The organism is Arthrobacter sp. 05L421 (assembly GCF_056397785.1).
In genome coordinates this window covers 1-96,861 of the sequence record NZ_JBFTOC010000016.1, presented here as the reverse complement: position 1 = coordinate 96,861, position 96,861 = coordinate 1, and the positions used below count along the sequence as shown (strand labels likewise).

The 96,861-nt window shown below is 66.4% G+C and carries 89 protein-coding genes, 8 tRNA genes, 1 pseudogene and 1 riboswitch; of the genes and pseudogenes, 60 read left to right on the top strand and 38 right to left on the bottom strand.

What is annotated here, in order from left to right; translation table 11 throughout:
* Together AC1DKQ_RS17140 and AC1DKQ_RS17135 are read left to right on the top strand one after the other, a co-directional pair.
* Positions 1 to 303: HNH endonuclease (locus tag AC1DKQ_RS17140; protein WP_476919636.1), on the top strand; the 303-nt coding region annotated here is incomplete at its 5' end.
* Between the two features lie 506 nt (positions 304 to 809).
* The gene (locus tag AC1DKQ_RS17135; RefSeq protein ID WP_476885844.1) at positions 810 to 1,193 is read left to right on the top strand and encodes a VOC family protein; all 384 of its coding nucleotides are present in this window, start codon (positions 810 to 812) and stop codon (positions 1,191 to 1,193) included.
* A 225-nt stretch (positions 1,194 to 1,418) separates the two neighbouring features.
* Here AC1DKQ_RS17135 and AC1DKQ_RS17130 read toward each other — a convergent pair whose 3' ends face one another.
* Entirely contained in the window at positions 1,419 to 3,959 is a 2,541-nt protein-coding gene (locus AC1DKQ_RS17130; protein ID WP_476919635.1) for a DNA gyrase/topoisomerase IV subunit A, read from the bottom strand.
* A gap of 67 nt (positions 3,960 to 4,026) precedes the next feature.
* Between AC1DKQ_RS17130 and AC1DKQ_RS17125 the strand changes: the two genes are divergently transcribed.
* The 3 genes from AC1DKQ_RS17125 to AC1DKQ_RS17115 all read left to right on the top strand — a co-directional run bounded on the left by AC1DKQ_RS17125 (position 4,027) and on the right by AC1DKQ_RS17115 (position 8,876).
* The gene (locus AC1DKQ_RS17125; RefSeq protein ID WP_476919634.1) at positions 4,027 to 6,738 is read left to right on the top strand and encodes a bifunctional acetate--CoA ligase family protein/GNAT family N-acetyltransferase; all 2,712 of its coding nucleotides are present in this window, start codon (positions 4,027 to 4,029) and stop codon (positions 6,736 to 6,738) included.
* Between the two features lie 97 nt (positions 6,739 to 6,835).
* Positions 6,836 to 7,579, top strand: a complete 744-nt coding sequence (locus AC1DKQ_RS17120) for a DUF5998 family protein (protein WP_476885841.1) — start codon at positions 6,836 to 6,838, stop codon at positions 7,577 to 7,579.
* Position 7,580: 1 nt separating this feature from the next.
* The gene (locus AC1DKQ_RS17115) at positions 7,581 to 8,876 is read left to right on the top strand and encodes an alkaline phosphatase family protein (protein ID WP_476885840.1); all 1,296 of its coding nucleotides are present in this window, start codon (positions 7,581 to 7,583) and stop codon (positions 8,874 to 8,876) included.
* A gap of 94 nt (positions 8,877 to 8,970) precedes the next feature.
* Here AC1DKQ_RS17115 and sepH read toward each other — a convergent pair whose 3' ends face one another.
* Positions 8,971 to 10,413 (bottom strand): septation protein SepH, encoded by a 1,443-nt coding sequence (gene sepH, locus AC1DKQ_RS17110; protein WP_476885839.1) that lies wholly within the window; start codon positions 10,411 to 10,413, stop codon positions 8,971 to 8,973.
* A gap of 333 nt (positions 10,414 to 10,746) precedes the next feature.
* Between sepH and AC1DKQ_RS17105 the strand changes: the two genes are divergently transcribed.
* A complete protein-coding gene (locus AC1DKQ_RS17105; protein WP_476885838.1) occupies positions 10,747 to 11,046 on the top strand; it encodes a DUF4193 domain-containing protein in 300 nt (99 codons plus the stop codon).
* A gap of 62 nt (positions 11,047 to 11,108) precedes the next feature.
* Here AC1DKQ_RS17105 and AC1DKQ_RS17100 read toward each other — a convergent pair whose 3' ends face one another.
* Entirely contained in the window at positions 11,109 to 11,594 is a 486-nt protein-coding gene (locus AC1DKQ_RS17100) for a DUF3093 domain-containing protein (protein ID WP_476919633.1), read from the bottom strand.
* A gap of 165 nt (positions 11,595 to 11,759) precedes the next feature.
* Between AC1DKQ_RS17100 and dut the strand changes: the two genes are divergently transcribed.
* The 4 genes from dut to AC1DKQ_RS17080 all read left to right on the top strand — a co-directional run bounded on the left by dut (position 11,760) and on the right by AC1DKQ_RS17080 (position 14,583).
* On the top strand, positions 11,760 to 12,278 hold the full coding sequence (dut, locus tag AC1DKQ_RS17095) for a dUTP diphosphatase (protein ID WP_476885836.1): 519 nt from the start codon (positions 11,760 to 11,762) through the stop codon (positions 12,276 to 12,278).
* 232 nt (positions 12,279 to 12,510) lie between these two features.
* Entirely contained in the window at positions 12,511 to 13,242 is a 732-nt protein-coding gene (locus AC1DKQ_RS17090) for a DUF3710 domain-containing protein (RefSeq protein ID WP_476885835.1), read from the top strand.
* Positions 13,235 to 13,684 (top strand): hypothetical protein, encoded by a 450-nt coding sequence (locus AC1DKQ_RS17085; RefSeq protein ID WP_476885834.1) that lies wholly within the window; start codon positions 13,235 to 13,237, stop codon positions 13,682 to 13,684. Before AC1DKQ_RS17090 ends, AC1DKQ_RS17085 begins: the two co-directional genes overlap by 8 nt.
* A 155-nt stretch (positions 13,685 to 13,839) precedes the next feature.
* On the top strand, positions 13,840 to 14,583 hold the full coding sequence (locus tag AC1DKQ_RS17080; RefSeq protein WP_476885833.1) for a DUF3159 domain-containing protein: 744 nt from the start codon (positions 13,840 to 13,842) through the stop codon (positions 14,581 to 14,583).
* A 79-nt stretch (positions 14,584 to 14,662) separates the two neighbouring features.
* Here AC1DKQ_RS17080 and AC1DKQ_RS17075 read toward each other — a convergent pair whose 3' ends face one another.
* Positions 14,663 to 15,406, bottom strand: coding sequence for a potassium channel family protein (locus AC1DKQ_RS17075; protein ID WP_476885832.1), 744 nt, complete (start codon positions 15,404 to 15,406; stop codon positions 14,663 to 14,665).
* The gene (locus AC1DKQ_RS17070) at positions 15,407 to 16,078 is read right to left on the bottom strand and encodes a potassium channel family protein (protein ID WP_476885831.1); all 672 of its coding nucleotides are present in this window, start codon (positions 16,076 to 16,078) and stop codon (positions 15,407 to 15,409) included.
* Between the two features lie 154 nt (positions 16,079 to 16,232).
* Between AC1DKQ_RS17070 and AC1DKQ_RS17065 the strand changes: the two genes are divergently transcribed.
* The 11 genes from AC1DKQ_RS17065 (at position 16,233) to AC1DKQ_RS17015 (ending at position 31,265) form a co-directional block, all read left to right on the top strand.
* Positions 16,233 to 18,209, top strand: a complete 1,977-nt coding sequence (locus AC1DKQ_RS17065) for an APC family permease (protein WP_476919632.1) — start codon at positions 16,233 to 16,235, stop codon at positions 18,207 to 18,209.
* On the top strand, positions 18,206 to 19,585 hold the full coding sequence (locus AC1DKQ_RS17060) for a class I SAM-dependent RNA methyltransferase (protein WP_476919631.1): 1,380 nt from the start codon (positions 18,206 to 18,208) through the stop codon (positions 19,583 to 19,585). Before AC1DKQ_RS17065 ends, AC1DKQ_RS17060 begins: the two co-directional genes overlap by 4 nt.
* Before the next feature lie 190 nt (positions 19,586 to 19,775).
* On the top strand, positions 19,776 to 22,589 hold the full coding sequence (locus AC1DKQ_RS17055) for an aconitate hydratase (protein WP_476919630.1): 2,814 nt from the start codon (positions 19,776 to 19,778) through the stop codon (positions 22,587 to 22,589).
* 190 nt (positions 22,590 to 22,779) lie between these two features.
* The gene (gene dxs, locus AC1DKQ_RS17050; protein WP_476885827.1) at positions 22,780 to 24,753 is read left to right on the top strand and encodes a 1-deoxy-D-xylulose-5-phosphate synthase; all 1,974 of its coding nucleotides are present in this window, start codon (positions 22,780 to 22,782) and stop codon (positions 24,751 to 24,753) included.
* A 74-nt stretch (positions 24,754 to 24,827) separates the two neighbouring features.
* The gene (locus tag AC1DKQ_RS17045) at positions 24,828 to 25,385 is read left to right on the top strand and encodes a hypothetical protein (protein WP_476919629.1); all 558 of its coding nucleotides are present in this window, start codon (positions 24,828 to 24,830) and stop codon (positions 25,383 to 25,385) included.
* A gap of 68 nt (positions 25,386 to 25,453) precedes the next feature.
* Positions 25,454 to 25,672, top strand: a complete 219-nt coding sequence (locus AC1DKQ_RS17040; RefSeq protein WP_476919628.1) for a helix-hairpin-helix domain-containing protein — start codon at positions 25,454 to 25,456, stop codon at positions 25,670 to 25,672.
* Positions 25,673 to 25,755: 83 nt separating this feature from the next.
* A complete protein-coding gene (locus AC1DKQ_RS17035) occupies positions 25,756 to 26,733 on the top strand; it encodes an aldo/keto reductase (protein WP_476885824.1) in 978 nt (325 codons plus the stop codon).
* An 86-nt stretch (positions 26,734 to 26,819) separates the two neighbouring features.
* Positions 26,820 to 27,845, top strand: coding sequence for a nucleoside hydrolase (locus tag AC1DKQ_RS17030; protein WP_476885850.1), 1,026 nt, complete (start codon positions 26,820 to 26,822; stop codon positions 27,843 to 27,845).
* Positions 27,846 to 27,990: 145 nt separating this feature from the next.
* Positions 27,991 to 28,812: an ECF transporter S component gene (locus AC1DKQ_RS17025; RefSeq protein WP_476885823.1), complete on the top strand. Its 822-nt coding sequence runs from the start codon at positions 27,991 to 27,993 to the stop codon at positions 28,810 to 28,812.
* 60 nt (positions 28,813 to 28,872) lie between these two features.
* Positions 28,873 to 29,631: an energy-coupling factor transporter transmembrane component T gene (locus AC1DKQ_RS17020; protein ID WP_476885849.1), complete on the top strand. Its 759-nt coding sequence runs from the start codon at positions 28,873 to 28,875 to the stop codon at positions 29,629 to 29,631.
* Positions 29,628 to 31,265, top strand: a complete 1,638-nt coding sequence (locus AC1DKQ_RS17015) for an ABC transporter ATP-binding protein (protein ID WP_476885822.1) — start codon at positions 29,628 to 29,630, stop codon at positions 31,263 to 31,265. Before AC1DKQ_RS17020 ends, AC1DKQ_RS17015 begins: the two co-directional genes overlap by 4 nt.
* A gap of 107 nt (positions 31,266 to 31,372) precedes the next feature.
* Here the strand turns inward: AC1DKQ_RS17015 and AC1DKQ_RS17010 are convergent, their stop codons facing one another.
* The 9 genes from AC1DKQ_RS17010 to AC1DKQ_RS16970 all read right to left on the bottom strand — a co-directional run bounded on the left by AC1DKQ_RS17010 (position 31,373) and on the right by AC1DKQ_RS16970 (position 41,750).
* Positions 31,373 to 33,550 carry a 3-hydroxyacyl-CoA dehydrogenase NAD-binding domain-containing protein gene (locus AC1DKQ_RS17010; protein WP_476885821.1) on the bottom strand — a complete coding sequence of 726 codons (2,178 nt, stop codon included), beginning with the start codon at positions 33,548 to 33,550 and terminating at the stop codon, positions 31,373 to 31,375.
* Positions 33,547 to 34,869: a thiolase family protein gene (locus tag AC1DKQ_RS17005; protein WP_476885820.1), complete on the bottom strand. Its 1,323-nt coding sequence runs from the start codon at positions 34,867 to 34,869 to the stop codon at positions 33,547 to 33,549. The genes AC1DKQ_RS17010 and AC1DKQ_RS17005 overlap by 4 nt, the downstream gene beginning before the upstream one ends.
* Positions 34,870 to 35,017: 148 nt before the next feature.
* Entirely contained in the window at positions 35,018 to 36,376 is a 1,359-nt protein-coding gene (locus AC1DKQ_RS17000; protein WP_476885819.1) for an HRDC domain-containing protein, read from the bottom strand.
* Positions 36,377 to 36,437: 61 nt separating this feature from the next.
* On the bottom strand, positions 36,438 to 37,085 hold the full coding sequence (locus AC1DKQ_RS16995) for a DUF3000 domain-containing protein (protein WP_476885818.1): 648 nt from the start codon (positions 37,083 to 37,085) through the stop codon (positions 36,438 to 36,440).
* A gap of 72 nt (positions 37,086 to 37,157) precedes the next feature.
* On the bottom strand, positions 37,158 to 38,246 hold the full coding sequence (locus AC1DKQ_RS16990) for a threonine aldolase family protein (RefSeq protein ID WP_476919639.1): 1,089 nt from the start codon (positions 38,244 to 38,246) through the stop codon (positions 37,158 to 37,160).
* Positions 38,247 to 38,382: 136 nt separating this feature from the next.
* Positions 38,383 to 39,165: an SDR family oxidoreductase gene (locus AC1DKQ_RS16985; protein WP_476885817.1), complete on the bottom strand. Its 783-nt coding sequence runs from the start codon at positions 39,163 to 39,165 to the stop codon at positions 38,383 to 38,385.
* The gene (locus AC1DKQ_RS16980) at positions 39,162 to 40,577 is read right to left on the bottom strand and encodes a DUF6421 family protein (protein ID WP_476885816.1); all 1,416 of its coding nucleotides are present in this window, start codon (positions 40,575 to 40,577) and stop codon (positions 39,162 to 39,164) included. The genes AC1DKQ_RS16985 and AC1DKQ_RS16980 overlap by 4 nt, the downstream gene beginning before the upstream one ends.
* Before the next feature lie 158 nt (positions 40,578 to 40,735).
* Positions 40,736 to 41,248 (bottom strand): peptide-methionine (R)-S-oxide reductase MsrB, encoded by a 513-nt coding sequence (gene msrB, locus AC1DKQ_RS16975; RefSeq protein ID WP_476885815.1) that lies wholly within the window; start codon positions 41,246 to 41,248, stop codon positions 40,736 to 40,738.
* Between the two features lie 13 nt (positions 41,249 to 41,261).
* Positions 41,262 to 41,750 (bottom strand): hypothetical protein, encoded by a 489-nt coding sequence (locus tag AC1DKQ_RS16970; RefSeq protein ID WP_476885814.1) that lies wholly within the window; start codon positions 41,748 to 41,750, stop codon positions 41,262 to 41,264.
* A gap of 122 nt (positions 41,751 to 41,872) precedes the next feature.
* Here AC1DKQ_RS16970 and AC1DKQ_RS16965 point away from each other — a divergent pair, with 122 nt between their 5' ends.
* Entirely contained in the window at positions 41,873 to 43,186 is a 1,314-nt protein-coding gene (locus tag AC1DKQ_RS16965; protein WP_476885813.1) for an alpha/beta hydrolase family protein, read from the top strand.
* A gap of 128 nt (positions 43,187 to 43,314) precedes the next feature.
* Here the strand turns inward: AC1DKQ_RS16965 and ybaK are convergent, their stop codons facing one another.
* From ybaK to AC1DKQ_RS16950, 3 genes are all read right to left on the bottom strand, one after another.
* Entirely contained in the window at positions 43,315 to 43,812 is a 498-nt protein-coding gene (gene ybaK / locus AC1DKQ_RS16960; RefSeq protein ID WP_476885812.1) for a Cys-tRNA(Pro) deacylase, read from the bottom strand.
* A 25-nt stretch (positions 43,813 to 43,837) separates the two neighbouring features.
* Positions 43,838 to 44,311: a SufE family protein gene (locus tag AC1DKQ_RS16955; protein WP_476885811.1), complete on the bottom strand. Its 474-nt coding sequence runs from the start codon at positions 44,309 to 44,311 to the stop codon at positions 43,838 to 43,840.
* Between the two features lie 82 nt (positions 44,312 to 44,393).
* Positions 44,394 to 45,311 carry a sulfurtransferase gene (locus tag AC1DKQ_RS16950; RefSeq protein ID WP_476885810.1) on the bottom strand — a complete coding sequence of 306 codons (918 nt, stop codon included), beginning with the start codon at positions 45,309 to 45,311 and terminating at the stop codon, positions 44,394 to 44,396.
* Between the two features lie 226 nt (positions 45,312 to 45,537).
* Here AC1DKQ_RS16950 and zapE point away from each other — a divergent pair, with 226 nt between their 5' ends.
* Positions 45,538 to 46,575: a cell division protein ZapE gene (zapE, locus tag AC1DKQ_RS16945; RefSeq protein ID WP_277524478.1), complete on the top strand. Its 1,038-nt coding sequence runs from the start codon at positions 45,538 to 45,540 to the stop codon at positions 46,573 to 46,575.
* Positions 46,576 to 46,798: 223 nt separating this feature from the next.
* On the opposite strand, the gene AC1DKQ_RS16940 is transcribed toward zapE, so the two are convergent.
* The 6 genes from AC1DKQ_RS16940 to AC1DKQ_RS16915 all read right to left on the bottom strand — a co-directional run bounded on the left by AC1DKQ_RS16940 (position 46,799) and on the right by AC1DKQ_RS16915 (position 47,810).
* Positions 46,799 to 47,086: an antitoxin gene (locus AC1DKQ_RS16940; protein ID WP_476885809.1), complete on the bottom strand. Its 288-nt coding sequence runs from the start codon at positions 47,084 to 47,086 to the stop codon at positions 46,799 to 46,801.
* Between the two features lie 180 nt (positions 47,087 to 47,266).
* Positions 47,267 to 47,338 (bottom strand) — tRNA-Val (locus AC1DKQ_RS16935).
* 38 nt (positions 47,339 to 47,376) lie between these two features.
* A tRNA-Gly gene (locus AC1DKQ_RS16930) sits at positions 47,377 to 47,449 on the bottom strand.
* A 57-nt stretch (positions 47,450 to 47,506) separates the two neighbouring features.
* Positions 47,507 to 47,581 (bottom strand) — tRNA-Val (locus AC1DKQ_RS16925).
* Positions 47,582 to 47,620: 39 nt separating this feature from the next.
* Positions 47,621 to 47,691 (bottom strand) — tRNA-Cys (locus AC1DKQ_RS16920).
* Positions 47,692 to 47,737: 46 nt separating this feature from the next.
* Positions 47,738 to 47,810, bottom strand: a tRNA-Gly gene (locus AC1DKQ_RS16915).
* A 366-nt stretch (positions 47,811 to 48,176) separates the two neighbouring features.
* Here AC1DKQ_RS16915 and AC1DKQ_RS16910 point away from each other — a divergent pair.
* The 15 genes from AC1DKQ_RS16910 (at position 48,177) to hisF (ending at position 60,435) form a co-directional block, all read left to right on the top strand.
* Positions 48,177 to 48,248: transfer RNA gene (locus tag AC1DKQ_RS16910), tRNA-Val, on the top strand.
* 86 nt (positions 48,249 to 48,334) lie between these two features.
* Entirely contained in the window at positions 48,335 to 49,180 is an 846-nt protein-coding gene (locus AC1DKQ_RS16905; RefSeq protein ID WP_476885808.1) for a cytochrome, read from the top strand.
* 152 nt (positions 49,181 to 49,332) lie between these two features.
* Entirely contained in the window at positions 49,333 to 49,905 is a 573-nt protein-coding gene (gene def / locus AC1DKQ_RS16900) for a peptide deformylase (RefSeq protein WP_476885807.1), read from the top strand.
* Positions 49,902 to 50,822 carry a methionyl-tRNA formyltransferase gene (gene fmt, locus AC1DKQ_RS16895; RefSeq protein ID WP_476919627.1) on the top strand — a complete coding sequence of 307 codons (921 nt, stop codon included), beginning with the start codon at positions 49,902 to 49,904 and terminating at the stop codon, positions 50,820 to 50,822. Before def ends, fmt begins: the two co-directional genes overlap by 4 nt.
* The gene (locus tag AC1DKQ_RS16890; RefSeq protein ID WP_476919626.1) at positions 50,819 to 52,450 is read left to right on the top strand and encodes an RsmB/NOP family class I SAM-dependent RNA methyltransferase; all 1,632 of its coding nucleotides are present in this window, start codon (positions 50,819 to 50,821) and stop codon (positions 52,448 to 52,450) included. Before fmt ends, AC1DKQ_RS16890 begins: the two co-directional genes overlap by 4 nt.
* Positions 52,451 to 52,517: 67 nt before the next feature.
* On the top strand, positions 52,518 to 53,174 hold the full coding sequence (gene rpe, locus AC1DKQ_RS16885) for a ribulose-phosphate 3-epimerase (protein WP_476919625.1): 657 nt from the start codon (positions 52,518 to 52,520) through the stop codon (positions 53,172 to 53,174).
* A gap of 109 nt (positions 53,175 to 53,283) precedes the next feature.
* Positions 53,284 to 53,435: riboswitch (FMN riboswitch) on the top strand.
* A gap of 94 nt (positions 53,436 to 53,529) precedes the next feature.
* Positions 53,530 to 54,228, top strand: a complete 699-nt coding sequence (pnuC, locus tag AC1DKQ_RS16880) for a nicotinamide riboside transporter PnuC (protein WP_476919624.1) — start codon at positions 53,530 to 53,532, stop codon at positions 54,226 to 54,228.
* Positions 54,229 to 54,329: 101 nt separating this feature from the next.
* Positions 54,330 to 55,445, top strand: coding sequence for a bifunctional diaminohydroxyphosphoribosylaminopyrimidine deaminase/5-amino-6-(5-phosphoribosylamino)uracil reductase RibD (gene ribD / locus AC1DKQ_RS16875; protein ID WP_476919638.1), 1,116 nt, complete (start codon positions 54,330 to 54,332; stop codon positions 55,443 to 55,445).
* Positions 55,445 to 56,131, top strand: coding sequence for a riboflavin synthase (locus AC1DKQ_RS16870; RefSeq protein ID WP_476885802.1), 687 nt, complete (start codon positions 55,445 to 55,447; stop codon positions 56,129 to 56,131). Before ribD ends, AC1DKQ_RS16870 begins: the two co-directional genes overlap by 1 nt.
* Positions 56,128 to 56,841, top strand: coding sequence for a 3,4-dihydroxy-2-butanone-4-phosphate synthase (ribB, locus tag AC1DKQ_RS16865; protein WP_476885801.1), 714 nt, complete (start codon positions 56,128 to 56,130; stop codon positions 56,839 to 56,841). The genes AC1DKQ_RS16870 and ribB overlap by 4 nt, the downstream gene beginning before the upstream one ends.
* Positions 56,842 to 56,887: 46 nt before the next feature.
* Entirely contained in the window at positions 56,888 to 57,550 is a 663-nt protein-coding gene (gene ribA, locus AC1DKQ_RS16860; protein WP_476885846.1) for a GTP cyclohydrolase II, read from the top strand.
* A gap of 139 nt (positions 57,551 to 57,689) precedes the next feature.
* A complete protein-coding gene (gene ribH, locus AC1DKQ_RS16855; RefSeq protein WP_476885800.1) occupies positions 57,690 to 58,175 on the top strand; it encodes a 6,7-dimethyl-8-ribityllumazine synthase in 486 nt (161 codons plus the stop codon).
* 188 nt (positions 58,176 to 58,363) lie between these two features.
* A complete protein-coding gene (locus AC1DKQ_RS16850) occupies positions 58,364 to 58,627 on the top strand; it encodes a phosphoribosyl-ATP diphosphatase (protein ID WP_018772463.1) in 264 nt (87 codons plus the stop codon).
* A gap of 104 nt (positions 58,628 to 58,731) precedes the next feature.
* Positions 58,732 to 59,574: an ATP phosphoribosyltransferase gene (hisG, locus tag AC1DKQ_RS16845; RefSeq protein ID WP_476885799.1), complete on the top strand. Its 843-nt coding sequence runs from the start codon at positions 58,732 to 58,734 to the stop codon at positions 59,572 to 59,574.
* Positions 59,575 to 59,658: 84 nt separating this feature from the next.
* Entirely contained in the window at positions 59,659 to 60,435 is a 777-nt protein-coding gene (gene hisF, locus AC1DKQ_RS16840; RefSeq protein ID WP_476885798.1) for an imidazole glycerol phosphate synthase subunit HisF, read from the top strand.
* A 117-nt stretch (positions 60,436 to 60,552) separates the two neighbouring features.
* Here hisF and AC1DKQ_RS16835 read toward each other — a convergent pair whose 3' ends face one another.
* The gene (locus tag AC1DKQ_RS16835; RefSeq protein WP_476885797.1) at positions 60,553 to 61,197 is read right to left on the bottom strand and encodes a TIGR03085 family metal-binding protein; all 645 of its coding nucleotides are present in this window, start codon (positions 61,195 to 61,197) and stop codon (positions 60,553 to 60,555) included.
* Positions 61,198 to 61,373: 176 nt separating this feature from the next.
* On the opposite strand from AC1DKQ_RS16835, the gene hisI reads away from it, so the two are divergent.
* From hisI to pyk, 11 genes are all read left to right on the top strand, one after another.
* Complete coding sequence (gene hisI / locus AC1DKQ_RS16830) at positions 61,374 to 61,820, top strand: phosphoribosyl-AMP cyclohydrolase (RefSeq protein WP_476885796.1); 447 nt, start codon at positions 61,374 to 61,376, stop codon at positions 61,818 to 61,820.
* Between the two features lie 114 nt (positions 61,821 to 61,934).
* Entirely contained in the window at positions 61,935 to 63,512 is a 1,578-nt protein-coding gene (locus AC1DKQ_RS16825) for an anthranilate synthase component I (protein WP_476885795.1), read from the top strand.
* Positions 63,512 to 64,156 carry a Trp biosynthesis-associated membrane protein gene (locus AC1DKQ_RS16820; protein WP_476919623.1) on the top strand — a complete coding sequence of 215 codons (645 nt, stop codon included), beginning with the start codon at positions 63,512 to 63,514 and terminating at the stop codon, positions 64,154 to 64,156. Before AC1DKQ_RS16825 ends, AC1DKQ_RS16820 begins: the two co-directional genes overlap by 1 nt.
* Positions 64,157 to 64,252: 96 nt before the next feature.
* Positions 64,253 to 64,540 carry an HGxxPAAW family protein gene (locus AC1DKQ_RS16815; protein WP_229995248.1) on the top strand — a complete coding sequence of 96 codons (288 nt, stop codon included), beginning with the start codon at positions 64,253 to 64,255 and terminating at the stop codon, positions 64,538 to 64,540.
* Positions 64,541 to 64,542: 2 nt separating this feature from the next.
* Complete coding sequence (trpC, locus tag AC1DKQ_RS16810) at positions 64,543 to 65,361, top strand: indole-3-glycerol phosphate synthase TrpC (RefSeq protein WP_476885793.1); 819 nt, start codon at positions 64,543 to 64,545, stop codon at positions 65,359 to 65,361.
* Between the two features lie 125 nt (positions 65,362 to 65,486).
* Complete coding sequence (gene trpB, locus AC1DKQ_RS16805; RefSeq protein WP_476885792.1) at positions 65,487 to 66,839, top strand: tryptophan synthase subunit beta; 1,353 nt, start codon at positions 65,487 to 65,489, stop codon at positions 66,837 to 66,839.
* Positions 66,836 to 67,669, top strand: coding sequence for a tryptophan synthase subunit alpha (gene trpA / locus AC1DKQ_RS16800; protein ID WP_476885791.1), 834 nt, complete (start codon positions 66,836 to 66,838; stop codon positions 67,667 to 67,669). Before trpB ends, trpA begins: the two co-directional genes overlap by 4 nt.
* Positions 67,670 to 67,672: 3 nt before the next feature.
* Positions 67,673 to 69,019, top strand: a complete 1,347-nt coding sequence (lgt, locus tag AC1DKQ_RS16795; RefSeq protein ID WP_476885790.1) for a prolipoprotein diacylglyceryl transferase — start codon at positions 67,673 to 67,675, stop codon at positions 69,017 to 69,019.
* A 266-nt stretch (positions 69,020 to 69,285) separates the two neighbouring features.
* Positions 69,286 to 73,902: a glutamate synthase large subunit gene (gene gltB / locus AC1DKQ_RS16790; RefSeq protein ID WP_476885789.1), complete on the top strand. Its 4,617-nt coding sequence runs from the start codon at positions 69,286 to 69,288 to the stop codon at positions 73,900 to 73,902.
* Entirely contained in the window at positions 73,895 to 75,352 is a 1,458-nt protein-coding gene (locus AC1DKQ_RS16785) for a glutamate synthase subunit beta (RefSeq protein ID WP_476885788.1), read from the top strand. Before gltB ends, AC1DKQ_RS16785 begins: the two co-directional genes overlap by 8 nt.
* A 97-nt stretch (positions 75,353 to 75,449) precedes the next feature.
* A complete protein-coding gene (gene pyk, locus AC1DKQ_RS16780) occupies positions 75,450 to 76,952 on the top strand; it encodes a pyruvate kinase (protein ID WP_476885787.1) in 1,503 nt (500 codons plus the stop codon).
* Positions 76,953 to 77,055: 103 nt separating this feature from the next.
* Here pyk and AC1DKQ_RS16775 read toward each other — a convergent pair whose 3' ends face one another.
* Positions 77,056 to 77,661 carry an ANTAR domain-containing response regulator gene (locus tag AC1DKQ_RS16775; protein ID WP_090581781.1) on the bottom strand — a complete coding sequence of 202 codons (606 nt, stop codon included), beginning with the start codon at positions 77,659 to 77,661 and terminating at the stop codon, positions 77,056 to 77,058.
* 203 nt (positions 77,662 to 77,864) lie between these two features.
* Between AC1DKQ_RS16775 and AC1DKQ_RS16770 the strand changes: the two genes are divergently transcribed.
* A tRNA-Leu gene (locus tag AC1DKQ_RS16770) sits at positions 77,865 to 77,946 on the top strand.
* Positions 77,947 to 78,294: 348 nt separating this feature from the next.
* Here the strand turns inward: AC1DKQ_RS16770 and AC1DKQ_RS16765 are convergent.
* The gene (locus AC1DKQ_RS16765) at positions 78,295 to 78,453 is read right to left on the bottom strand and encodes a hypothetical protein (protein WP_476885786.1); all 159 of its coding nucleotides are present in this window, start codon (positions 78,451 to 78,453) and stop codon (positions 78,295 to 78,297) included.
* A gap of 518 nt (positions 78,454 to 78,971) precedes the next feature.
* Between AC1DKQ_RS16765 and AC1DKQ_RS16760 the strand changes: the two genes are divergently transcribed.
* The 3 genes from AC1DKQ_RS16760 to AC1DKQ_RS16750 all read left to right on the top strand — a co-directional run bounded on the left by AC1DKQ_RS16760 (position 78,972) and on the right by AC1DKQ_RS16750 (position 83,687).
* Positions 78,972 to 80,708 carry an SIR2 family protein gene (locus AC1DKQ_RS16760; protein ID WP_476919622.1) on the top strand — a complete coding sequence of 579 codons (1,737 nt, stop codon included), beginning with the start codon at positions 78,972 to 78,974 and terminating at the stop codon, positions 80,706 to 80,708.
* A gap of 230 nt (positions 80,709 to 80,938) precedes the next feature.
* Positions 80,939 to 81,280: a hypothetical protein gene (locus AC1DKQ_RS16755; RefSeq protein ID WP_476885784.1), complete on the top strand. Its 342-nt coding sequence runs from the start codon at positions 80,939 to 80,941 to the stop codon at positions 81,278 to 81,280.
* A complete protein-coding gene (locus AC1DKQ_RS16750) occupies positions 81,273 to 83,687 on the top strand; it encodes an AAA family ATPase (protein ID WP_476885783.1) in 2,415 nt (804 codons plus the stop codon). The genes AC1DKQ_RS16755 and AC1DKQ_RS16750 overlap by 8 nt, the downstream gene beginning before the upstream one ends.
* 753 nt (positions 83,688 to 84,440) lie before the next feature.
* Here the strand turns inward: AC1DKQ_RS16750 and AC1DKQ_RS16745 are convergent.
* On the bottom strand, positions 84,441 to 84,881 hold the full coding sequence (locus tag AC1DKQ_RS16745; protein WP_476885782.1) for an SLATT domain-containing protein: 441 nt from the start codon (positions 84,879 to 84,881) through the stop codon (positions 84,441 to 84,443).
* 625 nt (positions 84,882 to 85,506) lie between these two features.
* Between AC1DKQ_RS16745 and AC1DKQ_RS16740 the strand changes: the two genes are divergently transcribed.
* The gene (locus AC1DKQ_RS16740; RefSeq protein WP_476885781.1) at positions 85,507 to 85,713 is read left to right on the top strand and encodes a ribbon-helix-helix protein, CopG family; all 207 of its coding nucleotides are present in this window, start codon (positions 85,507 to 85,509) and stop codon (positions 85,711 to 85,713) included.
* Entirely contained in the window at positions 85,710 to 86,078 is a 369-nt protein-coding gene (locus AC1DKQ_RS16735; protein ID WP_476885780.1) for a type II toxin-antitoxin system death-on-curing family toxin, read from the top strand. Before AC1DKQ_RS16740 ends, AC1DKQ_RS16735 begins: the two co-directional genes overlap by 4 nt.
* A 926-nt stretch (positions 86,079 to 87,004) precedes the next feature.
* On the opposite strand, the gene AC1DKQ_RS16730 is transcribed toward AC1DKQ_RS16735, so the two are convergent.
* Positions 87,005 to 87,178, bottom strand: coding sequence for a hypothetical protein (locus tag AC1DKQ_RS16730; RefSeq protein ID WP_476885779.1), 174 nt, complete (start codon positions 87,176 to 87,178; stop codon positions 87,005 to 87,007).
* Positions 87,179 to 87,620: 442 nt separating this feature from the next.
* Here AC1DKQ_RS16730 and AC1DKQ_RS16725 point away from each other — a divergent pair, with 442 nt between their 5' ends.
* Positions 87,621 to 87,803 carry a hypothetical protein gene (locus AC1DKQ_RS16725; RefSeq protein WP_476885778.1) on the top strand — a complete coding sequence of 61 codons (183 nt, stop codon included), beginning with the start codon at positions 87,621 to 87,623 and terminating at the stop codon, positions 87,801 to 87,803.
* Here AC1DKQ_RS16725 and AC1DKQ_RS16720 read toward each other — a convergent pair.
* The 3 genes from AC1DKQ_RS16720 to AC1DKQ_RS16710 all read right to left on the bottom strand — a co-directional run bounded on the left by AC1DKQ_RS16720 (position 87,717) and on the right by AC1DKQ_RS16710 (position 88,755).
* Positions 87,717 to 87,947 carry a hypothetical protein gene (locus AC1DKQ_RS16720; protein ID WP_476885851.1) on the bottom strand — a complete coding sequence of 77 codons (231 nt, stop codon included), beginning with the start codon at positions 87,945 to 87,947 and terminating at the stop codon, positions 87,717 to 87,719. The two genes, AC1DKQ_RS16725 and AC1DKQ_RS16720, sit on opposite strands and share 87 nt — an antisense overlap.
* Before the next feature lie 129 nt (positions 87,948 to 88,076).
* Complete coding sequence (locus AC1DKQ_RS16715) at positions 88,077 to 88,343, bottom strand: GlsB/YeaQ/YmgE family stress response membrane protein (RefSeq protein WP_476885777.1); 267 nt, start codon at positions 88,341 to 88,343, stop codon at positions 88,077 to 88,079.
* A 339-nt stretch (positions 88,344 to 88,682) separates the two neighbouring features.
* Positions 88,683 to 88,755, bottom strand: a tRNA-Lys gene (locus tag AC1DKQ_RS16710).
* Between the two features lie 255 nt (positions 88,756 to 89,010).
* Here AC1DKQ_RS16710 and AC1DKQ_RS16705 point away from each other — a divergent pair.
* Positions 89,011 to 90,990, top strand: coding sequence for an APC family permease (locus AC1DKQ_RS16705; RefSeq protein WP_476885776.1), 1,980 nt, complete (start codon positions 89,011 to 89,013; stop codon positions 90,988 to 90,990).
* 723 nt (positions 90,991 to 91,713) lie between these two features.
* On the opposite strand, the gene AC1DKQ_RS16700 is transcribed toward AC1DKQ_RS16705, so the two are convergent.
* Positions 91,714 to 91,803 (bottom strand): hypothetical protein, encoded by a 90-nt coding sequence (locus AC1DKQ_RS16700; RefSeq protein WP_476885775.1) that lies wholly within the window; start codon positions 91,801 to 91,803, stop codon positions 91,714 to 91,716.
* Between the two features lie 99 nt (positions 91,804 to 91,902).
* Here AC1DKQ_RS16700 and AC1DKQ_RS16695 point away from each other — a divergent pair, with 99 nt between their 5' ends.
* Positions 91,903 to 92,037 (top strand): hypothetical protein, encoded by a 135-nt coding sequence (locus AC1DKQ_RS16695; protein WP_476919621.1) that lies wholly within the window; start codon positions 91,903 to 91,905, stop codon positions 92,035 to 92,037.
* Here AC1DKQ_RS16695 and AC1DKQ_RS16690 read toward each other — a convergent pair.
* The 6 genes and pseudogenes from AC1DKQ_RS16690 to AC1DKQ_RS16665 form a co-directional block, all read right to left on the bottom strand.
* Positions 91,992 to 92,195: pseudogene (locus tag AC1DKQ_RS16690) on the bottom strand (DUF1905 domain-containing protein); the annotation flags it as partial. The gene AC1DKQ_RS16695 and the pseudogene AC1DKQ_RS16690 overlap by 46 nt on opposite strands.
* A 39-nt stretch (positions 92,196 to 92,234) precedes the next feature.
* The gene (locus tag AC1DKQ_RS16685) at positions 92,235 to 92,387 is read right to left on the bottom strand and encodes a hypothetical protein (protein ID WP_377986957.1); all 153 of its coding nucleotides are present in this window, start codon (positions 92,385 to 92,387) and stop codon (positions 92,235 to 92,237) included.
* Positions 92,388 to 92,785: 398 nt separating this feature from the next.
* A complete protein-coding gene (locus AC1DKQ_RS16680; RefSeq protein ID WP_476885774.1) occupies positions 92,786 to 92,932 on the bottom strand; it encodes a lmo0937 family membrane protein in 147 nt (48 codons plus the stop codon).
* 184 nt (positions 92,933 to 93,116) lie between these two features.
* The gene (locus tag AC1DKQ_RS16675) at positions 93,117 to 93,314 is read right to left on the bottom strand and encodes a hypothetical protein (protein WP_476885773.1); all 198 of its coding nucleotides are present in this window, start codon (positions 93,312 to 93,314) and stop codon (positions 93,117 to 93,119) included.
* A 114-nt stretch (positions 93,315 to 93,428) separates the two neighbouring features.
* A complete protein-coding gene (locus AC1DKQ_RS16670; RefSeq protein ID WP_476885772.1) occupies positions 93,429 to 94,475 on the bottom strand; it encodes a C2 family cysteine protease in 1,047 nt (348 codons plus the stop codon).
* 9 nt (positions 94,476 to 94,484) lie between these two features.
* On the bottom strand, positions 94,485 to 94,937 hold the full coding sequence (locus AC1DKQ_RS16665; RefSeq protein ID WP_476885771.1) for a DNA/RNA non-specific endonuclease: 453 nt from the start codon (positions 94,935 to 94,937) through the stop codon (positions 94,485 to 94,487).
* A 565-nt stretch (positions 94,938 to 95,502) separates the two neighbouring features.
* Here AC1DKQ_RS16665 and AC1DKQ_RS16660 point away from each other — a divergent pair.
* Together AC1DKQ_RS16660 and AC1DKQ_RS16655 are read left to right on the top strand one after the other, a co-directional pair.
* A complete protein-coding gene (locus tag AC1DKQ_RS16660; RefSeq protein ID WP_476919620.1) occupies positions 95,503 to 95,799 on the top strand; it encodes an MmcQ/YjbR family DNA-binding protein in 297 nt (98 codons plus the stop codon).
* A 361-nt stretch (positions 95,800 to 96,160) separates the two neighbouring features.
* Positions 96,161 to 96,589: a MarR family winged helix-turn-helix transcriptional regulator gene (locus AC1DKQ_RS16655; RefSeq protein WP_476919637.1), complete on the top strand. Its 429-nt coding sequence runs from the start codon at positions 96,161 to 96,163 to the stop codon at positions 96,587 to 96,589.
* The last annotated feature ends 272 nt before the right edge of the window (positions 96,590 to 96,861 follow it).

Below are 96,861 nucleotides of genomic sequence, written 5' to 3'. Positions count from 1 at the left end.
CCGCCGCACATCCGCAAGGCCCTCACCGCCCGGGACCGGGGCTGCGCCTTCCCCGGCTGCACCATCCCCGCGCCCTGGTGCGAGGCCCACCACATCGATTACTGGTCCCGCGGCGGGACCACCGGAACCGAGAACGGAACCCTGCTCTGCTCCCATCACCACCACGTGATCCACAAGGAACACTGGACCATCCGGCTCAAATCCGGGATCCCCTGGTTCATCCCGCCACCCCACCTCGACCCCCGCCAACACCCCAGACGCAACCACTACTTCCGACCCACAAATCCAGTCGCTGCGGCCTGACAGGGCGCCGCAGAACATGACGGCAGCATGACAGGCGCCGCAAGATAAGATGCCGCGGGACACGGTGGCGGGGGATATGACGGCAGCGGGTCAGGGTGCAGCCGCCCAGGTGCCGCAAGGCAAGGTGGCGCAAAACAAGTTGGCGGGTGCATGACGGCAGCGAGCCAGACCGCCGCAGGACCGGCGCGGCGAATCACGCGGCGACGGCGACGGCGACGGCGATGGCCGAACGGCCCCGGGACCGCCGCAACCATTGCTTCCGGCCCGACGGCCTCATGACGGCCGTGTGTCTGCAGCCAGGGCTGCGACTGCGGCGCCCGCGGCATCACAACGTGGTTTCACAACGGCTACACGACTGCGGCCCCGGTCAGAGCCCGTGCATCCCGGAAAACGGCCCGCCCGCGCCGCCGGCCACCAGGAGAAACGCTCCTTGAGTTTCTCAGGTACGTGGGGCATATGGAGGAGTATTATTCCTTCCGGGGGGCGGGCCTGGAAAGAGAATAGCCATGCTCAAGGACAAGCAAGTCGGCGCAGTGCTACCGGCAGCGGACATCGCCCGTGCACGGGATTTCTACCGGGATAAGCTCGGACTCGAACCCGAAAACCCGGACGCCGACGACAACCTGCAGTACAAATGCGGCGGAGGAACCGCGTTCCTCCTTTACCAAACGTCCAATGCCGGAACAGCCAAGAACACGCAGATGGCCTGGTTGGTCGATGACCTTCCCGGAGCTGTTGCGGAATACCGTGCCAAGGGAGTCGTCTTCGAGGAATACGATTTCCCGGGTCTAAAAACCGAGGGCGGCATCGCCACCACTCCGGACGGAAGCTCGGCCGCATGGTTCCTGGACTCGGAGGGCAACATCCTGACGCTCGTCAACATGCCCTAGCGCCAACCGCTGGATGGCGGCACGGCCTTGCCGGGGACTGAGTTGCCGGACACGGTGCCAGGCCACAAGCCCACGGCGGGGAACGGACCAAAACTCCCGACAAGGAGCCCAAACACAAAGCCCGAACACAAGCCCGAACAGAAGGCACAAACACGAAGCCCGGCCGGATTGCGAAAACGCCTCCGGCCGGGCTTTGTGCGCCCCGGGCTTCGTGAGTGCGCGAAGCTACGGGTCCGTGCGGGCTTCCGGTTCTTCTGACCACGCCATGCTCGGTCCAATCGCGTCGATCGCCTGGGACAGCGGGATTCCGGAGCCGTCGCGTCGGCCATGCTCGCCGGGGAGTGAGCGCGCCACGCCGGCCAGGGAGGAAGCCTTGGCCGGACCGTGGCCGGCCCAGCCGAGGAGCAGCGTGTCCTCGCCCTTGAGGAAGCGGTGGGCGCGTACCCCGGCAGTGGCCCGGCCCTTGATCGGGTATTCGGCCAGCGCGGTGACCTTCGCAGCCCCGGGGGCCGTGCCCGGCAGGGCGCCGTCCGTCCCCGCGATGGTCACGACGACGGCGGCGTCGTCAGCAGGGCTGGAGGTCCCGAAGAACATCACCCGGTCCCCGGCGGCCAGCTTGATCCCGGCCATGCCGCCCGCGGTCCGTCCCTGCGGGCGGACGGCGGAGGCACTGAAGCGCAGCAGCTGGGCCTGGCGAGTGATGAAGACGAGGTCGTCGTCGTCGGACCCGGCGGGGGCAACGCCAACCACGGTGTCCTTGTCCTTGAGCGCGATCACTTCCCAGTCCTCGCGGTTCAGCGGATAGTCCGGCTGGACCCGCTTGACCACGCCTTGGGCGGTTCCAATTGCGAGGACCTGGTCAAGCGGCGCGAAGGCCACCAGAGACTCGCCCTTTAGCAGCGTGATGAAGTCCTTGGCCGCGACGCCGCCGGCCATATTCGGGGTACCCGATGTCGGGGGCAGTACGGGCATGTCCATGATTTGCAAGCGCAGCATGCGGCCCTGCGAGGTCACGGCTGCGATCTCGCCGCGGGCGGTGGTCTTGACCACGGAGGAGAAGACATCGTGCCGGGTCCGCGGTCCGGCCTCGGCCAGGCTGTCCTGGTTGGCGGTGCGGGCGATCTGCCCGGACGCGGTGAGGATGGCCCAGCAGGGATCGTCCGCGATCTCGAGGGCAAGCGGTGCGGCTTTGCCCTTGGTGCCGTTGGCTGCGCCCCCTGCGGCTGCCACGGTGGGGGAGACGGCCTCCGATTCCAGCAGCACGGTCCGGCGCGGCGTGCCGTACTTTTCCGCGATCTCGCCGAGTTCGTCCGACACCAGGGCGCGGAGCAGCACGGGAGAGCCCAAGATAGCCTCAAGCTCCGCGATCTCACGCCGGAGGTCCTCCTGCTCCTTCTCCAGCTCGACCCGGGAATACTTGGTCAGCTGCCGCAGGCGCAGTTCCAGGATGTAGTTGGCCTGGATCTCGGTGAGATCGTAAATGGACATCAGCCGTGTCCGGGCCGCGGCGACCTCGTCGGAGGACCGGATGATCTGGATGACCTCGTCGATGTCCACGATCGCTACCAGCAGGCCCTCGACCAGGTGCAGGCGGTCTTTCTTCTTGCCCAGCCGGAAGGCGGTGCGGCGCCTGACGACATTGATCCGGTGGTCCACGTAGACCGTGAGCAGCTGGAGCAGCCCGAGGGTCTGCGGCTGACCGTCGACAAGCGTGACGTTGTTGATCCCGAAGGAGTCTTCCATCGGGGTGTAGCGGTAGAGCTGCTGGAGCACGGCGGTGGGGTTGAAGCCGTTCTTGAGCTCAATGACCAGCCGCAGGCCGTGTTTGCGGTCCGTGAGGTCCACGACGTCGCTGATGCCGGTGAGCTTCTTGCCGTTGACGGCGTCCTTGATTTTCTCGATCACCTTCTCCGGCCCCACCATGTAGGGCAGTTCCGTCACCACCAGGCCGGTGCGGCGGGCCGAGAGCTGCTCGATGTCCACCTTCGCCCGGGTCTTGAAGGAGCCGCGGCCGGTGGCGTAGGCGTCGCGGATGCCGTCCAGGCCTACGATCCGGCCGCCGGTGGGCAGGTCCGGGCCGGGGACGAACCTCATGACGTCCTCAAGGGTGGCGTCCGGGTTGTCGATCAGGTGCCGGGCGGCGGCGATGACTTCCACGAGGTTGTGCGGGGCCATGTTGGTGGCCATGCCGACGGCGATGCCCGTGGCGCCGTTGACCAGCAGGTTGGGGAACGCGGCCGGCAGCACCTCCGGCTGGGTCAGCTGGTTGTCGTAGTTGGGAACGAAGTCGACGACGTCCTCGTCGAGATGGTCCGTGAGGGTCAAGGCCGCGGCTGCCAGCCGGGCCTCCGTGTAGCGGGGGGCCGCGGGGCCGTCATCGAGCGAGCCGAAGTTGCCGTGCCCGTCGATCAGCGGCAGCCGCAGGGAGAAGTCCTGGGCCATGCGCACCATGGCGTCGTAGATGGCGGCGTCGCCGTGCGGGTGCAGCTTGCCCATGACCTCGCCCACCACGCGGGCGCTCTTGACGTGGCCGCGGTCCGGGCGCAGCCCCATGTCGGACATCATGTAGAGAATTCGCCGCTGGACGGGCTTCAGTCCGTCGCGGGCGTCCGGGAGGGCCCGGGAGTAGATCACCGAATAGGCATACTCGAGGAACGAGCCTTCCATTTCGGAGGTGACATCGATATCGACGATGTTCTCTACGAATATTCCTGCGGAATCCGGGCTGGTTTCCCCTGCCGGGGGCGTGGTTTGGCGGCGTGCCATAAGGCTGGTGGATCCTTCTGAGGGGTGCTGAACGGGTACTTCGTAAGTTTATGACTAGGCTAAGCCTATGGTGGATCAGCCGGCGGACGGCGTATATCCGGAATATTGGGAAGCCGATGTTGTCCTGCGCGACGGCGGCACAGCGCATGTTCGCCCCATCCACCCCTCCGATGCAGATGCGGTCCAGGCTTTCCACGTGGGCCAGTCCCAGAAGTCCATCTACATGCGTTTCTTCGCCTTCAAATCCAAGCTTTCCAGCAAGGAACTCAAGCGCTTCACCGAGGTGGACTTCAAGGACCGGGTGGCCCTGGTGATCACCATCGGCGGCGAAATCCTGGGCATCGGCCGCTATGACCGGCTCGACGAACCCTCAGAGGCAGAAGTCGCCTTCAATATTGCCGACGCCCACCAGGGCCGCGGCATCGGCTCGATCCTGCTCGAACACCTCGCCGCCGCCGCCCGCGAAAACGGGATCCGCAAATTCAGCGCCGAAGTGCTCCCCGAGAACCGCAAGATGCTCATGGTCTTCTCCGATGCCGGCTACGACGTCAAACGGCACTTCGACGACGGCGTGATCAGCCTTGAGTTCAACATCGACCCCACCGACAAGTCCCGCGCCGTGATGGAATCCCGCGAGCACCGCGCCGAGGCCCGCAGCATCCAGGAACTGCTCGCCCCGTCCTCCGTGGCGGTGATTGGCGCCAGCCGCAAGTGGGGCACCGTGGGCTACCAGCTCCTCGAACACGTCATCGAAGGCGGTTTCAGCGGCCCGGTCTATGCAATCAACCCGGAGGCCCTGGAACTCGCGGGAATGCTCTCCTTCGCCCGGCTCTCCGAGGTCCCCGGCCCGGTCACCCTCGCCATCATCGCGGTCCCGTACGACGAGGTCCCTAAAGTGGTCCAGGAATGCGCCGACGCCGGCGTCAAGGGGATCGTGGTGGCCACCGCCGGGTACGCGGACGACGGCGAACGCGGTCTGGCCCGCCAGCGCGAACTGGTGCGGCAAGCCCGCGCCAACGGCATGCGCGTGATCGGCCCGGCATCGCTGGGCATCGTCAACACCAACCCGACCGTTTCCCTCAACGCCTCGATGGCGCCCGCCCTGGCCCGCCGCGGCGGCCTGGGGCTGTTCAGCCAGTCTGCCGCGATCGGCGTCTCCCTCTACGCCGCCTCCAGCCGCCGCAGGGTGGGCATCTCGACCTTCCTTTCCGCCGGCAACCGGGCAGACGTCTCCGGCAACGACATGATGCAGTACTGGGAAGACGACGCCGACACCACGGCGGTGGGCCTGTACCTGGAATCGATCGGCAATCCGCGCAAGTTCTCCCGGCTGGCCCGCCGCCTGGCCCGGACCAAGCCCGTGATCGTGGCCAAGTCCGACGCCATGGGCCTGAACCTTCCGCCCGGACACGCCGTCCGCACCACCCAGGCGCCCCCGGAGGCGCTGGACGCCATGATGCGGCAGGCCGGGGTGATCCGGGTTGAGACGATCGAAGAGCTCATGGACGTCGCCCAGATCGTGTCGAGCCAGCCGCTGCCCAAGGGCGCCGGGATTGCCGTTTTCAGCAACTCGCGCGCCCTTGGCAAGGTGGTCGCGGACAGTTCTGCCCGTCAGGGGCTCGGGGTAGAGCGGATTGTTGCCGACGTCGACCTCGAAACCGGCATGTCCCGGGCGCTGCCAGCCCTGCGACGCAGCCTGCAAGAAACGCTCACCCCGGATACCGTGCATGCGGCGGTGGTGGCGTTGCTTCCGGCACGCGGCCTCACCGTCGAAAAGATCGCCGGCGTGCTGGCGGAATGTTCCTCTGCGGCCGGCAAACCGGTCGTTGCCGCCTTTAGCGGAATCCTTGATCCCTCCATATACGTGGAAGGCATGGTCGGCGCGGAACCGGATCAGCCACACCAGCCCCTGCTTGCTCCGCCTGTTCCGTGCTACTCCAACCCGGGAGCGGCGGTGGCGGCCCTGGCCGCCGTCGTGCGTTACGCCCAGTGGCTGGACCGGGATCAGGGCCTGTTTGTGGAACCCGAAGGTTGCCACCCGGAGGCTGCCCGGGCGGACCTGGAGCAGCTGCTGCACAATGTGGGCGGCGAGCAGCTCGTCCGGCTGGACCAGGACACGGCCGCGCGGCTGCTGGGCCACTACGGCATCCGGCTGGTTCCGTCCGTCGGGTTCGAGACGGCGGAGGAGGCCGTGGCAGCGGCGGAGCAGCTCGGCTGGCCTGTGGCTCTGAAGACCACGGATCCCGCGCTGCGGCACCGGCTGGACCTGGGCGGTGTGCGGCTGGACATCCAGGACGCTGATTCGCTGCGGCGCAACGTGCTGGAGATGCGCAAGTCGCTGGAGAGGTACGGCTCCCCGTCCCTCGAAGTGCAAACAATGGTGCCCGTGGGGCAGGCCTGCACATTCCGTGCCATCGAAGACCCGCTGCTGGGCCCGGTGATCTCCTTCGGCCTGGCCGGCGACGCCGTGAACCTGCTCGATGACTGGGCCCACCGCGTGCCGCCGCTCTCCGGTTCCGACGTCCAGGACTTTATCCGAGCGCCCCGGGCCTCGCGGAAACTCTTTGGGTATCAGGGCCTGCCCGCCGTAGATGTCGCGGCCCTGGAGGATCTCGCCGCCCGCCTCACGAGGCTGAAGGACAACCATCCGGAGATCGCGCTGGTGCACTTCAATCCAGTCCTCGCCGGGCCCGACGGCGCCTCGATCCTTGCCGCCGACGTCAGGATCGCGAACGCCGCCCAGCGGACGGACAGTGCGCGCCGGGCGATGCGCAGCTAGGCTCCCTGCTTGCGGTGTACCGCAGGCCGCCGCAGCCGGCGTCCGTTTCCGGGCCGGCAGTTAGCAAGTCCCCTACCGATCTGTGAAAATGGAGACTATGAGCTCCCAGCCTCCAACACCCAAGCCCCTGGCGACCGCGCCCGCACGCCAGACCGCGCACCACCACGGCCTCCATGACCACAGTGCGCAGGGCCAGAGCCTGGAAGGGGCCCTCCAGCAGGCCGGTTTCTACCCCCGGCTCGTGGCTGACGTCGTCGCCGATGCCCTGGACGGCCGCGACTGCGTGGCCCACCTGGTCCATCTTGAGACCCACTTTGATCGCGCCGAGGTCCGTCGCCACATCACTGTCCTGGTGTTGACCGATGACATGCTGGTCATCACCCATGTCGATGACCAGCAGCTCGACGACGCCGGTGAGCAGACCGTCGCCCAGGTGTCCACCGAGTCCGTCCCCGTGACCCAGATCCGCTCGGTGGTCCTGAGCTATGTCTATGCCCAGCCGCAGGACTATAAGCCCTCCGACCCTGTCCGGGAGCTGACTCTGTCCATCGCATGGTCCGGCGGCCAGCGCCTGGACATGGGCCCGGCCAGCTGCGGGGACCCGCAGTGCGAGGCCGATCACGGCTACAGCGGCACCATTGCGCAGGAAGACATCGTCCTGCGGATCAGCGCCGAAGCGGACGGTCTGCAGGCCGTGCAGGACGCCAAGCTGTTCGCCCGCGCCTTGCGTGCAGTGAACACCGGCTCCGCGGCCCCGGTCCCGCACAACGGGCCCGGTTTGCCGCCCCGACCGCGGATGGGTGTGTTTGGAAACCGCCTCAGCCGCGGCCACCAACGCTGACATGGCTCGCGTCCGCCAGCCTGAAGCCGCCCAAGATCAGCTGCCAGATCCGGTGCTAAGGCCCTCCCTTGCCGGCACCGGTGCCGCCTTGCCCGTCCCGGTGGCCGCTGGCGCCGGCCCCTCCCCGCTCCCTGCGGCCCCGGCGTTCGGACAGCGGTCCATCGCCGAGGTAATGACCAGCGCCGCGGCAAGCCTGGGCGTCCCCGGATTCGAGAACAAGCTGAATCTTCCGCCCGCCAAACGCGTGTGCGTGGTGCTGGCCGACGGACTGGGTCGGAACCTGTTGAAGCAGAAGATCGCCCACACCCCGTTCCTGCGGACTGTCCTGCAAGCCGGCCAAGGCCAGGTGCCCGTCTCGCTGGACTCCGCATTCCCGTCCACCACCGCGGCTTCCCTCGCCAGCTTTGGCACCGGACTGTCGGCGGGCCAGCACGGCATGGTGGGCTACGACGTCCTGGACCCGGATCAGGACCGCGTAGTGAACATGCTGAGCAACTGGGACGCCGGCGTGGACCCGCGGACGTGGCAGCCGTTCCCCACCGTGTTCGAAAGAGCCGCTGAGCACGTCGATGTCACCACCGTCAGCCTCCCGCAGTTCAGCACGTCGGCCATGACGGAGGCGGCGCTCCGCGGAGGCCGTTTCATCACCGGAACCACCTCGCATGCCCGGACCGAAGCGGCCGCCGAGGCCATGGCCGGCGCCGGGCCCTCGCTGATGTACTTCTATGTCAATGAGCTCGACAAGGCCGGGCACCGCCATGGCTGCCAGTCACCTCAATGGGAGTACCAGCTCGAAGAACTCGATGCCACGGTGCGGCGGCTCAGCGCCACACTGCCCGCCGGCACCACTGTGCTGCTCACGGCGGACCACGGAATGGTGGATGTGCCCGAGTCGCAGCGGATCGATTACTCCGCGGAGCCGGCACTCCTCGTGGGCGTCCGGCACACCGCGGGCGAGCCGCGGATGGTCCATCTGTACCTCGAGGATAGAAGGGACGACGCCGCCCGCGCCGGCCTGCTGGCGAACTGGCGGGCCCGATTCGGGGACAGGATATGGGCTTTCACCCGTGAGGAAGCGATCGCGGGCGGGCTTTTCGGCGACGTGCGGGCCGAGGCCGCCTTGCGGATCGGTGACATCATGATCGCCGCCCGGGACTCGCTGGCGCTCTACGATACGCGCAGGGTCCGGCCCACTGCCTTGGAGGTGGTGGGCCAACACGGGTCCCTGACGAAAGCCGAGCGGGAAGTCCCGCTGCTCTACTTCCAGGCAGACGGTAAGAGAGCGCCGCGCCGCTGACGTACCGGGCCCGAAATTCATGCCGTAAATTCTGGCCTAACACGGGCGGCTCAAACCCTGCAACGGTTCGCGGCTGGCGCCCTAACTATTGCTCTTACTGGTCGTTGCGGGTTCCGAAGACGATTTCGTCCCAGCTCGGAACGCTCGACCGCTTCGGCTTGGTGGGCTGGCGCTCCGGCTGCTCTGTGCTGGCGTCGATCCGGCCGGCGTCGTTCCGGCTGGCGCCGTGTGACTCGCGGTGCTGCCGTCGGGACGATCCGCCGCCGATCAATTCATCCAGGCCGGGACTGGGCGTGGGGGATTTGGCCACAGGGCGCAGTTGCGAGGCCGCGATGGTGACTTCCCGTGTCTCAGTGCTGACGCCGTCGTGCAGTTTCAGTGCATCGTCCTCCTCCTGGAGGCGCGGTGCGAGGGTTAGCCGGGAAAGCATTGACGGCCTGCCATCGCGGCGTCGCGTGAAGGCATCGGTTTCCGGGGCTGCGGCCTCGAGAGCCGGAACCTCCCGCTGCCCTGCATCTGATGTGGCGGAGTCGGATTCGGCGGGGACGGCTTCGGCGGAGTCGAGATCGTCAGCCGTAGCGGCTTCGGGGAAGGACTCCGGTTCCGACGCTTGTGGAACCTCGGGCACCTCAGACGGACGGGGGTGGGCCGCGGGAACGCCGGTGGTCAGGAGCGTGGCCAGGGCGTCGTCCGCGTCCTCGTCCACTCCGATCCGCTGTCCGCGGCGGGACCGCAGCATATCCAGCAGCCCGTCGGCGTCCTGCTCCTGGTGGATCCGGTCCTGCTGAAGCAGCATCTGGTGAATAATGCTGTGCTGGCCGGTCGCCGTGCGGGCCGCGGCCTCAGCATCAGTTTCAAAGTCGAAGGGCCGGTCGGAGACGGCCGTGAGGCGCCGCGTCGGCACGGGGCCTTCAAGCGGCTCGAGTTCGCTCAGCTGCTGCGCCCAGCGGTTGGCGTTCTGCAGGGACTTCCGGGCGGGATGGAAGGTCCACATTGCCGGCGGCTCCTCGCCGATCCCGGCGGGGCCGCCAGGCTTGGGCTCGAAGCGAGCCACAACGTTCCAGCTGCCGTCGGGACGTCGCCAGGAATCCCACTCCAGTGTTGAGGGTTCCACGCCGTAAGCCCTGAGGCGGTGCTCCACCATGTCGCTGAGGGATGCCGGGTTTTCGCCGAACACGGACCGGTAGACGTCTTGGCCAGGGGCGGGGGATGCCACCTCCACCTTGCGGGCCTGCTGGGCGATGTACTCGCGCTCAGCCAGGACCGGGCCCTCATAGCGCTGGACTTTCTCCAATGGAATTCCGGACAGCTCCGCCACCTCGGCGGCGGTGGCTCCGTTGCGAATCCTGGTCTGGATGTCGCGCGGAGACATGGCAATAGGAGGCGCGGCCGCGCTGGACGCGGTCTTCGCCGACATCCGGCTGGCTGCCACCCTAAGTGCTTCATCGATCGGCAGCTGGAACATCTCGCCGCCGGTGCCACTCAACAGGAGATGCTCTCCGTCGTCGTGGACGCCTACAAGCCGTAGATCCTGCATACAAATCCTCCACCCTGGCATTACTAACAATCGAAACTCTGCCACCAGCGGGACACATTTCGGGTTAGGACAGCAGGCGCGCCGTGATTTTCCGCGACTTTCCGCGACTTTTCGCCGAATTTTTCCCGTCTGCGGAAGAGATCGTGGAAGGGACACCGGCGGGCTCTGGCATTCGGGAGGCGCTTAAGCAAAAATGACCCGACACCGGGCACAAAAACCGCATGTCCGGTGTTGTCAACGGTGAACCGCTCCCGGAGCCCAGGGTTACCATCCCGGCGGGCCATCCTGAAACGGCGAATCAACCGAACGAATGCGGAGTGTGAGCAACAAATAATGGCGACTGATTACGATGCGCCGCGCAAGACCGAAGAGGACCTCAGTGAGGATTCGATTGAGGCCCTGAAGGCGCGGCGTACGGAGAAGCCTTCCGCCGTGGTGGATGAAGATGAGTCCGACCTTGCCGAAGGCTACGAGCTCCCCGGCGCTGATTTGTCTGGGGAGGAACTGCTGGTCCGGGTCCTGCCCGCCCAGGCAGATGAATTCACCTGTGCCTCCTGCTTCCTCGTTCGCCACCGTTCGCAGATTGCCCGCGAAAGAGATGGCCTTAAGTACTGCAAGGATTGCGAGGGCTAGGCAGGCGGCAGCCCTGGTTGTGAAACGCGACGGTTTAAGGGCGGTGAGGAAACGGGCAGGAACTAGGAGTTGAGCGCGGCGATCAGTTGCTCCGGGTGCCGGGTGGACGTGAGCCAGTACGGGGTGCGATCCGAGGGGTCCTCGATCTCGATCCGGACCACCGGATCCACCCAGCCGCGGATACACAGGAACGCCAGCCCGTTGAGCCGCGTGCCCCGTTCCGCCGTCGCTTCCTTGCCGCGGAACGCCGTGACTTTGCCCAGGAACCCGCGTTCAATCGAGGCCCTGCCCACCTTCAGGGTGGTCCTGGTGACAGTGATTGACGGTGTGGACAGCACCAGCAGTACGGCGATGACGATGAAGATCACGATGGCCGCGGTAATGCCGGCCCAGATGCTGATGGGCGCCAGCATGAGGATCCCTGCGCTGGCGAACAACGCCGACACCAGCCAGATCCAGAAGTTCGGCCAGAGCTTCTCGGCGTAAAGGACGGTGGAGTCGCTCGGGGCGCTCTTCGGGGCAGGCGCAGCTGCGCTGGATTCGGGCATAAGCACAGCTTTTCATCTTTCCCTGGCTATTTCACCTCGGCGCCTGTCCGGCGCCCACGCCCCACCATCCCGCATCAGAGCCCGCTGCAATCGCGCGGGCGGCGGGCGCGGGAAGGCCGGCGGCGGCTAGGACGAAGTTCCGTGCGGGCGTTAGAGTGAGGGACTGTGACTGAAGAAAACACCGCCGTCGCCAGTGCCGCCTTGACGGCCAGCGACGCAGCCTACGGAACGCCCACCTTGACGGTACAGCTGAAAATGCTCGACGACGGGCTCGAGCCGCCGTCGTACGCGCACCCGGGCGACGCCGGAGCCGACCTTCGCGCCCGTGAGGACGTGGTCCTCGCACCGGGGGAGCGCCGCCTCGTTCCCACCGGTGTATCGATTGCGCTCCCGGATGGCTTCGTAGCGCTGATTCACCCCCGGTCCGGCCTCGCCACCAAGCACGGACTGACGGTTGTGAATGCTCCCGGCACGGTGGACGCCGGCTACCGCGGAGAAATCGCGGTGACACTGCTCAATACGGACCGGGACGAGGCGATCGAGCTCCGTCGCGGCGATAGAATTGCACAAATGGTCATTCAGCGTGTGGAGTATGCCAGGTTCCTCCCGGTCGATCAGCTCGACGGCTCGGTTCGCGGCGGGGGAGGCTTCGGCTCTACCGGCGGTTTCGGCGGACCGGCCTGAGCGCAGGCCCCGGCCTGGCCACGGGAGCCATTCGGGATTTTCAGCGCCGCACGGGCACTGAAGCAACACGGGCACTGAAGCAAGATGGGCACTGAAGCAAGACAGGCGCTGAAGCAAGATCAGCGGTGCAGGAAAAATGAGCAGGCGGCCGCAGGGTAGCGGGCGGTCACGCGGACAGGCGCCAGGATGGCGCCGGGCGGCGGCACAGGATCACAACTGAAGGAGACACCCCATGGTTTTTGGGCGCGGCAAGAAAGCCAAGCAGGAGCAGCCGACGGAGCCGGGCGAGGCCACGGAAGCTGCCGTTGACGCCGCCGCGACGCCGGCCGGGAACGCAGCCAAAAGCGCCGGCCGGGCCGCGACTGGTCCCTTCGACGTCTCGGAAATCGATGACCAGGACGGGTACGTGGACCTCGGTGCGTTGCTGATCGCACCCCGTGAGGGCCTCCAGCTCCGCCTGGAAGTTGAAGAGGCGAGCCAGCGCGTCGTCGCCGTCACCATGGACCTGGAAGGCTCGAGCCTGCAGCTGCAGGCCTTCGCCGCACCCCGTTCCGAGGGCCTGTGGGATGAAATCCGTGAGCAGATCGGCCAGTCGGTCGGCAGCCAGGGAGGCCAGGTCGAGGAGGTCGAGGGCAGCTTCGGCACCGAGCTCGTGGCGAAGCTCCCCGCCGGCGGCGGCGACGGCAGCCAGGGGTACCGCGTGGCCCGCTTCATCGGCGTCGACGGCCCGCGCTGGTTCCTCCGTGGCGTCTTCGGCGGCGAGGCGGCACTGGACCGCGACGCCGCGGCCGGGCTGGAAGGGCTTTTCCGGCAGATCGTCGTGGTCCGCGGCGAGAATCCGATGCCGCCGCGTGATCTGCTGCAGCTTCGCCTGCCCAAGGACACCTCGCCCGCCCCGTCGCCGCAGGCGGCGCCCGAATTCGAACAGCCGGAACGCGGACCGGAGATAACCCAGATTGGCTGATGCCGCCGGCAGGAAAGCCGCCGCCGCTATGTCGGTCCGGGACCTGCCGGACCGTGGGCGGGTGCTGTGCCACGGCTTCATCGAGTCCGTCACATACGTGCCCGCCACCCAGGTGGCATCCTTCATCGCGATCCTGATCGATCGCGATACCCCTGCTCCCGTCACCCGCTTCCCGGGTCTTGGTGCCAAGGCCGGAGCCGCAGCGGCCAGCAGCGTGCCCGCGAACGGCGTGTCCACCCACCGGGTGCGTCCGGGCGCGCAGCGCCAGCGGCCCACTGGCCCCAAAGAGCGGCTGCGCGTTGTTTGGCTGGGCCGGCGCCGGATCCCCGGTGTCGACGCCGGCACGGAGCTCAGGCTCGAGGGCATGGTCACCATGCGCGACGGGCTGCCCACGATCTTCAATCCCCGTTACGAAATACTGTCCCGCCAGGAGGAGCAATGACCTTGCCCGAACACCCCGAGCGGGCCCGCCCGGACTGGACACAACCGGACGGGACACACCAGGACGGGACAGGAGAGAACCGGACACAACAGGACGGGACACAACAGAACCCAGGCCAGCAGGAACCGCGGGAAACCACAGGCGGTAACCGGGACATGTCCCCACCTGTTGCTTCCCAGCCCTCCCAGCCCACGGTCGCCCGGCCCACAGTCTCGCAGCCAAGCGTCGCCCAACTTGCCGAAGACTATGCGGCCAAGGCCGGTCTGCACCGCTCAAGCAACGGCAACATCGACGTGCTCAAGAGCGCCGGCGGCATCCAGGGCATCGCCGAGAGCATCCTGCCGGGCCTCGTCTTCCTGATTGCCTTCACCATCGACAGGGAAAACCTGACCCTGGCCGTCATTGCTTCCCTGACGGTGGCCGCCGTCTTCACCGTGGCACGGCTGGTGCAGCGCAAGCCGCTGACACAGGCGCTGGCGGGGTTCATCGGCGTCGGACTCTCCGCATGGCTTGCCACCTCGACCGGCAAGGCAGAGAACTTCTACGTGCTGGGGTTCTTCACAAATGTCGGCTACATCCTGGCCATGTCCATCTCCGTGGCCGTGCGCTGGCCGATCGCCGGACTGCTCTTCGGCTTCATCCGCAACGAGGGCGTGGAATGGCGCAAGGACCCGAAGCGGGTCAGGGCCTACAGCGTCGGCACTTGGGTGATAGTTGCCGTGCTGGTCCTGCGGCTCGTGGTGCAGGTGCCACTGTACTTCATGGGGGAGCAGGGCCTGGCCGCCCTCGCCACCACCCGGCTCATCATGGGCGCACCGCTCTACATCCTGGGGATCTGGATTGCCTGGCTGCTCACCCGGCCGGCCCCGGTGCCCGCCGGCGCAAAAGAGCCCAACTGACCCTATGCTCTATCAGATATGGCCGTCCCCAGCTCTGGGAACGGCCATATCTGATAGTGCAACTGTGGAGCGGACGGCCCTAGCCGTCGAAGCCGTCGTCCCCGGCCGGCTGGGTGCCGTGGCCGTGCTGGTCCGAGGTCACCGGGTGCTGATCCTCGAGCGGGGATTCGGGTGCCAGCAAAGCGCGGAGTTCGTCCTCGGCCGCGATCGTGGTGACGAAGAACAGTTCGTCGCCGCCGTCGATCACGTCATCGCGGCTCGGCGTGATGGGCGCCTGGTCCCGTAGGATCGCCACGAGCGTGGAGTCCTCGGGCCACTCGACGTCGCCCACGGTCAGGCCGATCACGTGGGAGTCGTGCGGGACCGTGAACTCCACCAATGAGGACACCCCGGTCTGGAGCGTCAGGAGCCGGACAAGGTCACCGATTTCCACCGCTTCCTCCACCAGCGCGGTCATGAGCTGCGGGGTGTTAACCGCGACGTCGACGCCCCAGGAGTCGTCGAACATCCAGTCGTTCTTGGGGTTGTTGACCCGGCCGACGGTGCGCCCGACGCCGAATTCCGTCTTGGCCAGCAGCGAGACCACCAGGTTGACCTTGTCGTCACCGGTGGCGGAGACCACGACGTCGGCGTCCTCGAGTTTGGCGTCCTGCAGGGTGCTCAGCTCGCAGGCATCACCGACCAGCCAGTGCGCGCCGCGCAGGCCGCTGCGGCCGATTACTTCCGGCTTCTCGTCGATCAGCAGGATTTCGTGCTTGTGGGCCAGCAGCTCGCGGGCGATCGAGGAACCGACGCTTCCGGCACCGACGATGACGACTTTCACTCAGGACTCCTTGGCGGGGGATTTGGCGAGAACATGGCCGATCTCGGAGCTGCGGTCCACGTTCAGCATGGCGTGGACGGTGTCGCCGTCCTGATAGGACGTGCCGGCAGCGGGCAGCATGCCCTCGCCGAACCGGGTCAGATACGCGATCCGGATGCCGGCCGCCTTTTCGATCGAGGAGATCGGGTGCCCGATCCAGTCGGGGTTGAGGTCAACCTCGGCGAGGACCAGCCGGCCCGAGGGCTCCCGGTAGTCGCCGGCGATGTGCTGTTCGGGCAGGATGCGGCGCAGCACCTGGTCGGCGCTCCAGCGGACCGCGGCGACCGTGGGAATGCCGAGACGCTGGTAGATTTCGGCGCGGCCCGGGTCATAGATCCTGGCCACCACATGAGGAACGTGGAAGGTCTCCCGCGCCACCCGGGTGGCGAGGATGTTTGAGTTGTCGCCGCTGGAAACGGCGGCGAAGGCATAAGCTTCCTCGACGCCGGCCCGCTTCATCGTCTCGCGGTCAAACCCGACCCCGGTGACCTTCCGTCCGGAAAACCCTGTGCGGAGCCGCCGGAAGGCGCGGTCATCCTGGTCGATGATGGCCACCGAATGGCCGGCGTCCTCGAGCGTGTGTGCCAGGGTTGACCCAACTCGGCCACAACCCATGATCACGAAGTGCGCCACATGGGCCTCCTCTTGGTTCTGCGTCTGATACTGGGTAAAACTCTACCGGCCAGACGGCGTCGGGAGGCCAAGGCCACGGGGCGCCGGGCAGCGTGCTTGCGGACGCCAACATCGCCGTCATGACATCGCGTCCGAATCAGACTAGTTTTGTCTGGTGCTGACAATTTTCAATGCCGTGAAGCGGGTGCTGGTAGGCAAGCCCTTCCGGAACGACCGTCTGGCCCACACGCTCTTGCCGAAGCGCATCGCGTTGCCCATTTTCGCCTCGGACGCCCTGTCTTCGGTGGCTTATGCCCCGGATGAAATCCTCCTGACCCTGGCCTTGGCCGGCGTGAGCGCGGTGGCCATCGCGCCGTGGGTGGGCCTCGCCGTCATAGTGGTGCTCCTGACCGTTGTGGCCTCCTACCGCCAGAACGTCCACGCCTACCCCTCCGGCGGCGGCGACTACGAGATCGCCAACGTCAACCTCGGCAAGTATGCAGGCCTCACCGTAGCCTCGGCGCTGCTGGTTGACTATGTGCTGACCGTGGCCGTGTCCATGTCGTCGGCCGCGACGTACCTGACCACCGCCGTGCCCTCCCTGCACGGGAAGCAGGCAGCGATTGCCACGATCGGCGTCGTGATCCTGGCCCTCGTGAACCTGCGCGGCATCAGGGAGGCCGGCAGCGTCTTCGCCGTCCCGACCTACATCTTCATGGCCTCGATCCTCGGCATGACCGCCGTCGGTGTCTTCCAGGCCGTCACCGGCCAGCTGGGGCAGGCGCCGTCGGCAGCGTTCGAGATCGTGCCTGAGCCCGGCTTCGACGAAGGCCTCGTCGGGCTGGCCGGCGCGTTCCTGTTGCTGCGCGCTTTCTCCTCCGGCGCCGCGGCCCTGACGGGCGTCGAGGCCATCAGCAACGGTGTGCCCAACTTCCAGAAGCCCAAGAGCAAGAACGCCGCCACCACGCTGCTGCTGCTCGGCGTGATTGCTTCCGCCATGCTCGCCGGCATCATCTACCTGGCCAACGCCACCAAGGTGCACATCGTGCTGGATCCGGCCACGGAGTTCCTCCTGAACGGCAATCCGCTGCCAGAGGGCTATATCCAGAACCCGGCCATCAGCCAGATCGCGCAGACCGTCTTCGGTGCGGGCTCCATCCCTTTCTATATCGTGGTCGCCGCCACCGGCGTCATCCTGGTGTTCGCCTCCAACACGGCGTTCAATGGCTTCCCGGTGCTCGGCTCCATTCTGGCCCAGGACGGCTACCTGCCGCGCCAGCTGCGCACCCGTGGCGACCGGCTGGCCTTCAGCAACGGCGTCCTGGCCCTGGCCGCAGGCGCCCTCGTCCTGATCATCGCGTTCAACGCCGACGTGACGAAGCTCATCCAGCTCTACATCGTGGGCGTCTTCATCTCCTTCACGATGAGCCAGCTGGGCATGATCCGGCACTGGGGCCGGGAACTGAAACTGTCCAAGGAACCTGCCGTGCGGCTGCGCATCATCAAGTCCCGGACTATCAACACCCTGGGCTTCTGCATGACCGCCCTGGTTCTGGTCATTGTCTTGATCACCAAGTTCTCCCAGGGCGCCTGGATCGCGCTGCTGGCCATGTTCGTGCTGTTCCTGATCATGTGGAGCATCCGGGCACACTATGACAACGTGGCCAAGGAACTCGCCGTGGACGAGGACTCCTCGCCGCGCGCCCTGCCCACCCGCGTGCACGCCGTGCTGCTTGTCTCGCACGTGCGCAAACCGGTCCTGCGTGCCCTCGCCTACGCCCGCGCCTCCCGCCCGTCGCGGCTGGACGCCATCACCGTGGACATCAGCTCCGAGGAGACCGAGGCGACTGTGGCGGACTGGGAAAAACTTGAAATCCCGGTACCCCTGACCGTGCTTGCCAGCCCGTTCCGCGAAACGGTGACACCGATCATGGAGTACATCAAGAACATGCGCCGGGATTCGCCCCGCGACCTGATCGTGGTTTACATCCCGGAGTACGTCGTGGGCAAATGGTGGGAGCAACTGGTCCACAACCAGACCGCGCTGCGCATCAAGACCCGGCTGCACTTCGAGCCTGGCGTCATGGTGTGCAGTGTGCCGTGGCAGCTGAAATCGTCCGAAGAAGCCCAGAAACTGCAGGATATCCAATGACCCCCGACACCCGGACGCCCACCCACACCGATCTCGTCGTCGACGTCGGGCCCGTCGCCCACGGCGGGCACTGCGTGGCCCGGCATGAAGGACGCGTCGTGTTCGTCCGGCACGGCATTCCCGGCGAAAAGGTCCGGGTCAGGCTCACCGACGACGGTCCCGCCGCCAAGTTCTGGCGGGCCGATGTGGTGGAGGTCCTGGAGCCCTCACCGGACCGCGTGCCGCACTTCTGGGACATCGCCGATTCCGCGCGCTCCTGGTCGCACCGGCATCCACCCGTCGGCGGCGCCGAACTCGGTCACATTTCACTGGCCCGGCAGCGCAGCCTCAAGGCCGACGTCCTGGCCGAACAGCTCAAGCGGCTGGCCGGCGTCGAACTTCGCCCCGACGTGGAAGCTGTCGGCCTGGCCGCCCACGACGGCACCACTGACGACGCGCCCGAGAGCGGCGCTGCCGTGTCCGGCCTGGGCTGGCGGACACGTGCCGGCTTCGCCGTGACACCGGCCGGCAAGCTGGGCATGCACGCCCACCGTTCCGATGCCATCCTGCCCGTGCGCGAAATGCCGCTGGCCGTGGCGGGCATCAACGCGCTCCGGCTCTGGGAAATCGACTTGCAGGGCATCGACCGCGTTGAGGTGGCCGCCCCGGCGAACGGGTCCAGGCCGCTGGTGCTGCTGGTCCCCGCCCCGGGCACCCGGTCCAAGCGGCTAAGCGGGATCCTGGCCCAGTTGCCGGACGACGTCTCGGTGGCCAGCTTGGACCCGGCCACCGGCGAGGTGCTGCAGCTGCGCGGCCGCACCTACGTCCAGGAGACCGCGGTGGGCCACGACTACCGGATTACCGGCGACGGCTTCTGGCAGATCCACCGGGATGGCCCGGAGACGCTGGTCGGGGCCGTCACCAGTTTCCTGCACGACGGCGGCTTCCTCGCCCCGGGCTCGGTGGTGGCCGACCTGTACGCCGGTGCCGGGCTGTTCACGGCACCGCTGGCCGATGCCGTGGGCGTGACCGGGTCCGTGCTCTCGGTGGAGGGGGCGCCCGGTACCAGCCGCGACGCACGCAAGAACCTGCACGACGCCGCCCAGGTGGAGATCGTGCAGGGTCGCGTGGAACGGGTGCTGCGGCAGAAACCGCGCAACTTCGACGCCCTGATCCTGGACCCGCCGCGCGCCGGAGCCGGCAAGGCGGTAGTCAAACAGCTGATCGACGCCGGCCCGCGGGCCGTCGCGTATGTCTCCTGCGATCCGGCGTCGTTCGCCCGCGACCTCGGCTACTTCCGGCAGGGCGGCTGGGGGATGGCCGGGCTGCGTGCCTTCGACCTGTACCCGCACACCCATCACATGGAGACTGTGGCGTTACTGACTCCCCAACCGTGATGCCACTAGGATGGGCCTAGTAGTCCGTCGTCGCGCTCCATCTCCACTGGCGTATTAGCGGCCGTTCCCTGCGTTTCGTACCTGCATTGCGTACCACGATGTACTGATGCCTGTATTAGTTAGGCCGACCTAACTAGCAAGGGTCCTGCGGCGCGACAAAGATGAAACTGTTGCGAGAGGAGTCCTGCGAATGAGCATTGTGGACAGTTTCGGTTCAAAAGGCAAACTTAATGTAGCCGGAACCGAATATGAAATTTTCCGGTTGAACTCCGTCGAAGGTGCAGAAAACCTTCCGTTCAGCCTCAAGGTATTGCTTGAAAACCTGTTGAGGACCGAGGACGGTGCCAACATCACGGCCGACCACGTCCGTGCGCTGGCAGGCTGGGATCCCAGCGCCGAGCCCGACACTGAGATCCAGTTCACGCCGGCGCGTGTGATCATGCAGGACTTCACCGGCGTGCCCTGCATCGTCGACCTCGCCACCATGCGTGAGGCCGTCAAGGTGCTCGGCGGAGACCCCAAGCGGGTCAACCCGCTGGCACCGGCCGAAATGGTCATTGACCACTCGGTCCAGATTGACGCCTTCGGAAACTCCGGCGCACTGGAGCGCAACATGGAGATCGAATACCAGCGCAACGGTGAGCGTTACCAGTTCCTGCGCTGGGGCCAGACGGCATTCGATGACTTCAAGGTCGTCCCGCCGGGCACCGGCATCGTGCACCAGGTCAACATTGAGTACTTGGCCCGCACCGTCATGACCCGCGAAATTGACGGCGTTCTCCGCGCTTACCCGGACACCTGCGTCGGCACCGACTCGCACACCACCATGGTCAACGGCCTGGGCGTGCTGGGCTGGGGCGTCGGCGGCATCGAGGCCGAGGCTGCCATGCTCGGCCAGCCCGTCTCCATGCTCATCCCGCGCGTCGTGGGCTTCAAGCTCACCGGCTCCATCCCGGCCGGCGCCACCGCCACGGACGTCGTCCTGACCATCACCGAGCAGCTGCGCAAGCACGGTGTGGTCGGCAAGTTCGTCGAGTTCTACGGTGAAGGCGTTGCGGCTGTGCCGCTGGCCAACCGTGCAACGATCGGCAACATGAGCCCGGAGTTCGGCTCCACTGCCGCGATGTTCCCGATCGACGACGTCACCCTCGACTACCTGCGCCTCACCGGCCGGTCCGACGAGAACGTCGCCCTCGTGGAGTCCTACGCGAAGGAACAGGGCCTCTGGCACGATCCCTCCCACGAGATCAAGTTCTCCGAGTACCTCGAGCTGGACCTGTCCACGGTTGTTCCGTCGATCTCCGGCCCGAAGCGCCCGCAGGACCGCATCATCCTCACCGAGTCCAAGGCCCAGTTCCGCGAGGACCTGCGCAACTACGTGAAGGAAGACCTGGCCGACGGAACCCTCGACGAAGCGATCGACGAGAGCTTCCCTGCTTCGGACTCGCCCTCGTTCACCGCCTCGGCGTCGCACCTCAGTGACGTGGCCCCGCACGCGCATGGCCCGAAGTCCAACGGCCGCCCGTCCAACACGGTCAGCGTCAAGACCGCGGACGGACGCGAGTTCGAGCTGGACCACGGCGCAGTGTCGATCGCCTCGATCACCTCCTGCACCAACACTTCCAACCCGTCCGTGATGCTGGCCGCCGCACTGCTGGCCCGCAACGCCGTCGACAAGGGCCTGACGTCCAAGCCGTGGGTCAAGACCTCGGTGGCTCCCGGTTCCAAGGTAGTCACCGACTACTACAACAAGTCGGGCCTGACCCCGTACCTGGAGAAGCTCGGCTTCTACATCGTGGGCTACGGGTGCGCCACCTGCATCGGCAACTCCGGTCCGCTCGACGCCGAGATCTCCGAGGCCATCCAGGCCAACGATCTCTCCGTCACCGCCGTGCTCTCGGGTAACCGCAACTTCGAAGGCCGGATCAACCCGGACGTGAAGATGAACTACCTGGCCTCCCCGCCGCTGGTCATCGCCTACGCCCTGGCCGGCTCCATGGACTTCGACTTCGACAACGACGCCCTGGGCCAGGACGAGGCCGGCAACGACGTCTTCCTGAAGGACATCTGGCCGAACCCCGTCGAGGTCCAGCAGGTCATCGATTCCTCGATCGACAAGGAAATGTTCGCCCGCGGCTACGAAGGCGTCTTTGAGGGTGACGATCGCTGGAAGGCGCTCGACACCCCCGCCGGCGACACTTTCGCCTGGGACGAGAAGTCCACGTACGTCCGTAAGCCCCCGTACTTCGAGGGTATGAAGGCCCAGCCGGAGCCGGTCCAGGACATCACCGGTGCGCGCGTGCTGCTCAAGCTCGGCGACTCCGTCACCACGGACCACATCTCCCCGGCCGGTTCCTTCAAGTCGGATACCCCCGCCGGCCAGTACCTGCTGGCCAATGGTGTGGAGCGCAAGGACTTCAACTCCTACGGCTCACGCCGTGGCAACCACGAGGTCATGATCCGCGGCACGTTCGCGAACATCCGCATCAAGAACCAGCTCCTGGACGGCGTGGAGGGCGGCTTCACCCGCGACTTCAGCCAGGCTGACGGCCCGCAGGCCTACGTCTACGACGCCGCCCAGAACTATCAGGCCGCCGGCACCCCGCTGGTGGTCCTGGCAGGCAAGGAGTACGGCTCCGGTTCGTCCCGTGACTGGGCTGCCAAGGGCACGGCGCTCCTGGGCGTCAAGGCTGTGGTGGCAGAGAGCTACGAGCGTATCCACCGCTCCAACCTGATTGGCATGGGCGTCCTGCCGCTGCAGTACCCGGCCGGCCAGAACGCTGCCAGCCTGGGCCTGACCGGCACGGAAACCTACGCAGTTGAGGGCGTCACCGCCCTGAACGACGGCACCACGCCGAAGACCCTCAAGGTCACAGCCACGGCCGAGGACGGCACCGTCACGTCCTTCGACGCCGTGCTGCGCATCGATACCCCGGGCGAGGCGGACTACTACCGCAACGGTGGCATCCTGCAGTACGTCCTGCGCCAGATCTCCGCGCACTAGGCGGAGCCGCCGGCAAGGTCCGGCAACGCATGCGAAGGCCCCGGCCGGTCACTGACCGGCCGGGGCCTTCGCGTTCCCGGTTCACGGACCGGTTCCGGGACACCGGGACGGGTGGGGCAGGGCTCCGGCGCGGCGGCCCGCCCGGAGGCGTTAGAGTTAAAAGGATGTCTACCACCCGAAGGAGGGGCCGTTGGGAATCTTGGACACCATCCGGAATCCGCAGGACCTGAATAAGTTGTCCGGGGCGCAGCTGGATCAGCTGGCAGCCGAGGTCAGGGATTTCCTGATCGGCAACGTCTCCCAGACGGGAGGGCACCTGGGCCCCAACCTCGGCGTCGTCGAGCTCACCATCGCGGTGCACCGGATCTTCGATTCCCCCCGCGACAGCATCGTCTTCGACACCGGTCACCAGTCCTACGTGCACAAGCTCCTCACCGGGCGGCAGGATTTCAGCACGCTCCGCCAGCAGGGCGGCCTCTCCGGCTACCCCGACCGCGCCGAATCCGAGCACGACATCGTCGAAAGCTCGCACGCGTCCTCGTCCCTGTCCTGGGCCGACGGCATCTCGCGCGCCCGGCAACTGACCGGCGACGGCGACCGCTTCGTCGTCGCGGTGGTGGGCGACGGCGCCCTGACTGGCGGCATGGCCTGGGAGGCCATCAACAACATCGCCGCGGACAAGAAACGTCGCGTCGTGATTGTGGTCAACGACAACGGCCGCTCCTACGCCGCGACAGTGGGCGGTTTCGCTGACTACCTCGCCTCCCTGCGCCCCACCATCGATTCCCTCCGCGCCGCCCCCTCCTACGAGGGCACGCTGGAGTGGTGGAAGCGCAAACTGCAGAACGGCGGCCCCGCGGGCCAGTTCACCTACAAGAGCCTGCACGCCATGAAGAAGGGCCTCAAGGACTGGTGGGCCCCGCAGGGCATGTTCGAGGACCTCGGCATGAAGTACATCGGTCCCGTCGATGGCCATGACCTCCAGGCCATGGAAAACGCGCTCTCCACGGCTAAAAACTACGCCGGCCCCGTGATCGTGCACGCCATGACGGAAAAGGGCCACGGCTACGCGCCGGCCCGCGCCCATGAGGCGGACCAGTTCCACGCCGTGGGGATCATCGATCCGGAGACCGGCGCACCCACCGAGGCTGGCGGCGCCAAATCCTGGACCGCCGTGTTCGCCGACGAGATCGCCGACATCGCCGACGAGCGCAAGGACATCGTTGGTATTACCGGGGCCATGCTGATTCCGGTTGGGCTGCACAAGTTCGCCGCCCGGCACCCGGAGCGCGTGTTCGACGTCGGCATCGCCGAGCAGCACGCCCTCACCTCAGCTGCCGGCATGGCGTTCGGGGGACTGCATCCGGTGGTCGCGGTCTACGCGACGTTCCTGAACCGTGCCTTCGACCAGTTGCTGATGGATGTGGCCCTGCACAAAGCCGGCGTCACGATCGTGCTGGACCGGGCCGGCGTCACCGGACCCGACGGCGCGAGCCACCACGGCATGTGGGACATGGCCATGGTCCAAATCGTCCCGGGGCTTCACCTCGCGGCACCGCGCGACGCCACCCGGCTGCGGGAGGAACTTCGCGAGGCCGTGGCCATCGAAAACGCCCCCAGCGTGCTCCGCTACTCCAAGGGCAGCGTCGGCGCCGAAGTCGAGGCGGTCGAACGCCTGGACGACGGCGTGGACGTGCTGGCCCGCCGGCCCGCGGGATCCAGCGAGAACGACGTCCTGATCGTCAGCGTGGGCGCCATGTCCGAGCTCGCGCTGGACGTCTCCAACCGGCTCGGGGCCCAGGGCATCAGTTCCACGGTGGTGGATCCCCGCTGGCTCCTCCCGGTGCGGCGGTCCATCATCGATCTCGCCGCACGCCACCGCCTCGTCATCTGCATCGAGGACGGTGTGCGGGCCGGCGGCGTCGGCTCCCGGATCCGCCAGGAGATGCGGGCCGCGGGTGTGGACACCGCCCTCAACGAGGTCGGGCTCCCGGTGGAGTTCCTCGATCACGGCACCCGCAACCAGGTGCTCGAACGCGTCGGGCTGACCGCACAGCAGATCACCCACGACGTCGTCGCCCAGGTCCTGGGCACCAAGGTGCCGTTTGCGCGCCCCTTGCCCGGCCAGGAACACCCCAGCACCGGCAGCCTGCCGCTGCTGTAGCCAGCACATCTTTGAGCAATACCCCGTCCTCCGCCGCTCTTTGGGCACCGGACGGCCCAGGAAGGAACTGGCATATGAGTGGAATTATCCGGGTTTACAAGCGCGACGAAGAGGGCACCCTGCAGTTCAGGGAAGCCTGGTTTGATGAGGACTACAGACAGTTCGTGATGAACCACGGCGTCGTCGGACACCAGAGCAGCACAGACGAGACCGACGTCGAAAACGCCGAAGCCGCCGAGCGCCTCATGGACGCGTTCGCCGTGCAGTGCGCCGAGGACGGGTACGCCGAAATCCCCGAGCAGGAACAGTTCTGGGTGGTGGCCCAATACGCGCTGAAGACCAAGGACGGGACCAGCCGGGACCGGTACCTCGAGGAAAAGGCCAAGGACGCCCTGATCAGCCACCTCGCCTGGCGTGGCCTGGGGATTGTGGACCGCAGCGAGTTTTCCGACGCCAGGCTCAATATCTTCTGCCTCACCCCGGACGTCAACAAGACGGTCAGCGCCATCAAGGTCTGTATCCGCGGCGAGGACCTGGACTTTACCAAGCTGAGCATTGGCGCCGCGCCGTTTGGCGAGGACACTTTTAAGCTCAAGCACTCACCGAAACCGGCCAACAGCTTCACGCTCTAGGCAACACCGGTAAGGAGCCGGGGGACGGCTCACATCAGTTTGGGGGAATCCGACTGGAAGGCAACGCAGTGACGCGAAAATCCTCTCAACCAGGCAGCACTCCACTCCCCGCAGGACTGGCGGCGCCCGCGCGCAAGTCACTTGCACACGCAGGGGTCGAAACCCTCGAACACCTCGTGCAGCTTGGCCGGCGCCGGCTTGCCGGAATGCCGGGCGTCTGCCCGCGCACCATGGCGCAACTCCAGGACGCCATGGACGAGCACGGGCTGGAACTGCCCGCAGGCTAGCTGCAGTCCCCGGCGGCAGGCTTGGACAGGACGCCCGGGCGGGCTTGGACGGGCCGCAGGCCGGGGCGATATAGGCTGAATCCATGACTGAATACCGCCGCGTAGGAAATTCCGGACTGTCCGTCTCGGTTGTGGGACTTGGCTGCAACAACCTGGGCCGTTCCGGGACCGTGACCGAATCGCAGGAAGGCACCGACGCCGTCGTCCATGCGGCCCTCGACGCCGGGATTACCTTCTTTGACGTCGCGGACACCTACGGCCGGGAGCCGGGCCTCAGCGAGACCATGCTCGGCAAAGCCCTGGGCGCCCGCCGCGGCGACGCGGTCATCGGCACCAAGTTCGGCATGGACATGCGCGGCGCCAATGGCGAGGACTTTGGGGCGCGCGGATCCCGCCGCTACATCATCAAGGCAGCGGAAGCCTCGCTGCGCCGGCTCGGCACGGACTGGATCGACCTCTACCAGTTCCACACCCCGGACCCGCTCACGCCCGTCGAGGAGACGCTCTCGGCCCTCGATGACCTCGTCACCAGCGGCAAGGTCCGCTACATCGGCCACTCCAACCGCGCCGGCTGGCAGATCGCCGAGGCCGAATACGTGGCCCGCGCCCGCGGGGGAGCCCGCTTCATCTCCAGCCAGAACCACTACAACCTGCTGGACCGCCGCGCCGAGCTCGAGGTAACACCCGCGGCCGAGGCTTACGGCCTGGGCGTCCTGCCGTACTTCCCGCTCGCCAACGGCCTGCTGACCGGCAAATACTCGGCAGGCAAGGCCCCTGAGGGATCCCGACTCAGCCACACCCGCACCAACCTGGTCCACGACGCCGACTGGGAGCAGTTGGGTGCCTTCGGCGAGTTCGCCGCCGCGCGGGGGCTCAACGAAGTCCAGGTGGCGTTCTCCTGGCTTGCCGCCCAGCCGTCCGTCAGCAGTGTCATCGCCGGTGCCACCACGCCGGAGCAGGTGCGCCAGAATGCCGCTGCCGTGGCCTGGATCCCCAGCCAGGCCGACCTGGCCGAGCTGAATGATCTCTTCCCGCGCACGCCCAAGGTGGCACTGTTCTGAACGAGCGGGCCCTGAACGGTCCGGCCCTGAACGGTCAGGCTGTGGGCGCCCCCGCGGCCGGCCCGGCCGTCACGCACTCGATCCTGATGGACGTCGACACCGGGATTGACGATGCCCTGGCGCTGGTCTATCTGCTGTCCAGGCCCGAGGTCCACCTCCAGGCAATCACGTGCACCGCCGGGAACGTCGGGGCCAGCCAGGTGGCGCTGAACAACCTGGCCCTGCTTCAGTTGTGCGGCCGCGAGGGCATCGAGGTGGCCACTGGCGCCGAAATCCCACTGGAGATCCCGCTGGTCACCACCGAGGAGACCCACGGGCCGCAGGGGATTGGCTACGCTGAGCTGCCGCCGCCGCGCCAGCAGATCTCGGCGCGGCACGCCGTCGACGTCTGGGTGGAGGAGGTGCGGGCGCACCCGGGCGAGATCACCGGGCTGATCACCGGCCCGCTGACCAACTTCGCCCTGGCCCTTCGCCGCGAGCCGGAGTTGCCCCGGCTGCTCAAGGGACTCGTCATCATGGGCGGCAGCTTCTACTACCAGGGCAACACGACCCCGACGGCCGAATGGAACACCTCGGTGGACCCGCATGCCGCCAAGGAGGTGTTTGCCGCCTACCGGGGGATGCCCGAGGACAAACTGCCGGTGCTGTGTGCCCTGGAAATGACCGAGCGCATCGAGATGCACCCGGAGCACCTGCGCCGCCTCGGCGAGGCCGCGGGTGCGGCGCCGGAACTCGTCCTCCCGGAGCAGCCCGAAGGCCAGCGCAGCCAGTCCCGCAACCCCCTCGTCGCGTGCCTCTCCGATGCACTGCGCTTCTATATGGAATTTCACCGGCTCTACGACCAGGGCTACGTGGCGCACGTGCACGACGCCTTCGCGGCCTGCGCGGCCGCGGGACGCACACCGTTCGCCACCCGGCTGGCCACTGTCGACGTCGAAACGGACTCCCCGCTGCTGATGGGCACCACAGTGGCCGACTACCGCGGGCTGTGGGGGATGCCGCCGAACGCGTGGATTGTCTCTGACAACAACCCCGAACACTGCTTCGACGAACTGATTTCCTCGGTCGGCGCCCTCGCCCGCGCTGTAGGCCCCAGTTCCTCGACGCCCTGACGCCGGGCATCTTTGTTCAGTCACGGCGGGGAGTTCCCGGGCGGGTCCGCAGATCGCCAGAAAGGGCAGCTGCTCGCTAGAATGGTAGCTGCGCCGAGGTGACATGAGGCGGAACTTGTTGCACCCAGCCAAAGGAACAACCCCCATGTCACAGCCAGCCCTCACCATCACTGCCCCTGGACAGGCGGCCGGCCGCAGGCGCCGCCTGCTCGAAATCGCAGGCGCGGCCTCCATCGCCGCCACGTACATCTTCCTGGTGCTGACCCAGCCCGCGGACATTGCTAACGGCCCGGCCAGTTTCTCGGCCCTCGTGGCCCTGGGCGGCTTCCTGCTCGGCGCGGTGCTGCTGCTTGTGGCAGTCCTGCCCGTTCTCCCCACTTCCACCGTTGTCCTCATCCCGGTGGCGCTGGTTCTGAACGTGGTCCTCGGACAGTTGATGGGCAGCACGGGCCTGCCGTTCTACATCGACGCGATCGGCACCGTCCTGATCGCTGTTCTCGCCGGCCCCGCAGCCGGTGCCGCCACGGGCGCGCTCAGCAGCATCGTCTGGTCCTTCTTCAACCCCACCGTCCTGCCCTTCGCCGCCGGCGCAGCCCTCATCGGTTTCCTCGCCGGCATGGCCGCCCGCGCCGGCTTGTTCCGCCGCTTCTACTTCGCGCCCATCGCCGGCTTCGTCACCGGCATCCTGGCCGGCGTCGTCTCCGCCCCGATCGCCGCGTTCGTCTTCGGCGGCACATCAGGCCTGGGCACGGGGGCGATCGTCAGCGCCTTCCGTGCCATGGGGGACACGCTCCTGGCCGCGATTACCAAACAGGCACTGATTTCCGATCCCATGGACAAAGCGATCGTCTTCGCGATCGCAGCGCTGCTCGCCTACGCCCTGCCCCGCCGCACCACCTTCCAGTTCCCCTTCGTGCGCCGCTACCGGGTGCTCGCCGGCAAGGCCCCGGCAGCGCCGGACGCCTGACTCCTCTGCTGTGACTGCTGTGACAGTGTGGTAGTGACACTCCGACCCCACGACCATGACATGAAACCGCCTCTCCACCCCTTCACCGCACTGTCCGCTGCCGCCTGCGCCGCCGTCGTCGCAACGGCGGCCGCGTACTGGCCGCTGTCTGTCGCCGTGGCCCTCGCCGCGGTGCTCCTCGCGGTGCGCCGTGGAGTGGCAGGGCGAGTCCTGCCCGCCGCGGCGGTGATCCTGACGCCCCTGTGCCTGTCCCTGCTGGTGCTGCACGGCTTGTTCTTCCCCGAAGGCCAGACCGTGCTCGCCCAGTGGGGGCCGGCCAGGGTCACGGCCGAGGGCCTTGGCTTCGCGCTGGAACTCGGAACCCGGACCACCGCCTGCGTCCTGGTTTTCCTGCTCTTTTCCTTCACCGTCAGCGTTCCCGACCTCGTCTCCGCCCTCGCCGGGCGGAGGATCCCGCCGCAGTTCGGCTTCGTCCTGGCCTCCACCCTCACCCTCCTGCCCGCCGTCGCGGTCCGCCTGGACCGGATCCGGCAGGCGCAGGAAACGCGCGGGATGGTGGTCCGGCGCGGCTTGTTGTCGCGGCTCGGTGCCCTCCGCCTGCAGATGGTGCCGCTGGTCCTGGCCCTGATCGACGACGCCGGCAGCCGCGCCCAGGCGCTCGACGCCCGCGGCTTCGGCACTCCGGGACCCCGCACCAGTTACCGCGAAGTCGGCGACCCGCCCGCCCAGCGCCGCTTCCGGGCTGCCGCCCTGCTGTTCGCGGCAGCCGCCGTCGCGGCGCGGATTGTGGCCTCCTGGCCTGCCGGAGTGCCGTCATGACGGCGACCACCCGGACCGCGCTGCAGATCCGGATCGAGGCGTTCACGTTCCACGGCGAGAACACCCCGGTGCTCAGCGGAATGGCGGTCTCGGTCGCGCCGGGCTCCCTGACCGCCGTCCTGGGCGGCTCAGGGAGCGGAAAATCCACACTGGGCAAACTCATGGCCGGCTGGCTCCGCGCCGGTCACGCCGGAGAATTCCGCGGCAGCCTGGAGCTCGGCGACACTCTGCTGGAATTCCACGGCACGCCCGACGATCCCCGGATCAACCCCGCCGAATGGTCCCGGCGCGTGGCGTTCGTCCCGCAGGACGCGGCCGCGATGCTCTCCTCCGTGCGCGCCACGGTCGCCGAAGAACTCGCCTTCGGCTTGGAAAACCGTGCGACGCAGCGCGATGACATGCTCCGCGCGGTGGAACGCACCGCCGCGCGCACGGGACTCTCGGACCTGCTGGACCGGGATCCGGCCACGCTCTCCGGAGGAGAGCTGCGAAGGCTCGCCATGGGCTGCGCCGTCATCACGGAACCGGACATACTCATCCTGGACGAGCCGCTGGCATCGCTGGACGCGGCCGGAGCCGCGCAGGTTGAGGAGCTGATCCGCAGCCTCAGCGGCGCCGGGACCGGCGTCGTCCTGCTGAGCCAGGCGGCGGACCGCCTCGCCGCCGAAGCGACGCACTGGATAGTGCTCGACGGCGGGACGGTCACCGCTGCGGGAACGTCGGCGCAGCTGGCCGGCTCGGCCGAGCTGCAGCGGGCCGGGGTGATTGGTGTTAGCTGCCCCGGCGCTGCTGGGCCGAGCGTTGGTGGCTCTTCTGCAACTGGTCCCGGCGCTGCTGGGCCGAGCGTTGGTGGCCCTGCTGCAACTGCCCCCGGCGCTATTCTGCTCAGCCTCGCTGCCGGAGCCCGTGGTCCCGGTCGGGTTCCTGTCCCGGCGCCCGGCCCCGGGCCGGCATCGCTGGAATTGCGCGGGGTAGGGTTCGGCTACGGCGCGGACCCGCGGCGTCGAGGCGCCCCCGACCCCGCGCGGGCCCGGATCCTCCGGGACGTGGACTTGGCCGTGAATCCGGGCGAGATCATTGCCGTGACCGGGCCCAACGGCGCGGGCAAATCGACACTGCTGCGCCACTTCAACGGACTTCTGCGGCCCTCGGAGGGGGATGTGCGGGTCTGCGGGCGCAGCATTACCGGCGTGCCGGTGGGAACCGTCGCGGCCTCCATGGGCCTGTTGTTCCAGCACCCCCGGGACCAGCTGTTCGAACGGACTGTCCTGCGGGAGGCAGCGTTCGGACTCCGGCAGCTGTTCGGGAAAGCCGATGCCGAGGGCAAGGCCCGGGCGGCGCTGGCCGCGGTGGGACTCTCCGGCACGGAGGCCGCCCACCCGGCCGAACTCTCTGCCTCCCGGCAGCGCCTCCTCGCCCTGGCCACGGTCCTGGCCCGCGAACCGGCGGTGTTGGCCCTGGACGAGCCCAGCGTGGGCCTGGACCGGCACGGACTCGCGGCGCTGCAGTCCGCCGTCGCCCGCGCCGCCGAAACGGGCACCGCCGTCGTCATGGTCACCCATGACCTGGCCTACGCCCGGCTGAACGCGCACCGGGTCCTGGAACTCAGGGACGGCCGGCTGAGCAGGATCTAACTCCGGACGCGCGGCACCGGCACGCGCCGCCTGAACACGCGCGGCGCCACAGGGCAGTAGGCGGCCTCCCGCCGGGGCAGGTCGGCGGGAGGCCGCGCAGGCCAGCTTTAAGCCGGCTCGGACGCCACGCCTGCCGCCAGGAATTTCTTCCCGTTGACCCGCTCCGATGCGCCTACCCGGTCCAGGTACGGGGTAATGCCGCCCAGGAACATCGGCCAGCCCGCACCGAGGATCATGCAGAGGTCGATCTCCTCGGGGCCGGCGACGACGCCCTCCTCGAGCATGAGCCCGATTTCCTGCGCCAGCGCGTCCTGCGTCCGGCGCAGCACCTCCCCGCCGGTGGACGGTTTGCTGCCGAAGGACATCAGCGCCAGGGTTTCGGCCGGGACGAATGGCTTGCCGTCCGGGCCTGGCACCGGCGTCCCACTCTGCGCGGCCCAAATGGACGTCACGCCGTTGTCGATCAGGGACTGCAGGTTCTTCGAGACCCTGAAGCGGTCCCCGAACGCCGTGTGCAGCGATTCCTGGACGTGCTGGGCCACCGGCAGTCCCACCATGGCACCGAGCACGAAGGGAGTCATGGGCAGGCCCATCGGCCGCAGTGCGTTATCCGCCACGTCGGCGGGCGTGCCCTCGTCGAAGGCCGCGGTGACTTCGCCCATGAGGCGCAGCAAGACGCGGTTGACCACGAACGCCGGGGCGTCCTTGACCAGCACTGCGGACTTCTTGAGCCCCTTGGCGAGCTCGAACGCGGTGGCCAGCACGGCGTCGTCGGTCTTCGGCGCGCGCACGATCTCCAGCAGCGGCATCACGGCCACCGGGTTGAAGAAGTGGAAGCCGACCAGGCGCTCAGGGTGCTCCAGGTCCTCCGCCATCGCGGTGACGGACAGCGAAGAGGTGTTGGTCGCGAGGATGCACTCTGCCGAGACAATGGCCTCGACTTCCTTGAAGACCTGCTTCTTGACGTTGAGTTCCTCGAAGACGGCCTCGATGACGAAGTCGGCGTCGGCGAAGGCCTCCTTGTCAACAGATCCCGTGACGAGCGCGCGGGTGCGGTTGGCGGCGTCGGGGCTGATCCGCCCCTTGGCCAGGAGCTTGTCCACCTCGGCGTGGACGTAGGCCACGCCCTTGTCTACGCGGGCCTGGTCAATGTCCGTCAGCACCACCGGAAGCTTGAGTTGGCGGGCGAAGAGCAGGGCCAGCTGGCTCGCCATCAGCCCGGCGCCCACGACGCCGATCTTCGTCACCGGGCGGGCGAGCTTGCGGTCGGGGGCGCCGGCGGGACGCTTGGCGCGCCGCTGCACGAGGTCCAGGAAGGCGTAGACGGTAGAGCGGAACTCGTCGGTCTGCATGAGGTCCGCCAGAGTTTCGCATTCGAGCTCGGCGGATTGCGCCTGGGTCAGGGTGCGGTTGGCTTCCATGACGTCCAGGACCTTGGCCGGCGCCGGTGAGGCATTGGAGGTCTTGGCCTCCACAAATGCCCGGCCCTTGGCGACGGCGGCCGCCCAGCGTGCGGTGACCTCCGGAGCGGACGGGTCCACGGCGTTCGCCCGCTCCGGCGCCGCCGCGCCGGCGATGACTTTCGCGGCCCACGCGAGGGACTGTTCCACAAAGTCGGCCGGCTCAAACATCGCGTCCGCCATGCCGAGCTCGTAGGCCTGCGGCCCGGTGAGGGTGCGGTTGTTGGTCAGCGGGTTTTCGATCATGACCTTGAGTGCGTTCTCTGGCCCGATCAGCCTCGGCAGGATGTAGACGCCGCCCCAGCCCGGGATGAGCCCGATGAAGGCCTCGGGAAGCGCCAGCGCGCCGGCGCCGGTGGAGACCGTGCGGTAAGTGGACTGCAGCGCGATCTCCAGGCCGCCGCCCAGGGCCAGGCCGTTGATGAACGCGAAGCTCGGCACACCCAGGTTGGCCAGGGTGGAGTAGACGTCGTGGCCGAGCTGGGCCATCCACAGGCCCTGCTCGCGTCCGCTGACCGACTTGACCGTGGAGAGATCGGCGCCGGCCACCAGGAAGTACGGCTTGCCGGTGACGCCGACGCCGGCAATCTCGCCGCGGGCGGCGCGTTCCTTCAGCCTTTCCAGGACCGTGCCGAGCTCGATCAGGGTGTTGGGCCCGAGCGTGGTGGGCTTGGAGTGGTCCAGGCCGTTGTCGAGGGTGACCAGTGCGAAGGTGCCGGGGCTCTTGCCGTCGACGGCGGGCAGTTCGATGTCCTGGACATAGGAATGGGTGACCGTCTCAGTCGGGAAGAGATCGGCAAGCTTGCGGAAATCAGCGGCGCTCATGCTGTTGCTCCAGTCTCGGTGGTCGTGGTCTGCCGGGCGTCGGTGGTGGGTGCTGCGGTGCCGGGTGTTTCGGTGCCGTAGTCCGCGTGAAGCGGGTTTTCCCAGATTACGGTGGCCCCCGTGCCCAGGCCGATGCACATCGTGGTCATGCCGAAGCGGACCGAGGGGTCCTCTTCGAACTGCCGGGCCAGTTGGTTCATCAGCCGGACCCCCGAGGACGCCAGCGGGTGCCCGACGGCGATCGCGCCGCCGTAGCGGTTGACCCGGGGGTCGTCGTCGGCTATCCCGAAGTGGTCCAGGAAGCTGAGGACCTGGACGGCGAAGGCCTCGTTGATTTCGAAGAGGCCGATGTCCCCGATGCCGAGTCCGGCGTTCTTCAGGGCCTTCTCGGTCGCCGGGACCGGGCCGATGCCCATGACCTCGGGTTCCACGCCGGCAAAGGCGTAGGAGACCAGGCGCATCCTGACCGGCAGTCCGAGTTCCTCGGCGGCCTCGGCGGAGGCCAGCAGGGCGGCCGTTGCGCCATCGTTCAGGCCCGCGGCGTTGCCCGCCGTGACCCGGCCATGGGCGCGGAACGGGGTCTTGAGGGCGGCCAGGTCCCCGAGTGAGGTCCCGGGGCGCGGGGGTTCGTCCACGGTGTTGACGGTCCAGCCCTGGCCCGGCTTCATGGTGGCGACGGGCACGAGGCCGGGCTGGATCTGGCCATTGGCGTAGGCGGCGGCGAGCTTGTCCTGCGAGGCGACGGCGTAGGCGTCCGTGCGGTCCTTGGTGATGGCCGGGAAGCGGTCATGCAGGTTCTCGGCCGTGTTGCCCATGTTGAGGGCGGCAGGGTCCACGATCCGTTCGGACATGAAGCGCGGATTGGGGTCTGCGCCGGCGCCCATTGGGTGGTTGCCCATGTGTTCCACGCCGCCGGCGATCACGACGTCGTACGCACCGAAGCCGATGCCGCTCGCGGTCGTGGTTACGGCGGTCATGGCGCCGGCGCACATGCGGTCGATTGCGAAGCCGGGCACGGTCCGGGGGAGTCCGGCCAGCAGCGCGGCGGTGCGGCCGATGGTCAGGCCCTGGTCGCCGGTCTGGGTGGTGGCGGCGATCGCGACCTCGTCGATCCGGTCCGCAGGAAGGGAGGGGTTGCGGCGCATCAGTTCGCGGATGCACTTGACAACGAGGTCGTCGGCGCGGGTGCCGGCGTAGATGCCTTTTTCGCCCGCGCGGCCGAACGGGGTGCGGACGCCGTCGACAAAGACGACGTCGCGCACAGTGCGGGGACCGGCGGCGCGGGGAATCGCGCTGCTGGTGCTCTGGGCTTGGCTCACGTGCTTCTCCTCATTGAGACATGGTTGCCGGATCCGGGCCTGTGGCAGGGCTTGCCTCAGGCAGGCGGATCCGAACGACATCATGAATAATGTTACTCGCCAGTAACATAGCTGGCAAGGAGGGAAGGAGCGGCCCGGAAAATATCTGCTAGACGGTGGAATCCGATGGCGCCTCGGCGGGGGCCTTGGGCTCCTTCGCGGGCAGCGGCGCCGGGTGCAGGAAGGCCTGGGCAATCAGCGGCGCAGTAATTTCGATCTGCCACTGGCGCGCCCCGAGGTTCGCCAGTTCCTCGGCCACGCCTTCCTCGCTGAGCTCTGCCGGGGGACGCCACGCCACCCGCCGAAGGTAGTCCGGAGTCAGCAGGTTTTCCACTGGCAGGTTCAGTTCCTCGGCCCTGGCCTGCAGTTTCGGGCGGGCGGTGGCAAGCCGAGCGGCCGCCTCCGGGTCCCGGTCCGCCCAGACGCGCGGGGGCGGGGGAGCGTTGGTGGCCAGATGCAGCGGCGGCAGGTCCTCGAGTGCCCTGGCCATGCTGATGCAGCGCAGCCAGCGGGGCGCCTCGCGCTGGGCGGCGCGGCCGTGGAAGCCTTTGGTGCCGAGGAGCTGGGGAACCGTGGAGGGCATCGCCTTGGCGGCGGCCACGAGGGCGGAGTCGGGGATCAGCCGGCCGGGGGCGACGTCGCGCTTCTGGGCCAGGGAATCGCGTTCCAGCCACAGTTCCCGCACTGCGGCCAGCTGGCGGCGGTCCCGGATCTGGTGCAGTCCGGACGTCTTGCGCCATGGATCAACGCGCGGCGGGGCCTGTCCGGCCTCGAGGATGGCGGCGAATTCCTGCTCGGCGAATTCCAGTTTTTCGTCTGCCACGAGGAGTTCGATCAGTTCCTCGCGCAGTTCGGTGAGGACTTCGACGTCGAGCGCCGCATAGCGCAGCCACGGTTCCGGCAGGGGACGGGTGGACCAGTCGGCCGCGGAGTGTTCCTTGGCCAGGCCGAAGCCCAGGAGCTGTTCGATGACGGCAGCGAGGCCCACCCGGGGCAGTCCGGCCAGGCGCGCGGCGAGCTCGGTGTCGAAGAGCTTGTCCGGCCACATGCCGAGTTCGGACAGACAGGGGAGGTCCTGGCTGGCGGCGTGCAGGATCCATTCGACGCCGCGCAGTGCGTCATTGATGATGCTCAGGTCCCCGAAGGGTTCTGGATCGATCAGCCAGGTCCCGGAGCCTTCGCGCCGGATCTGGACCAGGAAGGCGCGCTGGCCGTAGCGGAAACCTGAGGCCCGCTCCGCGTCCACGCCCGCCGGGCCGTGGCCGGCTGCGAGGGCTGCGGCGCAGCGTTCGAGTCCGGACTGGGTTTCAATGACCAGGGGCACGCCGTCGCGGGGTACGTCGAGGTCGATCACTTCAGGGACCAGGCTGTCGAAGCCTTCCACGGTGATGTGGGCTGTGGTGTCGGCAGCCTCGGCCGTATTGCGGATGGCGCCGGCCGTGCTGATTTCCGGATTCTGAGGGGTCATGGTCTCTACAGTTTACCGACAACATGGCGGCTAAGGCCGTGACCGTGGCCGAACAGGCGCCTCATGCGTGTCCGCGGGGGCGCCGGGGAAGGGGTGTCACGCCCTCGGGCAGCGGCGGCAGTCCGGCGAAGGTGCAGACCATGTCCGACCACGCTTCCAGATGGAGGGTGATGTCCGGGGTGGCCGGGGTCCAGGAGGCCCGGAGCTCAATGTCGATGGAATTCGGCCGGTCGGATAATGTGCCAAAGCTCTCCGAGAGCACCCTGGTGGCGGTGCCGCCGGCGGAGCGGTACGGGGCTTGGTGGTTATCGAGCGCCTCGACCAGCCACGTCCAGGCCACGGACCCCAGGAGTTCGTCGTTGCCCATCTCGGGCTCCAGCTGGGCGCGGATGTAGGTGACGATCCGGAACTCCCCGTCCCACACGGCAGAGCCGTCGGGATCGTGGAGCAGAATGAAGCGGCCGGTGGCCAGTTCGACGTCGTCACTGCCGGACGCGCGGGCGAGGGCCGCGGCAGCCGGGCCGTGTACCGGCGCGCCGGCTGGGGGCTCGCCCGGTCCGATCACCTCGGCCCCGAGGGCCACCGCGAACGGCGCCAGCCGTGAAGGGGCCGGGATTTCGTCCAGGTGCAGCTCGCTGCGGCAGCGTGCCTGTCGAAGGGTCCCCAAGGCGAAGAGGAAATCTGCCGGAACCTGATCGAGGGAGCTCACCTTGGAAGGTTATGCAACGGTCTGGCCCCTGCCCGGCAGGCTCGCCGCCGGGCAGGGGAAGCCGGGCTGGGCTCAGGCAGCGGCGAGCTCGCGCTTGATGGCCGCAATGAAGGAATCAACGTCTTCCTCGGTGGTGTCGAAGGAACACATCCAGCGGACCTCGCGGGCCGCCTCGTTCCAGTCGTAGAAGCGGAAGGACTTGCGCAGCCGGTCCGCTACGCCGGCAGGCAGGACGGCGAAGACGCCGTTGGACTCGGTCTTCTGGCTCAGTTCGACGCCGGGGATGCCCTCGACGCCGGCGCGCAGCCGGGCGGCCATGGCATTGGCGTGTGAGGCCGACCGCAGCCACAGGTCACCCTCGAGGAGGGCAATGAACTGGGCAGACATGAACCGCATCTTGGAAGCGAGCTGCATGTTCATCTTGCGCAGGTAAACCAGTCCGTGGGCGGCGTCGGGGTTCAGGGCGACCACAACTTCGCCGAACAGCAGGCCGTTCTTGGTGCCGCCGAAGGAGAGGATGTCCACGCCGGCGTCGCGGGTGAAGGCCCGCAGCGGGACGCCCAGGTGGGCGGCGGCGTTGGCCAGCCGGGCGCCGTCCATGTGCAGTTTCATGCCCTTTGCGTGGACATGCTCCGCGATGGCCCGGACCTCGTCCGGGGTGTAGCAAGTGCCGAGCTCGGTGGTCTGGGTGATGGAGACGGCCAGCGGCTGGGCGCGGTGCTCATCTCCCCAGCCCCAGGCTTCCTGGTCGATCAGTGCAGGGGTGAGCTTGCCGTCATGGGTGCCGACTTGCAGCAGCTTGATGCCGCCGATCCGCTCCGGTGCACCGTTTTCGTCCATGTTGATGTGGGCGGTGGAGGCGCAAATGACGGCACCCCAGCGCGGCAGCAGAGACTGCAGCGACAGGACATTGGCGCCGGTTCCGTTGAACACCGGGAAGCATTCGATGCCTTCGCCGAAGTGCCCTTCCATCAGCTGCTGCAGGCGCGCGGTGTAGTCGTCCTCGCCGTAGGAGACTTGGTGGCCTTCGTTGGCGGCGGCCAGGGCCGCGAGAACCTCGGGGTGCACGCCGGAATAGTTGTCCGAGGCGAAGCCGCGGACGGAAGGATCGTGGAGCCGCACCGCAGTGCCGGCAGGGACAGTTTCAACTGTGCTGGTCATCGTTTTGCTCACGCTTTCAGTCTAAGAGGTCGGGCCCAAGTGGCTAAGTCGCGGGTTAAGTCAGGCGGCTAGGCCAGGGGAGAGCCGGGGCGCTGTGTGTGGGGCCGTTGGCCCGGGCCGTAGTAGCAGGGACAGCTCAGCGGCTGAGCAGCAGCCGCTGCCCGTTCAGCTCGCCGGCAGGAGTGTTGAAGAGCCCGGCGGCGGCAGCCGCCAGGTCTGCGACGTCCGTGAAGCCTGGGAACGACCGTTCCGGGGCCTTCGCCCGCATGCCCGGGTCAACGAGGGCCTTCACCACAAAGATGGCGGCGGCGCTGCGCAGCTCCGGTTGTTCGCGCTGGGCGCTGTCCTGGTCCGCGCTTCCCTGTCCGGTGGAGCCCGCGCCGGCGGTCGCCGCGTGGGCCCGCCGGAATCCGTCAGCGACCGCCAATGTCCAGGCTTCCGCGGCGGCCTTGGCCGCGATGTAGCTGGCCCCGCCCGCCGTCGGCGCGCTGACGGCCGTGGAGGACACCATGGCGAAGCGTCCGTTGTCCGAGGCGGCGAGGTCGTCGAAGAAGATGCGAGTGACGTTCCGCAGCGTGGTGACGGCATTGCGTTCCAGGAAGTCCCAGTCGTCGTCGCTCTGGTCCGTGATGCCTGTCGCACCGCGCCAGCCACCCACTAAGTGGATGACGCCGTCGACGTGCCCGGCGATGCCGGCAACGCTCGCCCGCAAGGCTTTTACGTCCGCCAGGTCTGCGAGGTCGCAAACAAGTGCGGTGACGCCGCCACCGGCTTCGGCGGCGGCGGCCTCGATGCGGCCGGCATCAGAACCGACCGTGAAGACCCGGTGGCCGGCGTCCCGCAGGGCCCTGGCCGTGGCGATCCCGGACGGCCCGCTGCCGCCGGTGACCAGCACGTTCAAGGTGCGTCCATTGCTCATCCGGCGTTCAGCGCCTGGACGCCGCTGGCCCCGCCGGCGACCGTCCCCGTATCCGAGGAACCCGTGATGCCGGCGGTGGATTCGATAACGGGCCGCATCTTCTTCTCCAGCGCCTCATAGAACATGGAGAGCGGGAACTCGTCGTCCAGGACCTGATCCGTGAGGCCCCGGGGCGGGCCGTCCAGGGGCAGCGCGTCCGGGCCCTTGGCCCAGACCGAGGCCGGGTTGGGCGTGACCGTGCCGGAGATGAGTTCGTAGGCAGCGAGCCAGTGGGCCATCTTGGGACGGTCGATCGAGCGCCAGTACAGTTCCTCGATCTTCGCGCCGAGTTCAACCACGACGCCGGCGGCCTCGTCCCAGTCGATGCTGAGTTTGCTGTCGGTCCAGTGCAGGACGTGGTGCTGGTGCATCCAGGCGAAGAGCAGCTGGCCGCCAAGACCGTCGTAGTTTCGGACGCGGGTGCCCGTGATGGCGAAGCGGAAGATCCGGTCGAAGATCACCGCGTACTGGACCAGCTTGGCGTGCCGGCGTGCCTCCGGGTCAGCGTCCTCGTCTTTCTCGATCTTCACCGATTCGCGGAAGGCGGTGAGGTCGCAGCGCAGTTCCTCCAGGGAGTACAGGAAGAACGGCATGCGCTGCTTGATCATGAACGGGTCGAAGGGCAGGTCCCCGCGCATGTGGGTGCGGTCGTGGATGAGGTCCCACATGACGAACGTTTCCTGCGTCAGCTCCTGGTCCTCAAGCAGTCCGGCGGCGTCGTCGGGCAGCTGCAGGGAGGTGATCTCGGCGGCGGCGCGCAGGACGCGGCGGAAGCGGGCGGCCTCGCGGTCGGCGAAGATCGCGCCCCACGTGAACGTTGGGGTCTCGCGGACAGCGACGGTCTCCGGGAAGAGGACCGCGGAGTTGGTGTTGTAGCCCGGGGTGAAGTCAAGGAAACGGATGGGGACGAACAGCTTGTTGGAGTATTCGCCAGTCTCCAGGCCGCCGATGAACTCCGGCCAGATGACCTCAATCAGCACGGCCTCGACGAGGCGGCTGCTGCTGCCGTTCTGGGTGTACATCGGGAACACGACCAGGTGCTGGAGCCCGTTGACCCGGTGCTGCTGCGGCTGGAAGGCCTGCAGGGAATCCAGGAAATCCGGGACGCCAAAGCCGCCGTCGGCCCACCGGCGGAAGTCGGTGACGAGCAGGTCAAGGTAACGGGCATCGTGCGGGAACGACGGGGCCAGGGCCGCGACCGCCGCGGTGATGGTTTCAACGTGGCCGGCCGCTGCGTCGTGGGCTTCGGCATCCGGCACGGATCCGTCCTTGACCTGGAGGGCTTGCAGGGCCGTTGCGGCAGCTTTGAGCCGCAGCCATTCCTGGTTGCCGGCAGTGATCGGGGCGGGGGCGGTGAGAGCGGTGGTGGTCATCGTCGCCTTTCTGGTTGCTGTGGAGCGTGTCGCTGGAACTAAACCGAGCGTAGCAAGCAAACAGATGCTCTAATGCAAAATTGCCTTGAGCATAAGAAAGTCTGTGGCAATTGATTCCGAAAAGCCGTTCCAGCGGAAGCAGGGGAAGGGCTGCCGGCTTACTGCCCGGCGTCGTCCGTGGGAACGAGCTTCAGGGAGACCGAGTTGATGCAGAACCGCTGGTCCGTGGGGGTGCCATAGCCCTCGCCGTCGAACACGTGCCCCAGGTGGGAATCGCACGTGCCGCAGCGGACCTCCACCCGGTCCATGCCCATGGTGCGGTCATGGATGTAGCGCACGGTGCCGTCCGCCAGCGGCGCCCAGAAGGACGGCCAGCCGCAATGCGAGTCGAACTTTTCGTTGCTGGTGAAGAGTTCGGTGCCACAGGCACGGCACTGGTAGAGGCCCCGCGTGTGGGTGTCCCAATATTCGCCGGTGTACGGCCGCTCGGTGCCGGACTGGCGGAGCACGCGGTACTCTTCCGGGGTCAGTTCCTCGCGCCACTGGGCATCGGTCTTTTCAACCGGCTTGTGGGCTGTCGGCTGTTCGCCAGAGGGCTGTTCCAGCGTTGCGGCGGCCTCGGGGGCGGGTACTGCCGAGGGCATGGATTTGGACCTGTTAAAAATGCTCATGCTTCAACAACGCTCAGGAGTCCCCGATAAATCCCGAACCGGCGTAGAGATGCAGGACGGGCAGCCCCAGCTTGTCCTGCGCCTTGGTGGCCCAGTCGGTGTGGAATGTGTCTGCGACAGCGTGCGGGCGGGTGATCACCACGGCCTGGCCGGCACTGAGTTCCTTGACCTTGGCAACCAGGCCGTCCACAGCCTTGCCCTCGACCACTTCGCCCGAGACGCCGCCGCCCAGGCCGGACAGTGCGGCCAGCGAGGCGGCCAGGGTGTCGGCGGCTTCGGCCCGCTCTACGGAGGGGTCGGAGTGTGCCGTCAGTTCACGGAAGGCTTTGGCGATTTCAAGCAAGGAAAGGTTCTCCAGGAAATCCACCACCAGGTGCCGCTCGGTGTTGGCCGGCACCAGGATCAGCACGGGCGCATCACCGCCGGCAATCAGGGTTTCAATGTTGACGCGGTCATCCGCACCGAGGGGCTCTTCTGTCAAAATGACGATTGGATCACTCATGACCCCAGCCTAGTCGCGCTCGTGGTGCCCTGCATGGTTGTGTCCCGCGGCGCCCGTGCGTGTTCGCGCCGACTTAGCCATGCAATGCCATGGTTGGGCTGCGGTTCAGTAAGAATGGTGCCATGGCAACCACCTTGCGCCTCCGCCCTGACCGCCGGACTGTCCCAGTTGCGGCGGGCACCGCCACTGCCCCGTCCGGAAGCGCCAAGTGGGCCCTGGGGGGCATCATCGGCGGCAGCGCCGCAGCGGGCGTGCTCGCCGCCGGGTCCTCCGCCCTCGCGCTCTATTTCGCCCGCCGGGTCATCACGCCGGCCCGGTTCCGCGCAGAGGACCAGGAAGTGCTCGCCGTCATCCGCGAGGGGCGGGCGCTGCAGGTCATCCTCGCCGCCACCCCGGATTCCACGGTGGACGGGGTCTACGGTTTCTTCTTCGACGGCGGCCGTGGCCATGCGCGGATCGGCCGGATCCTGTCATACTCGCCGGCCGAACGGACCGTGCTGCGCGAGGTTGAGCACGTCTACAGCGGGGACATTGCCACCGCACGGCGCGGCTGGTGGAGCGGGGCGGCCTATCCGGATCCGGCCGCGCTGGGGCTTCCAGTGGAGGACGTGCTGATCGACGTCGATGCCGGTACCGCGCCGGCCTGGCTGGTCCGGGCCACGTCGGCGGCTGAGGATCTAACCCCGGACGTCTGGGCGATCATGGTGCACGGGCGCGGCGCCACCCGGCAGGAGGGCCTCCGGGCCCTCCGGACCGCCGGGGAACTGGGCATGTCCAGCCTGCTGATCTCCTACCGAAACGACGGGCTGGCACCGTCGGCGAGCGACGGGCGCTACGGCCTGGGCTCCACCGAATGGCGCGACGTCGAGGCCGCGATCGGCTATGCCCTCGGACACGGCGCCCGCGAGGTGGTCCTGTTCGGCTGGTCCATGGGCGGCGCGATCTGCCTCCAGACGGCCGACCTCTCCCGGCATCGCCACCTGATCCGGGCTATGGTCTTGGACGCGCCGGTGATCAACTGGGTCAACGTGCTGGCGCACCACGCGGAGCTGAACCGGATCCCGTCGTCCGTGGGCCGCTACGGACAGTTGATGCTCAGCCACCGCCTGGGCCGGCGGCTGACCGGGCTGGCCGCGCCCGTTGACCTCAAAGCGATGGACTGGGTCTCGCGGGCCGTGGAGCTGCGGACACCGACCCTCATTGTGCACAGCGTGGACGACGAATACGTCCCTTTCGGGCCCTCGGCCGCGCTGGCCGAGAAGAATCCGGAGATGGTCACGTTCGAGCCCTTCGACAAGGCCCTGCACACCAAGGAATGGAACGTCGATCCGGAGCGCTGGGAGCGGCAGGTCGCGGCCTGGCTCCGGCAGCAGCTGGCGCCGCGTGCCAACCCCGGCGACCAGGAGCCGGCGGCCGGGAACGCCACATCCAACTAGGGGTTCACGGCACTGTTTTTTCGCGCAGTCGGCCGCGAGCTCTCGTCTCGAGAGGGACAGCAAGTCTGAGGCAGTGGTTTGAGAACGTAGTTTGAGCCCGTGGTTTGCGACCGTGGCTTGAGACCGCGTCAGTCGCACCGGGTCCCGATTCTGGCGGTGCGGGCCGCCGTGAGCCGAATGAGCTCGGCCGGATCCAGCTCGATGTCCAGGCCCCGCCGTCCGCCGGAAACGAGGATGGTCTCCAGCCCCAGGGCGCTGTCATCCACCACCGTGGGGGAGGACTGGCGCTGCCCGAGCGGTGAGATGCCCCCGAGCACGTATCCGGTCCGCCGCTGAGCCGCTGCCGGGTCGGCCATTTCTGCCTTCTTGCCGCCCAGGGCTGCGGCCATCGCCTTGAGGTCCAGGTTTCCGCTCACGGGCACGACGCCGACGGCGAGCCGGCCGTCGACGTCCACCATCAGTGTCTTGAAGACCCGGGCAGGGTCGACGCCGAGCACTTCCGCCGCTTCCAGGCCATAGCTGGCCGCCGCAGGGTCATGGGTGTAGGGGTGGGCGACAAAGGGAACCCCGGCGGCCGCGAGTGCTGCGGTGGCCGGAGTTCCCTGCGACGCGTGTTTGCGGGCCATGTCCCGTGGCTGTCCGAGCGTTAGGTCAGGACTGCGCCGGCGACGGCCGGGCTCCGGACGCGACCACTTTGCGCTTGATCCGGCCCAGCATGGCCGTCATCCCGCGCATGCGCAGCGGAGTGATGGCCCGGGTGAGGCCCAGCAGATCGGGCATGTCATCCGGGACGGCCAGGATTTCCGCGGCACTGAGCCCGTCGAGTCCCTCATGGAGCACCCCGGCGAAGCCCCGGGTGGTCGGGGCCTCCCTGGGTGCCTTGAAGTAGAGCCGGACGCGTTCCGGCGCGACGCCGTCGGCCGGTTCCGTCTCGATGGCGAGGAAGAGCGGCGTCTGGCATTCCACTACCTGCTCCAGCAGTTCCGGGTGGTCCCGGAGGCGCTCCGGAAGTTCCGGCAATCCCTGCGAGAACTCGAGCAGCAACTGCAGGCGCTCTGCTTCGGTCAGGGCCTGGAAATCATCGACAATGTCCGCCAGCGCGGCGGGGAGGGCTGAAGTATTCATCATTCCCAGCTTACGCACGCGCGGCGATTGTGTCCCTGTCCCGTACCCTGTCGCTGACCTTTCCGGGCCATGCAGCCGGTCACTAACGGCCGGCCGGAACCGCGCCGCGCTCTGTGCCCTTGGCGATCGGGACGCGGACGGCGTTGCCCCATTCGGTCCAGGAACCGTCGTAGTTCCGGACCGTTTCGAAGCCGAGCAGGTACTTCAGCGCAAACCAGGTGTGGCTGGACCGCTCGCCGATCCGGCAATACGCCACGACGTCGTCGCCTGCCTTCAGGCCGGCCTCACCCAGGTACAGGGCCTCGAGTTCGCCGCGGTTGCGGTAGGTGCCGTCGCCGGCCGCCGCGCGGGCCCAGGGGATGGAGGCCGCTGTGGGGATGTGGCCGCCGCGCAGCGCGCCCTCCTCCGGATACGCGGGCATGTGGGTCCGCTGTCCGGTGTATTCCTCGGGCGAGCGGACGTCGATCAGCGGCTTGCCGAAGTGGGCCAGAACGTCGTCCTTGAAGGCGCGGATCGGGGAGTCGTTGCGCTCCACGACGGGGTAATCAGCGGGGGAGGCGACGGTCGTTTCGGTGGAAAGCGCCCGGCCCTCCGCGATCCACTTGTCCCGGCCGCCGTCCAGGAGCCGGACGTCCTCGTGGCCGAAGAGCGTGAAAACCCACAGGGCGTACGCGGCCCACCAGTTCGACTTGTCGCCGTAAATCACCACGGTGGTGTCCCGGGAGATGCCCTTGGCACCGGCCAGCGCGGCAAACGCCTTGCCGTCAACATAGTCACGCATGACCTCGTCGTTGAGGTCCGTATGCCAGTCAATCTTCACTGCGCCCGGGATGTGGCCGGTCTCGTAGACCAAGACATCCTCGTCGGATTCCACCACCACCAGGTTGCCGCCGTCGAGGGCCCCCTCCTCAATTGCCGTGGCCAGCCATTCCGTGGACACCAGGCGGTCCGGGTGGGAATAGGCGGCGAATTTCTCGTTCTCTTCAACGGGGTAGGACATTGCGATGGCCTTTCACTGGAACGGTCAGGAGGCCGGGCGCGGAAAGTGTGCGCGGCGCCGGGCCTGTTACAACACTAGTCACGGGCCGGCGGGAATGCTCCGCAGGGTTCACACGGGGAAATGTGGTCTTCCTCACGCCGGCAGCGGGTCCGCAAGCGGGCACGCGGGCCCGGCGAGCTTTGCCGGTATTCTTGCTGGGGACAAGAGACCAGCAGAACGGACCACCTTGGTACAGATCGAACAGCTCGCCGCCCGTACGCCGGCAGTTTCCGTGGACGAACTCCTCAAGGGGTTCTACCCGTCGCCGCGGTTCGGTGAGGTGTCGTTTTCCAGCTACCGGCCGGATCCCTCCCAGCCCAGCCAGGCCCGTGCGGTCCATGCCCTGGAGCATTTCGCGGCGGGCGTGGGTGCCCGTGACGGCGACGGCCTGTTCAAGCGGCTCTTCGGCAAGAAGGATACGTCCCGGGCCGGGATCTACCTCGACGGCGGATTCGGTGTGGGCAAGACCCACCTGCTGGCGTCGCTGTGGCACGCCGCCCCTGGGCCGAAGGCGTTCGGCACGTTCGTCGAATACACCAACCTCGTCGGTGCCCTGTCTTTCCGTAAAACCGTCGAGGCCCTGAGCCACTACAAGCTTGTATGCATCGATGAATTTGAGCTCGATGACCCGGGCGACACCGTGCTCATGTCCCGGCTCATGCGCGAACTTGCCGACGCCGGTGTGAAACTTGCCGCAACGTCGAACACGCTGCCGGGCTCCCTCGGCGACGGGCGCTTCGCCGCCGTCGACTTTGCCCGCGAAATCCAGGTGCTGGCTGACCAGTTCGACGTCGTACGGATCGACGGCGAGGACTTCCGCCACCGCGGCCTGCCGGCCGCGCCCGCGCCGCTGCGCAATGATGACCTGACCCACCACATGCATGCCGAATTCGACGGCAAGACCGTGGCCCGCGATGAGTTCAGTACTTTGATCAACCACCTGGCCGGCGTGCACCCGAGCCGTTACCGCCAGCTGCTGGAGGGGATCGAAGGCGTCGTGTGGAAGAACGTGCACACGATTACCGAGCAGGCCGTTGCGCTGCGCTTCGTGGTGCTGGCGGACCGGCTGTACGACAAAGACGTGCCCATCCTCGCCAGCGGTGTGCCGTTCGACCAGCTCTTCACCGAGGAAATGATGACCGGCGGGTACATGAAGAAGTACTTCCGCGCCGTCTCCAGGCTCACCGCCCTGGCCCGCGAGGGCCAAAACCACGAGCCGTCCTAACACCGAGCCCCCAACTCCACACCCCACTCCAACGCAGGCCCCCAACTCCAACGCGGGGTCACTTAGCGCCCATCCTGAGGCACCGGATGGGCGCTAAGTGACCCCGCGTTGCTTCGTTAAGTGCTGCTGGGAGGCCTGCGGCATGACGCCGGGGCCGCCGTTAAATGCCGGAGGTGCCGGCGCCACCTCTCGGCGGGACCGGCACCTCGCTGACGTATCTGGGTCAGAGGCCTGGCTGGCGGGGCTCCCCGGTTACGGGGGGTTCCCCGGCTGCGCGGGGCTCGCCGGCTACGGGGGGCTGATCGGCAACGGGGGCCGTGTCCGGCCGGTCGTTCGCCTTGTCCACGAAGTCGGAGGCGCCTCGCTGCACGGCATCGATCTTGTCGGCGTGCTTTCCGCCGGTCTTAGTGTCGACGAAATCGCCGGCCTTTTCGATGCCGTCCTTGATGGCTTGTTCGTTGCCACCAATTACTTGCTGAGCCTTGCCCTTTAGATCGTCAAGTAAACCCACGGGCACCTCCCTTCGGTCGCGGAGCCAGATCGCTCCTAGCGACTTCTACCCTAGCGGGCGCTGGCGGGGGTGCCAAGGGTGTCCGCCCAGAGGATAAAAGACGCCAGGGCCGGACGCACAGGGTAGAAGGACCTGAAATGCACAAAAAAAGAGCGGCTCCGGGGGAGCTGCTCTTGTGAGTGGGCGATACTGGGATCGAACCAGTGACCTCTTCCGTGTCAGGGAAGCGCGCTACCGCTGCGCCAATCGCCCGCAACCGGAAGGATCCGGAGTGGAGTTGTAATGAAGAGAGCGGACGACGAGATTCGAACTCGCGACATCCACCTTGGCAAGGTGGTGCTCTACCAGCTGAGCTACGTCCGCATTTTTAGTCCATGCCGGCTGGGCCGGTGGTACTGCATCAAGCAAGTTGCCTTGCTTTGGTGGGCGATACTGGGATCGAACCAGTGACCTCTTCCGTGTCAGGGAAGCGCGCTACCGCTGCGCCAATCGCCCCTTGCATCCGGCCTGAACCGGAAACCAGGGTTTTCACCGAGGTGGGTACGGGATTCGAACCCGTGTATACGGCTTTGCAGGCCGCTGCCTCGCCTCTCGGCCAACCCACCGTGTAGACAGGATTCCGAAGAACCTTTGCCGTGACAGTGTCCTGCGAGCGGACGACGAGATTCGAACTCGCGACATCCACCTTGGCAAGGTGGTGCTCTACCAGCTGAGCTACGTCCGCAGTGTTGGCGTGCGTTTCCGTGCCGCATTCGGCATTTCCTCGCGTTCCAACGAGTAAGAACTCTATAGGAGGTTCTGGGAATCTACAAATCGAGGCGCATTCGGCCCCTTTCCATGGCCCTACTTCATTGAGTTCTAGGGGATTTTGCTAATTACAACGCTGTAATTAGGGTCCGTTTCAAGCCGGGGCTCGAAGCGGCGCCGGGACCATTGCGTGGGGCGGGGGTCGAGCTGGTGGACAGGACCCGAGCGCAAGACCGCTGCGGGGAATGCTGAGGAGAGATCGGCGCAGGCGCCAGCGGCGGAGCGGGGTTCCGTGGACCGATTTCTGAAATCCGTCCGGGTGGGCTAGCATTCAATGTCGTTAGGGCGATTGGCGCAGTGGTAGCGCGCTTCGTTCACACCGAAGAGGTCACTGGTTCGAACCCAGTATCGCCCACTAACGAAATGGTCTGTTCCGCTGACTCAGCGGGGCGGGCCATTTTGCTTTTCACCATTGTCTGACCCCCGTGAAAGAGTCTTTCCATGACCGCTCCACTCCTCGCCCACGCCACGGACTATGGCCGTATGTACGCCCGCTCTACATCGGCACAGTTCTCCGTCCCCTCGATCACCACGGTGATCGGCCAGCAGCCGCACGGCCTGGATGGCTGGTTCGGATACATGGGTGCGAACAGCCTGGCCCAGGATCCCGGGCTCCCCGGCATCCTGGGGAGCCCGGCCAAGCTGCGCCAGGCGGTCAGCCGGGCTGCCAAGGCTGCGGAGTCATACCGGGACGATGCCGCCAAGCGCGGCGACCGGGTCCACAACTACTGCGAGCAGGTTGCGCTGCGCGCGCTCGGCCGGCCGCACCAAATGAAGGAAACACGGGAGGCCCTGGCCGCCAACGGTGAGGAAGCCTTCGCGGCGCGCTTCGACGAATGGTGGGAGCTCTTCGACGTCGAACCCATCGCCCCGGAGATCACGGTGTGGAACAAGACGGTTGGCTACGCCGGCACCCTGGACCTCGTGGCAAAGATCAATGGCAGGACCTGCCTTATCGACTACAAGACCAAGGGCACCAGCCGGGACGGCACCATCAAGCCGCTCGATGACAAGGTGGTGATGCAGCTGGTCGCCGGTATGAAGGCAGAGGAAAGCCTCGTGGATCCTGTGGCGGGGGAGTGGGAGGCGTGGCAGCACGGCGAATCGCCCATCCTCCTGGCCGTTGCGGTGGGCGAGACCGAAGTCCGTCCGCAGCGGGCCAACCCCGAGGTCCTGAAACACCACTGGTGGAAATTCTGTGCGCTGCGCCGTGTGTGGGAGATGTCAGCCGACACGGCGACCGCCGGAGCAGCACTGCTCCCGCTGGCACCGCCCGTGAAGCGCTGAGCGGGCAACGCTGCACGGCAGCAGTGAACCGGCCAACCCTGAACCGGTAGCACTGCACGGCAGCACTGAACAGGTGCCCCAGCGCAGGAGCCCGGCAGCTGCAACTAAACTGGACTGGATCCCTAGCCGCTCACCGTGAGGACAGACTGCACATGGCCATTTTGAATATCCGTATCATCGGGGATCCTGTGCTGCGCACAGTCGCCGATCCCGTGACGGAATTCGGGCCTGAACTGGCAAAGCTCGTCGCAGACATGACCGAAACCATGGAGGACGTGGAGGGCGCAGGCCTGGCCGCACCCCAGGTCGGAGTCAGCCTGCGCGTCTTCACGTACCGGATCGGCGGCGTCGAGGGTCACATCATCAACCCCGTGCTGGAAAACAGCGAGGACTTCCAGCCGGACCAGGTCGAGGGATGCCTGTCCATCCCGGGCCTCGGCTTCCCGGTCCGCCGCTACCGCCATACCCGGGTGACCGGCGTGGACCTCCTTGGCAACCCCGTCGCCGTCGAGGGCGAGGCGATGCTGGCCCGCTGCTTCCAGCACGAGACCGACCACCTCGATGGCATCCTGTACACCGACCGGCTCGAAGGCGATGACCGCAAGGCCGCCCTGCGCGCCATCCGCAATGCCAACTACAACGCCATTACGGAACAGACAACGTCGAAGCGTGAGAAGAGCGTCGGGACGAGCTTTGGCGGTTCCAGTTTCGGAATCAATCCGTGAGGGTCCTTTTCGCGGGGACCCCGGCCGTCGCCGTGCCGTCACTGGATGCCCTGATTGACGCTGGGTTCGACGTCGTCGCGGTCCTCACACGCCCGGACGCGCCGCTGGGACGCAAGCGGGTCCTGACGCCGTCGCCCGTGGCTGGCCGGGCCGCCGAGCTCGGCATCGAGATCATTCACGCCGCCAAAGTCGATGCCGGGGTCACCGACCGCATTGCCGCTGCCGCGCCGGACGTCGCGGCGATCGTTGCCTACGGCGGCCTGATTCCCCGGGCTGCCCTCGCTGTTCCCCGCCACGGCTGGGTGAACCTGCACTTCTCCCTGCTGCCGGCCTGGCGCGGCGCCGCCCCCGTTCAGCGTGCCGTCATCGGCGGCGACGACGTCACCGGCGCCGTGACCTTCCGTCTCGAAGAGGGGCTGGACACCGGTCCGGTCTTCGGCACGCTTACCGAAACCGTGCACGCCGGCGATACCGCCGGGGCGCTGCTCGAGCGGCTTTCCCACAGCGGTGCGGTCCTGCTGGCCCAGACGCTGTCCGCCATCGACGCCGGTAACGCCGCCGCGCTGCCGCAACAGGGCGAGGTCAGTCTGGCCCCCAAACTGAGCCTCGAAGACGGCCGGCTCGACTGGCAGCAGCCAGCATTGGCGATCGGCCGGCGCGCCCGCGGGGTCACACCGGAGCCCGGCGCCTGGACCATGCTCGATGGCCAGCGGATCAAGCTGGAGCCGGTGCTGCCGGCCCCGGAGTCCGCCACGCTTCGGCCCGGACAGCTGGCCATGGATGGGAAACGGGTCCTCGTGGGGACGGGTTCGCACCCGGTGGAATTGACGCGGGTCCAGCCCGCGGGCAAGAAAATGATGGCCGCCGCTGATTGGGCGCGTGGGCAGGCAACACTTGAAAGCGTGGTATTCGAATGAGCGAGTCCGGGACCAGCGGCAGCAGCCGAGGCAGTGGCCAGGGCGCCCGGCAGGGTGGTAGCCAGGGCGGCCGGGGACGTGACGGCAGCATCCGCAACGCGCAGGGCAGGGAACGCAACCGCGGCCCGCAGCGCGGCTTCACGGAGAGTGCCCCGTCCCAGCGGACCCGCCGCGCCGATCCCGCCCGGCTGGTCGCCTTTGAGGTGCTCCGAGCCGTGGAGGCCGAGGACGCCTACGCGAACCTTGTGCTGCCAGCCCGGATCCGGCATTACGGGCTGGACAAGCGCGACGCCGGCTTCGCCACCGAGCTCAGCTACGGCGCCCTCCGCGGTCAGGGCACGTACGACGCCATTCTGGCGCGCTGCGTCGACCGCCCGCTGGACCAGCTGGATCCCGCGATCCTGGACGCCCTGCGGATCGGCGCGCACCAGCTGCTCGCCATGCGCGTGCCCGCCCACGCCGCCCTGGACCAGACTGTGGGGCTGGCCCGCGCCGTGATCGGGGCCGGTCCCTCGGCCCTGATCAATGCCGTGCTGCGCAAAGTCTCCGCCCGCACCCTCGACGAGTGGCTCGAGCTGCTGCTCAGCACCGAGACCGATGCCACCACCATCGCCTCCATCCGCTACGCCCACCCCGAGTGGATTGTCCGTGCGCTCCGCCAGTCGCTCGTAGCCCACGGCCGCCCTGCCGCTGAGATTGACGGGCTCCTCGAAGCCGACAACGCCGCGCCCGTGGTGAACCTCGTCGCGCTGCCCGGCATCGGCAGCCTTGAAGAGGCCCTGGAAATTGGGGCCACCCCGGGTGAACTCGTCGAGGGGTCCGCGCTCTCCAGCGGCGGCGACCTCGGCCGGCTCGCCTCGGTCCGGGACGGAAGCACCCGTGTCCAGGACGTGGGATCGCAGCTCGTGGCCCGGGCCATGGCCGCCGTCGATCTCGGCACAGGCCCGGGCACAGAAACCGGCGCGGGCACCGGCACCAAAACCAGCACGGACCCCGGCGGGGAAGCCGGGACGGACAGCGGGAGTGCGGGGGAGCGCTGGCTGGACCTCTGTGCCGGCCCGGGCGGCAAGGCCGCCTTGCTCGCTGCCCTCGCCCGGCAGCAGGGTGCTCACCTGCTGGCCAACGAATCCGCCGCGCACCGAGCCAAACTCGTACGCCAAGCCCTGTCCGCGGTCCCGCGGGATGCCTGGGAGGTCAGGACCGGCGACGGCCGCGACATCGGCGCCGAGCAGCCCGAATCCTTCGACCGGGTCCTCGTCGATGTCCCGTGCACCGGCCTGGGTGCCCTGCGCCGGCGTCCGGAGTCGCGCTGGCGCCGCACGCCCAAGGACCTCGTGGACCTTGGCCCGCTGCAGCGCCAGCTGCTCAACTCAGCGATCGACGCCGTCAAGCCCGGCGGCGTGGTGGCCTACGTGACCTGCTCGCCGCACCCGGCAGAGACCACCGCCGTCGTCAGTGATGTCCTGCGCAAGCGCGAGGACCTCGAGCTGCTCGACGCCGGCGCCGTGCTGGACAGTGTCAGCCTCACCGGCCACCTCGAGGCCGGACACGAGCTCACCGCCCAGCTCTGGCCGCACGTGCACCAGACGGACGCCATGTTCCTTGCGCTGATCCACAAAAAGGCCTGAGCTTCACCGATACTGGGGCGCTGCAACCTAGGAACGAACCAGCTAAGTACGAACGAGAAGGAAATCCATGGCCCAGTGCTGCATCAACCCGAGCATCCTTTCGGCTGACTTCGTCAATCTTGAGGCCGAACTGCGCCGCATCAGCAATGCCGATGCGGTGCACGTGGATGTCATGGACAACCACTTCGTGCCCAACCTGACCATCGGGCTGCCCGTGGTGCAGCGCATCCAGGCAGTCAGCCCGGTGCCGCTGGACGCCCACCTGATGATCGCCGACGCCGACCGCTGGGCGCCGGGCTTCGCCGACGCCGGGGTGGCCTCCGTGACGTTCCATGCCGAAGCCTCGATCGCGCCGATCAAACTCGCGCGGGAACTGCGAACCCGCGGCGCCAAGGCCGGCATGGCGCTGCGACCGGGCACTCCCGTGGAGCCGTACCTGGACATGCTCCCTGAACTGGACCTGCTGCTGATCATGACGGTGGAGCCCGGGTTCGGCGGGCAGTCATTTTTGGACCTGACACTGCCCAAGATCAGGCGGGCCCGCGCGGCCATTGACGGCTCCGGCGTCAACGTGGCGCTGCAAGTCGACGGCGGGATCACCGAGGAGACGATCGTGCGTGCCGCAGAGGCGGGAGCGAACGTCTTTGTGGCGGGCTCAGCCGTTTACGGCGCCTCGGATCCGGCGGAGGCCATCGAAAGGCTTCGGGCGGCCGGGAACCGCTGAGACCATGACGGTCCCGGCAGGGAACTGCGGCCAAGATGACTCAGGCCGTAATGTGCGCGGCCGGGAATAGCCCGGGCAGGCCGGCAGTTGTGTCAGAATAACAACACACATACGTGCTCCGGGGTCGGTGTAAGTCCGAACCGGCGGTGACAGTCCGCGACCCGCGCGCCAGCGCCTTCCTTTGGGAGGGATGCCGGCAAACGGTTGAATCGGTGAAATTCCGGTACCGACAGTTAAAGTCTGGATGAGAGAAGCACGTACAGCTGTTACTGCGGAGCCCAGAAGGCGCCGCATAATTGTGCTGTCGTATACCCCCGGAGCCATCGCGGTTCTTGAGGGAAGGAACGACACACACATGGACCCCTTGCGATGGCTCTTCGAAGCGCAGATCCCGGTAGGCGGATCTGTCCTGATTCTTCGTGAAGTGCTAGGCAACATCTTTGGCCTCGCCAGCGCCGTCGGCGGCATGCGCCGCAGGGTGTGGGCATGGCCGGTCGGCATCGCCGGCAACTTACTGCTCCTGACGGTGTTCCTGGGCAACGTCTTCGGCTCCGCCACGCCCGCCACGCTGTGGGGCCAGGCCGGACGCCAGGTCATGTTCATCGGCGTCGCCCTCTATGGCTGGTACCGCTGGCAACAGGGCAGGCAATCCGCCGGCGGCGGGGCAGCCGTCGCGCCGCGCTGGGCCAGCAACAAGACCCGCGTCATCCTGGGTCTCAGCCTTGTGGCCGGGACCGCCGCGCTGACGCCGCTGTTCGCCTCACTGGGCTCCTACCCGCCGGTCTGGGCCGATGCCTGGACGTTCATGGGCTCGCTGCTCGCCACCTACGGCATGGCCCGCGGCTGGACGGAGTTCTGGCTGATCTGGGTGGCGGTGGACATCGTCGGTGTGCCGCTGCTGTTCAGCGCGGGCTACTACGCCAGCGCTGTCATGTACCTCTTCTACGGTTTCTTCACGCTCACCGGATTCTTTGTATGGTGGCGGGCCTCGACGCTGGCAAACCGGCCGGTCACGGTCGAAACCGCTTTCCCCGACCCGGTGGTGGCCAAGTGAGCGCCCCCATCAGTGCCGGCCTGAGCGCCGGATTCAGCGCTGCCCCGCCCAACCCATCCCCATTCAGCGCTGCCGAATTCAGCCCTGCCGAGAATGCGGCAATGCAGGCTGCCCTCGCCGCCGCGGCGCAAGGCCCGCGGGGCGCCAACCCGCTCGTGGGCGCCGTCGTCGTTGGGACCGAGGGCACGCTCCTGGCCACCGGATACCACCGCGGGGCCGGGACGGCCCACGCCGAAGCGGACGCCATCGCCCAGGCGAAGGCGGCGGGCCTGGACCTTCGCGGCGCCGCGATCGTGGTGACCCTGGAGCCCTGCAACCACTGCGGGCGCACCGGACCCTGCGCGCAGGCGATCATCGACGCCGGCATCACCGACGTCATCTACGCCGTCGACGATCCCCATGATCCGGCCGCCGGCGGGGCCGGGACGCTCCGCGCCGCCGGCGTCCGGGTCCGTTCCGGGCTGGCGGCCGACGCCGCGCTGGACCTGAACCGGCGCTGGTTCGAGGCCGTCGCCGCCAAACGGCCCTTCGTCACCCTGCATATCGCGCAGACCCTCGACAGCCGCATCGCTGCCAGCGATGGCACCAGCCAGTGGATTTCGAGCCCGGAATCGCTTGCCGACAACCACGCCCTGCGGGGACGGATTGACGCCATCCTGGTGGGCACCCAGACGGTGCTGATCGACAACCCCCGCCTCACCGCCCGGAACGCCGACGGCGAAGCAGACGGCAAGCAGCCCCTGCGCGCGGTCATGGGGTACCGGGGCATTCCCGAGGACGCCGCCATCCACGGGGCGGACGGCAACGTCCTGCATCTGGCCACGCGCGATCCCCGCGAGGCCCTGGACCAGCTGTTCGCAAGCGGCGTCCGGCACCTCATGGTGGAAGGCGGCTCCCGGATCCTGAGCGCGTTCCTTGCGGCCGGCCTGGTGGACGAACTGATCGTCTACCTGGCTCCGACACTGCTCGGCTCCGGCACGGCCGCCTTAGAGGATCTGGGCATCACCACCCTGGCCGAAGCCCAGCAGTGGGAATGGGACGCGGCATCCGGGGGCGCCGTCCAGGTCCTCGGCCGCGACCTCCGGCTCCATCTCCGCCCGGCTACCCCGTCTGCCTCGGCCGGGCCGGCCACTCCGTCTGCCCCGGCCGCCACATCTACTTCATCCGATACAACCCCGCACCGCACCGGCGCGGACACCGCCGCAGGAGGCAATTGATGTTTACCGGAATTATCGCCGAGCAGGGGAAGGTGCTCTCCGTTGAGCGCAACGGTGACAGCAGCGCCACAGTTCGGCTCCACGCGCCCGGCACCACGGACGGCTTAGCCCTGGGCGGTTCCATCGCAGTCAACGGCGTCTGCCTCACCGCGACGCAGATCGATGGCAGGGACTTCAGCGTCGACGTCATGGGCGAGACCCTTGACCGCAGCACCATCGGAGAACTCGCCGCGGGCGATCCGGTCAATCTGGAACGCTGCGTGCCCGCCGGGGGACGGCTGGACGGTCATGTCGTGCAGGGACACGTCGACGGCGTCGGCCAACTCCTGGAGCGCGAAGGGCTTGGCAACTGGGATCGGCTCCGGTTCGCCGTGCCGGCCGGACTCGCGCGGTACATCGCCGAAAAGGGATCCATCGCCGTCGACGGCGTCTCCCTCACCGTCGCGGCCGTCAGCCCGGCCAACGAACCCGCCCCCTGGTTTGAAGTGGGGCTGATCCCCACCACCCTCGCCGAGACCGGCCTGGGCCAGAAGCCCCTCGGCGGCCACGTCAACCTTGAAGTCGACGTCCTGGCGAAGTACACCGAGCGCCTCCTGTCCTTTGCCGGCGGATCGTCGCCCGCAGCGCACAGGGCGCCAGAAGTTCCCGCCGGAGAATCCGCACCCACGGAAAGGGCCGCGAAATGAGCCGCGTCACAGACCACGTCAAAGACCAAGCAGGCCTGCCAGAGGCGTTCCGCGCCGCCGACGCCGGCCGGTTGGGTCTCGATCCGATCGAGGATGCCATCAGCGCCATGGCAGCCGGGCGCCCCGTCCTGGTGGTGGACAACGAGGACCGCGAGAACGAAGGCGACATCATTTTCGCCGCCGAGCACGCGACCCCGGCCCTGATGGGCTGGACTGTCCGCTACAGCTCCGGCGTGATCTGCGTACCGCTCGACGGCGACCGGGCCGATGCCTTGGCCCTGCCGCCGATGGTGGCCGTCAACGAAGACGCCAAGGGCACCGCCTACACCGTGTCCTGCGACGCCGCGGTGGGGATCAGCACCGGAATCTCCGCCACGGACCGCGCCCTGACGGCCCGGATCCTGGCGGACCCGGAAAGCCAGCCAAATTCATTGACCCGTCCCGGGCATGTTTTTCCGCTCCGCGCCGTTAACGGGGGAGTGCGGGAACGTCCCGGCCACACAGAGGCGGCCGTGGACCTGTGCCGGCTGGCCGGACTGGAGCCCGTGGGAGTGATAGCAGAGGTTGTGTACGACAACGGAGAAATGATGCGGCTGGACGGATTGCGAGGCTTCGCCCTTGAGCATGGTTGCCCCCTGATTTCGATTGCGGATCTGGTGGCGTACCTTGAAACTGAACAGCACGGCAGCCACGCAACGGACCCCGTCTGATGGAGGAGAAATAGTGACGACTTCGGAGACCCGAGAAGAGATGGCCATGGCGCGCCAGCCGCATCCGGTCAGCGCCGGACCCATCGTTCAGCTGCCTACCGCCTTTGGCGATTTCGTGGCGCAGGCCTGGACCGATCTGGCCACCGGCGCGGAACACCTGGCTGTCAGTTCACCGTTGGCCCCGGCTGATGGCCTGCCCCCGCTGGTCCGCCTCCATTCGGAGTGCCTCACTGGCGATGTGTTCGGTTCCTACCGCTGCGACTGCGGCGAACAGCTGGCCTATGCTCTTGAGCTGATCAACGAACTCGGCGGCACCCTACTCTACCTGCGCGGCCAGGAGGGCCGCGGGATCGGCCTGGCGAACAAGATGAAGGCCTATGCCCTGCAGGAGGCCGGGTTCGACACCGTGGAGGCCAATGAGCAGCTCGGGCTGCCGGTCGATGCGCGCTGCTACAAGGCCGCCGCCCAGATCCTCGCGGAGATGGGACTCCACGAGATCAGGCTCCTGAGCAACAACCCGGACAAGCAGGACCGGCTCGCCCAGGCAGGCGTCAGGGTGGTTGAGATGGTCCCCACGGAGGTTCCCTCCCGCGAACAGAACATCCGCTACCTGCAGACCAAGAAGGACCGGATGGACCATCTCCTGGTCCTGGACGGTGAACCCGCGCCGGCCGCCAGCCTGCCCGGGTTCGAGCCCGACCAGGATTGACCGGGCGGCGCTGCAGGCTGCCCCAACCCGCTTCGCCCCGTTTCCTGCCAGCTTGTCCGGCCGTCCTGCCCAGGACGCCGGACAGCGAGGCTGCCAGGCCAGCGGCCCAACCACCAGACTTAACAGCAAGGATTACCCTATGAGCGGCCACGGCGCCCCCCAGATCGACCTCAGCACCTTCAAGCCGGAGGAAACTTCACAGCTCAAGCTGGCCATTGTGGCCGCAAGCTGGCATACCCGGATCATGGACGGACTGCTCGACGGCGCCCTGCGCGCCGCCAAGGACGCCGGGATCAATGAGCCGACGGTCCTGCGCGTGCCCGGCACATTTGAGCTCCCCGTCGCTGCGGCCCGGCTGGCACCGCACTTCGACGCCGTCGTGGCGCTGGGCGTCGTCATCCGGGGCGGCACGCCGCACTTCGAATATGTCTGCGAGGCAGCCACCCTGGGCCTGACCGAGGTCAGCGTCCGCACCGGTGTTCCCGTGGGCTTCGGCGTGCTGACGTGCGACACCGAGCAGCAGGGGATCGACCGGGCCGGCCTGCCGGGATCCACTGAGGACAAGGGGCACGAGGCGGTTACCGCTGCTTTGGCCACCGCAGTGACCCTCAAGCAGTTCGGCTAAGCCCTCAAGCTGCGGCCCTAAGCTGCGGGCCCAGGCTGCAGCCGGGGCCGGCGCGGGCGCCATCCTGGCCGCCCTGGCCGCCCGCGCCGGCTGTGTTCGCTGTGTTGTATGTGTGTCGCCTCACTTCCCCTCCGTCATGCAACGGCACGGCGGGCGTTCCCGCGCCGGGAGCAAGTAGGCTTGGGGGCGTGAAGAATTTCGAGTCGCTGTTCGCAGAACTGAGTGAAAAGGCCGCCGTCCGCCCGGAAGGCTCCCGCACCGTCGCTGAACTGGATTCCGGAGTCCATGGCATCGGCAAGAAGGTCGTGGAGGAAGCAGCCGAGGTCTGGATGGCTGCCGAGTATGAGTCCGATGAAGCCGCGGCCGAGGAAATTTCGCAGCTGCTGTACCACCTGCAGGTTCTGATGCTCGCCAAAGGACTCACCCTGGAAGACGTCTACAAGCATCTCTAGCCGCGCCCGCACCGGAAACCGCCGTGACTTCGCTGGCGGATCCCGTGCACCGCGTGGCCGATGTGCCCCCACAGATCCTTCCGAACCCAAGAAAGACTTTTCCCATGCTGAGAGTTGCCGTCCCGAATAAGGGATCCCTGTCCGAAGCTGCCGCGGCCATGCTGGCCGAGGCCGGCTACCGCCAGCGCCGCGATACCCGCGAGCTGGTCATGGTGGACCCCGACAACGATATTGAGTTCTTCTTCCTCCGCCCCCGCGACATTGCCGTGTATGTGGGCCAGGGAACGCTCGACGTCGGTATCACCGGCCGCGACCTGCTGCTGGACGCAGAGGTCGAGGCTGAGGAGCTGCTGCCGCTGGGCTTCGCCGCTTCGACCTTCCGCTTCGCCGGCCCGATCGGCGACTTCAGCAACGTCACCCAGCTCGAAGGCAAGCGCCTGGCCACGAGCTACGACGGGCTGCTGCGCGGCTACCTGGCCGAGCGCGGGATCAACGCCAAGGTGGTCCGCCTCGACGGCGCCGTGGAATCCTCCGTCCGCCTCGGCGTCGCGGACGCGATCGCCGACGTCGTTGAGACCGGCACCACGCTGAGGGCCGCCGGCATGGAGATCTTCGGCGAGCCGATCCTGAATTCCGAGTCGGTGCTGATCGGCCGCAAGGGCGAGCAGAACCCGGCCACTGAGGTCCTGATCCGCCGGCTCCAGGGAGTCCTCGTGGCCCGGCAGTACGTGATGATGGACTACGACATCCGCAAGGAACTCGTGGAACAGGCCGCAGCACTCACCCCGGGCCTGGAATCGCCCACGGTCTCGCCGCTGCGCGATTCGGACTGGGTGGCCGTCCGCTCAATGGTGCCCAAGCGGGAAACCAACCGGATCATGGACGAGCTCTACGACCTCGGCGCCCGCGCCATCCTGGTCAGCAGCATCCACGCCTGCCGCATCTAGGCGCCCCCGCCGGGTCCGGCCAGCGGGTTCCTCCGGAAATCACCCCTGCCGCAATTAGCCTCCAGCAAAACATCAGGAGAAGTCATGACTGTTGCCGTGCGCGTCATCCCGTGCCTCGACGTCGATGCCGGCCGCGTGGTCAAGGGCATCAACTTTGAGGGTCTCCGTGACGCCGGGGACCCGGTGGAACTGGCACACCGCTACGACAACAGCGGCGCCGACGAGCTGACCTTCCTTGACGTCACGGCGTCCTCCGGCAACCGGGAGACCACGTTCGACGTCGTCCGCCGCACCGCCGAGGAAGTCTTCATCCCGCTGACGGTCGGCGGCGGCGTCCGCGGCGTGGCTGAGGTGGACAAGCTCCTGCGCTGCGGCGCGGACAAGGCCGCCATCAACACCGCGGCCGTGGCCCGGCCGGACGTGATCGACGAGATCACCCGGCACTTCGGTTCCCAGGTCCTGGTGCTCTCCCTCGACGCGCGGCGCACCCGTCCGGGCTCGCAGCCCACGGCGTCCGGCTTCGAGGTCACCACGCACGGCGGACGGCAGGGGACCGGGATCGATGCCATCGCCTGGGCTCGGGAAGCTGCGGACCGCGGGGTGGGTGAAATCCTGCTGAACTCGATCGACGCCGACGGCACCAAGGACGGCTTCGACCTGGAACTGATCCGTCTGGCGCGGGGCGGGGTCAAGGTCCCGCTCATCGCCTCCGGCGGCGCGGGCAAGCCGGAGCACTTCCCGCCGGCCGTGGCAGCAGGGGCAGACGCCGTCCTGGCGGCCTCGGTCTTCCACTTCGGCCCGCTGGACATGATCGCGCAGGTCAAGGCCGCGATCCGCGAGGCAGGCTTCGAAGTCCGCTGATTCCATCGGATCAAAGCAACGCGGGGTCACTTACCGCCCATCCCGGAAGGGTTTATGGGCCGTAAGTGACCCCGCGTTGTTTGGTTCTGCGGAGGTCCTGCGGAGGTTCGGGAGGAGTTAGAGGCCGACTTCGGCGGACTGCAGGAGCGCGACGGCGTCGGGCTGGCCCTCGAACGTCACCAGGGCGTGGCGGGTGCGGCCGTGGGCGTGCATGAGCAGCTCGCCCGGCTCGCCGACGATGGCCACGGACACGGGAGCGCGTTTGGCCACATGACGCGGACCGGACGGGCTCACCAGCACAATGCCCAGATCCACGCCGCGGTACAGGATGGCGGCGCGCTTGACTAGCTCATCCCACAAAGCGTCCGAGTAGGCCTGGTCCAGAGCCCGCGGGGCCCAGCGGTCCACGGCGCGGCGGACGTCCTCGGTGTGCACAAAATACTCGATCAGGTTGGAGCTCTCGTCCAGGGCCTTGATCCGCAGCGGCGAGAGCGCCGGGGGGCCGGAACGGAAGTCGTTGATGAGCTTGGCGTAGTCCTCGGGGGTCTTCAGAGAGCTCGCCAGTTCGGCTGTCGCATGGTCTGAGGCCTTGGAGAGGCGTTTGATCAGCAGGCCGAGTCCGACGGCGATTTTCCGCTCGCGCAAGTACAGGTGCGCCGCAAGATCGCGCGTGAGCCAGCCTGCGCAGAGCGTGGCGGCATCAGGGCCGGCCGCAAGCAGGGTTTCGGCCAGGACTTCTCGGGACGGTTCGACGAAATGCATCACTTGTGAAACTAGCACGAGACGGCCGCGAGTGGGCACAGGAATCGCCGCCGTGACCGTGCCTGGCGGCATGATCCGGCGGGTGAGCACTGCAGGCGCCGCGATTGGGCCACAGTGTTAAGCGACGGGACGGCCCGCAGGCCGCCGGCACGCCCGGAGGCACTAGACTTGATCTGATGTCTGAGCAGCCCGCCCCCGCCCCCAGCCCCGTCAATGACAGTGCCATCCCCGTCACCAGCGCTGTCGGTGGCAGTCCCGTCAACGGCAGCCCCCTGCCGGCCGGACTGGCGGACGCCCTGAAGCGGGACAGTGCAGGACTGGTGGCCGCGATCGTCCAGCAGTTCGATACTCACGAGGTCCTGATGCTGGGCTGGATGGACGATGAGGCGTTGCACCGCACCATGACCAGCGGCCGCGTGACGTTCTTTTCGCGGTCCCGCCAGGAGTACTGGCGCAAGGGTGACACCTCCGGGCATGTGCAATGGGTCAAGTCGCTCGCCATGGACTGCGACGGCGATGCCCTGCTGGTCCGCGTCGACCAGGTCGGCGCAGCCTGCCACACGGGAACCCGGACCTGCTTCGACGGCCGCGAGCTCGACGCCGTCGTCGGCCACGGGGGCTAAGCCCCTGCAGTAGGAGACCCGCAACAGGACACACAGCTTCACGAACCGGACCCACACAGATCCATGACCGGATCCGGGACCGGTCCACCTAAAGAACAGGCGGAAAGCACAGCCATGCAGGACCTTGGAATCATCAGCCCCGGCCTCGAAGAGTTCCGTGAACTCGCAGGCCACAGCCGCGTCATCCCCGTCCGGCTCAAGGTGCTGGCTGACGCCGAAACCCCGATCGGGCTCTACCGCAAGCTCGCCCAGGGCCAGCCTGGCACGTTCCTGATGGAATCGGCGGCGGTCGGAGGCGCCTGGTCCCGCTATTCCTTCATCGGCTCCCGCTCCCGGGCGACCCTCACCACCAAGGACGGCAGTGCGCACTGGCTGGGCGAGCCCCCGGTCGGTGTGCCGCTGGACGGCAGCCCGGTGGACGCCATCCGCGACACCGTTGCGGCGCTCCGCACCGAACGCTTCGACGGCCTCCCGCCGTTCACGTCCGGCCTGGTCGGATTCCTCGGCTGGGAAACAGTCCGGCACTGGGAGAAGCTGACCACCCCGCCGGAGGACGACCTCCAGCTGCCGGAAATGGCCCTCAACCTCGTCACGGACATGGCGGTCCACGACAACATGGACGGCACCGTCCTGCTGATCGCCAACGCCATCAACTTCGACAACAGCACCGAACGCGTCGACGACGCCTGGCACGACGCCGTCGCCCGCGTCAAAGCCCTGCTGGACAAGATCAGCCGCCCCGTGGAACAGCCTGTCTCCGTGCTCGAAACGGCCGCCCTGGATTTCGCGTCGAGCGTGCAGGAACGCTGGGACGAATCCGAATACCTGGCTGCCCTGGACCGCGGCAAGGAGGCGATCGTGGACGGCGAGGTCTTCCAGGTGGTGATCTCCCGCCGCTTCGAAATGGAGTGCGGCGCCGACCCCCTCGACGTCTACCGGGTCCTGCGGAACACCAACCCCAGCCCCTACATGTACCTCTTCAGCTTCGAGGACGCCGCGGGCCGCGAATACACAATCGTCGGCTCCTCGCCGGAGGCCCTCGTCACCGTCACCGGGGACGAGGTCATCACGCACCCCATCGCCGGGTCACGGCCGCGCGGCAAGACGGTGGAGGCGGACAAGGCGCTGGCCGAGGAACTGCTGGCGGACGAGAAAGAACGCGCCGAGCACCTCATGCTGGTGGACCTGTCCCGCAATGACCTCTCCAAGGTCTGCGTCGCAGGATCCGTCGACGTCACCCAATTTATGGAAGTGGAACGCTTCAGCCACATCATGCACCTGGTGTCCACGGTGGTGGGCGAGCTGGCCCCGGCCGCCAAGGCCTACGACGTCCTCAAGGCCACATTCCCGGCCGGTACCCTCTCCGGTGCCCCGAAGCCGCGGGCCCTGCGTCTTCTGGACGAACTTGAACCGCACCGGCGCGGCATCTACGGAGGCGTGGTGGGCTATTTGGATTTCGCCGGGGACATGGACATGGCGATCGCGATCCGCTCCGCCCTGCTCCGGGAAGGACGCGCCTACGTCCAGGCCGGCGGCGGGATCGTGGCAGATTCGGTCAACCCCACCGAGGCCCAGGAAACCGTCAACAAGGCCGCCGCCCCGCTCCGGGCTGTCCACACGGCCAGTTCGCTGCACAACATCAACGGTGACGCCGTCACCGACTCAGCACCCGACGCCGGGGCGGATTCCTGATGGGACAGCCGGAAGGAACCGTGAAGAGCACCACTCGTCCAGCCGTCCCCGGATGGGCCCGCAAGTCCACCCTGGTCCTGGTGATCGCCGCCCTGGCGCTGGCCGTGTTCGGGACCACCACCCAGACCTGGCTCACCGTGCACCTGGACCCCGCTCAGCTCGGCGCGGCCGTGGCCAGCCAGGACGGGCTGCAGGTCCAGGGCAGCAAGGCTGCCACCACTGTGACGGCCCTGGCCCTTGTCGCCCTCGCCGGCGGCCTCGCGGCCTCCATCGCCGGCCGCGTGGCCCGCTGGGTTATCACGGCGATCATCCTCCTCACGGCCGCGGGGATCGTGGCCGCGGCGGCCGTGGTGCTGGCGGACCCGCTGTCCGCCGCGCAGGGATCGATCGCTGCCGCCACCGGGATCAGCGGCAGCACCGTGCAGGTGGACGTGACAGTGTTCCCCCTTCTCGCCGTCGTCGCCGGTGCCCTGTTGGGAATTAGCGCCTTTGCGATCGTGCCGGCCGGCCGTTACTGGAAGAGCCGCACCAAATATGACGCGGCAGACGCCGGCGGAACTGCAGCCGGTGGTGCTGCCTCGGCCGCGCCCGCGGACGAGATTGACAGCTGGGACCGGTTGTCCCGCGGTGACGACCCCACCTGAGCCGATGCCGCGGCGAGCAACGGTGCCGGCAACGGTGCCAATAACGCCGCCAAAAAATGGCAGAATGTAAGCAGTATTCATCCTGAGGAGATTTCAATGAGCAAAGCCACTGTTTCCGCATCCACGTCCGCTGCGCCGAAGGGCGTCTACGACGACGTCGATCACAGCGAAGCGCCGGGTCACGGCAACAGCCCGGCCGCATGGACTTGCGTGATCGTGATGCTGGTCGGCGCCCTCATTGCGTCCATCGCCTTCGTCATCGCCAACACCCCCATCTTTGTCGCGGGTGCGGCAATCATGGTGATCGGCCTGCTCGCCGGCTGGGCCATGCGCAAGGCCGGCTACGGCGTCGGCGGCAGCAAGCTGAAGAACTCCGGCCACTGAGCGTGAGCGTTCTCGACGACATCAACGCCGGTGTCCTGGAGGATATGCAGGCACGCCAGCGCCTGGTCACGCTCGCGGAACTGAAGGAGCGCGCCGCCGCGGCAACGCCCGCCCGTGACGCCTGGGCCGCCCTGGGCGGGACCTCCAGCACCCGGGACCAACTCAAGGTCATCGCCGAAGTCAAGCGCCGCAGCCCGTCCAAGGGCAGGCTCGCGGACATCGCCGATCCCGCGTCCCTCGCCGCGCAGTACGCCGACGGCGGGGCGGCAGTGATCAGCGTCTTGACCGAGGAACGCCGCTTCGGGGGCTCCCTCGCGGACCTCGACGCCGTCCGGGCCGCAGTGGACATTCCGCTGCTGCGCAAGGACTTCATGGTGGACGAGTACCAGATCTGGGAGGCCCGGGCCCATGGTGCCGACCTGATCCTGCTGATCGTGGCCTCGCTCTCTGACGCCCAGTTGCGCGAATTCACGGCCCTCAGCCGCGGGCTCGGCATGAACGTGCTGGTCGAGACGCACACCGCCGAGGAAATCGAGCGCGCGGTCGCCGCGGAGGCCCGGATCATCGGCGTCAACGTGCGCAACCTCAAGACGCTCGACGTCGACCGTTCCGTTTTTGCGGAGCTGGCCGGCGGCATTCCCGCCGGCGCCCTTGTGGTGGCCGAATCCGGTGTGCGCGACGTGGAGGACGTCAAGCATTACGCGGCCCGCGGCGCCAACGCGGTCCTGGTCGGCGAGGCGCTGGTCAGTGACGCGACGCCCCGCGAGCGGATCGCCGAATTCATGGCTGCCGGCGCAACGGCGATCGCCGCCCGCGCCTGAGCCCGGCCGGTCCTGGCGCCTCCGTCCGGACCGTATGCGGTACCGGGCCCGCAATTTGCCCGGACAATGAGCGGATCTCGTCTGCAGATCCGCAAAGCTAGCAGTGGAACAGGATGGTGAGACTGATGGTCGATGCGCCAGCAGCCGGCTCTGACGAAAGTGCCGTGGACGCGTTCCTGCAGGGCGGCCGCCCCCAGGAGCCTACGGCACAGGGCGAACCGTCTCTGCGGCACGCCCCGGGGCCCTACTTCGGAGGCTACGGCGGGCGCTGGATGCCCGAGTCGCTCATCGCGGCCCTGGACGAGCTCGAGGACACCTTCGAGAAAGCCAAGGCCGACCCCGACTTCACGGCGCAGATCTCCGACCTGAACAAGAACTACTCCGGCCGCCCGTCGCTGCTGACCGAGGCCAAGCGCTTCGCCGAGCACGCCGGCGGGGTGCGGATCTTCCTCAAGCGCGAGGACCTCAACCACACCGGCTCGCACAAGATCAACAACGTTATCGGCCAGGCCCTGCTCGCCAAGCGGATGGGCAAAACCCGCGTCATCGCCGAGACCGGTGCCGGTCAGCACGGCGTTGCCAGCGCCACGGCGGCAGCCCTGCTGGGCCTGGAATGCGTGGTCTACATGGGCGCCGAGGACTGCCGCAGGCAGTCCCTCAACGTGGCCCGGATGGAGCTCCTCGGCGCCACGGTCATCCCGGTGACCAACGGATCCCAGACGCTTAAGGACGCCATCAACGAGGCCCTGCGCGACTGGGTCGCGAACGTGGGCAACACGCACTACCTCCTGGGCACCGCCGCCGGCGCGCACCCGTTCCCGGCAATGGTCCGCTACTTCCACGAGGTGATCGGCGAGGAAGCCCGGGGCCAGATCCTGGATCAGACGGGCCGGCTTCCGGACGCCGTTTGTGCCTGCATCGGTGGCGGCTCCAACGCGATCGGCATCTTCCACGGCTTCCTCGATGACCCCTCGGTCAAGATCTACGGCTTCGAGGCCGGCGGCGAGGGCGTCGAAACCGGACGCCACGCGGCCACCATCACCCTCGGCAAGCCCGGTGTGCTGCACGGTGCGCGCTCCTACCTCATGCAGGACGACGACGGCCAGACCATCGAGTCCCACTCCATCTCGGCGGGCTTGGACTACCCCGGGGTCGGCCCCGAGCACTCCTACCTCGCCGACATCGGTCGGGTCAGTTACGAGCCCATCACGGACAGCGAAGCCATGGAGGCCTTCCGGCTCCTGTGCCGCACCGAGGGCATCATCCCCGCCATCGAATCTGCCCACGCCCTCGCCGGCGCCATCAAGGTGGGGCAGCGGCTCGCCTCCGAGGATGCCAGCACGGCGTCCGAGAAGATCGTGATCGTGAACCTCTCCGGCCGCGGCGACAAGGACGTGGCGACCGCCGCGGAATGGTTCGACCTGTTGGACAAGGACTCACCCGAAGCCGAAATCGCCAAAGAGGGGGAACAGCTGTGAGCACCAGCCAGGACGGCACGCAGAACGCCGCCGAGCACGCCAGCAAGTCGGCAGCGGCCATTGACCGCGCCCGCGCCCAGGGTCGGGCGGCCTTGATTGGCTACCTGCCCGCCGGCTACCCGAGCGTTGCAGACACCATTGCGGCCGGCATCGCACTGGCCGAGAACGGCGCCGACCTCATCGAGATCGGCATCCCGTACTCCGATCCGGTCATGGACGGCCAGGTCATCCAGGCGGCCACGACGGAGGCCCTGGCGAACGGTTTCCGCGTCCGGGAGGTCTTCGACGTGGTCCGCGGCATCACGAGCAAGACCGACGCCGCCGTGCTGGTCATGACCTACTGGAACCCCGTGGTCCGGATGGGCGTGGATGAGTTCTCCCGCCGCCTGGCCGAGGCCGGGGGAGCCGGGCTGATTACGCCCGACCTCATCCCGGACGAGGCCGCCGAATGGATGGCAGCCTCGGAGAAGTACGGACTGGACCGGGTGTTCCTGGTGGCCCCCTCGTCTTCCCCCGAACGCATGAAGCGCACTGTCGACGCGAGCCGCGGCTTCGTGTACGCCGTCTCCATCATGGGCGTCACCGGCGCCCGGACCTCGGTCAGCTCGGCGGCCAGGAATGTTGTGGCCGCCGCGCACGCCGCCGGCGCCGAACGCGTCTGCGTGGGCCTGGGCGTCTCCAACGCCGGCCACGTCCGGGAGATCGCCGAGTATGCGGACGGTGTGATTGTGGGCACCGCCCTGGTCGCGGCAATCCGGGACGGCGGCGTGGATGCGGTAGCCTCCCTGACGAAAGACCTCAGCACCGGCCTTACCAAGGAAGAAGCGTAAGCAATGCAGTCAGTCCTCCACGCGGCGGCGATGATTCCCGCGAGCATTCCGAGCCCGAGCTGGTCCGGATTCGACATCCCGCTGCCGTGGGGAGCACTGCGTATCCACGCCTACGCCCTGTGCATCCTCGCCGGCATCATTGCCGGCCTGTGGCTCACGTCCGTCCGCTGGGCGCGTCGCGGCGCACCTGAGGGCAGCGTCTGGGACATTGCCATCTGGGCCATCCCGTTCGGCATCATCGGCGGACGGCTCTACCACGTGTTCTCCTCGCCGGATGCCTACTTTGGTCCCGGGTTCGATGGCACGGGCGACCTGTCCCTGATTCCGCAGATCCAGCGTGGCGGCCTGGGCATCTGGGGCGCCGTCCTGCTGGGCGCCGTGGGCGCCTGGATCGGGTGCCGGCGCGCCGGGGTGAAGCTGACCGCCTTCATGGACGCGGCGGCCCCCGGGCTGCTGCTGGCCCAGGCGATCGGCCGGTGGGGCAACTACTTCAACCAGGAGCTCTTCGGCGGCCCCACCACGCTTCCGTGGGGGCTGCAGATCGATCCCAACAGCCCGAACTTCCCGGCGGGCATGCCGCCAGAGACGCTCTTCCACCCGACGTTCCTCTACGAGTCGTTGTGGAACCTGGCCGGCGTGCTGATCCTGCTGGCCCTGGACCGGCGATTCAGCTTCCGCCGCGGCCGCCTCTTCTGCGTCTACGCCATGTACTACACCCTGGGCCGTGTCTGGATCGAGGCCATGCGGATCGACGACGCCGAGCAGATCAGCCTCTTCGGGATCACCACCAGGCTCAATGTCTGGACCAGCATCATCGTCTTTGCCGGTGCCCTGCTCGCCTTCATCCTTCTCGGCCTCCGCAAGCGCTCCGAGCCGGACACTGTGTTCCTGCCGGGCCGCGCACCGGCGGAGACTAAGCCGGTTGAGGCAGAGACGGACGCTGAAGCGGCCGACGTCGACCGCCCCGCCGACGTCCACCGCACCACCGACGCCGGGCGCACCACCGACGCCGGGCGCACCACCGACGCGACAGGCGCCGCAGGTGCGGGAGGCACCACCGCCGGACCGGCCGCCGTCGTCGGGACGAACGAAGTGCGGGCGAATGACGCCGAGGGAGAACGCAGCACCGTTCCCGCGGAAGCAACAACCATCCGCCATGCGGACTCTGCTGTCTCAGATAGTGAATCCCGTGCTAATCTCCGGAATAACCAAAGCGGACCAGTTCGCGCATCCGAGGATGCGGACAAGGACTCCACCGGCGGCACCGCGCCCGCCACAGGAGCTCCGGCAGCCGGAGTATCCGGACGCCAGGGAACTGGAAGCGCGCCGGAGGCTGAGGGCACCAAGTAGCTCAGCAGCGGTATCTCGGGTTGCGGAGCCACCGCTCGCAGGACCCGAACCCCCACAGCGTCGTGGCAAGAAGGCTTGCTGCGGACAGCAGATCGACGCTGTCCGTGCAAGCCTGGGCCAGCACCTGCGTAACTGTTAGTACAGGAGGCCGGGCTGGCCTACAATTCCAGTTAGAAAAACACTCTGTTGCGCCCATCACACCGGCCTGCTGAGTGGGGCCAATGTTGTCCCTCCCATACGCACGATCAGGAGGAAGGACGTCTCCAATGACCCAAACTCTTCACAGCCCCAGCTGGTCCGATCCGGACCCGACTTCGGCTGCCGAGTCACCCTTCAGCCGGTTCGCGGCGATTCCGGCAGCTGCCGGTCTCTACAACCCGGAGAACGAGAAGGACGCCTGCGGCCTGGCCATCATCGCCACGCTCCGCGGCGAGCCCGGCTATGACATCGTCGACGCCGCCCTGACCGCCCTGCGCAACCTCGAGCACCGAGGTGCCGTGGGCGCCGATGAAGGTACCGGTGACGGCGCCGGCCTCCTCATGCAGGTGCCGGACGAATTCTTCCGCGCGGTTACCGACTTCGAACTTCCGGCCCCCGGCCAGTACATCGTGGGAACCGCCTTCCTGCCCGCCGAGCAGCGCGAATCCGACGCCGCACGCGCCGGCATCGAAGGCCTCGCCGCAGATGAGGGCCTGACAGTCCTGGGCTGGCGCGACGTCCCGATCGTGGCCGACCTGGTCGGGGCCATGGCCCGGGCCTGCATGCCGCACTTCTCGCAGCCCTTCTTCGCCTCCAGCACCGGCGAAACCCTCGAGCGCAACGAGCTCGATTCCCGCGCCTGGCGGATCCGCAAGCGCGCCCAGAACAAGTTCGGCGTGTACTTCCCGTCGCTGTCCTCGCGGACCATCGTCTACAAGGGCATGCTCACCACTGCGCAGCTGGAGCCGTTCTACCCGGACCTGTCGGACAAGCGCTTTAAGACCAAGCTCGCGATCGTCCACTCGCGCTTCTCCACCAACACGTTCCCGTCCTGGCCCCTTGCCCAGCCGTTCCGCACCATCGCGCACAACGGCGAGATCAACACTGTCAAGGGCAACCGGAACTGGATGCGGGCACGCCAGTCGCAGCTGGCCAGCCCGCTGCTGGGGGACTCACCCGAAGAGCTGTTCCCGATCTGCACCCCGGGTGCCTCGGACTCCGCCTCGTTCGACGAGGTCGCGGAACTGCTCTGGCTCTCCGGCCGGCCCATCACGCACTCGATCATGATGATGATCCCGGAGGCGTGGGAAAACCACGCCACCATGGATCCGGCCCGCCGTGCCTTCTACGAGTACCACTCGATGCTCATGGAGCCGTGGGACGGACCGGCGGCCGTCTCCTTCACCGACGGCAATCTGGTCGGCGCCACCCTGGACCGCAACGGTCTGCGCCCTGGCCGGTACTGGATCACCGAGGACGGCCTCATCATCTTCGCCTCCGAGGTCGGCGTGATCGACGTCGAACCCTCCAAGGTGGTCAAGAAGGGCCGCGTCTCGCCGGGCAAGATGTTCCTGGTCGACACCGAGGCAGGTCGGATCATCGACGACGCCGAGGTCAAGGCAGAGGTCGCCGCCGCGAACCCGTGGGCCGAATGGGTCAAGGACAACCTGATCGACCTCAACCACCTGCCCGAACGCGAGCACGTGGTCCACACCGCCGCCTCAGTCAACATCCGCCAGCGGACCTTCGGCTACACCACCGAGGAACTGAAGATCCTGCTGGGCCCGATGGCCCGCACCGGCGCCGAACCTCTTGGTGCCATGGGTTCCGACACCCCGGTGGCCGTGCTCTCCAAGCGGCCGCGGCTGCTCTTCGATTACTTCGTGCAGTCCTTCGCGCAGGTCACCAACCCGCCGCTGGATGCCATCCGTGAAGAGCTTGTCACGTCCCTGATGTGCGCGATCGGCCCGAACGGCAACCTGCTGGACACCACCCAGGTCCGCCAGCCGCAGGTCTCGCTGCCGTTCCCCGTGATCAACAACGACCAGCTCGCCAAGATCGCGAACATCGAGAGCGCCGACGGCGGCAAGGTCGCCATGAAGGTCCGCGGACTGTACCGCCCGGAAGGCGGCGAGAACGCCCTCCGCGCCCGGCTCACCGAAATCTGCGAGCAGGTCTCCGGCGCCATCAACCGCGGCGTCCAGTACGTGGTGCTCTCGGACCGCGACTCGAACGCCCAGTGGGCCCCGATCCCGTCCCTGCTGCTCGTCAGCGCCGTGCACCACCACCTCCTGCGCAGCGCCAACCGGACCAAGACCGCCCTCGTGGTGGAGGCCGGCGACGTCCGCGAGACGCACCACGTCGCCGTACTCATCGGCTACGGCGCCTCCGCCGTGAACCCATACCTGGCCATGGAATCCGTGGAACAGCTCATCGCCACCGGCGACGTCGTGGGCGTCACAGCGCAGGACGGCGTCTACAACCTGATCAAGGGCCTCGGCAAGGGCGTCCTGAAGATCATGTCCAAGATGGGCATCTCCACCGTGGCCTCCTACACGGGCGCCCAGACCTTCGAGGCCCTCGGCCTCGGCCAGGACCTGGTGGACGAGTACTTCTCCGGCACACATTCCCAGCTCGGCGGCGTCGGCCTCGAAGTCATTGCCGCCGAAGTCCTGGCCCGCCACCGCATGGCCTACCCGGAGAACGGCATCGAACTGCCGCACCAGCCCCTGCTCGGCGGCGGCGAATACCAGTGGCGCCGCGACGGCGAACCCCACCTGTTCAACCCCGAGACCGTCTTCCGGCTCCAGCACGCCACCCGTGAACGCCGCTACGACATCTTCAAGGCCTACACCCGCGGCGTGGACGATCAGTCCGAGAACCTCATGACCCTGCGCGGGCTGCTGAAGTTCAAGTCCGGTTCGCGTCCCGCGGTGCCGCTTGAGGAAGTGGAACCGGTTTCCAGCATCGTCAAGCGGTTCTCCACCGGCGCCATGAGCTACGGCTCCATCTCCAAAGAGGCCCACGAGACCCTCGCGATCGCCATGAACCGGCTGGGCGGCAAGTCCAACACCGGTGAAGGCGGCGAGGACGTGGACCGCCTGCTCGATCCCACCCGCCGTTCCGCGGTCAAGCAGATCGCCTCCGGCCGCTTCGGCGTCACCAGCCTGTACCTGTCCAACGCGGACGACATCCAGATCAAGATGGCGCAGGGTGCCAAGCCCGGCGAAGGCGGCCAGCTGATGGCGCAGAAGGTCTACCCCTGGGTGGCCCGCACGCGGCACTCCACCCCCGGCGTCGGCCTCATTTCGCCGCCCCCGCACCACGACATCTACTCGATCGAGGACCTCGCGCAGCTGATCTACGACGCCAAGCGCGCCAACCCCTCGGCCCGGGTGCACGTCAAGCTCGTCTCCGAGGTCGGGATCGGCACCGTGGCGGCAGGCGTCACCAAGGCCAAGGCCGACGTCGTGCTGGTTTCGGGCCACGACGGCGGTACCGGCGCCTCGCCGCTGAACTCGCTCAAGCACGCCGGTGTCCCCTGGGAACTCGGCCTCGCCGAGACCCAGCAGACCCTGATGCTCAACGGCCTGCGCGACCGTGTGGTGGTGCAGGTCGACGGCCAGCTCAAGACCGGCCGCGACGTCGTCATTGCCGCGCTGCTCGGCGGCGAGGAGTTTGGTTTCGCCACGGCTCCGCTGGTGGTCTCCGGCTGCATCATGATGCGCGTCTGCCACCTGGACACCTGCCCAGTGGGAGTCGCAACCCAGAACCCCGAGCTGCGCTCCCGGTTCAACGGCAAGCCCGAGTTCGTGGTGAACTTCTTCGAATTCCTTGCCGAGGAAGTACGCGAAATCCTCGCGGAACTGGGCTTCCGCAGCATCGAGGAGGCGATCGGCCATGCCGAGATGCTCGACTCCCGCGACGCGATCAACCACTGGAAGGCCGAGGGGCTGGACCTGGATCCGATCCTGCATGGCCTCGAGTTCGACAAGGATGCGCCGCTGCGCAACCTCACCGGCCAGAACCACGAACTCGACAAGCACTTCGACCAGCGCCTGATCGCCATGGCAGCCGAAGCGCTCAGTGACCGCACACCGGTGAAGATCTCCGTGAACGTCATCAACACGGACCGCTCCGTCGGCACCATGCTCGGCCACGTGGTCACGAAGACCTTCAGCACCGACGTCCTGGCCACGGACACCATTGACATCACGCTCAGTGGCACCGCCGGCCAGTCACTCGGGGCGTTCCTGCCGGCTGGCATCACGCTGCGCATGTTCGGCGACTCGAATGACTACGTCGGCAAGGGACTGTCCGGCGGCCGCATCATCGTCCGGCCGGACCGCACCAACGTGTTCCCGGCCGAGCGGAACGTGATCGCGGGCAACGTGATCGGCTACGGCGCCACGAGCGGTGAAATGTTCCTGCGCGGCCAGGTGGGCGAACGCTTCCTGGTCCGCAACTCAGGGGCCACCGCGGTGGCCGAAGGCATCGGTGACCACGGCTGCGAGTACATGACCGGCGGCCAGACGCTGATCATCGGCCGCACCGGCCGCAACTTCGGTGCCGGCATGTCCGGCGGCACGGCCTACGTGCTGGACCTGCAGACCGAACGCGTCAACAAGCAGGCCCTCGAGTCCGGTGAGCTGAAGCTGGTCGAGCTCGACGCCGAGGACCGCGACATCGTCCACGGGCTGCTGGTCAAGCACGTCGAGGAAACCGAGTCGCTGCTTGGGGCCCGGCTGCTCGAGAACTTCGATGACACCGCAGCCCGCATAACCAAGGTGCTGCCGCGCGACTACGCGGCCGTCCTGCAAACCCGTCTTGACGCCATCGAAGAGGGCCTGGACCCCGACGGCGAAGAAGTTTGGTCTCGAATCCTGGAGGTGACCGGTGGCTGATCCACGCGGATTTCTGAAAGTACGTCAGCGCGAAACCCAGCCCCGCCGTCCCGTTCCGGTCCGCATCATGGACTGGAAAGAGGTCTACGAGGCCCAGGAAAAGGGTGTCCTGAAGAGCCAGGCCGGCCGCTGCATGGACTGCGGCATCCCGTTCTGCCATCAGGGCTGCCCGCTGGGCAACCTCATTCCGGAATGGAACGACCTCATCTGGCGGGACAAGGGCGAGGAAGCGATGGAGCGGCTGCACGCCACCAACAACTTCCCCGAGTTCACGGGCCGGCTGTGCCCGGCCCCCTGCGAGGCGTCGTGCGTGCTGGGCATCAACCAGCCCGCGGTGACCATCAAGCAGGTTGAGGTGTCCATCGTGGACCAGGCCTTCGAGAACGGCTGGGTCAACCCCCTGCCGCCGGCGCGACTGACCGGCAAGACGGTCGCCGTCGTCGGTTCCGGGCCCGCCGGGCTCGCCGTCGCCCAGCAGCTGACCCGGGTGGGCCACACTGTGGCTGTTTACGAGCGCGACGACAAGATCGGGGGGCTCCTGCGCTACGGGATCCCCGACTTCAAGATGGAAAAAGAGCAGGTGGACCGCCGGCTCGAGCAGATGAAGGCCGAGGGCACCAGGTTCCGCACCGGCGTGGCCGTCGGCACGGACGTGACGTGGGAGCAGTTGCGCCGCCGGTACGACGCCGTCGTGATCGCCACCGGCGCCACCGTCCCGCGTGACCTGCCGATCCCGGGCCGCCAGCTCGAGGGCATCCACTTCGCGATGGACTACCTCGTGCCGGCCAACCGGGTGGTGGCGGGGGAGACCGTGGAGAACCAGATCAACGCCGCGGGCAAACACGTCGTCATCCTCGGCGGCGGCGACACCGGCGCCGACTGCCTCGGCACCGCGCACCGGCACCAGGCCGCATCAGTGACCACCCTCGCGATCGGCAAGCAGCCGCCCGTCGAGCGTGCCGGCCACCAGCCTTGGCCGACGTTCCCCACCTTGTTCGAGGTCGCCAGCGCGCACGAGGAAGGCGGCGAACGCACCTATCTCGCCTCCACCGTGGAGTTCGTCGGGGAAAACGGCAAGGTCACGGGCGTCAAGGTGGCGGAGACGGAATTCGTCGACGGCAAGCGCCTCCCGAAGGCCGGTACCGAGCGGATCGTCCCCGCGGACCTCGTCCTGCTGTCCCTGGGCTTCACCGGCCCCGAGCCTGCAGGGATCACCGCCCAGGTCCAGGCCGACTTCGACGGCCGCGGCAACGTGGCCCGGGACGGTTACTACATGACCAACACTGAGGGCATTTTCGTAGCCGGCGACGCCGGACGCGGCCAGTCGCTGATCGTCTGGGCCATCGCCGAAGGGCGCGCCTGCGCGGCCGCGGTGGACAAGTTCCTGATGGGCAGCACCATACTGCCGGCACCCGTGGCGCCGACCGACCGTGCGATGGCTGTTCTGTAGTTCAACAGCTCGAGTCCAGCAGGTCGAGTCCAACAGCTCGTCCGGGATTCATTTTCACTTCAACTTAATCCATGCAACAGACCACTAGGGTAGGTATATGAGACGCGCTAAAATCGTGGCCACTTTCGGACCGGCAATCGCAAGCTTCGAGAACACGCTGGCGGTGCTGGAAGCCGGCGTCGACGTGGCCCGTATGAACATGAGCCACGGCGATTACTCCGTGCACGACACCACCTACGAGAACGTCCGCAAGGCAGCGGGACAGCTCGGCAAGGCCGTGGCCATCATGGCCGACCTGCAGGGCCCGAAGATCCGGCTGGGCCGCTTCGTCGACGGACCGCACCTCCTTGAGGTCGGTGACACGTTCACGATCACCACCGAGGACGTTCCCGGTACCAAGGACATCTGCTCCACCACGCTCAAGTCCCTCACCGAGGACGTCAACCCGGGCGATGCCCTGCTGATCGACGACGGCAAGGTCGCGCTCCGCGCGATCGACGTCGACGCCGTCAAGGTGGTCGCCCAGGTGATCGTCGGCGGCTGGGTCTCGAACAACAAGGGCATCAACCTGCCCGGCGTGGCCGTCAACGTGCCGGCGCTGAGCGAAAAGGACGAGGACGATCTTCGCTGGGCCATGCGCCGCGGCGTGGACATGGTTGCCCTGTCCTTCGTCCGCGACGCTTCGGACATCGTCCGCGTGCACGAGATCATGGACGAAGAAGGCCGCCGCGTTCCGGTGATCGCCAAGATCGAGAAGCCGCAGGCCGTGGAGCAGCTCCCCGAGATCATCGACGCCTTCGATGCCATCATGGTGGCCCGTGGCGACCTCGGTGTGGAACTTCCCCTCGAGGAAGTGCCGATCGTGCAGAAGCGCGCCATTGAACTGGCGCGCCGCTGGGCCAAGCCGGTCATCGTGGCCACCCAGGTCCTCGAGTCCATGATCGAGAACCCGCGTCCGACCCGCGCCGAGGCCTCCGACTGCGCCAACGCCGTGCTCGACGGCGCCGACGCCGTCATGCTCTCCGGCGAGACAAGCGTGGGCAAGTACCCGATCGAGACCGTCAAGGTCATGGCCCGGATCATCGAGTCCACCGAAGAGCACGGCCTCGAGCGCGTCCCCCCGCTGGGCACCAAGCCCAAGACCCGCGGCGGCGCCATCACCCGCGCCGCCGTCGAGATCGCCGACCAGCTGGAAGCGAAGTACATCTGTACCTTCACCCAGTCCGGTGACTCGGCACGCCGCCTCTCGCGCTTGCGCCCCATCAAGCCGGTCTTCGCCTTCACCCCGGTGGAGCACGTCTGGAACCAGCTCGCACTCACGTGGGGCATCCAGCCGGTGCTGGTCCCGATGGTGGGCCACACCGACGAAATGACGGCCCAGGTTGACCGCAGCCTGCTCGAGCTGGACGTCGTCGAGGACGGTGACCTGGTGGTCATCGCCGCCGGTTCGCCTCCCGGAAAGGCGGGCTCGACGAACCTGCTGAAGGTTCACAAGGTGGGCGACCTTGCCGACATCGGCGGCCAGGGCGAAGCAGCCGTGACCAAGGACAAGGTCGGCCCGTGGCCGGAAAAGAAGAAGAAGAACCGGGCCCAGGCCTAGTTCTGAACGCTTGAAAGCTTGAACGCAAAAGGGAGGATCCCCGCCGGTTGGCGGGGATCCTCCCTTTTGCTTTGTGGCTTCGGTGCTTTGGGCCGGGCCGCTACTAGTTGACCTGGTTGATGATGGTCTCGGCCACCTCGCGCATGCTGAGGCGGCGGTCCATCGAGGTCTTCTGGATCCAGCGGAAGGCTTCCGGCTCCGTCAGACCCATCTTGGTGGTGAGGAGGCTCTTGGCGCGCTCCACGAGCTTGCGGGTGGCGAACTGCTCCTGCAGGTCAGTGACCTCGCTCTCGAGGGCCTTGATTTCCTCGTGGCGGGACAGCGCGATCTCCAACGCCGGGATGAGGTCCGCCGGGGTGAACGGCTTGACCACGTACGCCATGGCGCCGGCGTCGCGGGCGCGCTCCACGAGTTCCTTCTGGCTGAAGGCCGTCAGCAGGACCACTGGGGCGATCCGGGCCTTGACGATCTTCTCAGCGGCCGAGATGCCGTCCATGACGGGCATCTTGACGTCCATCAGGACCAGGTCGGGCTTGAGCTCCTCGGCAAGCTGCACGGCCTTTTCGCCGTTGTCCGCCTCGCCGACGACGTCGTAGCCTTCGCCGCGCAGGATCTCGATGATGTCCAGGCGAATGAGTGTCTCATCCTCTGCGACTACAACGCGGCGAGCCGGCTGGGAAGTGGGGGATGACTCCGTCTGTTCTGACACGGGAACTCCTTGGAAAGGTACGGCGGGAACTACACCATCATAGGTTTCGTCCGCCGATGTACTTGGACCGGCTTGGTTCGATGCGGCGTCACTGGCGCGATTCTGGAATTCAGCCTATCTGCATGTAGAGTAATTTCGCGCACTGGAAGCAATCGCGTTGCTCACAGCACTGTGGTTGAGTGATTGTTACAGGTGTACTCCGCGCCCGAGTGGCGGAATTGGCAGACGCGCCGCACTCAAAATGCGGTATCGAAAGGTGTGTGGGTTCGAGTCCCACCTCGGGCACGTGTTTTCCCTGTTCAGGGGCTTGTGAGCCTCTGACTGTGTACAAATCTCCTTTTATGGGCCCCTGCGGGGGCTCATTTTGTGGTGGCGTTGCGGTCTGGCAGCTCCTTCACTTGGCTTGGACAGCGGTTGCTGGGTACTCCTTCATGGCCGGGAGCGCTTGGAGCTGCATGACTTGCGGCCACTAGGGGTCAAATCCTCGTGGTCATCCCTGTTAGTGGTTGGAACTCCTGGAAACTGTCGTCATGACCTCGTTGATGTTCTCGAGCACCGGACAGGGCCGGGCAAACCGATGGAGTTTCGTAGCCACCCGGTTGCGGCCGGCCCGGACAGCCGCTAGGGCTTCGTTCATCCCCGGCCGTTCCCGTTCCTTCCGGTCACGCCGTGGTCACCATTGACCAGTGCACCGGGGACGACCAGACCCGCAGGCGCCTTGCGCTGCGGTGCCAGGCCCTGTTCGTTGGTGGAGATCCGGGCGTAGCCGATGGTCTGCGCGGGCAGGTGCAACTCTCGCGATTGTCCAACTTGAGAACAAACACTGAGCGCATTAACGCGATCGTCGTGGCGGTCACCCTGTTGCGGGCCCCGAGGATGCTCCATGGCTGCCCCCGCCATGCCGACGCGGACGGGCAGGTCGGACCCACGCGGCGTTTTGCGGGTACTCGAGCGGGTTCCTTTGGGCCGACGGCCGTCACAGGAGATGGGCATTCGTCGACGCGGTTCAGACCGACCCCCGGCCGGACGGAAGCTTTGGAAGCCGCACACTTCCAAAGTGGTTGTTCTCAGTCGTCGAGAGCCGCTGGGGGGCGCATTGCCTAACGAAGTAAGCGTCAGACAGCCCAAAAAAGACGCCGCATTTCGAGACGCGTCCAGGTTGAGTCGTCGTCCGACTCCCAGGAACGTGGTGCTCGGGTCCATGTATGGCAGGATGACCTGGGAACCTTGGCGTGCGGACCGTCCGCCGGCTGCGGAGGTTGATTTGCACTTGAAGGGGGCGCAGGATGCAGGCTGAACCTGTGAGGACAGTGTCTGCTGTCCTGGAACGGTTCGGCTCGACCTTTTCAGAGTTCACCACCGCCTTCAACGCAGGCCAATACATCCTGTGGCTTGGTTCAGGCATCTCTCGCGAGAGGGTGCCGAATGTCTATGCACTCCTCGAGCGTGTTGTCGAGCACATCCGTTCGAACATCGTCGATGGCATCGCGGATTGTGCGTACCGCACCGCGCTCAACGAGATGTTGCAGCTCGCTGGCCTGAGCCACGAAGAATTGGAGAGCATCGACTTGTCGATAGCGGTCGAGGACTGGCCGCTGCGGAGCCGAATCATTTCACCGTTGGTAACTAATTACTCGAAAGTTCTCGATGTGCTCGTCGGCGATGACAACCCCGACGACTATTTGGTCTGGACGGGTCTCGACGTTCCGAACACGTATGGGTCGCCGGATCTTGAGCCCGATGTGGAGCACTACTGTATCGCGGTCCTCATGCTTGAGGGGCTGGTCGAATCGGCGGTCACCGCAAATTGGGACGGGCTCCTTGAGAAGGCTATGGATAAACTAACGCCGGCGTTCGGTTCGCTGGTTCGGGTTGCCGTGAAGCCGACTGATTTCCGCATTGTTGGGCCCCGTATCGACGTCATTAAGTTTCATGGCTGTGCGGTGCTCGCCCGAGAAGCGGAGACCGAGTACCGGGACTTGCTCATCGCACGTGAATCACAGATTTCGGGGTGGACGGAGCAGCCAGAGAACAGATTGATGCGCAAGCGCCTTGAGGCGCTGTATACGGACCGGTTGACGTTGATGGTTGGCCTGTCCGCGCAGGACGCGAATCTCCATACGGTTTTCGCAGGCGCTATCCAAGACCTCGCTCGGCCGTGGCCAGCATCGCCGCCTGCGGTTGTTCTCAGCGAAGAACACCTTGAGTCGTATCACCGGAACCTCCTTCGGCTCACGTACGGTTCGGATTACCGGGGGAATTCCGGCGCGATAGCGCAGTCCGCACTTCTGGGTGCGTACGGCAAGCCAACGTTACTGGCCTTGGTCCTAGCGTCGCTGACCGAGAAGTTGAGCTTCTTGGTTGATTATGGAGTTGGGACTGCATGGAATTCGGCCTCTGTGAAAGAGTTGCAGGCTGACCTACTTAGTCTCCGTGATTTGGCAGGGAACCTTGCTGGCCCTAAAGACCAAGAAACGCTTGATTCTTCAGTGATTTCGGAGTTCCAGCGCAAGTTTCTCGCGCGTCTCATCGACGTATTGAACCTGGCTCTGACTGTTTTTCGTACGGGCCGCATGCCAGCGGCGGGTGAAGGCCGCTATGAACCGCTGTCGGACCGTCCTGTCACCCTGGCGGTTCACAACGCGGATTTCCCTTCGGAACAGTTCGGGCGGCTCGGCGTTGCACTGGCGTTGATTGGTCGGGGACTCGCCTCGGGGCATTGGTCGGCCGTGCCGGGCGAGAGCGAGGCACCAGGGGGCGGTGTAGTTCGTCTGGTCGCTGATCAGCGGGATGCTCGGGTGTTTTTCGTGAAGGACGCCGCGACGCTGACGAAGCTTGAGTTGCACGGTTCGTTCGACGACGGCGATGGGAATGTTCTGGTCGTCGTTGCTGATGAGGAGCCTCCTGCCTTGACCCGGTCGCCGAGGTCCCGTTTCGGCCGTGACGGCAGGACCGGTGCAGGGCGGTTCAACGTCGCATCGAGCATCGCTGAGACGGCCTCAGCCGATGACCTGTATGAGGCGTTCAAGCTGGCAGGAGGGTTCTGATGACAAGTGTTCTGGAAGTCCTCGCTGTCCTGGAGCACGCCGGTTTTGAGCGTCTTCCGAGGCCGCTGACGGTTGTTGGCACAGAGTTTGACTTTGAGGCGGCAGCTCGTGGGACGCATACTTCGCATGACTTGGTTCTGGTTGCGACCGACCAGGTTCCCCGTAGGCGTTTGCAACGTCTCGTTGCGGGTCTGGCTCGTTCTCTTGACCTGGCTGCGTCGCGCCGACCTGTGAGTCTCATACTTTTGGGCGGAGTCCCCGCCGCTGACCGCTTCGAGTTGGAGCGCTACGCCCGCGTCCTTCCCATCGCGTCCACCACACCCGATGTCACCGAGATCGAGAAGGCTATTGGTGTCCTTCTGCCGCTGAAATTGCCGAACGCGGACCTGGTCCACGGAAGCGACCCGGTCAACGAAGTGTTGGCGGCGCTCGGTCCGCTGAAGACGACACGGGACCACATCGCGCTTATTCGGGTTGCTGCCGACGGACCCGATGCAGTGCGGGAAGCTCTTCGCGAATACGCGAACGAGGGGGCAGGCTGGACCGATGAAGTAGATGATGACGATGAGTGACGTCCCCATCCGTCGCCTGATGGTCTCGGACTTCCGCCGTATCGAGGGCACCCGTGAACTGCCCTTCGATGCCCCTGTCGTCCTCATCCACGGCCCGAACGGCACAGGCAAAACGAGCGTCTTGTCCGCGCTAGAGCTTGCCTTGACCGGCGGTATTCGGAGTATGGAACGACAATCTGACCGCTACCGTGCGCACCTTCCGTTCTTCGGGCAGTCATACGCGACTGTTCGAGCCGATGTCGCAGAGGACCTGCGGGCGGGACAGCCCGGTGTTCCGTTGACCGTAGGCGGCGCGCGTCTGGAAGGTACGCCCGCGTTCAACGACGCCGCCGCGAAGTTCTACGCTGAACGGTGCTATCTGGACCAGGCATCGCTCGGTCGCCTCCTCGACTTGTACCAAGCCCGCGTGGGCAACGAACAGACGGCGCTCGAGAAGTTTGTGAACGAAGTTCTCGGCCTTGAGAAACTGGATGCACTTCGGGGTGGGCTCAGCGACGCAAATGATCTCCGACTCCTGAAGAGACTCGCAGTCGGTGTCGACGAAGCCGACCGTGAAGCGAAGGCAAAAGCGACCCAGCTCAAGGAACACAGCGCTCAGCTCGCCGAGCTACGGAAGGCAGTTTCCAATACACGGGCCGCGACCCGGGACGCTATCTCTGGCTTCCACCCCGGAACAACCGACGCCATGGCCGACGGGGACCTTCTTGGCTTCGTCCGGTCGGCGCTCAACGACGAAACCGCCCGGGCGGAATCTGCGGCTGCCGTGAAACTCCACCAGGAACTCATCGGCTTGGGCGGTCGTATTTCAGCGTTGGTGGAACGCCCGACCACGCAACGAATTCAGGAGACCCGGACCTCACTTGCGGCTGCGACAGCCGACAAAGAGGCGTGGGAGGCCACGGATGGAGCGAAGGTTCGGGCATGGGAACTGGCTGCGCAGGCTGCTGGAGTCAACCTTTTCAGCGAACCCCGCATCGCTGTCGAGCACGCCACGAGTCTGGCCCTCCACGACCTGGAAAATGCCGCCGACGTTCGCGCCCGGGCGGAATCGGTTAGAACGCAGCTACAAGCCCACCGAACTGAGTTGGACGAGCTACAGGCCCGACTCGCAGATGCACAAGAGTATTCAAGTGCCCTCGTCGAGAGTCTGGCTGCACTCCGCACCGTCATCGACAACAGCAACATGTGCCCGGTCTGCGACCGTGACTTTACTGAGACTGGTCACCGCAGCCTCCCAGCGCACATCAACACAAAACTGGCCGCACTCACCACTCACGGACAGCAACTCGTCGACCTTCGGAACGAGCGCGATCGACTAGCGGCACGTGTGACGCGGGCGGAAGTCGAGTACGCTCAGCTCACGGCCCAGCTCCTACCCACCGACCAGCAGCAGGCCGTCGTAAAGCGTCACGCGACCCTGGTCGAACTCAGTACCCAAGTCGGCGGAATCGAAGATGCCAAGTCCAACGGGGCCGATCTCACCCGACGCGTGAGGGACCTTCAGCAATCACTCGACAGCATTGAAGCGGCTTTTTCAGAACAGCGCTACGTCAGCAGTGAGCTCGCCAGATACGCGGCCCTCCTGCAGGTCAACGTGTCTCCGGCGGTCGACTCGTTCCAGGCGGCATCGACCGAACTGCTCCAACAAGCCGAAGCTCAAGTCGCTCGGCTTACCGACGAAGCCAATCAATACCGGAAAGCAAACGACGAAGCAGATCGCCTCACAGTCGCCCTCGAACGTGAAACCGAAGCTGTTCAAAGCCTCGCCGGCATCGCCGAACACAAAAAGAAATGGGACGACCGTGTCGCTGAAGCAAAGCGCCGCCAAGGGATCGCAAAGGAAGTTCACGAAGCCGCAACACATGCGCGCGCCACCATCGTCAACCGTGTCTTCACCGAATCCCTGAACGAGGTATGGAAGGACGTATTCAGCAGGCTAGCCCCGGACGAGGAGTTCATTCCCAGTTTCGGCATCCCCAACGCCACCAAGAAATCGTTCGACATCAAGCTGGAGACCACCCACCGCAACGGCGAAGCCAGCGGACCGCCCCAAATGATGCTCTCAGCGGGCAACCTGAACACGGCAGCACTGTCTCTGTTCCTCGCGCTCCACCTCGCCGTCGAACCTATCGTCCCGTGTCTTGTATTCGACGACCCCGTCCAAGCTATGGACGAAGTGCACGTCGCACAGTTCGCTGGCCTCGTCCGACTCCTCTCGAAACAGAACCGGAGGCAAGTCATCATCGCCGTCCACGAACGCGAACTGTTCGATTACCTAGCCCTCGAGCTCAGCCCCGCCTACGAAGGCGACGAACTCATCACCATTGAACTGGGCGAACGCGCGACCGAGGAAGACCAAGGCATCACCCGCTACCTTTGGACGCCGGATCTCGCAATAGCCGACTAGTCCGGACCCACATGTTGCAGCGCCGGACGATGACAAGGCCTGCGCAGCACGGGCGCTGTCAAGAGGGCAGACCGGCGGCCTGGCCCAGCGATCCGACATCGCAAGGATGGCTGTGCAGGACTACACCGTTCTTTACCCCTTATCTGCGTTGCAGGACTCCTACGATTAAGCGGTCTCACACAAACTCGACGAGCGCAGTTCCTCGAGCCAGTGGCGTCCGCGGATCTGATCTCTGCCGCCGGATCAGCAATGAGCCACGATGAGTTTCTGTCCGTCGCAGATACATCCAAGTCACGACGGCGGATCAAAGAATCTGGTGGCGGGAAGAAAGGCCTCGAGAGGCTATTGAAACTTGAGGCCGACGCGATCAGCACTTCATTGGACGCGCACGGGGTCAAGGACGCCCCTGTGGTCAGGGCCACGGGCCCCTTCTTTATCTATGACACGGAATCAAGTCCCCATAAACCTTGAAGAGATACAAGCCCCTTAAGGTCAGTGGGCGGCTGCGGTACCACTCAACTGGCATACGGGTCCGCGATGCCGATGGATTGCGTAGTGGTGCATTCGGCGATGGCTTCGGAGCCACCTTAGCGGCCGAGGCCGGATTGCCTCACGCCAGCGTGTTCAAGGCATCCACGAGTGAGGGGCTTGTAGCTAGTGCCGTACACGACTCTTGGCCCTGAACGTCGAATCTATCGTCTCTTGAACGGCCAAGAATGCGTGCTCGCCGGCCTTCTATTTGGCCCGTTATGATTACTTTTTCTGGTCGTTCGTTTCAACGCTCCGTTGTTGCGGAAGGTCTCTGATGCCGGTCCAACTGTCCAAGTCTTGGCTAAGTATCTCCTCTAACCGGGTGAGTACTTTCTTGCCGACTTCGTCGGTTGCTCCTTCACTTGCTCTCAAGAATTCAGCCTCACGCCGGAGTCTTTGGAGCTCAGAGGTCACAGCGCTACGTTGTACCCACATCTCGCGATGTCTGAAGAGCGCGTCCCAACGCTCTATCACGCCTGCGGCGCCAGCCACTGCAGTACTCACAATGCCCAACCACGCCAAGTTCAACACAGCCGTGAGCGCACCTAGAACAGCAATCAAAGCTGTGAGGATCGCAGTTGAAACAACTACGTTGCGGGCGCGGCCTTTGACAACTCGGCGAGCCCGTGTGAACTCATTTTCAAAAAAAGTAAGGTAATGCATTGCGACCTCAAACGGGGAAGAATTCTCCGGAGGCTTTCCCGGGGCACGAAGCCCCGATTCTCGCGGCTTGTTTCTCGTTCTCCCCATCAAAAATTCACCTTCCGTAGCCAGCACGCACTGAGTAGCAACAGCGTATCCCGGCTTTGAGCCGCTGGAGCTCCCACGCGTCAGGGATATCCTGGCGCCGACTTTGACTGAGACGATGACCCGCCTTGAGGAAGCATCTGAGACCGCCCCGTCGCGGCGTGTCCGCCGGGGCTTTCGGTGAGTGAACGCCGACCTGTGGAACGACGAAGCATTCCCCACTTGTTCATGCGGAGGCAGGGCCGAGTGAAGGTGCGGCGGTCTGATAAGTCGTGAGTGGGTCTGGACGTATTGCCCATCTTCCGTGTGGCAGTTGCGGTGCATTCAAAACCGGAAACGTGGCTCCGAGTGAGGTAAGGGGGCAGTCTGAATGTAATTGCGCCCGGAAAGGCACCCCGGGGTGTCCGTGGGTGCCGGTCGGGGTTGGGTGCATCCGGGGCATTAACGGAGGTGTTCTCCGGCAGGGTGATCGCAGATCAGGATTCTTGCAGCGTCGCTTGGGTTCAAATGCAGGATGGTACTGGTCTGGTACCATGGAATTATGGCTATGAATCTGCGTGTTCCCGAAGACCTGGACCGGCGTTTGGACAAGCTGGCTGCCGAGGAACATACATCCAAGTCCGCGTTACTGCTCCAGGGTGCGGAGCTTGTGCTGCAGCGTCACCGACGCAGCCGTGACATTGGCGAGGGTTTGGATTTCGTCATGAGCCATGACGCGGAGCTTCTGACACGGCTTGAGGATGCGTGACCGCGTACCTCGAAATGGAGGATGCGCTGCAGGTCGTTGACCGGTACGGGTTCCGTATCCGTGACATCGGGCTCTTGGCCGCGGCTTTGGCGCGGCCGGGAACAACGGTCCTGGGAGCAGAGGCTTATCCGCAGCTGCCGATGAAGGCAGCAGCCCTGCTGGAGTCGGTGGCGCGGTTCCACGCGCTGATCGACGGTAACAAACGCACGGCGTGGACGCTGATGGTTCTGATGCTCTGGATCAATGGCTACCGGCATGACTTCAGCACGGATGCGGCATTTGATCTCGTCGTGGGGGTGGCTGCCGGTGATGTCTCGCTTGAAGTCAGCGCCGGGTTGATTGCCACGCATCTGGTCAGGCGCTAGCTAGACGCCGGGTCCGTGGGCTTTCCCGGTTGGCTGCTTCCTGACCCGTCAGGCGAGCCTGTGCCGGCCGGATCATGAGCTGACTGAAGGGAGGTGGCAGCGGCCATGAAGATCCGGGAAGCCGGCCAGGAGGCTGGACGAGCCTCTGGCTCTTTTAGCGGCGTCCGGTCGGTTCCGGAGTTTGAAATCCCGAGACTGCCTCAAGCTGAGCAAAATCTGTCAGGACAAAGAAGGACCGCATCCCTTGTGAGGGGGTGCGGTCGTTGGACTGAGAGCTTTGAAGCGGCCAAATTTGGGGTGTGTACAAAGTACACACTTTGGGCTGCGGATCGGGTCGTACTGGTGTCGGTTCGGGCCGGATTCCGTATGTTTCCGGGGGAGTCCAGTGTTTGCGGGGGAGGGAATGCAGTTCGAGTCCCACCTCGGGCACAGCATTCCCCCTCGTCAGAGGGGGTTCTTGCTTTAACGTGTGGACATTGACCCTGCCCGGGTCCCTCTGACGCTTGTCGCGGGCTGTTGCCTGGCCGCCGCGGTGGCCTATGGAGTTATGTGCGTGGCGGGGTCAGGGCCCTGGCTGGTGGGCCCTCCACCTGCTGGGATGTGGGGTCATTCGGGTCTCCTTGGTGGCTGGTTCTGGTGGACGTGGTTGGTCCTGCACCTATTCATGCCGTGGGGTTGTGGCGACGACATGACCTGCGCGAAATTCTTTCCAGATTCTTGGCCTCGACTGGCTGTTTCTTGGGGCCTGGGCAGAAGCTGGCGACCGATTGTCCGGCCAAAGGGGGTGTGCACAGTGTCCACACCCGTGTGCGTGGGATGCCGTTGCTCATCAGCGACCCTTTTCTTACCTGCTTCTGCTGACGCCAGTTCATGCAGGCGCTGCTTCTGGATGACATGACCTTCGGCTTGGTTCTTGCCTTCTTTTCTTAGGAGTCATGGCCTGTCCGAATGTACGGGCGGCGGCCTGCCCTGGATTGCGTCAATTGTGCCAGCAGCTTTCGCGGCATGGCGGTGGACGGCGGCCTTCCGCCGCCCTTGGCCTTGGCGACCTGCATGCCTTCGCGGGTGCGGGCGCGGATGACGTCGGATTCGACCAGCATGGTGTCGTCGGCACGGAAAGGGGCAAGGCTTACTCAAAGGCGGTCGTTTTCCTGGTCCCACCGCTCAGACCGTGGTCGACATAGATCCGGTCTGCGGGAACACCGATGGGCGTCGCGCGCGTTCCGCTGGGCGGTCAGGTACTGCTCCTTTGCGGTCACGCGGGCGTGGCCGTTAATGTTCACGCTCATGGGCGCAGCTGTAGCGATTGAGCTACCTAGCCGGGACAGTTTTGCGGCGGGGAGCCGGCGGAAGGTGTCGCGGTGGGGGACCGGCTTGCGGGCAGTGTGAGTGTCGCATCGTCCTATTACGGTGGTGCTATGACCCTTGCGAATGTTGGAACAGTTGGCGCCGTCTCAGGTAAGCGCGACGGGTTGGTGCGTCATTTGATTCGGCCGCAGCGATACCCTCCGGGAGATCGGCTGCCTCGCTTACGAGGTTGGCGTGAACGAGGACGACCCGGACACCGTGTTTGTAGTGGAACTGTGGGAGAGCGAGGATGGGATGCGCATCAGTCTTCCCTCGGGCCGCGCGAGTTCCCTAGCGCGGTCCCGGCGTTGCTTCCTCGCACAGTCGGACGCGGGCGCCGGGAATCCCGATGAGCGAGGCGTGTGCCCCGTCGTCTGACTCCAGATCGAGGTGGACCAGCCGGTGTCGGCGATGTTTGGCCACGACGGCGAAGCTCGAATCGGCCAGTCGCAGGACCTGCCCTTCCCGGATTTCGCGGAGCTTGTACTGGACGAGTGGCTGGGGGACTACCGGTTTGGCCATGGTGTTCAATCCCCTTCAGGAGGCGCTGTCGGTGGGGATTCGTGGCAAAGGCGTCCCATTCACGGACCCAAAGCCCTTCATGGGCGCCATTCGGGCGAGTGACGAGCCCTTTTTATTTCGGGGGACCATCTATGCCCGGCTTCGGCGGCCGGCAACGGCGCCATAGATCAGAAGCACGATAACGGCCCCGAGAATCGAAAGGAGCCAGGTGCGCAGATCAAAGAAGTCAGCGAGGCCTCCGCCGAAGATCAACGAACCTATCCAGCCTCCGAGGATTGCGCCCACGACGCCGACAACGAGTGTGATCAGCCAGCCGCCTCCCTGCCGGCCGGGAAGGATCGCCTTGGCGATAGCTCCTGCGATAAGGCCGAGAATGAGGAATGCAAGAATTCCCATTACTGTACTTCCTTTCGGTAGACCGGTCGTCGACTACGCCCGTCATGGAGATTTAATCAGCATGCTTAGTAACATTCAAGCACCGTCGCTGCAGGGCCCGGCGAATTGTCCACAACTGCCCGTCAGGCGCGCACGGGAGCACAACAGGTCAGTCTGCAGAACGCTTCCGCCAACGGTCCGCAGCCGTACGCCACATGATCGGACGGGGCCCGGCCTGCCTATACTGCCTCGGGGGCCGGCGTCGGCCTTCGATGGAGGAACGGGCCCCGGTCCCACCCGGGCGCATAGCCGGCAACTCCGGGCTGGAGGCGGGGACCATATACCGCGCTGTCACATGGGTGAACCCGGTGGGATTCGAACCCACCACCAGGGGATTAAAAGGCCCCTGCTCTTCCGGCCGAGCTACGGGTGCGGAGTGGGTGTGCGTTCCTGATCGGTCGGTGCGGAACCGGTGCTGTGGGCGCGGCCGTGCCGGCGGGGGCGGTGGCCTTGTCACGGTGCGTCAGATCCTGCGTGGCGTCCGGGCCGAGGACCGGGCGGCCGAGTCCTGGCCCGGCTGTTCTGCTGCAGCTTCCTTGTGATGATTGTTCTTAGGCGGCTGCTATGTTGCGGGGGTTGATTGTGGGATGTTGGAGCCGTGGAACGAGCAGGGACGGGGAAGAGGCAGATGAGCGGCACGGGTCGGGACGCCATTCCGGCGGAGGTCAGGAGGCCGGGGCCGGAGTCAGGGACCGGCAGCCGGTTGACGAGGTGGTTGCTGGAGGACCGGGTCCAGCCCGTCGTCGGACCCGAAGCAGCTGAGGACCACGGCCGCCCCCAGGCCTGGTGGAAGGTCATGTGCCTGACAGGGGTGGATTACTTCTCCACGCTGTCTTACCTTCCGGCGATAGCTGCCCTGGCGGCCGGGGCGTTGTCTCCGCTCGCCACGCTGCTGATTGTGGCCCTGACCCTTCTGGGTATGCTGCCGATGTATCGCAGGGTCGCCGAAGAGAGCCCGCACGGCCAGGGGTCGGTGGCGATGCTGGAACACCTCCTGCCGTTCTGGCGCGGAAAAATTTTCGTCCTGATCCTGCTCGGGTTCGTGGCCACCTCTTGGATCATCACCATCACCCTCTCCTCGGCGGATGCCACGGTGCACATGCTGGAAAACCCGTATCTGCCCGGTTTTTTGCTCGGTCAGGCCGTGCCAATCACCGTGGTGCTGCTGTTGATCCTGGGCGGTGTGTTTCTCCTCGGCTTCAGCGAGGCCGTCGTCGTCGCCATCCCTTTGGTGGCCGTGTTCCTCCTGCTGAACGCCGTCGTCATCGGTGCCGGAGTGATCACGGTGGTCAATGACCCTGCCGCCCTGGCGGCCTGGACCGGGGACCTGTCCGCACTGGGTGGCCCCGGAGCCATCCTGGGACCGGCGCTGATTGCCTTCCCGCTGCTCGTCCTCGGGCTCTCCGGCTTCGAGACCGGAGTCAGCATGATGCCGCTGGTCGCGGCCCAAGGCAAGACCGCCGAGGAACGGCTCGCCTCCCGGATCAAGAACACCCGCAAGTTACTGACGGCAGCGGCGGCCATCATGAGCGTGTACCTGCTTGGCAGCAGTTTCGTCACCACGGTGCTGATCCCCGCACAAGAGTTTGAGCCCGGAGGCCAGGCCAACGGACGCGCCCTGGCGTATCTCGCCCACGAGATGCTGGGCAGCACCTTCGGGACTGTGTATGACATCAGCAGCATCCTGATCCTCTGGTTCGCCGGGGCCTCCGCCATGGCGGGGCTGATCAACATTGTTCCGCGTTACCTTCCCTCCTACGGCATGGCCCCCGAATGGGGCCGGGCGGTCCGGCCCGTGGTGCTCGTCTACACGGCCGTCTGCATCCTGATCACCATTGCCTTCCACGCCGACGTCAACGCCCAGGCCGGCGCCTACGCCACCGGGGTCCTGGCCATGATGGTCTCCGGCTCAGTCGCCGTGACCATCTCCGCGCACCGGCGCCGACAGCGCCGGGCAACCCTGGCCTTCGCTCTGCTCTGCCTGATCCTGCTCTACGCGTTAATCGCCAACATCATCGAAAAACCCGACGGACTCACCATCTCTGCCTTCTTCATCCTCGGCATTGTGGCCATTTCCCTGGTCTCCCGCATCGCCCGCACGACCGAGCTCCGCGCCGACGTGATCCGGTTCGATGACAACGCCCGCCGCTTCATCAACGACTCCCTGGACTACGACGGCGCGCTGAACCTGATCGCCAACCGCCGCCAGGCCGGGGGCGTGCAGGAATATGCGGAGAAGGAACGGGACCAGCGCGGCCAGAACGCAGTTCCCGGGGCCGCGGACATCATCTTTCTCGAGATCGACATCATCGATCCGTCCGACTTCGGCAGCGTGCTCGACGTCAAAGGCGTCGAAGTCAACGGGTACCGGGTACTGCGGGCCGAAAGCCCGGCGGCGCCTAACGCCATCGCCGCCATCCTCCTGGCGCTCCGTGACATCACAGGGGTCATTCCGCACGCGTATTTTGAGTGGTCCGAGGGCAGCCCTGTGGCGCACCTGATGCGCTACCTCCTCCTGGGCCGCGGCGACACGGCGCCCGTGGTGCGCGAGATCCTGCGCAAGCACGAACCCGATCCGGCCCGCAGGCCACGTATCCACGTCGGCTGACCACGCCCCGCGGCAGCCACAAGCGTTGTTCAATCAGTAGAAGGGCCCCTGTTCGGGTAGCCGTCCCTCTGACATTGCCTGATCGATTGGGTGGCTGTGAGCCCGAGTCTGTCACTGACTTTGTTGCTGTCGACGATGAAGGGTTCCTTCGAACCGTGAGGGCTGGGCACGGTCACCGCAGTTTGTACTAGGTCGGAGACGCCAAAGAAGACGGAACCGAAAGAACCGAAGACAGGGAACTTGACGGTGAGTATCCCCGCCGCGCATGCGGAACCGGCCGCGGGCCGCGTACCGCGCGACCAGCTACGCCGAAAGGGATAACACGTGGAGTCTCTTCGTGGCGAAAGCCCTTGAAGCCGAGACGGCCCGCCGCCAAGGCGAACACAATGACGGTGCGATGTACCAGTCCGGGGTGAAAATCTTTCCGAGGGGCGGCGGCTCAAAGACAGCTGAAGCAGTACGGCCCGCTTAGCCCTCGCAATCGATGCATGATGCGTGAGCGCCCTGCTACCGGGCAATCTGGGAACGGTCGCCGGTCCCAAGCTCGGGGCACCACTCGAAGGCTGACTGTCACCGCTGGCAGCCCCGCTTTGGCGGTTCCGGACAGCCGCTCGAACTGGGTTGTTGTGCAGCATTCAATTCTTATTTCTTCGACGGCCGCCCCGGACCGCCTCCCCATGGGCGCCGCAGTTGGCCATGAACTACGGCCCTGGCCGGCGGGGTCTACTTCCTGCCGACCTTGAGGTCGGCCACCACCTTGGCGATTCGGCGCGAGCGGGTATCGTCCGTTTTGGCTTCTGCGATCGGCTCCACATAACGCCGTTGGCTGCTGTAGGGCAGCGTCGCATAGAAGGCCTTCGCTTCGGGTTGGGGGCGGCTTCCAAGGTGGCCGCGAGGTCTTCGGGGACGTCGATGACCCGCGGCTGCGCATCCAGTTCGACGTCGACCTCCACGGTGTCCCCGGCCGCGGCGCCGGTCAGTTCCCGGTTGGCGGCGCTGACGCCGATCATGTTCTGGCCGCCCATCACCGCGATGCTGCTGCGGTAGCTTTGGCCGTCGATGGTCACAACCACCGGCGCCCGCCTGCCGGCACCGAGTGCGTTGACGAGCTCCTGTTTGAAGCGGACAACACGGTACGGGCTACTGGAGTGCGTGGACCCGCCAGCTTGCCAACTTTGCCGGTGATTGGCGCTCCAGTTGGAGATGATGCGCGCGACGTTGGATCCGGCGAGGACCCGGTCCGACTAGGTTCCTGTGAGGCGGGCGATGACCGGGGCACCATAGGTAACCCATACGACTATCCCAGCGGCGATCAGCACCAGGAGAATGGCGACGCCCAGGAGCATCAGGGGAACATTTTGACGGTTCCAGAAGCGTCGTTCCCGTTTTGGTGACATCGTTGGCCCCTCGCTGTTCGAGGATAGTTAGCTGGCGTTGCGTGTCTGACTGACAGCCTTGTTACAGGTGCCAGTTTCTCTTGCGGCGAATGATCATGCCGCTCGTCACCGACGCTCCAATAAGTCTTATTGGCCGTTATGTTCCGGGCATCTCTGGTTTGAATAACAGTGGGCTCGGCGACTGTGTTCAGAATAGCGATCGCCTGTGAGATTGCTGTGAGACGGTTTGCGCGTCCCGGATGTGCCCTACTCAATGGTCTTTTGTTGGCAGGAGACCGGCGCGGCAACGCCCGTCGGCCATCCTGTCCCGGCGCCTTGTGTGGCTGGGCGTCATCGATGATCTTCCGGCACCTGCCGACCGTCGGACAATCCGGCGCCGGCGGGATCGTCGTTCGTATTTAGACGCGGGACCTGCCGCGGAGGAAGTGGAAGATCAGGACGACCACGGCGATTACCAGAAGCAGGTGAATGAACCCGCCGCCGATGCCTCCGAGCAGGCCGAGAAGCCAGAGGACGGCGATGACGATGGCTATCCAAAGCAACATGAGAGTCTCCCTTGTTTGTCCGCGGATGAAAAATGCTGATTCTGTGCCCTGGCCGGTCTGCGTATTTTTGTGCGCGGGCGTTCCCTGTAAGGGGGTCGCGCAGGTTCGGTCCGGGCTCCGTGCGGCCTGCAGCCGGCGCCTGCCCGTCTCCGGGTGCGGCGTAACGCTGGGCTGGTGTGGACGGTTAGACATCTGGGGATTTTTCTGTGGCCGGGGGGTGTTCTGCGGCCAGGTGGTGTGCTTCCTTGAGATGGCGTGCGAGCTTTTCTTCGGCGGCCGCTCGCCGTTGCCCGATGGTGCGCATCTGGTGTGTGGTCAGGTCCTCTCGGCGCGTCCACGGGGCGGCACGTTGTGCGGGGCCGGGTTCGATGTGTTCGCTCATGACCGCATCGTCGCACACGATTTTTCGGGGCGAAAGGCACAATTTTGCAACGGTCCGGAAGTGCCGGCGTTCCCCGCTGGATCGAGGAACCGGCCAGGGGTCAGCAGTCTGGTCCTATGGATATGTCGGTATCGCGATGTACTGGTTGATGTTCGTGGACCGGAAGGTCTCAAACGACAGCGTCTTTTGGCCTCCCTCCGGATCCGCCACCACGACGGTTTGGTTAGAGGAATTCACGTCCAGCAATGCGTAGGCGTGGTTGGATACCAGCTTGCCCTGGGAGTTGGAGGTCCCCAGCGCTACGAGGCCGTTCTTAAAGTCCTGCTGTATCTGCTCAAAGCTCACTCCCGTCATCGGGCCGCCCGGGTTGCGGTCGATGGGCACCTCGCCGGTGATGGCATAGAGGGCGTTATGGACATCGTGATCCTGAATGTCGCTGAGGTCGGTTCCCTCGATGCCCTTATAGCTGTTGCCGTTAACCGCCGCCCATCCTTTTTCGATAATCGCCGCCCATGACACGTTCTTGCCGTCGATATTTTCGATGCCATTTTGGAAAGGCTTGCCGCGGCGGTACGGAAGGTCACCGTTGACCGTCACCTTTACCGGAAAGGGCACGCCGTTGTACCTGCTGTGGAACGAAACGGTGTAGGTGCCGTCGCCGTTCTCATGAACCATGTTCAAGATGGTGTCGGGCGCTTTGGCGGCCACTGTCAGTAGCGCTGCCAGGAAATAGCAGTCTCCGGTGTCGCCCTGGGCGACGTTGGTCAGATTGCCGGAAATGTTCGGCTTACCGGCGCTGTCGAGCGCAAACAGCACCTGATTCGGGACTGCCTGGTAGGCAGTGCGCCCGGTCACCGCAGGACTGCTTACTGCGGCCTCGGCCTCCTCCGGAGGATTACTCACTGGGGGCGCTGACGCCTCCGGAGGATTGCTCGCCGGGGGGGCCGACGGTACCGGAGGCGATGTAGGGGTCGGACTCGGCGTCACGTCCGGCCGGGAAATAAAAAACGTCATTCCAAGAATTACGATCACGGCAATCAAAGAGTAGATGCCGATGGCGCGAAACTTGGCCGGCCCGGATACTGTGCGGGGGGCCTTTCCACGGCGGGCCGCGTCAGTGTCAGGAGACGCCAAGTCCGGCTGGTCGTCGATGAGTCCCATTGGCTAAGGCTACGGATCTAACCCTTGGTTAAACTTGGCCGCCTGTGGGGCTGCGTTCGTGTAGTGGAACGTGTCCGCGTTCACCTGAGCGGCTTCCGCAGGTGTGTCGCCCCATACTGCTGATGCCCTGCGGACGAGGTGGCCGCGGTCGATGTCGTTGCGTGCGTAGACCGCCTCGCCGGTCTGCTGGTCCGGGCGCAGCCGAGGATCCAGTCTCCACTGGATCCCTGACCGGTCCAGATCGATCAATTTGGTGCCGTCCATTCCGAGCGCGGTGACGGCGGCCAGGCGTTTGTCCAGCCGCATGAGGACGGAAAAGTGGGTGTAGGGGAGCAGGACCGACGCGACGCCGGCGAGGGCCGGAATGCCAACCCAGGCACCCAGAAACTGTTCATCGAACCCCGGACGCCCGGAAAGATCCTCGACGTTCAATGCGTGCCGGCCTTGCACTATTTCATCCATGGGCAGACCGTTTCAGGGCCCGGCGACAGAGGCGGGTACACGTCTCGACTACTTTCGGGGCTTCCCGGTTCCTTCTCGAAACTCGAATAGTGTCCGGGGCCGGCGGCGGACTGGGCTAGACAGCCGAGCCTGGAGGGCGACCGCCGCCGGCCCGATCATTGTCCCAGTGCGACCTTGGAAAAAACGGGAGCGAATCTTCGACTACGGTGCGACAACTCCATTGCCGCACTTGTCTAAACGTCCGGACCCGGTAGATCCGGCTGCCTTCTGCGCGTTGGCCAGGGCGGGCGTGCCTGAAGCGGGGTCGCTTACAGACAGCGTTCAGGGACAAGCCGAGGTGCGAGGTGCTGCCACGAAAGGACTCGGGATCGCCCATCAACTGCGCACGCTCAGGGGCCGGGCGCCGGAAAGGGAGATTCTGCACGGTTGGTGTTTAGTTGATTTTTCCTTCATAGGTGATGGCGAAGGCATCCAGACCCGGCTTCCATCGACTTTCCCGGTTCCAAGGGTCTGAGATTGCCCGGTCAGAGCTCCGGTGCCACAGTCACCATAGCCACTGAGGAAGATGTCCGGCGGATCTGCCGTGGACTGCACGAGGGTTAGCGAGAGGCCCAGCTGGGGCCAGCCGGCGTGGTTCGAAAAGACCCTGATGGCACGCATCTGGGAAGACGGCGTCCTCACCGTGAAAACCGAGGAACGGGAAGCACTTGCAGGGACCGGTTCAGGCACCTACTTCTGGACGCCCCACCACGAACGGTCCCCGAAACTGGTGCTGGTCCGCTTGGAAAGGATCGATGTCGAGGAACTGGATGAGCTGCTGCAGGAGTCCTATCGCTTGGCTGGCGGCGGAGCTGGCAGGTAAGCGCCGGGTCTTCCCGTCAGGTTCTCCTGACAGTCAGCGTCAGGGACCTGACGCTGACGAACTTGGATCGTGCACGCCCCGCTGTCGTGGACTCCCCGCCTGATAAAGCAGCCGGCCATTTAGTGCTGCGGACACGACGCCATTTAGCGCTGCGGTTTGATCTGCAGCTCACTGCACTCGATGCCGCCGGCGCTGCGAGGATCTTTGCCGACCCTGGCGTCAGTGGTCCGCGACGGAACGCCCTCAACTCTCCAAGGCCCTGGAACGGCTGGAGATCGGTGACGTGCTCGCGGTATGGAAGCTGGATCGCCTGGGACGGAACACCCGGAACGTGCGGGACGTGACGCAAAGGAGCTCAAGTATGGCCGCCGCCGACGGAGGGGAGCCGCTTCCGTGGCCCACCTACCGGATCCTCGGCGTCGCAGCCCGACTTGAGGAACTGAGGATCAACCGGCGACTGGCGCACCTGCACCTGACTCAGGGCTCGCTCGAGGCGCTGGAATCCGTCGCCGACCTCGAACCCGCTAAAATCTCCGACCTGGCGGTCCTAATGTCGGTCAGCAAACAAAGCCTCGGCAAGGTTCTGCGCAGGCTTGAAAGCCTGGGCCTCCTGAGCAAAGAACGCGGCAGCGACGCCCGAAGCACCAGCATCACGCTCACGCCGCGCGGCCGCACAGTCCTGGCCACCGCGGAAGATTTGCTGGCCGCCATGGCCCAGCCCGGTGCCGGTGAAGAGGCGGCCCTACGGCGTAGTCTCCAACAGCACCTCAACGACCTCAGGAAGAACTAGGCAACTCAGATGTCACGGGAGGATGGCCCGGCATTGCATTCTTCTCCGGCGAGCCCGTCGGAGGCCGGCTTCAGGTGGCGGGACCGGGGTGGTTGTTCCCGATTCTGTTATCTCAACCGATATGGACTTCCTGGACTGCCAGGCAATCTGACATGCAGGTTAAGTCAGCATGATGACCAGCGCGGCGTTGTGGGAGCCGAATCCAAATGAACGGGGATTGCCCATGAGCGTCCGTCACGGCCGCCGTGCGGGGTGCCGTTGAAATGCGTCTC

What these genes read in the sequence shown, in the direction of transcription:
- AC1DKQ_RS17135 (WP_476885844.1), top strand. Translation starts at nt 810, where the DNA reads ATGCTCAAGGACAAGCAAGTCGGCGCAGTGCTACCGGCAGCGGACATC.
- AC1DKQ_RS17130 (WP_476919635.1), bottom strand. Translation starts at nt 3,959, where the DNA reads ATGGCACGCCGCCAAACCACGCCCCCGGCAGGGGAAACCAGCCCGGAT.
- AC1DKQ_RS17125 (WP_476919634.1), top strand. Translation starts at nt 4,027, where the DNA reads ATGGTGGATCAGCCGGCGGACGGCGTATATCCGGAATATTGGGAAGCC.
- AC1DKQ_RS17120 (WP_476885841.1), top strand. Translation starts at nt 6,836, where the DNA reads ATGAGCTCCCAGCCTCCAACACCCAAGCCCCTGGCGACCGCGCCCGCA.
- AC1DKQ_RS17115 (WP_476885840.1), top strand. Translation starts at nt 7,581, where the DNA reads ATGGCTCGCGTCCGCCAGCCTGAAGCCGCCCAAGATCAGCTGCCAGAT.
- sepH (WP_476885839.1), bottom strand. Translation starts at nt 10,413, where the DNA reads ATGCAGGATCTACGGCTTGTAGGCGTCCACGACGACGGAGAGCATCTC.
- AC1DKQ_RS17105 (WP_476885838.1), top strand. Translation starts at nt 10,747, where the DNA reads ATGGCGACTGATTACGATGCGCCGCGCAAGACCGAAGAGGACCTCAGT.
- AC1DKQ_RS17100 (WP_476919633.1), bottom strand. Translation starts at nt 11,594, where the DNA reads ATGCCCGAATCCAGCGCAGCTGCGCCTGCCCCGAAGAGCGCCCCGAGC.
- AC1DKQ_RS17090 (WP_476885835.1), top strand. Translation starts at nt 12,511, where the DNA reads ATGGTTTTTGGGCGCGGCAAGAAAGCCAAGCAGGAGCAGCCGACGGAG.
- AC1DKQ_RS17080 (WP_476885833.1), top strand. Translation starts at nt 13,840, where the DNA reads ATGTCCCCACCTGTTGCTTCCCAGCCCTCCCAGCCCACGGTCGCCCGG.
- AC1DKQ_RS17060 (WP_476919631.1), top strand. Translation starts at nt 18,206, where the DNA reads ATGACCCCCGACACCCGGACGCCCACCCACACCGATCTCGTCGTCGAC.
- AC1DKQ_RS17055 (WP_476919630.1), top strand. Translation starts at nt 19,776, where the DNA reads ATGAGCATTGTGGACAGTTTCGGTTCAAAAGGCAAACTTAATGTAGCC.
- AC1DKQ_RS17045 (WP_476919629.1), top strand. Translation starts at nt 24,828, where the DNA reads ATGAGTGGAATTATCCGGGTTTACAAGCGCGACGAAGAGGGCACCCTG.
- AC1DKQ_RS17035 (WP_476885824.1), top strand. Translation starts at nt 25,756, where the DNA reads ATGACTGAATACCGCCGCGTAGGAAATTCCGGACTGTCCGTCTCGGTT.
- AC1DKQ_RS17030 (WP_476885850.1), top strand. Translation starts at nt 26,820, where the DNA reads ATGGACGTCGACACCGGGATTGACGATGCCCTGGCGCTGGTCTATCTG.
- AC1DKQ_RS17025 (WP_476885823.1), top strand. Translation starts at nt 27,991, where the DNA reads ATGTCACAGCCAGCCCTCACCATCACTGCCCCTGGACAGGCGGCCGGC.
- AC1DKQ_RS17020 (WP_476885849.1), top strand. Translation starts at nt 28,873, where the DNA reads ATGAAACCGCCTCTCCACCCCTTCACCGCACTGTCCGCTGCCGCCTGC.
- AC1DKQ_RS17015 (WP_476885822.1), top strand. Translation starts at nt 29,628, where the DNA reads ATGACGGCGACCACCCGGACCGCGCTGCAGATCCGGATCGAGGCGTTC.
- AC1DKQ_RS17010 (WP_476885821.1), bottom strand. Translation starts at nt 33,550, where the DNA reads ATGAGCGCCGCTGATTTCCGCAAGCTTGCCGATCTCTTCCCGACTGAG.
- AC1DKQ_RS17000 (WP_476885819.1), bottom strand. Translation starts at nt 36,376, where the DNA reads ATGACCCCTCAGAATCCGGAAATCAGCACGGCCGGCGCCATCCGCAAT.
- AC1DKQ_RS16990 (WP_476919639.1), bottom strand. Translation starts at nt 38,246, where the DNA reads ATGACCAGCACAGTTGAAACTGTCCCTGCCGGCACTGCGGTGCGGCTC.
- AC1DKQ_RS16985 (WP_476885817.1), bottom strand. Translation starts at nt 39,165, where the DNA reads ATGAGCAATGGACGCACCTTGAACGTGCTGGTCACCGGCGGCAGCGGG.
- AC1DKQ_RS16980 (WP_476885816.1), bottom strand. Translation starts at nt 40,577, where the DNA reads ATGACCACCACCGCTCTCACCGCCCCCGCCCCGATCACTGCCGGCAAC.
- msrB (WP_476885815.1), bottom strand. Translation starts at nt 41,248, where the DNA reads ATGAGCATTTTTAACAGGTCCAAATCCATGCCCTCGGCAGTACCCGCC.
- AC1DKQ_RS16970 (WP_476885814.1), bottom strand. Translation starts at nt 41,750, where the DNA reads ATGAGTGATCCAATCGTCATTTTGACAGAAGAGCCCCTCGGTGCGGAT.
- AC1DKQ_RS16965 (WP_476885813.1), top strand. Translation starts at nt 41,873, where the DNA reads ATGGCAACCACCTTGCGCCTCCGCCCTGACCGCCGGACTGTCCCAGTT.
- ybaK (WP_476885812.1), bottom strand. Translation starts at nt 43,812, where the DNA reads ATGGCCCGCAAACACGCGTCGCAGGGAACTCCGGCCACCGCAGCACTC.
- AC1DKQ_RS16955 (WP_476885811.1), bottom strand. Translation starts at nt 44,311, where the DNA reads ATGAATACTTCAGCCCTCCCCGCCGCGCTGGCGGACATTGTCGATGAT.
- AC1DKQ_RS16950 (WP_476885810.1), bottom strand. Translation starts at nt 45,311, where the DNA reads ATGTCCTACCCCGTTGAAGAGAACGAGAAATTCGCCGCCTATTCCCAC.
- AC1DKQ_RS16905 (WP_476885808.1), top strand. Translation starts at nt 48,335, where the DNA reads ATGACCGCTCCACTCCTCGCCCACGCCACGGACTATGGCCGTATGTAC.
- def (WP_476885807.1), top strand. Translation starts at nt 49,333, where the DNA reads ATGGCCATTTTGAATATCCGTATCATCGGGGATCCTGTGCTGCGCACA.
- AC1DKQ_RS16890 (WP_476919626.1), top strand. Translation starts at nt 50,819, where the DNA reads ATGAGCGAGTCCGGGACCAGCGGCAGCAGCCGAGGCAGTGGCCAGGGC.
- rpe (WP_476919625.1), top strand. Translation starts at nt 52,518, where the DNA reads ATGGCCCAGTGCTGCATCAACCCGAGCATCCTTTCGGCTGACTTCGTC.
- pnuC (WP_476919624.1), top strand. Translation starts at nt 53,530, where the DNA reads ATGGACCCCTTGCGATGGCTCTTCGAAGCGCAGATCCCGGTAGGCGGA.
- ribD (WP_476919638.1), top strand. Translation starts at nt 54,330, where the DNA reads ATGCAGGCTGCCCTCGCCGCCGCGGCGCAAGGCCCGCGGGGCGCCAAC.
- AC1DKQ_RS16870 (WP_476885802.1), top strand. Translation starts at nt 55,445, where the DNA reads ATGTTTACCGGAATTATCGCCGAGCAGGGGAAGGTGCTCTCCGTTGAG.
- ribB (WP_476885801.1), top strand. Translation starts at nt 56,128, where the DNA reads ATGAGCCGCGTCACAGACCACGTCAAAGACCAAGCAGGCCTGCCAGAG.
- ribA (WP_476885846.1), top strand. Translation starts at nt 56,888, where the DNA reads ATGGCGCGCCAGCCGCATCCGGTCAGCGCCGGACCCATCGTTCAGCTG.
- ribH (WP_476885800.1), top strand. Translation starts at nt 57,690, where the DNA reads ATGAGCGGCCACGGCGCCCCCCAGATCGACCTCAGCACCTTCAAGCCG.
- hisG (WP_476885799.1), top strand. Translation starts at nt 58,732, where the DNA reads ATGCTGAGAGTTGCCGTCCCGAATAAGGGATCCCTGTCCGAAGCTGCC.
- hisF (WP_476885798.1), top strand. Translation starts at nt 59,659, where the DNA reads ATGACTGTTGCCGTGCGCGTCATCCCGTGCCTCGACGTCGATGCCGGC.
- AC1DKQ_RS16835 (WP_476885797.1), bottom strand. Translation starts at nt 61,197, where the DNA reads ATGCATTTCGTCGAACCGTCCCGAGAAGTCCTGGCCGAAACCCTGCTT.
- hisI (WP_476885796.1), top strand. Translation starts at nt 61,374, where the DNA reads ATGTCTGAGCAGCCCGCCCCCGCCCCCAGCCCCGTCAATGACAGTGCC.
- AC1DKQ_RS16825 (WP_476885795.1), top strand. Translation starts at nt 61,935, where the DNA reads ATGCAGGACCTTGGAATCATCAGCCCCGGCCTCGAAGAGTTCCGTGAA.
- AC1DKQ_RS16820 (WP_476919623.1), top strand. Translation starts at nt 63,512, where the DNA reads ATGGGACAGCCGGAAGGAACCGTGAAGAGCACCACTCGTCCAGCCGTC.
- AC1DKQ_RS16815 (WP_229995248.1), top strand. Translation starts at nt 64,253, where the DNA reads ATGAGCAAAGCCACTGTTTCCGCATCCACGTCCGCTGCGCCGAAGGGC.
- trpB (WP_476885792.1), top strand. Translation starts at nt 65,487, where the DNA reads ATGGTCGATGCGCCAGCAGCCGGCTCTGACGAAAGTGCCGTGGACGCG.
- lgt (WP_476885790.1), top strand. Translation starts at nt 67,673, where the DNA reads ATGCAGTCAGTCCTCCACGCGGCGGCGATGATTCCCGCGAGCATTCCG.
- gltB (WP_476885789.1), top strand. Translation starts at nt 69,286, where the DNA reads ATGACCCAAACTCTTCACAGCCCCAGCTGGTCCGATCCGGACCCGACT.
- pyk (WP_476885787.1), top strand. Translation starts at nt 75,450, where the DNA reads ATGAGACGCGCTAAAATCGTGGCCACTTTCGGACCGGCAATCGCAAGC.
- AC1DKQ_RS16750 (WP_476885783.1), top strand. Translation starts at nt 81,273, where the DNA reads ATGAGTGACGTCCCCATCCGTCGCCTGATGGTCTCGGACTTCCGCCGT.
- AC1DKQ_RS16745 (WP_476885782.1), bottom strand. Translation starts at nt 84,881, where the DNA reads ATGCATTACCTTACTTTTTTTGAAAATGAGTTCACACGGGCTCGCCGA.
- AC1DKQ_RS16740 (WP_476885781.1), top strand. Translation starts at nt 85,507, where the DNA reads ATGGCTATGAATCTGCGTGTTCCCGAAGACCTGGACCGGCGTTTGGAC.
- AC1DKQ_RS16730 (WP_476885779.1), bottom strand. Translation starts at nt 87,178, where the DNA reads ATGCTGGTCGAATCCGACGTCATCCGCGCCCGCACCCGCGAAGGCATG.
- AC1DKQ_RS16720 (WP_476885851.1), bottom strand. Translation starts at nt 87,947, where the DNA reads ATGGCCAAACCGGTAGTCCCCCAGCCACTCGTCCAGTACAAGCTCCGC.
- AC1DKQ_RS16715 (WP_476885777.1), bottom strand. Translation starts at nt 88,343, where the DNA reads ATGGGAATTCTTGCATTCCTCATTCTCGGCCTTATCGCAGGAGCTATC.
- AC1DKQ_RS16705 (WP_476885776.1), top strand. Translation starts at nt 89,011, where the DNA reads ATGAGCGGCACGGGTCGGGACGCCATTCCGGCGGAGGTCAGGAGGCCG.
- AC1DKQ_RS16695 (WP_476919621.1), top strand. Translation starts at nt 91,903, where the DNA reads ATGACCCGCGGCTGCGCATCCAGTTCGACGTCGACCTCCACGGTGTCC.
- AC1DKQ_RS16685 (WP_377986957.1), bottom strand. Translation starts at nt 92,387, where the DNA reads ATGTCACCAAAACGGGAACGACGCTTCTGGAACCGTCAAAATGTTCCC.
- AC1DKQ_RS16680 (WP_476885774.1), bottom strand. Translation starts at nt 92,932, where the DNA reads ATGTTGCTTTGGATAGCCATCGTCATCGCCGTCCTCTGGCTTCTCGGC.
- AC1DKQ_RS16675 (WP_476885773.1), bottom strand. Translation starts at nt 93,314, where the DNA reads ATGAGCGAACACATCGAACCCGGCCCCGCACAACGTGCCGCCCCGTGG.
- AC1DKQ_RS16670 (WP_476885772.1), bottom strand. Translation starts at nt 94,475, where the DNA reads ATGGGACTCATCGACGACCAGCCGGACTTGGCGTCTCCTGACACTGAC.
- AC1DKQ_RS16665 (WP_476885771.1), bottom strand. Translation starts at nt 94,937, where the DNA reads ATGGATGAAATAGTGCAAGGCCGGCACGCATTGAACGTCGAGGATCTT.
- AC1DKQ_RS16660 (WP_476919620.1), top strand. Translation starts at nt 95,503, where the DNA reads ATGTCCGGCGGATCTGCCGTGGACTGCACGAGGGTTAGCGAGAGGCCC.
- AC1DKQ_RS16655 (WP_476919637.1), top strand. Translation starts at nt 96,161, where the DNA reads ATGGCCGCCGCCGACGGAGGGGAGCCGCTTCCGTGGCCCACCTACCGG.